The 100221-nt window shown below is 54.7% G+C and carries 98 protein-coding genes and 3 pseudogenes (1 of these 101 running past the window's edge); 1 reads left to right on the top strand and 100 read right to left on the bottom strand.

From position 1 onward, the window contains the following. Window positions 1-265: 265 nt before the first annotated feature. From ETC02_RS01380 to dpaA, 29 genes and pseudogenes are all read right to left on the bottom strand, one after another. Window positions 266-1189 (bottom strand): dipeptidase, encoded by a 924-nt coding sequence (locus ETC02_RS01380; RefSeq protein WP_033017458.1) that lies wholly within the window; start codon window positions 1187-1189, stop codon window positions 266-268. Window positions 1190-1282: 93 nt separating this feature from the next. Continuing rightward, a complete protein-coding gene (spoVS, locus tag ETC02_RS01375) occupies window positions 1283-1543 on the bottom strand; it encodes a stage V sporulation protein SpoVS (protein ID WP_003251598.1) in 261 nt (86 codons plus the stop codon). 129 nt (window positions 1544-1672) lie between these two features. Further along, window positions 1673-2467 (bottom strand): TIGR00282 family metallophosphoesterase, encoded by a 795-nt coding sequence (locus ETC02_RS01370; protein WP_050368531.1) that lies wholly within the window; start codon window positions 2465-2467, stop codon window positions 1673-1675. Window positions 2468-2655: 188 nt separating this feature from the next. Continuing rightward, complete coding sequence (gene rny, locus ETC02_RS01365; RefSeq protein ID WP_033012175.1) at window positions 2656-4212, bottom strand: ribonuclease Y; 1557 nt, start codon at window positions 4210-4212, stop codon at window positions 2656-2658. 368 nt (window positions 4213-4580) lie between these two features. Continuing rightward, window positions 4581-5255, bottom strand: a pseudogene (gene recA, locus ETC02_RS01360) (recombinase RecA); the annotation flags it as partial. A gap of 186 nt (window positions 5256-5441) precedes the next feature. Beyond that, window positions 5442-7349: a group II intron reverse transcriptase gene (locus ETC02_RS01355; protein WP_063211235.1), complete on the bottom strand. Its 1908-nt coding sequence runs from the start codon at window positions 7347-7349 to the stop codon at window positions 5442-5444. Window positions 7350-8062: 713 nt separating this feature from the next. Further along, window positions 8063-8431: pseudogene (locus ETC02_RS01350) on the bottom strand (ATPase domain-containing protein); the annotation flags it as partial. Between the two features lie 177 nt (window positions 8432-8608). Then, window positions 8609-9853 (bottom strand): competence/damage-inducible protein A, encoded by a 1245-nt coding sequence (locus tag ETC02_RS01345; RefSeq protein ID WP_050368530.1) that lies wholly within the window; start codon window positions 9851-9853, stop codon window positions 8609-8611. Window positions 9854-9880: 27 nt separating this feature from the next. Then, window positions 9881-10459 carry a CDP-diacylglycerol--glycerol-3-phosphate 3-phosphatidyltransferase gene (gene pgsA, locus ETC02_RS01340; RefSeq protein ID WP_033016861.1) on the bottom strand — a complete coding sequence of 193 codons (579 nt, stop codon included), beginning with the start codon at window positions 10457-10459 and terminating at the stop codon, window positions 9881-9883. Between the two features lie 80 nt (window positions 10460-10539). Continuing rightward, a complete protein-coding gene (locus ETC02_RS01335; RefSeq protein ID WP_050368529.1) occupies window positions 10540-11433 on the bottom strand; it encodes a helix-turn-helix domain-containing protein in 894 nt (297 codons plus the stop codon). Window positions 11434-11459: 26 nt separating this feature from the next. After that, entirely contained in the window at window positions 11460-12251 is a 792-nt protein-coding gene (locus ETC02_RS01330; RefSeq protein ID WP_033012189.1) for a DUF3388 domain-containing protein, read from the bottom strand. Window positions 12252-12369: 118 nt separating this feature from the next. Beyond that, the gene (locus ETC02_RS01325; protein WP_050368780.1) at window positions 12370-12627 is read right to left on the bottom strand and encodes a DUF3243 domain-containing protein; all 258 of its coding nucleotides are present in this window, start codon (window positions 12625-12627) and stop codon (window positions 12370-12372) included. A gap of 67 nt (window positions 12628-12694) precedes the next feature. Next, window positions 12695-13411 (bottom strand): elongation factor P 5-aminopentanone reductase, encoded by a 717-nt coding sequence (gene ymfI, locus ETC02_RS01320; RefSeq protein WP_063211233.1) that lies wholly within the window; start codon window positions 13409-13411, stop codon window positions 12695-12697. A 191-nt stretch (window positions 13412-13602) separates the two neighbouring features. Further along, the gene (gene yfmH / locus ETC02_RS01315) at window positions 13603-14892 is read right to left on the bottom strand and encodes an EF-P 5-aminopentanol modification-associated protein YfmH (RefSeq protein ID WP_050368528.1); all 1290 of its coding nucleotides are present in this window, start codon (window positions 14890-14892) and stop codon (window positions 13603-13605) included. Further along, window positions 14873-16168 carry an EF-P 5-aminopentanol modification-associated protein YfmF gene (yfmF, locus tag ETC02_RS01310; protein WP_050368527.1) on the bottom strand — a complete coding sequence of 432 codons (1296 nt, stop codon included), beginning with the start codon at window positions 16166-16168 and terminating at the stop codon, window positions 14873-14875. Before yfmF ends, yfmH begins: the two co-directional genes overlap by 20 nt. Before the next feature lie 184 nt (window positions 16169-16352). Continuing rightward, on the bottom strand, window positions 16353-17312 hold the full coding sequence (locus ETC02_RS01305) for an ABC transporter permease (protein WP_050368526.1): 960 nt from the start codon (window positions 17310-17312) through the stop codon (window positions 16353-16355). Continuing rightward, window positions 17313-18359: an ABC transporter permease gene (locus tag ETC02_RS01300; RefSeq protein ID WP_050368525.1), complete on the bottom strand. Its 1047-nt coding sequence runs from the start codon at window positions 18357-18359 to the stop codon at window positions 17313-17315. Beyond that, window positions 18359-19885: an ABC transporter ATP-binding protein gene (locus tag ETC02_RS01295; protein WP_050368524.1), complete on the bottom strand. Its 1527-nt coding sequence runs from the start codon at window positions 19883-19885 to the stop codon at window positions 18359-18361. The genes ETC02_RS01300 and ETC02_RS01295 overlap by 1 nt, the downstream gene beginning before the upstream one ends. Window positions 19886-20410: 525 nt before the next feature. Then, entirely contained in the window at window positions 20411-21502 is a 1092-nt protein-coding gene (locus ETC02_RS01290; RefSeq protein ID WP_050368523.1) for a BMP family lipoprotein, read from the bottom strand. Window positions 21503-21586: 84 nt separating this feature from the next. After that, on the bottom strand, window positions 21587-22318 hold the full coding sequence (locus tag ETC02_RS01285; protein WP_063211250.1) for a GntR family transcriptional regulator: 732 nt from the start codon (window positions 22316-22318) through the stop codon (window positions 21587-21589). 318 nt (window positions 22319-22636) lie between these two features. Next, entirely contained in the window at window positions 22637-24961 is a 2325-nt protein-coding gene (locus ETC02_RS01280) for a DNA translocase FtsK (RefSeq protein ID WP_063211231.1), read from the bottom strand. A gap of 108 nt (window positions 24962-25069) precedes the next feature. After that, complete coding sequence (locus ETC02_RS01275; protein ID WP_033008053.1) at window positions 25070-25294, bottom strand: YlzJ-like family protein; 225 nt, start codon at window positions 25292-25294, stop codon at window positions 25070-25072. Next, the gene (locus ETC02_RS01270; RefSeq protein ID WP_033008054.1) at window positions 25291-26028 is read right to left on the bottom strand and encodes a ClpP family protease; all 738 of its coding nucleotides are present in this window, start codon (window positions 26026-26028) and stop codon (window positions 25291-25293) included. The genes ETC02_RS01275 and ETC02_RS01270 overlap by 4 nt, the downstream gene beginning before the upstream one ends. A gap of 115 nt (window positions 26029-26143) precedes the next feature. After that, on the bottom strand, window positions 26144-27814 hold the full coding sequence (locus ETC02_RS01265; RefSeq protein WP_050368521.1) for a ribonuclease J: 1671 nt from the start codon (window positions 27812-27814) through the stop codon (window positions 26144-26146). Between the two features lie 178 nt (window positions 27815-27992). Further along, window positions 27993-28862, bottom strand: a complete 870-nt coding sequence (gene dapA / locus ETC02_RS01260; RefSeq protein WP_050368520.1) for a 4-hydroxy-tetrahydrodipicolinate synthase — start codon at window positions 28860-28862, stop codon at window positions 27993-27995. A 31-nt stretch (window positions 28863-28893) separates the two neighbouring features. Beyond that, on the bottom strand, window positions 28894-30123 hold the full coding sequence (gene dapG / locus ETC02_RS01255; protein ID WP_050368519.1) for an aspartate kinase: 1230 nt from the start codon (window positions 30121-30123) through the stop codon (window positions 28894-28896). Between the two features lie 19 nt (window positions 30124-30142). Continuing rightward, entirely contained in the window at window positions 30143-31186 is a 1044-nt protein-coding gene (gene asd / locus ETC02_RS01250) for an aspartate-semialdehyde dehydrogenase (RefSeq protein WP_033008061.1), read from the bottom strand. A gap of 120 nt (window positions 31187-31306) precedes the next feature. Further along, complete coding sequence (locus tag ETC02_RS01245) at window positions 31307-31915, bottom strand: dipicolinate synthase subunit B (protein ID WP_050368518.1); 609 nt, start codon at window positions 31913-31915, stop codon at window positions 31307-31309. Beyond that, complete coding sequence (gene dpaA / locus ETC02_RS01240) at window positions 31912-32817, bottom strand: dipicolinic acid synthetase subunit A (RefSeq protein WP_049624699.1); 906 nt, start codon at window positions 32815-32817, stop codon at window positions 31912-31914. The genes ETC02_RS01245 and dpaA overlap by 4 nt, the downstream gene beginning before the upstream one ends. A gap of 179 nt (window positions 32818-32996) precedes the next feature. On the opposite strand from dpaA, the gene ETC02_RS01235 reads away from it, so the two are divergent. Next, entirely contained in the window at window positions 32997-33239 is a 243-nt protein-coding gene (locus ETC02_RS01235) for a YlmC/YmxH family sporulation protein (protein WP_033008066.1), read from the top strand. A gap of 71 nt (window positions 33240-33310) precedes the next feature. Here the strand turns inward: ETC02_RS01235 and ETC02_RS01230 are convergent, their stop codons facing one another. The 71 genes and pseudogenes from ETC02_RS01230 to trmD all read right to left on the bottom strand — a co-directional run. Then, window positions 33311-34558: a M16 family metallopeptidase gene (locus tag ETC02_RS01230; RefSeq protein WP_063211229.1), complete on the bottom strand. Its 1248-nt coding sequence runs from the start codon at window positions 34556-34558 to the stop codon at window positions 33311-33313. Continuing rightward, window positions 34545-35528 carry a polysaccharide deacetylase family protein gene (locus ETC02_RS01225; RefSeq protein WP_033008071.1) on the bottom strand — a complete coding sequence of 328 codons (984 nt, stop codon included), beginning with the start codon at window positions 35526-35528 and terminating at the stop codon, window positions 34545-34547. The genes ETC02_RS01230 and ETC02_RS01225 overlap by 14 nt, the downstream gene beginning before the upstream one ends. 88 nt (window positions 35529-35616) lie before the next feature. Next, a complete protein-coding gene (pnp, locus tag ETC02_RS01220) occupies window positions 35617-37776 on the bottom strand; it encodes a polyribonucleotide nucleotidyltransferase (protein ID WP_050368516.1) in 2160 nt (719 codons plus the stop codon). A 136-nt stretch (window positions 37777-37912) separates the two neighbouring features. Beyond that, complete coding sequence (gene rpsO / locus ETC02_RS01215; RefSeq protein WP_033016867.1) at window positions 37913-38182, bottom strand: 30S ribosomal protein S15; 270 nt, start codon at window positions 38180-38182, stop codon at window positions 37913-37915. Between the two features lie 87 nt (window positions 38183-38269). Further along, complete coding sequence (ribF, locus tag ETC02_RS01210) at window positions 38270-39256, bottom strand: bifunctional riboflavin kinase/FAD synthetase (RefSeq protein WP_033016836.1); 987 nt, start codon at window positions 39254-39256, stop codon at window positions 38270-38272. A 36-nt stretch (window positions 39257-39292) separates the two neighbouring features. Beyond that, window positions 39293-40201, bottom strand: coding sequence for a tRNA pseudouridine(55) synthase TruB (truB, locus tag ETC02_RS01205; protein WP_050368515.1), 909 nt, complete (start codon window positions 40199-40201; stop codon window positions 39293-39295). A gap of 55 nt (window positions 40202-40256) precedes the next feature. Then, on the bottom strand, window positions 40257-40643 hold the full coding sequence (rbfA, locus tag ETC02_RS01200) for a 30S ribosome-binding factor RbfA (protein WP_033008079.1): 387 nt from the start codon (window positions 40641-40643) through the stop codon (window positions 40257-40259). Between the two features lie 16 nt (window positions 40644-40659). After that, window positions 40660-40938, bottom strand: coding sequence for a DUF503 domain-containing protein (locus ETC02_RS01195; protein WP_033008081.1), 279 nt, complete (start codon window positions 40936-40938; stop codon window positions 40660-40662). Next, window positions 40935-43160 carry a translation initiation factor IF-2 gene (infB, locus tag ETC02_RS01190; RefSeq protein ID WP_050368514.1) on the bottom strand — a complete coding sequence of 742 codons (2226 nt, stop codon included), beginning with the start codon at window positions 43158-43160 and terminating at the stop codon, window positions 40935-40937. The genes ETC02_RS01195 and infB overlap by 4 nt, the downstream gene beginning before the upstream one ends. A gap of 4 nt (window positions 43161-43164) precedes the next feature. Beyond that, window positions 43165-43482, bottom strand: coding sequence for a YlxQ family RNA-binding protein (locus ETC02_RS01185; protein ID WP_033008083.1), 318 nt, complete (start codon window positions 43480-43482; stop codon window positions 43165-43167). Further along, complete coding sequence (gene rnpM / locus ETC02_RS01180; RefSeq protein ID WP_033016843.1) at window positions 43479-43763, bottom strand: RNase P modulator RnpM; 285 nt, start codon at window positions 43761-43763, stop codon at window positions 43479-43481. The genes ETC02_RS01185 and rnpM overlap by 4 nt, the downstream gene beginning before the upstream one ends. 12 nt (window positions 43764-43775) lie before the next feature. Next, entirely contained in the window at window positions 43776-44927 is a 1152-nt protein-coding gene (gene nusA, locus ETC02_RS01175; RefSeq protein ID WP_033016849.1) for a transcription termination factor NusA, read from the bottom strand. Between the two features lie 24 nt (window positions 44928-44951). Continuing rightward, the gene (gene rimP, locus ETC02_RS01170) at window positions 44952-45425 is read right to left on the bottom strand and encodes a ribosome maturation factor RimP (RefSeq protein WP_050368513.1); all 474 of its coding nucleotides are present in this window, start codon (window positions 45423-45425) and stop codon (window positions 44952-44954) included. A gap of 204 nt (window positions 45426-45629) precedes the next feature. Continuing rightward, window positions 45630-49934, bottom strand: coding sequence for a PolC-type DNA polymerase III (locus tag ETC02_RS01165; protein WP_033008089.1), 4305 nt, complete (start codon window positions 49932-49934; stop codon window positions 45630-45632). A gap of 105 nt (window positions 49935-50039) precedes the next feature. After that, complete coding sequence (locus ETC02_RS01160) at window positions 50040-51743, bottom strand: proline--tRNA ligase (protein WP_047818151.1); 1704 nt, start codon at window positions 51741-51743, stop codon at window positions 50040-50042. Between the two features lie 24 nt (window positions 51744-51767). Then, window positions 51768-53033, bottom strand: coding sequence for an RIP metalloprotease RseP (gene rseP, locus ETC02_RS01155; protein ID WP_171697966.1), 1266 nt, complete (start codon window positions 53031-53033; stop codon window positions 51768-51770). 2 nt (window positions 53034-53035) lie between these two features. After that, window positions 53036-54184, bottom strand: coding sequence for a 1-deoxy-D-xylulose-5-phosphate reductoisomerase (dxr, locus tag ETC02_RS01150; RefSeq protein WP_047819265.1), 1149 nt, complete (start codon window positions 54182-54184; stop codon window positions 53036-53038). A 20-nt stretch (window positions 54185-54204) separates the two neighbouring features. Further along, complete coding sequence (locus ETC02_RS01145) at window positions 54205-54999, bottom strand: phosphatidate cytidylyltransferase (protein WP_063211227.1); 795 nt, start codon at window positions 54997-54999, stop codon at window positions 54205-54207. Further along, a complete protein-coding gene (locus ETC02_RS01140; protein WP_063211225.1) occupies window positions 54996-55769 on the bottom strand; it encodes an undecaprenyl pyrophosphate synthase in 774 nt (257 codons plus the stop codon). Before ETC02_RS01140 ends, ETC02_RS01145 begins: the two co-directional genes overlap by 4 nt. Window positions 55770-55851: 82 nt before the next feature. After that, a complete protein-coding gene (frr, locus tag ETC02_RS01135) occupies window positions 55852-56409 on the bottom strand; it encodes a ribosome recycling factor (protein WP_033008096.1) in 558 nt (185 codons plus the stop codon). A 2-nt stretch (window positions 56410-56411) separates the two neighbouring features. Beyond that, on the bottom strand, window positions 56412-57134 hold the full coding sequence (gene pyrH / locus ETC02_RS01130) for a UMP kinase (RefSeq protein WP_033008098.1): 723 nt from the start codon (window positions 57132-57134) through the stop codon (window positions 56412-56414). A 68-nt stretch (window positions 57135-57202) separates the two neighbouring features. After that, window positions 57203-58087, bottom strand: a complete 885-nt coding sequence (tsf, locus tag ETC02_RS01125; protein ID WP_033008101.1) for a translation elongation factor Ts — start codon at window positions 58085-58087, stop codon at window positions 57203-57205. 158 nt (window positions 58088-58245) lie between these two features. Next, entirely contained in the window at window positions 58246-58953 is a 708-nt protein-coding gene (gene rpsB / locus ETC02_RS01120; RefSeq protein ID WP_021322279.1) for a 30S ribosomal protein S2, read from the bottom strand. A 150-nt stretch (window positions 58954-59103) separates the two neighbouring features. Beyond that, window positions 59104-59730 carry a hypothetical protein gene (locus tag ETC02_RS01115; protein ID WP_063211223.1) on the bottom strand — a complete coding sequence of 209 codons (627 nt, stop codon included), beginning with the start codon at window positions 59728-59730 and terminating at the stop codon, window positions 59104-59106. Between the two features lie 9 nt (window positions 59731-59739). Further along, window positions 59740-59970, bottom strand: a complete 231-nt coding sequence (locus ETC02_RS01110) for a hypothetical protein (protein ID WP_033016878.1) — start codon at window positions 59968-59970, stop codon at window positions 59740-59742. 19 nt (window positions 59971-59989) lie between these two features. After that, window positions 59990-60745, bottom strand: a complete 756-nt coding sequence (locus tag ETC02_RS01105; RefSeq protein WP_063211221.1) for a FliA/WhiG family RNA polymerase sigma factor — start codon at window positions 60743-60745, stop codon at window positions 59990-59992. Between the two features lie 40 nt (window positions 60746-60785). Next, window positions 60786-61283 carry a chemotaxis protein CheD gene (locus ETC02_RS01100; protein ID WP_033016882.1) on the bottom strand — a complete coding sequence of 166 codons (498 nt, stop codon included), beginning with the start codon at window positions 61281-61283 and terminating at the stop codon, window positions 60786-60788. Beyond that, window positions 61280-61912, bottom strand: a complete 633-nt coding sequence (locus ETC02_RS01095; RefSeq protein ID WP_055358418.1) for a chemotaxis protein CheC — start codon at window positions 61910-61912, stop codon at window positions 61280-61282. The genes ETC02_RS01100 and ETC02_RS01095 overlap by 4 nt, the downstream gene beginning before the upstream one ends. A 23-nt stretch (window positions 61913-61935) precedes the next feature. Next, window positions 61936-62370, bottom strand: a complete 435-nt coding sequence (locus ETC02_RS01090; RefSeq protein ID WP_063211248.1) for a chemotaxis protein CheW — start codon at window positions 62368-62370, stop codon at window positions 61936-61938. A gap of 108 nt (window positions 62371-62478) precedes the next feature. Next, entirely contained in the window at window positions 62479-64509 is a 2031-nt protein-coding gene (locus ETC02_RS01085) for a chemotaxis protein CheA (RefSeq protein ID WP_063211219.1), read from the bottom strand. Window positions 64510-64520: 11 nt separating this feature from the next. Then, window positions 64521-65567 (bottom strand): protein-glutamate methylesterase/protein-glutamine glutaminase, encoded by a 1047-nt coding sequence (locus tag ETC02_RS01080; RefSeq protein WP_063211217.1) that lies wholly within the window; start codon window positions 65565-65567, stop codon window positions 64521-64523. Window positions 65568-65576: 9 nt separating this feature from the next. Beyond that, the gene (locus tag ETC02_RS01075; protein ID WP_049624605.1) at window positions 65577-66449 is read right to left on the bottom strand and encodes a MinD/ParA family protein; all 873 of its coding nucleotides are present in this window, start codon (window positions 66447-66449) and stop codon (window positions 65577-65579) included. Next, window positions 66443-67555, bottom strand: coding sequence for a flagellar biosynthesis GTPase FlhF (gene flhF, locus ETC02_RS01070; RefSeq protein ID WP_033015974.1), 1113 nt, complete (start codon window positions 67553-67555; stop codon window positions 66443-66445). Before flhF ends, ETC02_RS01075 begins: the two co-directional genes overlap by 7 nt. Further along, entirely contained in the window at window positions 67552-69597 is a 2046-nt protein-coding gene (gene flhA, locus ETC02_RS01065; RefSeq protein ID WP_044741293.1) for a flagellar biosynthesis protein FlhA, read from the bottom strand. Before flhA ends, flhF begins: the two co-directional genes overlap by 4 nt. A gap of 18 nt (window positions 69598-69615) precedes the next feature. Next, on the bottom strand, window positions 69616-70698 hold the full coding sequence (flhB, locus tag ETC02_RS01060; RefSeq protein ID WP_063211215.1) for a flagellar biosynthesis protein FlhB: 1083 nt from the start codon (window positions 70696-70698) through the stop codon (window positions 69616-69618). Between the two features lies 1 nt (window position 70699). Then, window positions 70700-71474, bottom strand: a pseudogene (gene fliR, locus ETC02_RS01055) (flagellar biosynthetic protein FliR). 6 nt (window positions 71475-71480) lie between these two features. Further along, window positions 71481-71750, bottom strand: a complete 270-nt coding sequence (fliQ, locus tag ETC02_RS01050; protein WP_033008116.1) for a flagellar biosynthesis protein FliQ — start codon at window positions 71748-71750, stop codon at window positions 71481-71483. Between the two features lie 15 nt (window positions 71751-71765). Next, the gene (fliP, locus tag ETC02_RS01045) at window positions 71766-72434 is read right to left on the bottom strand and encodes a flagellar type III secretion system pore protein FliP (protein WP_033008117.1); all 669 of its coding nucleotides are present in this window, start codon (window positions 72432-72434) and stop codon (window positions 71766-71768) included. Next, entirely contained in the window at window positions 72427-73083 is a 657-nt protein-coding gene (gene fliZ / locus ETC02_RS01040) for a flagella biosynthesis regulatory protein FliZ (protein ID WP_047818139.1), read from the bottom strand. The genes fliP and fliZ overlap by 8 nt, the downstream gene beginning before the upstream one ends. A gap of 24 nt (window positions 73084-73107) precedes the next feature. Beyond that, window positions 73108-73467 carry a response regulator gene (locus ETC02_RS01035; protein WP_033008120.1) on the bottom strand — a complete coding sequence of 120 codons (360 nt, stop codon included), beginning with the start codon at window positions 73465-73467 and terminating at the stop codon, window positions 73108-73110. A gap of 25 nt (window positions 73468-73492) precedes the next feature. Next, entirely contained in the window at window positions 73493-74659 is a 1167-nt protein-coding gene (fliY, locus tag ETC02_RS01030; protein ID WP_063211211.1) for a flagellar motor switch phosphatase FliY, read from the bottom strand. Continuing rightward, window positions 74649-75653: a flagellar motor switch protein FliM gene (gene fliM / locus ETC02_RS01025; protein ID WP_063211209.1), complete on the bottom strand. Its 1005-nt coding sequence runs from the start codon at window positions 75651-75653 to the stop codon at window positions 74649-74651. Before fliM ends, fliY begins: the two co-directional genes overlap by 11 nt. Before the next feature lie 28 nt (window positions 75654-75681). Next, on the bottom strand, window positions 75682-76110 hold the full coding sequence (fliL, locus tag ETC02_RS01020; RefSeq protein WP_011230729.1) for a flagellar basal body-associated protein FliL: 429 nt from the start codon (window positions 76108-76110) through the stop codon (window positions 75682-75684). Beyond that, window positions 76097-76321, bottom strand: coding sequence for a flagellar FlbD family protein (locus ETC02_RS01015; protein WP_047819264.1), 225 nt, complete (start codon window positions 76319-76321; stop codon window positions 76097-76099). The genes fliL and ETC02_RS01015 overlap by 14 nt, the downstream gene beginning before the upstream one ends. Window positions 76322-76371: 50 nt before the next feature. Next, entirely contained in the window at window positions 76372-77232 is an 861-nt protein-coding gene (gene flgG, locus ETC02_RS01010; RefSeq protein WP_063211207.1) for a flagellar basal body rod protein FlgG, read from the bottom strand. Between the two features lie 17 nt (window positions 77233-77249). Continuing rightward, window positions 77250-77678 carry a flagellar hook assembly protein FlgD gene (gene flgD / locus ETC02_RS01005; protein ID WP_011230726.1) on the bottom strand — a complete coding sequence of 143 codons (429 nt, stop codon included), beginning with the start codon at window positions 77676-77678 and terminating at the stop codon, window positions 77250-77252. A 17-nt stretch (window positions 77679-77695) separates the two neighbouring features. Further along, a complete protein-coding gene (locus ETC02_RS01000) occupies window positions 77696-78886 on the bottom strand; it encodes a flagellar hook-length control protein FliK (protein WP_063211205.1) in 1191 nt (396 codons plus the stop codon). Then, the gene (locus ETC02_RS00995) at window positions 78883-79494 is read right to left on the bottom strand and encodes a MotE family protein (protein WP_033008137.1); all 612 of its coding nucleotides are present in this window, start codon (window positions 79492-79494) and stop codon (window positions 78883-78885) included. Before ETC02_RS00995 ends, ETC02_RS01000 begins: the two co-directional genes overlap by 4 nt. Next, window positions 79495-79941 (bottom strand): flagellar export protein FliJ, encoded by a 447-nt coding sequence (gene fliJ / locus ETC02_RS00990; RefSeq protein ID WP_011230723.1) that lies wholly within the window; start codon window positions 79939-79941, stop codon window positions 79495-79497. Between the two features lie 42 nt (window positions 79942-79983). Continuing rightward, a complete protein-coding gene (gene fliI / locus ETC02_RS00985; RefSeq protein ID WP_171697970.1) occupies window positions 79984-81294 on the bottom strand; it encodes a flagellar protein export ATPase FliI in 1311 nt (436 codons plus the stop codon). Next, on the bottom strand, window positions 81272-82051 hold the full coding sequence (fliH, locus tag ETC02_RS00980) for a flagellar assembly protein FliH (protein WP_044741304.1): 780 nt from the start codon (window positions 82049-82051) through the stop codon (window positions 81272-81274). The genes fliI and fliH overlap by 23 nt, the downstream gene beginning before the upstream one ends. After that, window positions 82035-83054: a flagellar motor switch protein FliG gene (fliG, locus tag ETC02_RS00975; protein ID WP_033008145.1), complete on the bottom strand. Its 1020-nt coding sequence runs from the start codon at window positions 83052-83054 to the stop codon at window positions 82035-82037. Before fliG ends, fliH begins: the two co-directional genes overlap by 17 nt. A gap of 12 nt (window positions 83055-83066) precedes the next feature. Further along, window positions 83067-84656 (bottom strand): flagellar basal-body MS-ring/collar protein FliF, encoded by a 1590-nt coding sequence (gene fliF, locus ETC02_RS00970; protein ID WP_033008182.1) that lies wholly within the window; start codon window positions 84654-84656, stop codon window positions 83067-83069. Window positions 84657-84740: 84 nt separating this feature from the next. Then, the gene (gene fliE, locus ETC02_RS00965; RefSeq protein WP_033008148.1) at window positions 84741-85037 is read right to left on the bottom strand and encodes a flagellar hook-basal body complex protein FliE; all 297 of its coding nucleotides are present in this window, start codon (window positions 85035-85037) and stop codon (window positions 84741-84743) included. A 21-nt stretch (window positions 85038-85058) separates the two neighbouring features. After that, window positions 85059-85511: a flagellar basal body rod protein FlgC gene (flgC, locus tag ETC02_RS00960; RefSeq protein WP_033008152.1), complete on the bottom strand. Its 453-nt coding sequence runs from the start codon at window positions 85509-85511 to the stop codon at window positions 85059-85061. Between the two features lie 3 nt (window positions 85512-85514). After that, window positions 85515-85904 carry a flagellar basal body rod protein FlgB gene (flgB, locus tag ETC02_RS00955; protein WP_063211201.1) on the bottom strand — a complete coding sequence of 130 codons (390 nt, stop codon included), beginning with the start codon at window positions 85902-85904 and terminating at the stop codon, window positions 85515-85517. Window positions 85905-86101: 197 nt separating this feature from the next. After that, window positions 86102-86881, bottom strand: a complete 780-nt coding sequence (gene codY, locus ETC02_RS00950) for a GTP-sensing pleiotropic transcriptional regulator CodY (RefSeq protein WP_033016011.1) — start codon at window positions 86879-86881, stop codon at window positions 86102-86104. Between the two features lie 16 nt (window positions 86882-86897). Further along, the gene (gene hslU, locus ETC02_RS00945) at window positions 86898-88292 is read right to left on the bottom strand and encodes an ATP-dependent protease ATPase subunit HslU (RefSeq protein WP_063211246.1); all 1395 of its coding nucleotides are present in this window, start codon (window positions 88290-88292) and stop codon (window positions 86898-86900) included. Window positions 88293-88309: 17 nt separating this feature from the next. Further along, complete coding sequence (gene hslV / locus ETC02_RS00940) at window positions 88310-88852, bottom strand: ATP-dependent protease subunit HslV (RefSeq protein WP_063211199.1); 543 nt, start codon at window positions 88850-88852, stop codon at window positions 88310-88312. Between the two features lie 24 nt (window positions 88853-88876). Next, entirely contained in the window at window positions 88877-89779 is a 903-nt protein-coding gene (xerC, locus tag ETC02_RS00935) for a tyrosine recombinase XerC (protein WP_044741308.1), read from the bottom strand. Window positions 89780-89871: 92 nt separating this feature from the next. Further along, a complete protein-coding gene (topA, locus tag ETC02_RS00930) occupies window positions 89872-91947 on the bottom strand; it encodes a type I DNA topoisomerase (RefSeq protein ID WP_033008161.1) in 2076 nt (691 codons plus the stop codon). A 78-nt stretch (window positions 91948-92025) separates the two neighbouring features. Further along, window positions 92026-92907: a DNA-processing protein DprA gene (gene dprA / locus ETC02_RS00925; RefSeq protein WP_044741309.1), complete on the bottom strand. Its 882-nt coding sequence runs from the start codon at window positions 92905-92907 to the stop codon at window positions 92026-92028. 63 nt (window positions 92908-92970) lie between these two features. Further along, complete coding sequence (gene sucD, locus ETC02_RS00920; protein ID WP_063211197.1) at window positions 92971-93873, bottom strand: succinate--CoA ligase subunit alpha; 903 nt, start codon at window positions 93871-93873, stop codon at window positions 92971-92973. Between the two features lie 17 nt (window positions 93874-93890). After that, window positions 93891-95051: an ADP-forming succinate--CoA ligase subunit beta gene (gene sucC, locus ETC02_RS00915; protein WP_020278184.1), complete on the bottom strand. Its 1161-nt coding sequence runs from the start codon at window positions 95049-95051 to the stop codon at window positions 93891-93893. A 99-nt stretch (window positions 95052-95150) separates the two neighbouring features. Beyond that, window positions 95151-95456 (bottom strand): EscU/YscU/HrcU family type III secretion system export apparatus switch protein, encoded by a 306-nt coding sequence (locus ETC02_RS00910; protein WP_033008167.1) that lies wholly within the window; start codon window positions 95454-95456, stop codon window positions 95151-95153. Next, window positions 95453-97006 carry a hypothetical protein gene (locus ETC02_RS00905; RefSeq protein ID WP_063211195.1) on the bottom strand — a complete coding sequence of 518 codons (1554 nt, stop codon included), beginning with the start codon at window positions 97004-97006 and terminating at the stop codon, window positions 95453-95455. The genes ETC02_RS00910 and ETC02_RS00905 overlap by 4 nt, the downstream gene beginning before the upstream one ends. 48 nt (window positions 97007-97054) lie before the next feature. Continuing rightward, on the bottom strand, window positions 97055-97834 hold the full coding sequence (locus ETC02_RS00900; RefSeq protein WP_063211193.1) for a ribonuclease HII: 780 nt from the start codon (window positions 97832-97834) through the stop codon (window positions 97055-97057). Window positions 97835-97910: 76 nt separating this feature from the next. After that, window positions 97911-98777, bottom strand: coding sequence for a ribosome biogenesis GTPase YlqF (gene ylqF / locus ETC02_RS00895; RefSeq protein WP_033011146.1), 867 nt, complete (start codon window positions 98775-98777; stop codon window positions 97911-97913). 12 nt (window positions 98778-98789) lie between these two features. Further along, window positions 98790-99341: a signal peptidase I gene (gene lepB / locus ETC02_RS00890; protein ID WP_033011149.1), complete on the bottom strand. Its 552-nt coding sequence runs from the start codon at window positions 99339-99341 to the stop codon at window positions 98790-98792. Window positions 99342-99442: 101 nt separating this feature from the next. Beyond that, window positions 99443-99793 carry a 50S ribosomal protein L19 gene (gene rplS / locus ETC02_RS00885; protein ID WP_014195437.1) on the bottom strand — a complete coding sequence of 117 codons (351 nt, stop codon included), beginning with the start codon at window positions 99791-99793 and terminating at the stop codon, window positions 99443-99445. Between the two features lie 135 nt (window positions 99794-99928). Continuing rightward, on the bottom strand, window positions 99929-100221 hold the 3' end of the coding sequence (trmD, locus tag ETC02_RS00880; RefSeq protein WP_162839645.1) for a tRNA (guanosine(37)-N1)-methyltransferase TrmD. 469 nt of this gene lie beyond the right edge of the window; the window shows 293 of its 762 coding nt (coding positions 470-762); its start codon lies off the right edge, out of view; its stop codon occupies window positions 99929-99931.

The following is a 100221-nucleotide window of genomic DNA, read 5'->3' as shown; positions in this document are numbered from 1 at the left end:
ACTGGAGGAGCATCCGTAAGTGTCATGACCCTTCCAACGTAGCCATTGAATGGCTGAGGGTAGTCAACTAGGGCTTGCCAAGCCCCCACTTCAAAAGCCGTTAGGCTTTAAGTGGTGGGTAGTTGACATTCACTCCAGCCTTTCGCTACTATTGTACCACTTTTCTGACAAGGAAACTATCATTTTGAACGCCTTTTTCAGCCGGCACCGCGGATGCCCTGTCTTCTATTTTAGGATACGCAGAGCCGATACTCCGTGATATTCGTCACTCCGGTAAATGGGCGTAGAAGTTGCCGAATAAAAAGCGGGATGCTTGTTCGGCGGAGTAATGCTTGTACAACTCATTGACGAGCTGGTCGTATTGCTTCACCGTTTCAAGGCCGGAAACCGTTTCCGTAATGCCGTCAAAGTCGGAGCCGAACCCGACGTTGTTTTCCCCTCCGAGCGCACATACATGGTCAAGATGGCGAAGCACATCGGCGATCGTTGCTCTCCGTTTGTCCTTCGTTAAAAAGTACGGGACAAAATTGATGCCAATCATCCCGTCTTTTTCAATTAGCGCTTTCAGCTGCTCGTCCGTCAGATTGCGCGGATGCGGGCAGAGGCGATGGGCGTTCGAATGAGAAGCGATCGGAAAACAGGCTGTTTCGATCACATCCCAAAACGCTCTTTCCGACAAATGGGACACATCGACCCACCGCTTTGTTTCATTGAGCAGCTCGACGACTTGCCGGCCAAACGCGGTCAAGCCGGCGCCGCGCTTCTCCCACGCCCCGTCGGCGACGGCGTTTGGAAAGTTCCACGTCAGGCCGACAGAAGCGACGCCGAGGCGAAGAAGCGTCTTTAACTTGACAAGGTTGGCACCGATGGCGTCGCATCCTTCGAGCGTCAACATCGCGCCAATTTCCCCTTCTTTCAGTGCGGCGATATCCTGCTTCGTCCGCACAAACTTGACGGACGGGAACGCCTCGACGATGCGGGCAAAGAAAATGTCCACCATCTCCAATGCCGCTGTGAACCGGGCTTCTTCCGGCACGGTTTCCGGCACGTAAATGGCAAAACATTGCACTTTTATTCCCGCTTCCGCCATGCCAGAAAAGGTGACATGAAGCGGCGCCCCATCGTGAAACGACAACGACCGGTCTTGCCATAGCTTCATGAGCGCATCACAGTGGACATCGAAAATCATTCGTTTTCCCCCTTAAAAAAGCAAAAATAACCTGCCTGCCTTCTACAGCGAAGGCGCCAACAGGTTATATTTTACCATTGACTCATCATCGAGTTAACGAGGTTCGACGATTAATTTAATGGCGGTCCGCTCTTCTCCGTCAATAATAATATCGGTAAACGCCGGAATGCAAATCAAGTCCATGCCGCTTGGTGCCACAAACCCTCGTGCGATCGCTACTGCCTTAACGGCTTGGTTCAATGCACCTGCACCGATCGCCTGAATTTCCGCCGCGCCGCGCTCGCGCAGCACCCCGGCAAGTGCACCGGCTACAGAGTTCGGATTCGACTTTGCTGAAACTTTTAATATTTCCATTTCTAGCTCCTCCCTCGTCCCCTTGAAAAATAGATTACGGTAAAATGTCTTCACTGTAACTATATTCACTGTTTCGACAACTATTCCTGCTGAGGAGAAGCTTGTTTTTAAAATTTTTTTAAAAAACGATTATTCAAAATATGGGTGGTCGTCATTAATGATCAACCGTTCAATGCCAAGCGCACGCCCGCTTTTTCCATCAACATCGACAAGCACCGCGTTCAGCTGGCTTCGTCCTTCCTTGACGCCGAACCGGACCGGCAGTCCGGTTAAAAATTTGCGCAGCACCGCGTCGCGGTCAACCCCTAAAATGCCGTCATACGAGCCGGTCATGCCGACATCGGTAATGTACGCCGTACCCTTCGGCAAAATGCGATTGTCCGCCGTCTGAACGTGCGTATGCGTGCCGATGACGGCCGACACGCGCCCATCCAAGTGCCAGCCCATCGCCTGTTTTTCGCTTGTCGCCTCAGCGTGAAAATCAACAATGATGACCGACGTGCGCGTCGAGGCAGCGGCAATCAATTCATCCGCTTTTTGAAACGGACAGTCAATCGCTGGCAAAAACGTCCGCCCTTGCAAGTTGATGACCGCCGCCTCCCCTTGCTCGGTCGGCACGTAGACGATGCCTTTTCCCGGTGTGCCGGGCGGATAGTTCGCCGGGCGGATGAGCGCCTTCGCCTGATCGATGAATTCAAAAATATCACGCTTGTCCCACGCATGGTTGCCTAATGTCACAACATGGGCTCCTTGGGCCAAAAACGCCCGGTAAATCGGCTCGGTGATCCCTTTCCCGCCGGCGGCGTTTTCACCGTTGATGATGACGATATCGGGACGGTGTTTTTCTTTTAATTTCGGCAAATAATGCTCGACCATTTTTTGCCCCGGCGAACCGACGACATCGCCGATAAATAAGATTCTCATGATCGATCCCTTTCTAATCAAAAAAATATGGCGCTTCGCTTCAAAGGTGGCGCGGATCCATTGTACTTTCTCATTTTACGCACAAAAAACATCCATGAGTAAGCTTTTACTCGCCACCCAAGCATGAAAATAACCGCTCATGGATTCATTATTTTCAAAGAAAAATAAAGTGGCAATAGGATGCCACTTTATTTCGCATATTCGACCGCGCGCGTTTCACGGATGACGGTCACTTTAATATGGCCCGGGTAGTCGAGCTCTTCTTCAATCCGTTTGCGGATGTCACGCGCCAACCGGTGCGCTTCCAAATCGTCGATCATATCCGGCTTGACCATGATGCGCACTTCGCGGCCGGCCTGGATGGCGTACGATTTTTCCACGCCTTCGTACGATTCCGCGATTTCCTCCAGTTTCTCTAAGCGGCGAATATAGTTTTCCAGCGTCTCGCTGCGCGCTCCCGGCCGCGCTGCGGAGAGCGCATCCGCCGCCGCCACAAGCACCGCGATGACCGATGTCGGCTCGGTGTCGCCATGGTGGGAGGCGATGCTGTTGATGACGACGGGATGTTCTTTGTACTTCGTCGCCAGCTCGACGCCGATCTCCACGTGGCTGCCTTCAACCTCATGGTCGATCGCCTTGCCGATATCATGAAGCAAGCCGGCCCGGCGCGCCAACATTTCGTCTTCTCCGAGTTCGGCCGCCATCAGTCCGGCTAAAAACGCCACTTCCACCGAATGTTTCAAGACGTTTTGTCCGTAGCTCGTCCGGAACTTCAGCCGCCCTAAAATTTTGATCAAATCCGGATGCAAGCCATGGACGCCGACTTCAAACGTCGTCTGCTCACCGACTTCGCGAATGTGCTCATCGACTTCGCGGCGCGCCTTTTCCACCATTTCTTCAATGCGCGCCGGGTGGATGCGTCCGTCTTGCACAAGCTTGTCTAACGCGATGCGCGCCGTTTCGCGGCGAATCGGATCAAATCCGGACAAAATCACCGCTTCCGGCGTATCATCGATAATTAAATCGATGCCAGTCAGCGTCTCAAGCGTGCGAATGTTCCGCCCTTCGCGCCCGATGATCCGCCCTTTCATTTCATCGTTTGGCAAGTTGACGACGGACACCGTCGTTTCGGCGACATGGTCGGCGGCACAGCGCTGGATGGCCAGCGACAAAATCGCTTTCGCCCGCTTGTCCGCTTCCTCTTTCGCCCGCGTTTCCGCCTCTTTGATCATCATGGCAATCTCATGGGACAGTTCTTTTTCAACGCGTTCCAAAATGAGCTGGCGCGCATCGTCGCGCGTCAGGCCGGAAATGCGTTCGAGTTCGGTTTGTTGCTGCTTCACGAGCGCTTCCACTTTGCTTTCCATTTGTTCAATATGCTGTTGTCTTTCGTTTAACGCTTCTTCCTTCGCTTCAAGCAGCGCCTCGCGTTTGTTGAGCGCTTCATCTTTGCGATCGAGGTTTTCCTCCTTTTGCATCAAGCGGTTTTCTTGTTTTTGGAGCTCGCTTCTCCGGTCGCGGATGTCGCGCTCCGCTTCCGTCCGCAATTTATGAATCTCGTCTTTCGCTTCGAGAAGCGCCTCTTTTTTCAAGGCGTCCGCCTCGCGTCTCGCCTCTTCAATCAGCTGCTCGGCAGCTGCTTTCGCGCCGCCGATTTTCGCTTCGGCAATCGATTTGCGAACAAAAAAGCCAACAACGGCACCAATGACTAAGGCAAGCAAAGCGGAGATGATGATCGAACCCATCGTTTCACCTCCTCTTGCTGTTTCGTTTTCCCTTGCGCCTTCTTCGCGCCATCGTCCGACGCAGATGGACATTCCCGTTTTCAACCCATTGGCTTGGTCGTTTGCCTGGCCATTTCCACGCGCCCCCGCATCCAAGCAGTACGCCGCTGCGGGCGGGCACGCGACCCTGCCGTGTACATGGATAAATATACATGTTCATTGTAAAGGCGGCAATAGGAATTGTCAAGATATTACACCGACGCGCCTAGAGGATGACAACGGAACAAGACCGTTCCGCACGCCGTCCTTTTTTAGGCTTATCGCTCTCCTTGGCAGGCCGAACGGATGGAAAAAGGCGCCCCGGCAGCTTGCCAGGACGCCTTGTCCCGTTATTCTTCAAGCAATCCGAACCCGTCTTGCTGCGGTTCGCTCGTTCCCTCTTCAACGTCGATGCCGTAATGCTGGCGGATGGCGCGGGCGATCTCATCGGCGATATGCGGGTTTTCTTTCAAAAATTGTTTTGCATTCTCCCGCCCTTGGCCGAGCCGTTCGTCTTTGTACGAATACCATGAGCCGCTTTTTTGCACAATGTCAAGTTCAGACGCCATATCGATGATTTCCCCTTCGCGGGAAATGCCCTCACCGTACATAATGTCGACGTCAGCCGTTTTAAACGGCGGCGCGACTTTGTTTTTGACGACTTTGATTTTCGTCTTGTTGCCGACCATATCATTGCCTTGCTTAATTTGCTCGGCGCGGCGCACCTCTAGGCGGACGGAAGCGTAAAACTTGAGCGCCCGCCCGCCCGGCGTCGTTTCCGGATTGCCAAACATGACGCCGACTTTTTCGCGAATTTGGTTGATGAAGATGGCGATCGTTTTCGATTTGTTAATGGCGCCAGACAGCTTGCGAAGCGCCTGGGACATAAGCCGCGCTTGCAAGCCGACATGGGCGTCGCCCATCTCCCCTTCAATTTCCGCTTTCGGCACAAGCGCCGCCACCGAGTCGATGACGATAATATCGACCGCGCCGCTTCGCACGAGCGCTTCCGCGATTTCGAGCGATAGTGATAGGTAAGCCTTTGATGCAATCTCCGGCTTTTCCCCCACCCCACACCGTGCGTGCGAGTTTCCCCGCACACGGCGTTCCACCGGGACAGCTTCGATAGCCCCGTTTGGGCTATCTCTCCACCATATCACCTCGCGATGACATGGCAGCAGCACCTACAATTTTTCCAGCGAACAGAACTTTTATATTTTCAGCTTGTTCCTATACTCCGTTAGTTTGTCAATCATTTTTCGTTCTGTAAACGGCGGTTCTTGGTTGCTATGGACAAGCCTATGGCATTGGTTGCATAAGCTAACTAGATTAACGGTCTTATTGATCTCACTTAAAGGTTTACTCGGGTCAATATGATGGCAGTGGAAGTTACCGGGACTTAAGTATACAGCACATATTTTGCATTTTCCTTTATCTCTGTGAAATACATTCACCCTATTTAAGAAATATTCAAGATTATATTTCCCATCATTATGCTCAGATAAAATGTAGATGAATATCGAATCGTGATCAAACAGACTCATTTTATCTGGCAATCGTATTTTTCTATGCTTTTCTTCATACATTTTTCTGCCGTCTGCAGTGTATGGGGTCATTTCTTGTTTGAATACTGTTGCATACTGTATAGGCGTTATTTTTGCATGAGTAATCCCTACTCTTATGCCATCCTCTGTGACGACAGAAAAATGTTTCATTTGATAGCCTTTATGTCTGTCAATCCGATTGTGAAACTCTGACACAGGCCTTTTATATTGCGCCGCTTTTTCTTTCCCATACATTTTAACCCAGGTGCGGTAGGCTGTCTCTTCAATGACGCGATCTACTTTGCCCATAATGTACTTGGAAATGCCTATTTTTAGATGATTGGCTAATCCTATAATTTTGGCGTTAATGTTTTCAATATCAAGGGCTTTCTCTAATTCCGATTTTCTCGTTCTTAACAATCGAATATCGCGCTTAATTTCTTTGACCTTGGCATTGACTTTTTCCATATCGGGAATCATTCTAGCGGCGAATCCTTTTTTATGAAAGCGCCGCTTTCCTGCCTCAATACAAAAGCCAAGAAACTTAACCCGTTGTTCGCGGATATCTGCAATGAACGTTTTCTCATCCGATAGAGTTAAGTGCAACTCACAGGCTAAATACTGCTTACATTGCTCCCTTATTTTTTCCGCATATTCTTTCGTATCCGTAAGAATAACCCAATCATCAGCATAACGAATGTAAAAGACGGGATGATGTCCCTTGTTCCTTAACGCCGCTAATGCGTTTTTCTTTTCCCGATAGTTTGCGTTATTAGGGTGATACTCATATTCTTGGCCAACCATCCAGTCAAAGCTGTTGAGATATACATTAGCCAACAACGGGCTAATAATTCCTCCCTGAGGAATCCCCCTAGCGGTTGGATAGAATTTACCTTGTATCACTTGCCCCGCCTTCAGCATTTTCTTAACGATGCATAGTACCCGTTTATCCCTAACGCCCATATTCCACATGATGTTCAGAAGCTTCTTATGATTGATGTGATCAAAATAACTTTCAATGTCACCTTTTACAACCCAATACAGCTTGCTTCCGTTGATGATTTTCAGCATCCAGGCTAAGGCATGTTCGGTGGAGCGATACGGTCTGAACCCATAACTGTGCGGATAGAATTGGGCTTCGAAAATCGGCTCGAGCACTATCCGGAGCATCTCTTGGATGATTCTATCCGTCACCGCGGATATTCCTAAGGACCTCGTTTCCCCTTCCTCATTCGGACTATTGCCTTTTCTTTTTGAGCTTTTGGCATTTCCTTTGGGCTTGTTGCACCTTCTCACTGGTATAGGCTTATAGTCATTGAGTTTGGCTTTTATCATCCCGAAAACCTTTTCCGTTGGCATAAGCAAATAATCATCTACTATTTTCTGATCAATCCCCGCCGTTTTGCTACCTTTATTGCTTTTAATATTGCGAATAGCTTCTAAAATGACAACATCATTTTGAAGCAACTCAAGCATCCCGTAAAAATGTTTTCCCTTTTTAGCTTCTTGATAAAGAAGATCCAAGCAGTTTCTCAAGTCCTGTTCGCTTTTTACGACAAGTTTGTTTACCTTCATGCTCCTTTCTCCCTTTTTATAATACTGGGTGGAAGTGCCATGAATTAGCCTGCTTGCCGTAACATGTAGATACTTTGCCGCCCCGGCTGGTTCCCTTCACTCCAGAGCGTTTTTTCCTCCCCCATCGTTGCCTTTGGGGTTCAAACGGCGCTCCTTCATCATTACTATGGAACCGCTGACTCCCCCTAAGATATCATCGACCAGCCCTGTCTCCTCCTTAGGGGGCCTCTCACGTTCCCTACAGCCTATCCCTTCTTTTGAACGCCCTTAGGTGCCTACTCTACTCGGCAGGACCTCTGATTGGAACGTCCGCTACCCATCAGAGCAGTAACCGAACTAAGCCAGCCGGTTAAAGGAAACACCGCAAACAAGACACGGTGGTTCGTCCTGTATGGTCCCTTTTCAGGGAGCACCGGTAACCGAGCTTCACGCATAGGTTCCTTTCGTCACCATAGGCGTCTTTTAAGGAGCCCCGCACCACTTTCGCCATAGCCACATTTTGCGGCCTTAGGCTACTTGGGTTACGACTTCACCTGGCTTCATACATCCCGGTGAGGGTGCACCGGAATGCATGCAGGAGTCTCAGGCTCGTGGATATAGGACTATCACCACGGGAAGGAATTTCACCTTCCAACTCGGCTGTAGAGTTGTCCCGATGTTCCCATCGGACTCCGCTTTCGTGCCTACGCACTTATACGGAAACGTGACGCACCTTGCTCGCCCGTGTCAGGCTGGGAAAGCAGCAATTCATCGATATTGACCCCTAATTTTTGTGCATAGATGGGGTCGAGCGCGTGCTCCGCGTCGATGAAAGCTGCTTGCCCGCCCCGCTTTTGCACTTCCGCGATCGCGTGAAGGGCAACGGTCGTTTTCCCGGACGATTCCGGGCCGTAAATTTCCACAATCCGCCCGCGCGGATAGCCGCCGACGCCTAACGCGATGTCGAGCGCTAGCGAACCGCTCGGCACGACCGACACTTTGCGGTCGACTTGCTCGCCGAGCTTCATGATGGCCCCCTTGCCAAACTGTCGTTCAATTTGTTTTAATGCCTGCTCCAATGCAGCTTGACGATCTTGGTTCACTAACCTACTCCTCCTTATTCTAGGACTACTTATACTATACCGCGTTTTGCGGCCATTGCCAAGCAAAAAACGAACGTCCATTCGTTTTTTCGGTGGAGAAACTAGCAACAATCGCCATACTCATGCGGTGGAAAAAACGATGTGCGGTGGAGAATGGAGAAGGAAGGGGGCGGCCGATCAGCAGTCGGCCGCGAGCATCTCAAGCAGAAAAAAACAGCCGTATTTGGCGGTGCGGATGCGAATGGCATCACGCGTGCCGGACAGCATCAGACGGTGGACAGTCGCATCGCGCCCGCGGACGGCGATGCCGACATACACGGTGCCGGGCGGGTGGCCCTCAAGCGGATCGGGTCCGGCGACGCCGGTGAAGCTGATGCCGATATCCGCATCGCACATCGCGCGGACGTTTTCAGCAAGCAAATGGGCGCACGGCTCGCTCACCGCCCCTTCTGCCTCAAGCAGCGGGCGCGGTATGCCAAGCACCTGTTCTTTGACGCCGTTTGTGTAGCAGACGACACCGCCCTGCACGACTTGCGACGCGCCGGGGAGGGCGGTGAGCTGTTCGAGGAAAAGGCCGCCGGTCAAACTTTCGGCCGACGCGATCGTCCATCCTCTTTCTTTTAACCGCTCGAGCGTCTTTGTAAACAACGTTTCATCGTTATATCCGTAGCAGTGGCGGCCGACACGCGCCAAAATGGCCGATTCCACTTCGTCAAGAAGCCGCTTCGCCTCCGCCTCATCCTGATGCTTCGCTGTCAGACGAAGCGTCACTTCACCGTCGCCGGCCAGCGGCGCGATCGTCGGATTCGACTGGGCGTCGATCAAATCCGCAATCGCCGTCTCGAGCGCTGATTCACCGATGCCAAAAAAGCGGAGCACGCGCGACTCGATGCGCTCGGAAAGCGAAAACGTACGGCGCAAAAAGGCGTTTCCGTATTTTTTGAACATCGGCCGCATTTCTTTCGGCGGCCCGGGCAGCAGCATGTACGTAATGCCGTCTGCCACAAGCGCCATCCCTGGCGCCATGCCGTGCTCGTTTTTCAGCACCGTCGATCCTTCCAAGACGAGCGCCTGCTTTTTATTGTTTTCTGTCATCGGCCGGTTTGTGCGGGCAAAATACACCTCAATCGCTCGGAGCGCTTCCTCGTCGATCACGAGCCGGCGGCCAAGCAAACGGGCGATCGTCTCCTTCGTCAAATCGTCTTTCGTCGGGCCGAGGCCGCCGGTGAAAATGATGAGGTTCGCTCTCGTTTGCGCCGTTTTCACCGCCTGCTCAAGGCGGCCGGCGTTGTCGCCGACGACGGTATGGAAATAGACGTTAATGCCAAGCATCGCCAGCTGCTGCGACAAAAACTGGGCGTTCGTATTGGCGATTTGCCCAAGCAACAGCTCAGAGCCAACGGCAATGATCTCCGCGTTCAACAGACTTTTCTCCCCCTTTGTGGCCGGCTATTTCGAATGGGAAAACGCATGTCTGTTTTTCGCAAAATAATCCCAGCCAGACCAAATCGTAAAAATGACCGCCACCCACAGCGCCAATTCAGCGAACGGAAACGAAATGAGCGAGAATGGGAAGTTATGTAACAATAAAGCGGAAATGGCGACAATTTGCGTCCATGTCTTGATTTTGCCAAGCATGTTGGCAGCGACGACTTCCCCTTCCCCGGCGAGCACGAGCCGCAGGCCGGTAACGGCAAATTCGCGGCTGATGATGACGATCACCATCCAAGCCGGAGCGGCGCCGAGTTCAACGAGCACGATGAGCGCTGCTGACACAAGCAGTTTATCGGCAAGCGGATCTAAAAATTTTCCTAAATTCGTCACCAACCCGTATTTGCGGGCATAGTAGCCATCGATCCAGTCCGTCGCTGAGGCGATGATGAAAATGAGCGCGCCGGCAAGATGGGCAACCGGAAGCTCTGTCCCGCCGATTTGGATGCTTCCCCACCCGAACGGAACGAGCATCACGATCAAGAAAAACGGGATGAGCATAATGCGCGCTACCGTAATTTTATTCGGCAAGTTCACCACAAATACCTCCGCTCATTCAACATAGTTCAGTCCGTGCGAAAAGCAGGCGCCTTCCTGCGGAAAAGCGCCCTGTTCCATCATTTCTTCAACACGAAATGCAGCTTTTGGTATACTTCCTCTTTCGGGGCAAACGGGTAGGCAAACGGTTGGCCGTTCACCTTCATCTCAACATCGAGCGTGCGCCCGATTTTCACCCATACTTCGCTTTCGGCCGACAGATCGAACGTTTTCGTCTGCCCGCTTGTCAAGTTGCCGCGGTAAAACGTATGGCCTTTCGTATTGTATACTTCGACCCATGACGTTCCTTTGGATGAAAGCTCGATGGAAAACGCGCCGGAGCTGGCGACTTCAATCGTCGCCGTGTTGCCGCGCTTTTCCGTCACATTCATCGCCGCAGCCGGCTGTTGTTCTTCGCCAGTCGGCGCTGGCTGTTCATTTTGCTGTCCGTTTTCATTCGTTGCCTTCTCGTCCGTTTCCTTCGCCGACTGCTTTTGTTTCGCCTGTTCAAGCGGCGACTGTTTCGGCTTTTCCACTTCCGCCGTCTCCGGGCTCGTTTTCGCCGGGGGCTCGTTTGCCGTGCCGCGCTGGAGCAGCACCCAAACAAGAACGGCCGCCCCGACGACGGCCGCCGCGATCAAGGCTTTCGGCAGCCAGTCGAGCCATTTCGTCCCTTCGGCGGAAAGCTGTTGGCGCGTTTTCACGCGCGACAGCGGCTGCGGAAGATCATCTTGGTACGATTGCGGAATGTCCTGCTTATATTGTTCAAACAGCTCATCCGGATCGAGGCCGACCGCCTCGGCGTATTGTCTAATGAAGGCGCGCACATAAAAATTGCCCGGCATAATGGCGTAATTCCCTTCTTCAATGCCGATCAAATACCGCTTCTGAATCTTCGTCATCTCTTGCAGCTCGTCCAAGCTGATGTTTTTTTCCTCCCGCGCTTCCCGCAAACGTTTTCCCAGTTCCGTCAACGGCCAACACCTTCCACTTGTTAAAATTAAAATCCAAATTCGGAAAATCCGTCTCCGCCCAGCAAGGACGGGCGTTCAATCGCATCGTAGGAAATGTCTTCATCCGGTTCATGGCGCAGCTCAATAATATAGTCAAAATCATCAAGCGTATATTCCGTATGGCGGACAAACATGTCCGGATGTTCCACGACCTTCGTCGCCTCGAGGCGCATCAGCTCACGGATGAGCTGCCAGTGCTGCTCATTGCCGCGGCGCGTCGAAACGATGCCGTCGACAATGAAAATGTTGTCCTCGCTATATTCGTCTTCCATCAGCTGCGTGCGGACGGTCTGCTTGATCAGCGTCGATGATACAAACAGCCACCGCTTATTGGCGCATACGCTCGCAGCAACGATCGACTCCGTCTTGCCGACGCGCGGCATCCCGCGAATGCCGATGAGCTTATGCCCTTTTTCTTTAAAAATTTCTGCCATAAAATCGACCAACAGCCCAAGCTCGTCGCGAACGAAGCGAAACGTCTTTTTGTCGTCGGCATCGCGCTGAATGTAGCGGCCATGGCGGACGGCCAAACGATCAAGCAGCTTCGGCTGGCGGAGTTTCGTCACCGTAATGTTGTCCATCGTCCGCAAAATTGTCGCCAGCCGCTCGATTTGTTCGCTGCTGTCGCAAAGAAGCAACATGCCGCGGCGCGAATCCCGGACGCCATTGATCGTCACGATGTTGATCGACAACATGCCGAGCAACGAGGCGACATCGCCGAGCAACCCTGGACGGTTGACATGAATCTCATACTCCAAATACCACTCCTGCTTGCCCATCCCGTCTCCTCCCTTGCCGCTGTCCGCACGAACGCCTTATGCTAAGTTCATACTACTATAACCGCGAACGGAAAAGCAACCGAAAAGAGGAAAGAAAAAAGAGAGGGAGCCCCTCTCTTTACCGGATGTTATTTTGTTGGACAAGTTTCACCATCATGTTGGCAAGGGCATGCTGTTCTTTTTCATCCGCAACGCTCCAAAGGTCGGCGAGCACCCGTTCTTCCGGGTTTCTCGGGTCGACGTGTTTCGCCAAATAGTCCCCGATTTGATAGGCGACATCCGAGATCACTTGCTGGGTCAAACCTTGTTGCTGCGCTTGCTGCAGACGTTCCGATAAAAAGTCTTTCCATTGTTCAAAGTTATCCAGTACCGACATGTTCATTCCCTCCCTCCTTGATGAACGTTTCAAGGATAGTTTGCCTGCGGGCGAAAAAAATATACGCTCAACAATACCAGCCGCCGTTGACAGAGATGATTTGGCCGGTGATGTAAGAAGCGGAGTCCGACAACAAAAACGCCACTGTTTTCGCCACTTCCTCAGGGGTCCCGAGCCGGCCGGCCGGAATTTCATCGGCGAGCGCCGCCAATTCTTCTTCGCTGAACGGCCGGAGCATATCTGTGGCGATCGCTCCCGGCGCGACGGCGTTGACGCGGATGCCGCTCGGGGCGAGCTCTTTCGCCAGCGCCTTGGCGAACGCGTTTTGCCCGCCCTTGGTCATCGAATACACCGCTTCGCATGAGGCGCCGCACAACCCCCAAATCGAAGAAATGAACACAATTTGGCCGCGCTTTTTCGAAATCATCGGCGGCAGCAGTTTTTTCACAAGCTGCGCCGGGCTTGTCACATGGAGGCGCACCATCCGTTCGATCAGCTCGTCATTCATGTCGGTAAGCAACCCGTAATACGTGGCCCCGCTGTTATAAATGATGGCATCGATCGGGCGGTCGAGGCGGGAAAGCAGTTGGTCGACCCCGCCCGGCATCGACAAATCCGCTTCCACCGGCACGGTGTGCACGCCGGTTAGTTCGGCTTGCAGCGCCTCAATGGGCGCGCGGCGCCGGTAGTAATGAAGAAAAAGTCCATAGCCGCCTTGCGCGAGCTCGCGGGCGATGCTTTGCCCGATCGCGCTTGACGCTCCGGTAATTAACGCATAGCGCATCGAACGTTCTCCTCCTTCTGTTGGACGCAAAAAAGGGGCTGACGCAAAAGCCCCTTTTTGATGAAATGAAACTGAAAAACATGGGAAAGAGACCACCTCTGAAATCGTTGGTTTTACCAGGGGTTTCAGGGTGGTCTAGTTTTCCATGCTGCCCCAGATAGGGGCATTACCGCTCTTTCGGTCAGCCCCTGTCATTGCCCTTTTGGCACAACCTCGCAAACGGCGATTTGCGAATCGCGGAAACACGCATCGGCAATGGCTGCAACGTCGTCAAGCGTCAACGATGACAACGCCGGCAAAATGTCAAACAAGCTCGCGCCGTAAAACGCGTAGCGCGTAAACTGGTTGGCGATATACTCCGGCGAGTTGAGCGCGTGCAAAAAAGCGCCGATTTTTTTCTTTTTCACCCGCTCAAATTCTTCCTTTTTTATAGTCTCCGCGGCAAACGACGGCAGCACCGTTTGAATTTCCGAAGCGAGCCGTTCAGCGTCCCTTGTATCGCCGCCGATCAACGCGAAGCCGAACCCGCGCTCTTCTGTATAATCGTACATAAATGTATCATCGATCAATCCTTCGCGGTACAGCCGTTCATAATGCGGCGAGCTTTTTCCAAACAAATAGTCCAATGCGACGTGGAAGGCAAGCTCATGCCGAAGTTTTTGTTCGCCGGCTTCAGGAACGGACGGCGCTTTGATGCCGACAAAGCACTTGTTCGTCTGCACATGCATCGGAATCACTTTTTTCTTTTCCGCTACTGCGCTCGGTTCTTCATACGCAAACCGCTTCACTTCCGGGGCTTGCGGGAACGACTTTTTCGCCTGGTTGTCGCGGATTTGCTGCATGATTTTTTGTTCATCGACCGGGCCGACGACAAACAAAAGCATGTTGCTCGGGTGGTAAAACGTTTCGTAGCACTCATACAGCAACTCTTTCGTAATTTGGGCGATCGATTCAACTGTGCCGGCGATGTCGATTTTGACCGGATGGTTGTGATACATGCTTTCGATGGCGCCGAAATAGACGCGCCAGTCTGGGTTGTCGTCGTACATCCGGATTTCCTGGCCGATGATCCCTTTTTCTTTTTCCACTGTCTTGTCGGAAAAGTACGGGCTTTGCACAAAATCGATCAACGTTTCCAAGTTTTTCTCGACATTGTCGGTGCTTGAGAACAAATAGGCGGTGCGGGTGAACGTCGTAAAGGCGTTCGCCGAGGCGCCTTGTTTGCTGAATTGCTGAAACACGTCGCCGTCTTCTTTTTCAAACAGCTTATGCTCCAAAAAATGGGCGATGCCGTCCGGAACGCGCTTCATCTCCGTTTTACCGAGCGGGACAAACTGGTTGTCCACCGAACCGTAATTCGTCGTAAACACGGCGTACGTTTTGTTGAATCCCTTTTTCGGCAAAATGTACACGTCAAGACCGTTGTCCATTTTTTCATAAAACAGCTCTTCGCGCAGCGTCTCATACACCCGTTTTTCCATCTTCCGTCGCCTCCATTCCGGTCAAAAAGTACACCGTATCCAACTCCACCTTGTCAGCGACGCGCACCACATCCTCGCGTGTCACTTGATCGGTGCCGGCCATCCATTCATCGATCGGGCGCTTTCGCGTTGAGACGACGTTATGGTACAACACCTCGACAAGCCCGCGCGGCGTATCGAGCGTCTCAAGCAGCTGGTTGCGGATGACCGCTTTCGTCTGCGCCATTTCTTCATCTGTGAAATCGCCGTTTTTCATCGCCTGCATTTGCTCATCGATGATGCGGCGCGCCTTCTCATAGTTGGCCGGTTCAATGCCGGACATGACCATCAAAAGCCCTTTATGGCTCTCAAGCCTTGAGGCGGCATAATAGGCAAGGCTTGCCTTCTCGCGGACGTTGATGAACAGCTTCGAATGGGAAAAACCGCCAAAAATGCCGTTAAACATTTGCAAGGCGTAGTAATCGTCATCCTCGTATGTGACATTCGTTCGGTAGCCGATGTTCAATTTCCCTTGCTTGACGTCTTGCCGTTCGATCACTTCCTTCACTTCCCCACGCGCTTTTGCCTGAGCTTGGGGCGTACGCGCCGGCTCTGCGCGGTCGGGCAGCAAAAAGCGCTGACGGACGGTGTTGAGCACCTCTTCTTCGTCGACATCGCCGATGACATACAAGTCAAGCTCATCTTCAGCCAACGCCCGCTCATAATAGCGGTGCAGTCTTTCCGCTGTAATGGCGTCGACATCCTCGAGCTCGCCATTAGGCGAGAGCGCGTACGGTTCGCCTTTGCACATTTCTTCTACAAGGCGCATGTTCGCATAGCGCATTTTGTCATCATACACCGCCTGAATGCGTTGACGGAGTGCCCGCTTTTCCTGCTCGACAATGTCGGTGACAAACCGCCCGCCATCAAGAGCCGGGCGGAACAGAAGATCGGCCAAGAGCTGAAGCGCTTTCGAAAGCAACGGCGTTTGCTCCGGCAAAAATCGTTCATTGGCGACATCGATGCGAATCGTCATGATATGATGTTCGCCTTTTTTCGTTAAATCGACGTTCAGCGTCGCCCCGTACAGTTCATCCAAATAGGTGCGCAGCGCCTTAACGCTCGGATAGTCGGCCGTGCCGCTTTGCAAGACGTATGGCAAAAGCGCGCGCAGCGTGACCGTTTCTTTAGCAAGAGGGGCCTTCATTTTCCAAACGATCGTGTTCGTTTTGTACTTATCGGTCGAAATCGTATGGACGCGAACCGGTCCGACCGCTGTGACTTTTTCGTCGACCAATCCAACTCCTCCTTTTCTGTCGCAAAATGGGCGGCATGCTTATTGTGAGATGTCTTATCAACAATATACCTGTTGCCAAGCGACAAATGCAAACAAATCCGCCTAGTTCGTCCGATACGCTTGGAAACATTGCCATCATGGGAATGAAAAACAGCTGTCCGGTTGCGCCGGACAGCTGCAAGTTCTACCGTTTCCCTTTGATATATGGCGTGCCGGCCGCTTTCGGCGCCTCCGCCCGCCCGATGAAGCCGGCGAGCGCCAAAATGGTGAGCAAGTACGGGGCGATGAGCAAGTAAACCGTCGGAACGTTTTTCAAAAACGGAATGGTTTGCCCGACAATGCTTAAGCTTTGCGCCAGTCCGAAAAAGAGCGCCGCTCCCATCGCGCCGATCGGATGCCATTTGCCAAAAATCATGGCGGCGAGCGCCATAAATCCGTGCCCAGAAATCGTCGCATGGCTAAAATCGCGAGAAATGATCGTCGCGTATACCGCACCGCCCAAACCGCCGAGCGCCCCGCTGATCATGACGGCGATGTAGCGCATTTTGGCGACATGAATCCCCATCGTATCCGCCGCCATCGGATGTTCGCCGACCGCACGCAGCCGCAGGCCAAACGGCGTTTTATAAATCACATACCAAGAGACAAACGCCAACAAAATGGCGATGTACGACGTCACATACGCATTGGAGAACAACAGCGGGCCGATGACCGGGATGTCGCTCAACACCGGCACATCGATTTTGTCAAACCCGACTTGAATTTGGTCGGTCTGGCCTTTGCCGTACATTTTTTTGACTAAAAACAGCGACAGGCCAAGCGCCAAAAAGTTGATCGCCACCCCGCTGACGACTTGGTCGGCGCGAAAGGTAACCGACGCGACAGCGTGCAGCAGGGAAAATACAGCGCCGACCACCATGGCAGCCAATAAGGCAAGCCACGGCGTCCATTCGCCAAACCGATCGGCAAACGTCAAATTAAAGACGATGCCGACAAACGCGCCGATGGTCATCAATCCTTCAAGCCCGATGTTGACGACGCCGGACCGTTCGCTGAACACACCGCCAAGCGCCGTGAAAATGAGGGGAGCCGCAAAGAAAATCGCTGTCGGGATAATCGTCTGCAACACGTCATACACGCTCACTTACTCCGCCCCCTTTTGCCAGCGAGATAACAGCCAGCGAATCATATAGCTCGATGCCACAAAGAAAATGATGAGCGCGATAATAATATCGACGAGTTCGGTCGGCACGCCGGCGCTTGACGGCATTTCCAACGCCCCGACTTTTAAGGCGCCAAACAACAAGGCGGAGAGCAAAATGCCAAACGCGTTGTTGCCGCCGATCAGGGCGACGGCGATGCCGTCAAACCCGAGGCCGGTAAAGCCGGCTTTCGTCGAGATGTTTCCAAATGTGCCAAGCCCCTCCATCGCCCCGGCGACGCCGGCAAAAGCGCCGGAGATGACCATCGCTAAAATGATGTTGGCGCGCACGTTCATGCCGGCATACTGGGAGGCATGCTGGTTGAACCCGACCGCCCGCAGCTCAAACCCTTTCGTCGTCCGCTCAAGCAAAAACCACATGACAAATGCGGCGGCGACAGCGATGAAAATGCCGTAATGCATGGTGGAATGATGCGTAATGGCATCAAAAAAGTCGGAGTGAAGCGATGCGCTTTCTTTCACCGGCTTTGATTTAAATCCCTCATCGGACAAAACGGAACGGATGATGGCGTTCGTTACATGCAAAGCAATATAGTTCATCATAATCGTAATAATGACTTCATGCACTTTTAAATACGCCTTTAGCACGCCCGGGATCAGCCCCCAAAGCGCTCCGGCGAGGGCGGCCGCCAAAATGGCGAGCGGCAAATGGATGATTTTCGGCAAGTCGAACGACACGCCGACCCAGACGGCCGCCAGCCAGCCGACGATCAGCTGCCCTTCGACCCCGATGTTAAACAAGCCGGTGCGAAAAGCAAACGCCACCGCCAACCCGGTTAAAATGTACGGCGTCGTCTGGCGGATCGTTTCGCCGATATAGTACGTATCGCCAAATGCCCCGTACACGAGAGCGTAAAACCCAGCGATCGGGTTGTAGCCGCTCACGAGCATGACGATGGATCCGGCAGCCATGCCGAGCAAGATGGCCAATACAGGAATCAACAATTGCTGGAGACGGTTTGACTTCATCACGACACACCTGCTTCCTTCCATTTGCTTCCGGCCATCAGCAGCCCGAGCTCTTGTTCCGTCGTCTCTTTCGGATCGACGATGGCGACAATTTTCCCCTCATAAATAACGGCGATCCGGTCGCTGACGTTCATGACTTCATCGAGCTCAAATGAGACGAGCAGCACCGCTTTGCCGCGGTCGCGCTGTTCGATGAGCCGCTTATGGATAAACTCGATCGCGCCGACGTCAAGCCCCCTTGTCGGCTGGGCGGCGATCAACAAATCCGGGTCGCGGTCAACTTCGCGGCCGATGATCGCTTTTTGCTGGTTTCCGCCCGACAGCGCCCGCGCCTTCGTATATTCATCCGGCGTGCGCACGTCAAATTCGCGAATGAGCTGGCGCGCTTTTTCGTAAATGGCTTGAAAATTCAACAGACCCCGTTTCGAGTACGGCGGCTGATAGTACGTTTGCAGTACCATGTTTTCGCCGATCGGAAAATCGAGGACAAGCCCGTGCTTATGCCGATCTTGCGGAATATGGCCGACGCCGGCTTCGATGATTTTGCGCGGCGGCAAATTCGTAATGTCTCGGCCGTTGAGGCGGATTGTCCCTGATTCAGCTTTGATCAACCCGGTTATGGCTTCAATGAGCTCGGTCTGGCCGTTGCCGTCAACTCCAGCAATGCCGACGATCTCGCCGGCGTGCACCGTCAAGTTCAAACCGTTGACCGCTTTGATCCCGCGCGCGTCCTTGACGACTAAGTCTTTAATTTCCAACACCGGTTTTCCCGGTTCAGCCGGTTTCTTAGCGGTCGTAAACTGCACCTCGCGGCCGACCATGAGCGCCGCCAGTTCGTTCGGATTCGTCTCCGCCACATTGAGCGTCGCGATCCCTTTGCCGCGGCGGATGACGGTGACGCGGTCGCACACTTCCATAATTTCTTTAAGTTTGTGTGTAATTAAAATGATGGATTTTCCTTCGCGGACGAGCGTGCGCATAATTTGGATGAGCTCGCGGATTTCCTGCGGCGTCAACACCGCTGTCGGTTCGTCAAAAATCAAAATATCCGCGCCGCGGTAGAGCGTTTTTAAAATTTCCACGCGCTGCTGCATGCCGACGGAAATGTCGGCAATTTTCGCTGTCGGATCGACCGCCAGCCCATACCGTTCCGACAGCTCGCGCACCTCCTGTTCGGCCCGCTTCATATCGATCGTTCCGACCCGCGTCGGTTCGCTGCCTAAAATGATGTTTTCCGTCACCGTGAACGTATCGACGAGCATAAAGTGCTGATGCACCATGCCGATGCCAAGATCGTTGGCGACGTTCGGGTCGGTAATGCGCACCGGCTTTCCTTTGACGCGGATTTCGCCGCCGTCCGGCTGGTATAAACCGAACAGCACGTTCATGAGCGTCGATTTGCCGGCCCCGTTTTCGCCAAGCAGAGCGTGTATCTCCCCCTTTTTCACTTGCAGCGTAATGTTGTCATTGGCGACAAACGAGCCAAACACCTTGCGGATATTGAGCATTTCAATCACGTATTCCAAGCGATTCACTCCTTACTCAAGCAAGGTCAAAATCACAAAATGAAAGGCGACAGCGAAACGGCCGCCCTTCATCCTATTTCGCGCAGGAGACTCCCACTTCAACGACCAAAGGGAGTAAGTGGGAGAGGAATGCGCGTTCCCCCTTTCTTTTGTGTATGATCGAATAAAGGCGTGGAGAAAACCGTTCAATAAAGGCACTCCAATAGCTGCTGCTCGATGTATGGAGTTGGTTGCAGGAAACGTTGTAACCGTCAAACATCGAGCGTAGGTCCGTCTGTTGTGTGTGGAAGCCAAGTACTGCCAACAGACACACCGAGAGAATCGGCAACGATGCAGGCATGACCTGCGTCGTTGGGCAGCGGTCAACCTGCCCCCTGATGCAACCCCAAGTCAAGGAAGGAGGACGAAGTCCGTTTGCACTTCTGGGGAGTGGCAAGCCCCCACTTCAAGCGTGAGCGAAGTGGGGGTAGTTGACGATTTTGAAGAAGGCTAGCGGCTCGCGCTAGCCTTCTTCGCCGTTGTTCGTCACTTGATCGTCGCAGCGAATTGCTCGTACTCTTTCCGATTCGTCGGCACTTTCACTTCGCCCTTGATAATTTTTTCTTTCCATTCGTCAACAGCTTTCAGCACATTTTCTGGAATGTTGTCTTGTGTCGGAGCGATGCCAACCCCATTTTCCGGCAACCCGTACTCAATCGTTTTGCCGCCCGGGAAGTCGCCGTCTTTCGCCCGTTTCGCCGTGTCATAGACAGCGACGTCGACGCGTTTCACCATCGAAGTGAGCGTTACGTTGTACGTTTTGCCGCCGACTTTCACTTCCCCTTCCGGTGCTTGGTCTTTATCAACGCCGATCACCCAAATTTCACGGTTCGGATCTTTTTTCTTCAAGTCTTTTGCCTCTGAGAAAACACCGTTTCCAGTCGCCCCGGCCGCATGGTAGATGATGTCGACGCCGGAAGCGTACATGCTCGAAGCGATCGCTTTCCCTTTATCCGCTTGGTCGAACGCCCCGGCGTATTGCACTTTCACAGTCGCCTTCGGGTTGACCGCTTTCACGCCGGCGCGGAATCCGCTTTCGAATTTTTCGATCAACGGAATTTCCATCCCACCGACAAAGCCGATTTTATTCGTTTTCGTCATCAAACCGGCAACAACGCCGACAAGGAACGAGCCTTCATGCTCCTTGAACGTGATGCTGGCGACGTTTGGCTCATCAACAACCGTGTCGACGATGGCGAAATGTTTTTTCGGGTTTTGCTTCGCGACTTCTTTCACCGCGTCGCCCATCAAATACCCGATGCCGAAAATCAAGTCAAAGTCGCTGCGCACGAGCTTGTTTAAGTTGGTTGGATAATCGGTGTCGCTCGTCGACTGCAAATAGTCGTACCCACCGCGTCCTTTTTCTAGCCCGTTGTCTTTGCCGAACTTTTGCAGCCCTTCCCACGCGGACTGGTTGAACGATTTGTCGTCAATGCCGCCGACGTCGGTGACCATGGCGACACTGAACGTATCTTTCTGATTGCCGCCTCCCGCATTGTTGCCGGCTTGTCCGCAGGCGCTAAGCAACGTGCCGGCGGCAAACAGGACGGACAACACCAATCCGATTCGCTTTTTCACATTCACTACCCCCTGGCTTGAAAATTTGTTCTTTAAATTAGTATAAAGCTTCCGCTCTCTTTCTATGTACCCATTTTCACCCCCTTAAAAGCTGAACCGCTTCCGCATGACATGGAAGCTGAACTTGTCGGAGCGGAAGTAGTTGACGGAATAAAAAATCGGCTCGTCGTTTTTGTCGAAATGCATTTGCTTGAGCACAAGCAGCGCCGTTTCCGGGTCGCATTGCAAAATCGGCGACACTTTTTCATGATAGCCGAGCGGCTCGATGTGCGCGACCGCATAGGCGATGTCGCGATGCGTTTGGTTGTGCAAGTTTTCAAACAACGATTCGTGTTCGTACGAAATACCTTTTGGCAAATACTTGCACAAAATTTTATCGAGGCAATAGACGACCGGCTCCCCGTCGGCGGTGCGCACCCGCTCGATCAACAAAATCTCGTCGTCCGGGCGGCATTGAAAACGGCGCATATCGTCTTCTGTCGGCAGCTGGATGGAAGAAGACAAAAAAATCGTTCCCGGTTTTCGTCCGGCTTGGCGGATCATGTCCGTGACGATTGAGAGCTGCTCGATGCCGGACGTAAACAGCGGCCGGGCGTTGACAAACGTTCCGACGCCGTGGCGGCGGATGATAATGTTTTCTTCTTCCAGCACCCTGAGCGCTTCCCTCAATGTCGCCCGGCTGACGCCAAGCTGTTTGGCAAGCTCAAACTCAGACGGCAGCTTTTGCTTTTCTTTGTACACGCCAGTTTCAATATCGTGTTTCAAACGGTCGATGACTTGCAAGTACAGATGGCGGTTGTCTGATTTGATTGACATGACAACGTCCTCCACATGATCTCCTGTAAGAGTCAGACCTCTGACATTAGACATATAACCTTTTTGAGACTACTATATCATTTTTTACTGGCCAAATAAATAGGGTTATCAAATTTTGTCGAAAAAAGATATATTTATGAAAGCGCTTCCAATGCGGCATACGATTGGCAGGCAGGTGGAATCGACCTGCCTGCTTAGCGATCAGGGCTTGCGATGCAGCGCAAAAGACTGTTGATTTCAGCCCATGTTCAATGGAAAAACCTCGTGACGCCAGCGCTTTTCTGACAAAATGCTCTGAGGCCCATTTTCCGCCGAGTGCTACGACGTCTTTTTCAAATCTTCTTTCGACCAAAGAACCGCGCGCGGTTTGCTCCCTTCGTACGGACCGACGACGCCTCGCTCCTCCATGGCGTCGATCAGCCGGGCGGCGCGGTTGTAGCCAATGCGGAAGCGGCGCTGCAGCATCGACACAGAAGCGCTTTGCATTTCCACAACAAGGCGGACGGCCTCTTCATACAAGTCGTCTTCGAAGGCCGATGCGTTCGCCTCCTCTTCCGGTACGATCATCTCCTCGTAATATTGGGCCTGCTGCTGGCCGATGACAAATTGGACGACGTCTTCCACTTCTTGATCGGACACAAATGCGCCTTGCACGCGCACCGGTTTGGACGCGCCCATAGGCAAAAACAGCATGTCGCCGCGGCCGAGAAGTTTTTCCGCCCCGCCCACATCGAGAATGGTGCGTGAGTCAATTTGCGATGAGACGCTGAACGCGATGCGTGACGGAATGTTGGCCTTAATGACGCCCGTGATAACGTCAACCGACGGGCGTTGAGTGGCGATGATCAAGTGAATGCCGGCCGCGCGCGCCATTTGCGCCAACCGAGTGATCGCCTCTTCCACATCTGACGAAGCGACCATCATCAAGTCAGCCAGTTCGTCAATGATGACGACGATATATGGCAAAAGCGGCTGCTGCTCCAGCGCGGCTTCGTTCTGCTGACGGATATGCTCGTTATACCCTTCAATGTTGCGCGTGCCGGTATGGGAAAACAGCTCGTAGCGCCGTTCCATTTCTTGGACGACTTTTTTCAGCGCTTGAGCCGCTTTTTTCGCATCGGTGACGACCGGCGTCAACAGATGCGGAATGCCATTGTAGACGCTTAGCTCGACCATTTTCGGGTCAATCATCATCAACTTCACTTCGTGGGGCTTGGTGCGCATGAGCAGGCTGACGATAATGCCGTTGATACAGACGCTTTTCCCGCTCCCGGTAGCGCCGGCGATCAACAAATGCGGCATTTTGTTCAACTCGGCGGCAACGACTTCCCCGGAAATGTCGCGCCCGAGCGGGATCAACAGCTTGGATTCGGACCTTGTGTGCTCGACCGCCTCCAGCACTTCGCGCAGCGAGACGGTGGCGATCTCCTCGTTCGGCACTTCGATGCCGATTGCGGACTTGCCGGGGATGGGCGCTTCAATGCGGATGTCTTTCGCCGCCAAGGCGAGCGCCAAGTCGTCGCTTAAGCTGACGATTTTGCTTACTTTCACCCCGACGTCCGGGTACACTTCATATTTTGTCACCGCCGGGCCAAGGTGCACCTGCGTCACTTTCGCCTTGACGCCAAAGCTTTGGAACGTTTTTTCCAGCTTGCGCGCATTGGCATAAATATTCGCATGGTCGGTCGACTGCCCAGCCGGCTTTGGCGGACGGAGAAGTTCAAGCGGCGGCAAATCGTAATTGGCATTTTCATGCTCGGAAAACGCCAACGGCGGGGATGCCCCCCCTTCGCTGTCGTCATCTTCCGCAGCCAGCTGTTTCTCTTCTTCCGGCTCGGCGGCCGCCCGGACAGCGGCAAAATCGGATATGATCGGCGGCGGCGAAAGCAATTCGTCGTCCGCCTCAGCAGCCCCGGCTTCTGCCGATTCCTCGGCCGGATAGGCGGCCGTCCGCCGTGAACGCCGGCCTCGTTCTACACTCGCTCGCCGTTTTCTCCCCGCGAGCCATTGTTTCACATCGGCGACGAACGCCAGCCATTCCTTCCGCACAAGCGCGGCCGCCCCAACAACTATCTGTCCGATCGTTTCGCGCAGCGATTTCCCGGTCAATACGACAAAGCCGACTACAAACAGCAGAAAACAAATCCATTTTGTCCCGAGCGAATCAAACAGCTGATAGCTGGCGGCAAACAACAGAGCGCCAGCCATTCCACCGCCTAGGTCGGCATGGGACTCCTTTCCGCCCGCCTCGTTCCAAAACAGCGCCCACGTCGTCCGGATGACGCTCGGATCAAGCTCACCGCGCCGCGACATGAGCTCAAATAACTTCTCGTGACTTAGCAGCAAAAGCGCCGCTGTGATGACTGACACGCCGACAAACGGACGGCTCGCCCATGACGGCCACGATCGTTTCCAAATGAGGATGAGCGATAAAATGAACACTCCCCCTATTAACAGCATGTACCATTCGCCGAAAAAAAAGCGGCCGACAAGCACGAATGTTTCCCCGACAAGCCCGAGGCGAGCCATCGCCACAACGGCAACAGCCAGCAGCCCGAGACCGATCAATTCAAAGCGAATTGTCTCCGTCCATGACTGTTTCTTTGGCGGTTTTCCTTTTTTTTGTCGCTTTCGTTTCGCCATGATCGCTCACTCCAACATGAATGAATTGGCAAGCCGGAAAAAAGCAGCCAACAATGGCTGCTTTTTTCCGTTTGTCTATTATTATATCATGAACAACTTGACAATTCATTACGATGTTGCGACAGAAACCGGAAACCGCACCCCTGGCGCATACTTGGCGTTTAAAAAATGATAGGGGTTGGTGCTTAAGTTTTGCACGATTTCATATTCGCCCGTATCGGTCATTTGGACGAGCAACGGGATGCCTTCGTAATGCACTAGCTTTTGCTTTTCATACGCGGCCGCATCGACCGGGAACACCAAATGTTCCGGCATGATCGTGTACAAAATCATTGGATCATCTTCCCTTCGCCGCCTTTTTTCGCTTCGATCAGCTGGCGCAGCTTCGCCATGGCCTGTGAGACGCCGCCCACTTCATCGATCAAGCCGTACCGGACCGCATCGGGACCGACGACGTTCGTGCCGATGTCGCGCGTCAAATTGCCTTTGGAAAACATGAGCTCTTTAAACTTCTCCTCGCTAATGTTGGAATGCTTCGTTACGAAGCGGACGACGCGTTCCTGCATTTTATCCAAATACTCAAACGTCTGCGGAACGCCAATGACAAGCCCCGTCAAACGGATCGGATGAATCGTCATCGTCGCCGTCTCAGTGATGAACGAATAGTTGCACGAAACGGCGATCGGCACGCCGATCGAATGGCCGCCGCCAAGCACGATGGAAACGGTCGGTTTTGACAGCGAAGCGAGCATTTCCGCAATCGCAAGCCCGGCCTCCACATCACCGCCGACCGTATTTAAAATGACGAGCAGCCCTTCGATTTTCGGATTTTGCTCAATGGCGACGATTTGTGGGATCACATGTTCGTATTTTGTCGCCTTGTTTTGCGGCGGCAGCTGAATATGACCTTCAATTTGGCCGACAATCGTCAGACAATGAATGTTCGTATCCGGTTCCATTTGCGGGACATTCGTCTGCCCAAGCTGGGTGATGGCAGCAGTGGCCTCTTCCGTTTTCGTTTCCGGTTTTTCTTCCGTCTCTTCCTGAAGGTAACGCTCCTTGTCCATCGATTCCTTCTCCTTTCTATCGGTCATACGTTTAGTATGGCCGAAAAGAAAAAGAAAAATGCCGGCAACGGTTCACCGTTTCCAGCATTTCCCTTGGACTTTGAGCATGATTGCGTTATACCTCCATAATAATCGGCAAAATCATCGGCTTTCGCTTCGTTTTCTCAAACAAAAACTGGCTTAGCGCCTCGCGAATGTTCGCCTTTAACGATGACCATTCCAGCATGTATGATTCCAGACAGCGCTTAATGATCTCCGCCACCATTTGCTCAGCCTCTTCCAACAGCGTCTCCGCCTCGCGCATATAAACGAATCCGCGCGAGATGATTTCCGGTCCAGCAGCAATCGTTTTCGCTTCTTTGTTTAGTGTCACCACGGCGATCAAAATGCCGTCCTGCGACAACAAACGCCTGTCGCGCAACACAATGTTGCCGACGTCGCCGATGCCGAGGCCATCGATTAAAATGTTGCCGTACGGCACTTTACCGCCAGGGCGGGCGGCTCCGCCGCGAAATTCGACCACTTCACCTTTGTCAAGCAAAAACGTCCGCTCTTCCGAGATGCCGACCGCCTTCGCCAACCGGGCGTGCGCCTTTTGCATTCGGTACTCCCCATGCACCGGGATGAAATATTTCGGCTTCATCAAATTAAGCATGAGCTTAAGCTCTTCTTGGCAGCCGTGCCCGGACACGTGCACTTGCCGATTGTGGTAAATGACGTTCGCCCCAGCCCGGTATAGGGCGTCGATCGTTTTCGAAAACCCAAGCTCATACCCCGGCATGACAGAAGCAGCGACGATGACGGTGTCTCCTTCTTTAATGTTCACCTGCTTGTTCGCCTGCCGCGCCATGCGCCAAAGCGCGCTCATCGGCTCGCCATGACCCCCGGTCGTCAAAATGACGAGTTCATCATCCCCATAGCGGTCCAAGTCGTAGGCAGAAATCGTCACCTTATCCGGCAGATGCAAATAACCGAGGCGGACGGCGATGTCCATAATTTTATGCAGCGTTTTGCCGATCACCGCCACCTTGCGCCCGTACTGCTTGGCGGCGTAAAGCACTTGTTGGATGCGCGTAATGTTCGAGGCATAGCAGGCGACAAACACGCGCCCTTTCGCGTGGCCGATCACATCTGCAATCTCATGGGCGACGGCTGTATCAGAGCCGCTGTAGCCCGGACGCTCGGCATTCGTGCTGTCCGACAAAAGACAAAGCACCCCTTGTTCGCCGATTTGCGCCATTTTCCCCAAGTCGGCGCGATTATTGCCATACGGCGTCTGGTCAAATTTAAAATCGCTCGTGTACACGATCGCCCCTTGCGATGTATGCAGGCTGATGCCGATGGAATCGGGGATGCTGTGGATCGTGCGGAAAAACGTCACTTTTGCTTTGTCAAACAGCAGTTCAGCGTCAGGATGAATTTCATTCAGTTTGGCGTTTGCAATGCCTTGCTCTTTTAAAATCGCTTCCGCCAACCCGAGCGTCAGCTTCGTCCCGTAGACTGGCACAGACAGCTGCTTGAGCACGTAGGCGATCGCTCCCATATGCTCCTCATGCCCGTGAGTGAGAAAAATCGCCTGAATGCGGTGCTGCCGTTCAATTAAGTAGGCAATGTCCGGGATGACTTTGTCAATGCCAAACATCTCATCTTCCGGGAACATCACCCCGGCATCGAGGACGAAAATGTCCTCGTCCAATTCGACGACATACATGTTTTTGCCGATTTCCCCGACTCCCCCAAGGGCAAAAATGCGTATTTTCTCTACTGGCTTTATTTTGGATTTCAAGGCTGCGTCCTCCCAATTGTGATGCTAACCCGCTCAAAGTCACTTGCCTTTATTATAACGAATTGATGCCAAAAAACACAAGATGGTTCATGAACGAGCCGGCGCATTTCACCGTCTCGACAAAAAAGCCCCAACGTCCGAACCGACGCTGGGGTCATTTGCTGCACGGATATGGCCATCAAGCATCAAGCAGACGGCTGAGCTCGTTTCGCTCCTGCTCGGTGAGCGGAACGAGCGGAAGGCGCACCGAGCCGACATCCAAGCCGCGCAACTGCAGGGCGGTTTTCACCGGCACCGGGCTCGGCGCAGCGAACAGCCCTTTCATGAGCGGCAGCCATTTCCGGTGCAACGCGGCGGCGGCTTGATGGTCGCCGGCCTGGAACGCACGAATCATTTGTTGCATTTCGTTGCCGATGATGTGCGATGCAACAGAAACCACGCCGGCGCCGCCGATCGCCAACACCGGCAGCGTCAAGCTGTCATCGCCGCTATACAGTTGAAAATCGTCCGGCGTGCGTTCAATGATTTCCGCCATCGCTTCTAAATTGCCGCCGGCTTCTTTGACCGCGACAATATTCGGAATCGCTGCCAGCCGAATGACGGTCTCAGGAGCGAGGTTGACCGACGTGCGCCCCGGCACGTTGTACAACATGACCGGCAGCGGCGTGCTCTCAGCGATCGCTTTAAAATGCTGATACAGCCCTTCTTGATTCGGTTTGTTGTAATATGGCGCCACAAGCATGACAGCGTCGACGCCTGCTTCTTCCGCCCGTTTCGTCAGCTGGATCGAGGCGCGCGTATTGTTCGTTCCCGTCCCAGCAATAACCGGCACGCGGCCATTGACGACGGAAACGACATGGCGGAACAGTGCGACTTTCTCTTCCGTCGTCAACGTCGGCGATTCGCCGGTCGTGCCTGCGACAACAAGCGCATCCGTGCCGTTGTCAAGCAAATAGTTGACGAGTTCTGTCGTTTTCGCTAAATCTAAGTTTCCTTTTCGGTCAAAGGGAGTGACCATCGCAGTGACGACATTCCCGAACTGAACCACGGTTTTCACTCCTCATTTTCAAATCGGTTGATCATTCGTCCTGTTCGGCCTCGGACAAGCAAAAGGCGTCGTGCAAGGCATTGACGGCCTTTTCCATATCGTCTTGTTTGACTAATACCCAAATGGTCGTATGGCTGTCTGCCGATTGCAAAATTTGAATGCCTTGCTCCGATAGAGCGGTGACGATTTTGGCCGTTACTCCTGGCACACCGGCAATGCCGGCGCCAACGACCGACACTTTGGCGCAGCGGGGCGTCACAACCGGATCATAGCCAATGCGGCGCAAAGCGGCTATCGCTTTTTCCGTCATATCTCCGCTCACCGTATAGACGACGCCGTACGGTGAAATGTTGATAAAGTCGACGCTGATTCCTTCGTGAGCCATCGCCTGAAATACATCCGACTGCAGTTCATAATGCCCTTCTTTTGCCAACACTTTCATTTGCGTCACATTGGCGACGTACGTAATGCCCGTGACGAGACGCTCTTTCACATCGCTTCCTCTTTGACCGCGCACCGATGACGCAACGAGCGTCCCTGGCCCATCGGAATACGTTGAACGGATGCGCAGCGGTACTTTCGCCTGCATGGCGATTTCCACCGCGCGCGGATGGATCACTTTCGCCCCTTGGTACGCCATATTGCAAATTTCCGTATAGGTGACAACTTCCAACGGCCGAGCATTTTCGACAATACGCGGGTCGGCCGTCATCACGCCATCGACATCGGTAAAAATGTCAACCCACTCGGCGTTTAGCGCCGCGCCGAGCGCCGCGGCCGATGTATCGCTCCCGCCGCGCCCGAGCGTTGTGATGTCTCCGTTTTCCGCCATGCCTTGAAAGCCGGCGACGACGACGACGTCGTATTCCCGAAGCGCTTCAAGCAACCGTTCGCAGCGCATTTCAACAATTTTGGCGTTCGTATGATCACTGGTCGTGCGAAATCCGGCTTGCGCGCCGGTAAACGCCGTCGCCTTGATGCCGTGTTCGTTCAGCAAGTTGCTGAACACGACGCTCGAAATGATTTCCCCGCACGCCATAAGCATATCTTGCTCGCGCTTCGTCACATGGTGACGGGCTCCGCCGATCAAGCCAAGAAGCGTGTCGGTCGCATACGGATCGCCTTGGCGGCCCATCGCTGATACAACGGCGACGACTTTGTACCCATCTTCAAGCGCGTTTTCAATATGGCGGCGCGCCAAGTTTCGCCCGCGTTCGTCGCGGACGGACGTGCCGCCGAACTTTTGAACAATGATTTTCATGATAACACCTCGATACTCGTTAAATGAGCCCGAGCTTCAGCAAACTTTCGGCAATTTGCACGGAATTTGAAGCAGCCCCTTTTAGCAAGTTGTCGGCAACAATCCATAAATGAAAGGCGCGGCTGTTGTCCAAATCGCGGCGGATGCGGCCGACAAAGACGTCGTATTGGCCGACGCAGTTGGCCGGCATCGGATACAGCTGTTCGCTCGGATCGTCTTGGAGAACGACGCCCGGCGCCTCGCGCAGCACCGCTTGCAAATCGGCAGCCGTGACGCCGTCTTGCTCGATCTCGATATACACCGACTCCGAATGCCCGCTCGCCACCGGAATGCGTACGCACGTCGCCGCGACGCTCAGCTCGGGCATATGCATGATTTTTTTCGTTTCGTTGATCATTTTCATCTCTTCGAACGTAAACCCGTTATCTTGAAACTTATCGATTTGCGGAATGGCGTTAAACGCGATTGGGTAATGCTTCCGGTCCGATTTGACCGGCAAAATGGTTGCCTCGAACGGCTTATTGTCAAGCACCGCTTTCGTCTGCTCGTACAGCTCTTCAATCGCCTGCGCCCCTGCTCCCGAGACGGCCTGGTACGTGGAAACGATGACGCGGGATAAGCCGAACGCCTTCCGAATCGGCTCAAGCGCCACGACCATTTGAATCGTCGAGCAGTTCGGATTGGCGATGATGCCGTTATGCCATGTCAAATCGCTTTCGTTCACTTCCGGGACGACAAGCGGCACGTTTTCCTCCATCCGGAATGCGCTCGTGTTGTCGATGACAATCGCCCCGCGCCGAACCGCCTCCGGCGCCAATGCTTTCGACACTGCGCCGCCAGCGCTGAATAAGGCGATATCAACCCCATCAAAGCGCTCGGGCGCGGCGGCCTGCACTTCAATCTCTCTGCCGCGGAAGCGCATTTTTTTGCCAGCCGAGCGTTCTGACGATAACAACGTTAATGTTCCGACCGGGAAGTTCCGGTCTTCAAGCGTCCGCACCATTTGTTGTCCGACTGCCCCCGTGGCTCCGACGACAGCGACATGGTATTGTTTTTCAGCCATCAGCCATTCTCCTTCCACATCGTCACTCTAAAGAGATGAATTCATAGTCTTTATTTTATCACATTCCGCTGTGGACGAGAGAAAATTTTTCTGTCCGACGTCGATTTTCCACACCCTCCGTTAGTCGTTGTAACGGAACCGTTCGATCACAACTGGCTGCAGCTGCTTTCCTTCCAAGGCGGCAAGCACAGTGTCATGCAGGAGCGTCATGCGCGCCACCATCGAGTTCGGTTTGGCGTGCGGAGCATCTTGGCCAAACGGGATGAAGTAAATGTTTTTCGCCGCCATCAGCATCATCAAATTGACGCCGTTTAGGCCGAGGGCGTCATTCGTGGAAATGCCGAGCACGACCGGGCGGTGGTTGCGCATCGTCGCCTTGGCAGCCATCAACACCGGTGAATCGGTCATGGCGTTTGCCAGCTTGCTCATCGAGTTGCCGGTCAGCGGCGCGATGACCATGCAGTCGAGCGGGATTTTCGGCCCGAGCGGTTCAGCCTTGACGATCGTGTCAATCACCTCGTTCCCGGTCAATTGCTCGAGTTTTTTCACCCACTCTTCCCCTTCGCCAAACCGGGTGTTCGTCGTCTTCACCGTATACGTGACGATTGGCAGCACCTCCGCCCCTTCATTCACGAGTTTTTCAATTTCCGGGAACACAGCGTCATACGTGCAGTGCGATCCAGTCAGGCCGAAGCCGATCCGCTTCCCCTTCAGGCTTTTTTCGCTCATTGTTTATTCTCCTTCCGTTTCTGTAAATCTTGATACAAAAGCTGCGCCAAGACGTTGGCGATAATTTGTCCGGCCGTTTTCGGCGCGACGACCCCCGGCAGCCCAGGCGCCAAGATGGCTTTCACTCCGCGCTTTTCAGCATAGCGGAAATCGGTGCCGCCCGGCTTTGACGCCAAATCGATGATCAGCGTATGGGCCGGCATTTTCGCGATGACGCTCGCCGTTACAATCAAATGGGGGACGGTGTTAACACAAACGTCGATATCGCGCACTTCTTTTTCCAAATCATTTAAATGAAACGGTTCAAGCCCCATTTCCGTAATGCGGGCCAAATGTTCCGACCGGCGCGCCCCGACTTTCACTTTTGCCCCCAAAGCGGCAAATGTCCGGGCGACGGTCATGCCGACGCGCCCCAATCCTAAAACGGCGATGCGGGAACCGTGAATCGTAAAATCGGTGTGCTGGATCACCATCATCACCGTTCCTTCAGCGGTTGGGATCGAGTTGTAAATGGCGACATCATCGCGCTCAAACAGCTGGATGTATTTGCGCCCGGTCTTTTTCATCAGTTCGTCTAAATACGAGTTGCTGATGCCGGAATAAACGGTGCACCGCTTGGCTGTTTTTTGCACCATCTCTTCCGTGAACGGAATCGGCTCGTGGGAAAACACGCTGTTGACCTTGCCATCCAATGTCGTGCCGTGAACCGGCAAAATGATCGCATCCAGGTCGGCAAAATCGACCTCCTCGATCGACATCTTCGTCGCCCCGGTAAAATGGTGGGCGAGCTGGTCAAAGCCGACAAGCGACAATTTGGCGTCCAGTTCAACAAGCTTGCGAATCACTTCAAGTTGCCGCGCATCGCCGCCGATGATGGCAACATGCATTCCTGTCAGCATCATATGTCCTCGTCACCTTCTTTACTGGCAAACTGCTCCGTTTCTTTTCCCATCTTATGTTGGAAGAAAAATATAGGTGAATGCTCTTGGCGGAAAAATAGGCCATTGGCGGGCAGCATTTTTTGCCCGCCCGTTTCTTACAATAGAAGTAGGGAAGAGGGAAGGGGGAAGGGGGAATCAGCGTGAGGCTGAGTGAATTAAGCGGCAAAGAAATCGTCGATGTGCGGCGGGCGGAGCGGCTTGGGGTGCTTGGGCAAACGGATTTGGAAATCAACGAGCAAACAGGGCAAATCGAAGCGTTGCTCATCCCGACTGGAAAATGGTTCGGGTTTCGCAAAGACGGGCAGGAAATTCGCGTGCCGTGGAAGTATATTCGCAAAATCGGCGCCGATATGGTGATGATCGACGCTCCGGAACAAGAATGACGGGCGCGCCAAACGAAAAAAGCTAACAACCTCACAACGGGTCGTTAGCTTTTTTTATGCCCGACAGGCGGCTACGATCGAAGCGGGCGCGGCAGCACGCCATCCGGGCTGATTAAGGCGAGCGCGTAATCATCGGTAAAAACGGTGCGCGCCAGCTCATTCACTTTTTCCACCGTGACGCTTTCAATTTCCTCGATAATCTCGTCAAGCGACCGATGGCGGCCGAGAAGAAGTTCGTTTTTGCCGTTGCGGCTCATGCGGCTGTTCGTGCTTTCAAGCCCAAGCATCAAGCTTCCTTTCATCTGTTCTTTGCTGTTATACAGCTCTTTTTCCGTAATACCGTCTTCTTTCAACTGGCGCAGCGTCCGTTGGATCGTTTCAAACAAAACGTCAAGCTGGCTGCTCCCCGTGCCGGCGTAAATGGCGAGCAAGCCGCTGTCTTGGTAGGCGGAATGGTACGAGAACACCGAATACGCCAATCCGCGCTGTTCGCGCACTTCTTGAAACAGCCGGCTGCTCATGCTGCCGCCTAAAATATTGTTGAGGATCAGAAGCGGATACGCATCCGGGTGGCCGACCGGCAGGCCGTTGAACCCGATGCATACGTGCGCCTGCTCCGTGTCTTTTTTGCGCGCGAGCTTTTGCGGCGCAAACGTCGGCGTCCCTGACGGAGCGGGCTTGCGGGACGCAGTGAACGAGCCGAAATAACGTTCGACTTCAGTGATAAACCGCTCATCGACATTGCCGGCAACGGAAACGACAACGCGATCCGGAGTATAGTAGTCGGCCATATATTGGCGCAACGTGTCCCCCGTAAACGTGCGCAACGTCTCTTCCGTGCCTAAAATCGGGTAGCCGAGCGGATGACCCGCATAGCATGCCTTGCCGAGCAAATCGTGGACGATGTCATCCGGCGTGTCTTCGTACATTTTGATTTCCTCAAGCACCACGTTCCGCTCTTTTTGCAGCTCATCCTCAACGAACGTCGAGTGAAAAAACATATCGGCAAGCATTTCCAACGCGAGCGGTGCATGTTCGTCCAACACTTTGGCGTAATAGCACGTATACTCTTTCGACGTAAAGGCGTTCACTTGCCCGCCGATGCTGTCAAACGCTTCGGCGATGTCCCGGGCCGTGCGCGTTGCCGTCCCTTTAAAAAACATGTGCTCTAAAAAGTGGGAAATGCCGTTGTTTTGTTCCGTCTCATTGCGCGAACCTGTGCCGATCCATACGCCGATGGCCACCGACCTTACAGTCGGAATTTGCTCCAGCACGATTCGCACGCCGTTTTTGCACGTGTACTTGTTAATCAACTCCATGTTCCTCCTGTTTTTTGGCCAGTCTTTTCTCGTCGAATAAGGCTGTCAGGCTGCCGATGGCATAGCCTTTCCGCTTGATCGAGGCGATCAGCTCATCGAGTGCGGCCGCCGTCGGCATCGTCGGATGCATCAAAATCATGGCGCCGGGATGGATTTTTGATGTTACCCGTTTCACTATAGCAGATGGCGACGGTTTTTGCCAATCAATTGTATCAACGCTCCACATGATCGTCTTCATGCCGAGCTCGGCGGCGATGTTGACGACGTCATCACGGTAGCTGCCGCTCGGCGGGGCAAACCATTTGCATTTGACCGACGTCGCCGCTTCAATGACTTCATTCGTCTTTTCCAGTTCGCGGCGGACCGCTTCGCTGCTGAGCGTTTTCATATCCGGATGGCTGTAGGAATGGTTGCCGATTTCATGGCCGGCATCTGCTATCATTTTTGCCATCTCCGGATGGTTTTTTACCCATCGCCCTTCCAAAAAGAACGTCGCCTTCACCCCGTGTTTTTTCAACGTCTCAAGCATATCGGGGATGTATTCTTCCCCCCAGGCCACGTTGATGAGCAGCGAGACCATCGGTTTGTCGGGGTGGCCGCGATAGATCGGCGCCGGCGGCAAGTCATCCAAATGAACGCGCGGCGGCACTTGGCGGAACACGAGTTTTCGTTCATCGAACGTTCCCGTTTTCTTCATGTTTTCATAAGAGGCGTCAATATCGACAGCGAGCCCGTTGTACCCCGGCGTCGCCTTCCACACTTTATCAATGACCGCATCCTGGGCGGGAATTTCGTATTGCTTCGCCTGCTTGACAATCGTCTCGTACAGTTTGTCGCGTTCTTTCATGGCGGTCATTTCCGCCGGGCGCCAGCTCTCGATGTAGCCGCCGACCGGAGGCCACTGAACCGCCATCCAAGCGATGAGAAACATGACCGCTAGCGCCATGTATCGGGCATAGCCGTTGTTCACCCTTGTCCCCCTCCTTTTTCACTACTACAACCATATGTCTACGGGAGACAAGTTAGAACATAGCAAAAGAGCCTTAAGAAACAAATTCCTAAGGCTTCATGCGTTGGCGCTCCGGCCGTCTTCCGCGTTTTTCCCGCGGCGGCTCGGCAATGCCGCGCTGCTCGCGCAACACCGCTTTGTGCGACAAGTTGACGCGCCCTTGTTTATCGATTTCGGTCACCTTCACCAAAATTTCATCGCCGATCGACACGACGTCTTCCACTTTGCCGACCCGCTCCTCGGCCAGCTCGGAAATGTGGACGAGCCCGTCCTTGCCGTTGAACAGCTCGACGAACGCGCCGAATTTTTCGATCCGTTTCACCTTGCCCAAATACACTTTCCCCACTTCGACTTCGCGGACGATGTCTTCGATGATTTGCTTTGCTTTTTGGTTGGCCGCTTCATCGACAGAGGAGATGAAAATCGTGCCGTCTTGCTCGATATCGATTTTCACGCCGGTTTCATCGATGATTTTATTGATTTGTTTGCCGCTCGGCCCAATGACCTCGCGGATTTTATCCGGATTGATGTGCATGATCAAAATTTTCGGCGCATATTTGGACAGCTCTTTGCGCGGCTCGCTGAGCGTTTGCATCATATGGTCCAAAATTTCCAAGCGCCCTTTGCGCGCCTGCATGAGCGCCTCTTCCAAAATGTCGCGCGTCAGCCCTTTAATTTTAATGTCCATTTGCAGGGCGGTGACGCCTTTTCTCGTGCCGGCGACTTTGAAGTCCATATCGCCGAGATGGTCTTCAATGCCTTGAATGTCGGTCAAAATTGTGTAATGATCGTCTTGTTTCACCAGCCCCATGGCAATGCCGGCGACCGGCGCTTTAATCGGCACCCCGGCATCCATCATCGCCAGTGTGCTCGCGCAAATGCTCGCCTGCGATGTCGATCCGTTTGACTCGAGCACTTCCGAAACGAGGCGGATCGTGTACGGAAACTCGCGCTCCGACGGCACGACCGGCTCCAACGCCCGCTCCCCAAGCGCGCCGTGTCCGATTTCGCGCCGCCCCGGCCCGCGCATCGGCCCGGTTTCGCCGACGGAAAACGGCGGGAAGTTGTAATGATGCATGAACCGTTTCGATTCTTCCAAATCAAGCCCGTCCAAAATTTGTACATCGCCGAGCGCCCCGAGCGTACAAACGCTCAACACTTGCGTTTGGCCGCGCGTAAACAAGCCCGACCCGTGCGTGCGCGGCAAGACGCCGACCGCCGACGACAGCGGGCGGATTTCATCGACTTTGCGCCCGTCCGGACGGATTTTCTCAACTGTAATCAAACGGCGCACTTCTTCTTTCACAAGCTTGTGCAAAATTTCCTGCACTTGCTTCAGCTTCTCTTCATCCGCCTCTTCCGCTTCGTACTTGGCGATGACGCCCGCTTTTACATCCTCGATGGCAGCATCGCGCGCCAGTTTTTCCGGCACTTGCACCGCCCGCTTAATATCTGCTTCCGCAAGTTGGCGGATTTCCGCCTCCAACTCAGGATCGGGTTCATACAAGACGACTTCCATTTTTTCTTTGCCGACCTGGGCGGCAATTTCCTCTTGGAAAGCAATGAGCCGCTTGACTTCTTCGTGGCCGAACATGATCGCTTCGAGCATCACTTCTTCCGGCACTTCATCCGCGCCGGCTTCGACCATGTTGATGGCATCTTTCGTCCCAGCGACGACAAGATGCAGATCGCTTTTTTCCATCTGCTCGACCGTCGGATTGATGACAAACTGGCCATCGACGCGGCCGACGATGACACCGGCGATCGGTCCTTCAAACGGAATGTCGGAAATCGTCAACGCCGTAGACGCACCGATCAACGCCGCCACTTCCGGGGAGCAGTCTTGGTCGACGCTCATGACCATCGATACGACTTGCACTTCGTTGCGGAATCCTTCGGCAAACAACGGGCGGATCGGCCGGTCGATGAGCCGGCTCGCCAAAATCGCTTTCTCGCTTGGGCGGCCTTCCCGTTTAATAAACCCGCCCGGAATTTTCCCGACCGCGTACAGCCGCTCCTCGTAGTTGACCGTCAGCGGGAAAAAGTCCACATTTTTCGCTTCCCGCGATGCGGTGGCCGTGCTCAGCACCACCGTATCGCCGTAGCGGACGAGCGCCGCCCCGTTCGCCTGTTTTGCCAGTTCGCCGGTTTCAATGACGAGCGGGCGTCCAGCCACATCGATGGAAAACACGCGTTTCTCTTGTTCCATACAGACGAGTACTCCTCTCTATGTACAAAAATAAGGGATCTGCTGATGATTAGTATAGACGAATTGGCGCTATTGTATCATCGCCGCGCAAACGGCGCCTATAAACTAGCAAAAAAGCGGGAATGCTCCCGCTTTTTTATCGACGTAATCCAAGTTTCTCAACTATTTCACGGTAGCGCGCCACATCTTTATTGCGCAAGTAGGCCAACAGCCGGCGGCGTTTCCCGACCATTTTCAGCAGGCCGCGCCGAGAATGATGGTCTTTTTTATGGACGCGCAAATGCTCATTCAAATTGTTGATTTGCTCTGTCAAAATCGCAATTTGCACTTCCGGAGAACCGGTGTCGTTCTCATGGACTTTGAATTGTTCGATGATTTCGCGTTTGCGCTCTTGCGTCAATGCCATCATGGTTCACCTCCCTAGTCTTCGATCCCCGGTTGCCGAGCGGGCGTCGGTGAGTCGCCTGGCCAAGCAACGGTTCGCATACATTGATTAGAATACCTCTTTTTCCGGCAAAATGCAAGTCTTTTCGTCCAAACGCCGGAAATACTGTTTTGCTTCTTCCTTGTCGCGGGCAATTTGCGCCGCCAGCTCGGCGACGCCGGCAAACTTGCGCTCGCTCCGCAGGCGGCGGTGCCACTCAACCGTCACCGTTTCCCCGTAAATGTCGCGCGCGAACGCAAACAAATGCACTTCCACGCTCGGCAACCCTTCGCGCGCCGCATGGAACGTCGGTTTGTAGCCGATGTTCGCCACCCCTTCGTACGTCCGGCCGCCAACGGTCGCTTTGACGGCGTAAACGCCGACCGCCGGCAATAGGTAGTCGCCATTTAACGCAATGTTGGCCGTCGGGAACCCGATCGTCCGCCCGCGCTGCTCCCCGGCGACAACCGTCCCTTCGATGTCATAAAAACGGCCGAGGAGGCGGGGGAGCTGATCGACCGCCCCTTCTTCAATGAGCTTCCGCACCCTTGTCGAACTCACCTTTTCCCCGTCGACGGCCAGCTTTGGAACAACGGTTTGCCCAAAGCGGCCGCGCGCATGAAGCGGCATCGTCTCCATCGTCCCTTTTCCGAACCGGCCATAAGTGAAATCAAAACCGGCGACGACGTGCTTGACATGAAGCCCATCCAAATATTGATCGGCAAACTGCTCCGGCGGCAGGTTGGCGAACGCCGGTGTAAATTCGACGATATACAGTCGATTCACGCCAAGCGCCGCAACCAACTGCTCTTTTTTGTTAAGCGGGGTAATGAGACGAAGCTCAGGTTGTTTGCCAAGCACGACGGACGGATGAGGATGAAACGTCATCACCGCGCTTTCGTATCCGCGTTCATTCGCAATCTCGACCGCCGTCCGGATCACTTTTTGGTGGCCAAGGTGAATGCCGTCAAAATAGCCGAGCGCCATCACCGTCGGGGGAAGCGCCTGGCGCTCAAAGCGATGCGGATGCGAAAGAAATATCGTTTCCATGTCCATAACCCACCTTACTTTTTTTCCGCGCTTCGCCCGGCGTCAACGAAACACTTTGAGCGGTTTCATCAAGCCCGGGCGCGCCGGATGCTTTACATACAGGGCCAGCGCCTCCCGCTCGGGCGTCACGAGCACGACCGGCCCGTCAAGCGCATGCAAAAAGGCGGGAAGCCGGAGCAGCGCCCCGTTTTTTACTTTCTCTGCTACTTTATCATTGATTTCATATTTCGGCAAATGAAAAAGCGCTTGCTCGATCGGAATGAGCAAGGCGGCGGCCGTTCCGTCGGCCGCCCGGCGCTCGACTTCTTCAAGCGTCACACAATCTTCAAGCCGAAACGGGCCGGACGCTGTGCGGATGAGATCGGACATATGAGCCGGATAGCCGAGCTGCTCGCCGACCGTCACTGCGAGCGTGCGGACATACGTGCCTTTGCTGCATGTGACGCGGAAGCGAAATGACACCGTCTCCCCGACAAACTGCTCGCGATCATCGAGCAGCTCGAGCTCGTAAATCGTCACGCGCCGCGTCGGGCGCTCCACCTCAATGCCGGCGCGCGCATATTCATACAGCTTTTTGCCGCCGACTTTCACCGCCGAATACATGGGCGGCGTTTGCTCGATTTCCCCGATAAGGCGGCGGAAAACGGCTTCGATTTCCACCCGCGCAATCGGCCGCTCGACCGGCCGGACGGCAACGACGTCACCGTCGGCGTCTTCGGTCGTCGTCGCTGCGCCGAGCGTCACTTCCCCCTCGTACGTTTTCGTCGCTCCGGTAAGAAATTCCGCAATGCGCGTCGCTTTGCCAAGGCAAAGCGGCAGGACGCCGGACACGTTTGGATCGAGCGTGCCGGTATGGCCGACTTTTTTTACCCCAAGCAGGCGGCGCACCTTTGCCACACAGTCGTGCGACGTTATTCCTTTTGGTTTGTTGAGCAGCAATACCCCGTCCATCGGCGCACCCTTTCCCTGTCTATACTCGCGCAACGGAAATGGATAGACGGTTCGTCTATCCATTGTTTGGACCATCCTCCGCCTCTTCCGGCCGGCGGCGGTCGCCGTCGGAAATTTCGCGGATCAGCCGCTCAATGCGGCTGCCGTATTCCATCGTTTCATCGATCTCAAACAAAATTTCCGGCGTTTTGCGCAGGCGAATGCGCTGCCCGATTTCCGAACGGATGAATCCTTTCGCCTTTTCCAGTGCTTTCAGCGTGTTCTCCCGCTGCTCGTCATCGCCTAAGACGCTAATGTACACTTTCGCTTGCTGCAAATCGCCGGTGACGCGCACATCGGTGACGGTGACGAAACCGATGCGCGGATCTTTCAGCTTGCGGCCGATAATGTCGCTCAACTCTTTTTTCATTTGCTCGCCAACGCGAGTTGCCCGTATGTTCATCATCCATCACCTCGGTTTACAACCACTCAAATGATGTGGACGCCCGCTCCAACTCGGGGAACGAATCGATCAAGGCCAAGGCCCGCTCGAGTTCCCGCTCAGCCGCCATTCGGCTCGACGCGATGGCGACAAGGCCGATTTTCGCCCGCTGCCATGCGTCTTGATAATCGAGTTCAGCCACAGAGACGTTGTACTTTTGCCGAATCCTTGTCAGCACCCGCTGCAGGACGGCCCGTTTGTCCTTCAGCGAGCGGGCGTTATAAATGAGACATTCGCATGCGGCAAAGCCGATCATGCCCGAGCCACTTCCTGCATGACGTACGCTTCAATAACGTCCCCTTCTTTAATGTCATTGAAGTTTTTGATCGTCAAGCCGCACTCATATCCTTGCGCCACTTCGCGCACATCGTCTTTATACCGTTTGAGCGAATCGATTTCGCCTTCGTACACGACGATGCCTTGGCGGATGAGGCGCACTTTGCTGTCGCGGGTGATTTTGCCGTCGGTGACATAGCAGCCGGCGATCGTGCCAACTTTGGACACTTTGAACGTTTGCCGCACTTCCGCTTGGCCGATGACTTTCTCTTCGTATTCCGGGTCGAGCATCCCTTTCATCGCCGCTTCAATTTCCTCAATGACGTTGTAAATGATGCGATGGAGGCGGATGTCGACTTTTTCCGATTCAGCGGCGCGCTTCGCATTCGCATCCGGGCGGACGTTAAAGCCAATGACGATAGCGTTCGATGCCGTCGCCAGTGAAATATCCGATTCGGTGATGGCGCCGACCGCCGCATGGATGATTTTCACCCGCACGCCTTCGACATCGATTTTTTGCAAGGCGGCAACCAGCGCCTCAACCGATCCTTGAACATCGGCTTTGACGATCAAGTTCAGCTCTTTCATTTCGCCTTGCTTGATTTGTTCGAACAAATCGTCGAGGCTGACGCGCGTTTTCACGCTCCGCTGCTCCTGCAGCTGCCGCTGCGCCCGCGCTTCCCCGATTTGCCGCGCCTTTTTCTCATCCTCAAACACCATGAAACGGTCGCCGGCTTGCGGCACGTCGTGCAGCCCGGTAATTTCCACCGGCATCGACGGCCCCGCTTCCTTGACGCGCCGCCCGCTGTCATTGACCATCGCCCGCACACGCCCGTACGTCGTGCCGACGACGATCGGATCGCCGACTTTGAGCGTGCCGGTTTGAACGAGCAGCGTCGCCACCGGGCCGCGCCCTTTGTCGAGCTTCGCTTCAATGACCGTTCCGACCGCGCGCCGGTTCGGATTGGCTTTTAATTCTTCCATCTCGCTGACAAGCAAAATCATTTCCAACAGATGATCGAGGCCCTCTTTCGTTTTCGCCGACAGCTTGCAGAAAATCGTATCGCCGCCCCATTCTTCCGGAACGAGGTTGTACTCCATCAACTCTTGCATGACGCGGTCCGGGTTCGCTTCCGGTTTATCCATTTTGTTAATGGCGACGATGATCGGCACGTTTGCCGCCTTGGCATGGTTGATCGCCTCGACCGTCTGCGGCATGACCCCGTCATCGGCCGCGACGACAAGGATGACGATATCGGTCACTTGCGCGCCGCGCGCCCGCATCGTCGTAAACGCTTCATGGCCTGGTGTATCGAGGAACGTAATTTTTTTGTCATTGACGGTGACTTGGTAAGCGCCGATGTGCTGCGTAATGCCGCCCGCTTCTTGCTCGGTCACTTTCGAATGGCGGATCGCATCAAGAAGCGTCGTTTTCCCATGGTCGACGTGCCCCATGATCGTGACAACCGGCGGCCGTTCAACCAGGTCTTCCGGAGCATCGGCAATTTCAATCGCTTCAAAGTTCGTTTCGTCAATGGTCACCTTTTCTTCCACTTCAACGCCGTAGTCGGAGCAGATGAGCTCGATCGCATCTTTGTCCAAGTCTTGGTTGATCGTCGCCATCACGCCAAGCATAAACAGCTTTTTAATAATTTCCGACGGCTCGCGGCCCAATTTTTTCGCCAGCTCGGCCACGGTGAGCGAACCCTCGAACGTAATTTTCTTCGGCAGCTCTTTTTCTTTTTTCGCCGGCTGCGGCACCTGCTTCGCGGCCGGGGCCGCTTGTTTTTTCCCTTTCGCCGGCCCTTTTCCTTTCTTCTTCGCCGCTTGGAACGCTTTCTTTTCTTGCTGCTGCGCCTCCGTTCGTTTTGTTTCTTTCCCTTTCACCGCCCCTTTTTTCTTGGCCGGCTTGGCCGCTTCTTTTGTATCGTCAAAAATTTCCTCATCCGAGAAATCGGCCGTCTTCGCCGGCGTCGGCCGCTTCGGCTTGTCGGTTTTCTTTTCCGCTTTCTTTTCATTTTTGGTTTCGGTTTTCTTTTCGGCCTTTGGGCGGTATTGATGGTCAAGCTTTTCGACGACATCGGCCTCGAGCATGGCCATATGATTGTTGACTTCAATGTTCATTTCTTTCAATTTATGAATAACGTCCTTGCTTGGCACGTTCTGTTTTTTCGCATATTCGTACACACGCATTTTTGACATACAGTCACCCCCATAAAGATCGGTCGAGCATCGTTTGCAATTGGCGCGCGAACCCTTCGTCGGTGACGGCAACGACGACGCGGGCGTCTTTGCCAATCGCGCCGCCCAGCACATACCGGTCCGGCACTTTGCAAAGCGGGACGCCATAAAACGCACATTTATCCGTCACTTTTTTTTCCGTGTTGGCCGACGCATCTTCCGAAAGCAACACGAGCCGCGCCCTGCCCCGTTGCACTTCTTTGACGACAAGTCCCTCTCCGGAAACGACTTTTCCGGCCCGCTGCGCCAACCCTAACAGCGATGCCCAGCGGTTCTGTTTCATTGTCCTGCCTGTTTCTCCTTTTTCGCCAAAGCAAGCAGCTCGTCATAGAGCGAGTCGGCGATGTCGGCTTTTAAATGGCGGGCCAAAATATTTTTCTTTTTCGCCTGTAAAATGCAATCCGGGTCAAGGGTAATATACGCGCCCCGCCCCGCTTTTTTGCCGGTCGGGTCGATCGACACCTCTCCTTCTTTGGAGCGGACGATGCGCACCATTTCCCGCTTTGGCTTCATCTCTCCAGTGACGACGCATTTGCGCAACGGAATTTTCTTTTGCGCTGCCATTTCTATTCCCCCTCACTCGATTTCCGCCGATGCATCGAATGATTGGACGTTCTCATCACTATTTTCATTATCGGCCGCCGCGCCGTTGAAATCAAGCGAAGTGGATGGCGCATACGGATCAATGCCCATGTCCCGCGCCTCGGACTCGCTTTTAATATCGATTTTCCAGCCGGTCAATTTTGCCGCCAGACGGGCGTTTTGCCCGCGTTTGCCGATGGCGAGCGACAGCTGGTAGTCCGGAACGATGACGGTCGTCGCCCTTTGCTCTTCATTGACGATGACGCGCAGCACTTTCGCTGGGCTTAACGCATTGGCGACAAACTCCACCGGGTCGGCCGACCAGCGGACGATATCAATTTTTTCCCCGTTCAGCTCGTCGACGATCGCCTGGACGCGCTGCCCTTTTGGCCCGACGCAGGCGCCAACCGGATCGACTTCCGGATTGTCGGAATGGACGGAAATTTTGGAACGATCGCCGGCTTCGCGGGCGATCGACTTGATTTCAACCGTCCCGTCGTAAATTTCCGGCACCTCAAGCTCAAACAGCCGCTTCAGCAAGCCCGGATGAGTGCGGGAGACGAAAATTTGCGGCCCTTTTGTCGTCTTTTCCACTTTCGTAATGTACACTTTCAGCCGATCGTGCGGTTTGTACGTTTCATTCGGCATTTGTTCGTTCGCCGGCAAAAGCGCCTCCGCCTTGCCGAGGCTGACATAGACAAAACGCGGGTCAATGCGCTGGACGATGCCGGTCATAATGTCCTCTTCGCGGTCGACAAATTCGGCGTAGATGATGCTCCGCTCCGCTTCGCGCACGCGCTGGGTCACGACTTGTTTCGCTGTTTGCGCAGCGATGCGCCCGAAATCGCGCGGCGTCACTTCCAATTCGACGACATCGCCGATTTGATAGTTCGGATTGATCCGCTGCGCCTCCTCAAGCGAAATTTCAAGACGCGGATCGGTCACCTCTTCGACGACGTCTTTGCGGGCGAGCACGCGGATCGTCCCTGTTTCCATATTTAAATCGACGCGCACGTTTTGCGCTTGGCCGAAATTGCGCTTGTACGCGGAAACGAGCGCCGCTTCAATGGCTTCCATAATCACTTCTTTGCTGATGCCTTTTTCCCGCATCAGATCGGCTAACGCCTCAAGCAACTGCGTGTTCATGAAACGAAAATCCCCCTTTTATCATTAAGAGAAAATGACGGCTAATCTAGCGCTCGCCACTTTTTCATACGGAATGGCGACCGTTTTTTGCCGCCCGCGGTCTTTGACCGACAGCATCACGGTCGTCCCGTCAAAAGCGGTCAATTCCCCTTCAAACTGCTTTTCTCCTGCAATCGGCTCGTATGTTTTGATATATACATTTTTCCCAATTGCTCTTACAAAATCTTTTTCATTTTTTAACGGCCGCTCCGCTCCCGGCGATGACACTTCTAAAAAATAGTTGTGCGGAATCGGGTCGACCTCGTCGAGCTTTTCGCTTAGTCTTTCACTGACGACGCCGCACTGTTCAATGTCCACGCCGGTGTCTGAATCAATAAAGACGCGCAAAAACCAGTTTTTTCCTTCTTTCACATACTCGATGTCCACCAGCTCGAGCCCCATTTCGTCCAAAATCGGCGCGACAAGCTGTTCAACCGTTTCTGTCACTTTTTTGCTCATCGTGTTCCTCCTTACTGGGCAAGGCTGCATGCTGCATAATGAGAAAATCCCCTGCACAAGGCGGGGAATGAACGAAAGACGGAAAGACCGATGCTCATTCAAGACGAAAGAGTGGGTTTCCCCACTCTTTGCTTGCCATTATCTTTGCCAATTCCACTAAAACTATAACACATTGGGAAATATATTGCAACGAAAAACCGTCCGTCAGAACAAGGACAGCTGGTTATGATCCGGAAGCGAGTCGAGGCAGCCGCGGCTTTCGAGATACTCAAGCAGCGTTTTCGACACTTTGCCGCGCTGCTGCAAATCTTCTTTTGACAAAAACTCCCCTTCTTCGCGGGCGCGCACAATGTTTTGCGCCACGTTCGTCCCGAGCCCCGGGATGGCGTTAAACGGCGGAATAAGCGAGTTGCCGTCAATGACAAATTCGGTCGCCTGCGAGCGGTACAAGTCGATATTTTTAAAGGAAAAGCCGCGCTCGCACATTTCCAGCGCCACTTCCAGCACCGTGAGCAAGCTTTTCTCTTTCGCCGTCGCCTGAATGCCTTTGGCGTTGATTTCCTCAATCCGCTTGCGAATGGCGGCTGATCCTTTGATCATAGCGTCAAGGTCAAAGTCCTCCGCCCGCACCGTAAAGTACGACGCGTAATACAAAAGCGGATGGTGCACCTTAAAGTAGGCGATGCGCACCGCCATCAACACGTAGGCCGCCGCGTGCGCTTTCGGGAACATGTATTTGATTTTTTTGCACGAGTCGATGTACCATTCCGGCACGTTATGCTTGCGCATCTCCGCCTCAAATTCCGGCGTCAATCCTTTCCCTTTGCGCACCGATTCCATAATTTTAAACGCCAGCGACGGCTCAAGCCCGCGGTAAATGAGATAGACCATAATGTCGTCGCGGCAGCCGATCACCTCAGAAAGCGTGCACGTGCCATTTTGAATGAGTTCTTGCGCGTTGCCAAGCCATACATCGGTGCCGTGCGACAAACCGGAAATTTGCACGAGCTCGGAAAATGTTTTCGGCTTCGTTTCTTCGAGCATTTGCCGGACAAAGCGCGTGCCGAATTCCGGGATGCCGATCGTGCCGACGTTGCACATAATTTGCTCCGGCGTAACGCCAAGCGGCTCGGTGCTGCTGAAAATGCCCATCACGTCCGGGTCGTCGGTCGGGATCGTTTTCGGATCGATGCCGCTTAAATCTTGCAGCATGCGAATGACCGTCGGATCGTCGTGCCCGAGAATATCGAGCTTCAATAAATTGTCATGAATCGAGTGGAAGTCAAAATGGGTCGTCCGCCATTCCGATGACGTATCATCGGCTGGATATTGGATCGGCGTAAAGTCGTAAATTTCCATATAATCGGGAACGACGATAATGCCTCCAGGGTGCTGCCCAGTCGTCCGCTTCACTCCGGTGCAGCCGGCCGCGAGCCGGTCGATTTCCGCGCCGCGCAGCTCTAAGTTATGGTCGCTCGCATACGCTTTGACAAATCCGTACGCCGTTTTGTCGGCGACCGTGCCGATCGTCCCGGCGCGGTAGACGTTGTCTTCGCCAAACAGCACTTTCGTATAGTTGTGGGCGCGCGGCTGGTACTCGCCGGAGAAGTTCAAATCGATATCCGGCACTTTGTCGCCTTTAAAGCCGAGAAACGTCTCAAACGGGATGTCGTGCCCGTCTTTCTTGTATTTCGTTCCACATCGCGGGCAGTTTTGATCCGGCAAATCAAACCCTGAGCCGACTGAACCGTCATTAAAAAACTCGGAATGTTTGCAGTTCGGGCAGACGTAATGCGGCGGCAGCGGGTTCACCTCGGTAATTTCCGTCATCGTCGCGACAAACGATGAGCCGACCGAGCCGCGCGACCCGACAAGGTAGCCGTCATCGAGCGACTTTTTGACGAGCTTATGCGAAATTAAGTAAATGACGGCAAATCCGTGGCCGATAATGCTCTTCAGCTCTTTTTCAAGCCGCTCCTCAACGAGTTTCGGCAGTGGGTCTCCGTAAATTTCTTTCGCCCGCCGGTAGCTCATTTCCTTGATTTCCTCGTCCGCCCCTTCGATGCGCGGCGTGTACAGCTCATCCTTGATCGGCTTCACTTCACCGATTAACGAAGCGATTTTTTGTGTGTTGTCGACGACGATTTCTTTCGCTTTTTCCGGCCCTAAAAACGAGAAGCAATCCAGCATTTCGTTCGTCGTGCGGAAATACACATCCGGCAGCTCATGCCGGTTGAGCGGGTTCGCCCCGCCTTGCGAATGGATTAAAATTTTCCGGTAAATTTTGTCCTCCGGATTTAAATAATGGACGTTGCCGGTGGCGACGACCGGAATGTTGAGCTTTTCGCCAAGGGCGACGATGCTGCGGATGATGTTTTGGATCATCTCTTCATCTTTGACGTAATCCATTTCAATGAGCGGCTTGTACACCTCGGGCGGATGCACCTCAAGAAAATCGTAAAAGCGGGCGATGTCTTCGACTTCCTCCGGCGCCTTTTGGATCAAGTTGTCAAACAGCTCGCCTTTGTCGCAGCCCGAGCCAACGAGCAGCCCTTCACGATGCTTGACCAGCACGGAGCGCGGGATGCGCGGCACGCGGTGAAAATAATCGATGTGCGACAGCGAGACGAGCTTGAACAAGTTTTTCAGCCCGATGTCGTTTTGCGCCAACAGCGTCGCATGGAACGGGCGCGCCAGGCGGTACGACGCATCGCTGTGCGTGCGGCTGTTTAATTCGTCATGAAACAGTATGCTGCGCTCTTCCGCTTCCTTCAATAGCCGCATAAGCAAATGCCCGGTTGCCTCCGCGTCGTAGATGGCGCGGTGGTGCTGGGTCAGTTCAATGTCGAACTTTTTGCAAAGCGTGTTCAGCCGGTGGTTTTTCAAATCCGGATACAAAAAGCGGGCGAGTTCAAGCGTGTCAATGACCGGATTGGCGAGCTTGCCGCGTCCCATGCGGGCGAGGCCTGCGTTTAAAAACCCGATGTCAAAGCTGGCGTTATGGGCCACAAGCGTCGCATCGCCAATCCAGTCAACAAAACGGGCCAGCACCTCATCCGGCTGCGGAGCGTCTTTCACCATTTCGTCCGTGATTCCGGTCAATTCCATCGTCGTCACGGACAGCGGATGTCCCGGATTGGCAAAGGACATAAACCGGTCGATGATCTCGCCGTCTTTGATTTTGACGGCCGCCAGCTCAATGATCGTATTGTACACAGCCGACAGCCCGGTCGTTTCAACGTCAAAGACGACGTACGTCTCCTCCGAAAGACGGCGGTGCGTTTCATTGTAGGCGATCGGCACGCCATCGTCGACGATGTACGCCTCAAGGCCGTAAATGACCTTCATGCCGTGTTTTTTCGCCGCGCTGTAGGCCTCCGGAAACGACTGAACAACGGCATGGTCGGTGACGGCGATCGCCGGATGACCCCATTTTTTCGCTTGTTCGATGAGTTTTGTCACCGAGGTAACCGCGTCCATTTGGCTCATCGGGGTATGCAAATGGAGCTCGACCCTCTTTTCCCCTTCGGGCGCTGTATCTTGCCGTTCGTTTGCAGCGATTTCGTTCAAATCGTTGGCGATGATGACCAAATCGCGGACGAATGTGTCGTTTTGCACGCTGCCGCGCACTTTCACCCACATGCCTTTTTTGACGCCGCTCATGAGCTCGGCGTCCTCTTTGTCGCGCGAGAACATTTTGACTAAAATCGAGTTCGTGTAATCGGTGATTTTCATGGTCAACAGCGTGCGGCCGCTTTTGAGCTCGCTCACCTCAGCGTCAAACACATACCCTTGCACCACAACGCGCCGCTCTTCCTCAACGATCGTCTCAAGCGGACGCACTGGCTCCTCGTCGCGGATCGGGTAGCCGATGACGAGCGGTCCGGATGGAGAAGCGGCTGCTGCCTTTTCCTCTTCTTTTGCCATATCGGTCAGCACCGCCAACGCCCGCTCTTCATCTTCTTGCTGCTTTTGCGCCAAAAACTGCTCCATTTCCTGCTCAGCCGGTTGCACGTCGACTTCCAGCTGAAGCGGCGGAAAACCGAACGACGCGTAAATCGCAGCGATTTTTTGCGCAAACCGCCGTTTGACGGCCAGCGCCTCCGCCTCGTGGCGGGCGGTGACAATGAGCTTGTTCCCTTTCACCGCCGGCGTCTGCCGGCTCAGCAAATCGACAAGCGGCGAGACGCCTTCTTGCAGCTCGGCGAGGCAAAGCGGCCAGTACGCCCGCACATCGTCTTCCGTTACGCGCGGCGATTCGACATCAATCGTATACCGGATGGCAGCGATATGGCGGAAAGCAGCCGCCAAGCGGTCCGTAAACGATTTGTACACCTCGGCCGGCAGCACGTTGGCGAACTGAAAATAGAAATGCCAGCTTTTTTCTTCTTTATCAATCACGACTTTGTGAATGAACGCATCACGGAAATACGGCATCCATTCATCCGACGTCATCTTCAGTTGCTCAAGCAAAACGAAAAACCGCTCTTTTTGTTCTTTCGTGGCCATGATTTCCCCTCTCAACGAAATCGTTTCTCTTTCTAATCATACCATACAAACGCCAAAAAGCGCCGACGGAAAAGAAACTCGTTCTTTTTCGCCGGCGCCGTTCGTTCACCCTTGCAAGAGGCGGCGCACCGTATCGGTCAGTTCGCCCACCGGCACGTCAAACGTCTCGCCTGTTTTTCGCACTTTCACTTCGACGATGCCTTCGCCCGCCCGCTTGCCGACGGTGACGCGAACCGGAATGCCGATCAAATCGCTGTCGGCAAACTTGACTCCGGCCCGCTCCGGGCGGTCATCGTATAACACTTCAAATCCTGCCTGTCCCAATTTTTCGTACCATTCCTCCGCCAACGCCCGCTGCTCGTCGCTTTTCGCGTTCGCCGTCAGCAAATGGATATGAAACGGCGCCACCGAAGCCGGCCAGACGAGCCCGTTTTCATCGGCAAACTGCTCGGCAATCGCCGCGACCAGCCTGGAGACGCCGATGCCGTAGCAGCCCATGATCATCGTCTTCGTTTGGCCGTTTTCATCCAAGTACACGGCGTTCATTGCCTCGCTGTATTTCGTGCCAAGCTTGAACACGTGCCCGACTTCAATGCCGCGGGCGAAGCGGATCGTCCCTTTGCCGTCCGGAGACGGGTCGCCCTCTTGGACAAAGCGCAAGTCGGCGTATTGACTGACGGCAAAATCGCGGTCCGGGTTGACGCCGATGTAATGGTAGCCTTCCTCATTCGCGCCGCAAACACCGTTGACGATGGCAGCAACAGCATGGTCCGCGATCACCATGACCGCTTCGCTGACACCGATCGGACCGAGCGAGCCGACCGGCGCCCCCATCACCCGTTCTGTTTCTTCCGGCGTCGCCAGCTCCACGACGGTGGCGTCGAGCACATTTTTCACTTTCACCTCGTTCGCCTCGTGGTCGCCGCGGACAAGGACAAGCACGTACCGGCCATCGACATTGAACAAAAGCGACTTGATGCAGCGCTCCGGCGAAACTTGTAAGTAGGAAGCGACTTCATCAATCGTTTTTTGCCCCGGCGTCGCCACTTTTTTCAATTCGGCCGGCGGCTCGCTGCTTTTCTCGTACGTGGTCACAACCGGCGCCATTTCAATGTTGGCGGCATAGTCGGACGCGTCGGAATAGGCGATCGTATCTTCGCCAATGTCCGAGAGCACCATGAACTCGTGCGTATCTTTGCCGCCGATCGCCCCCGAATCCGCGATGACAGCACGGAAGTTTAAGCCGCAGCGGCGGAAAATGTTCGAATAGGCGTTATACATGTCGTTGTACGTTTCATCCAAACTTTCTTTTGACGTATGGAACGAATAGGCGTCTTTCATCATGAATTCACGGCCGCGCAGCAGTCCGAAGCGCGGGCGCTTTTCATCGCGGAATTTCGTTTGGATTTGGTACAACACAAGCGGCAGCCGCTTGTACGTTTTCACTTCATCGCGGACGATCGCCGTGATCATTTCCTCATGCGTCGGCCCAAGGGCGAAATCGCGCTCGTGCCGGTCTTTTAAGCGCATCAACTCCGGTCCGTACGAATACCAACGGCCGGACTGCTGCCAAAGCTCGGCCGGCTGCAGCGCCGGCATCAGCAGTTCCATGCCGCCGATGCGGTTCATCTCCTCACGGATGATCGCTTCAATCTTTTGCAGCACGCGTTGCCCGAGCGGCAAAAACGTGTAGACTCCGCTCGCGCTCTGGCGGATGAAGCCGGCCCGCAGCAGCAGCTGATGGCTTTTCACTTCCGCGTCCGCCGGCACTTCGCGCAATGTCGGAATAAACGCTTGACTTTGTCTCATTCACAGCCACCTCATTCTCTCTCTTTATAGGAAAAATTTTTGAATGTCGTTCCATGTGACGACAAGCATCAGCAACATAAGCAAGGCGAAACCGATAAAATGGACCATTCCTTCTTTTTGCCGGTCGACCGGCTTGCCGCGCACGGCTTCAATGGCGAAAAAGAGGAGCCGCCCGCCGTCTAGCGCCGGCAATGGCAACAAGTTGACAATCCCGAGGTTGATGCTTAAAATCGCGCCCCATTTCATCAAGTAGTAGATCCCGGACTCCGCCACCTTGCCAGTCGATACAGCGATGCCGACCGGGCCTGACAGCATGTCAAGCTGAAACTGGCCGGTGATCAATTGAACGAGCCCTGTTGCAATTTCCCTCGTCCAGTAATACGTCTCGACCAGCCCTTGCTTTACGGAGCCGAACACCGATTTTTCCATCGGCTGATAGACGCCGATTAAGCCGATCGTCTCCCCTTGAATCGTTTTCGCTTCCGGGGTGACGGTCACGCTCATGTCTTTCCCGTTCCGCTCAATTTGAAACTCCAGCGGCTCCTCTGGATGAGCGCGAATCGTGTTGACGATTTCCGTCCACGTTTCCATCCGTTCGCCGTTGATGGCGATGACCTCATCCCCTTGCTTCAACCCCGCCGCGCGCGCCGCTCCATCCGGCGTCAGCTCGCCGATGACCGGCTTATCGACCGGGTAGCCTTGCAAAAGGCCGATGATGATAAAGACGAGGACGGCCAATAGAAAGTTGGCGAGCGGGCCGGCCAAAATCGTCATCGTCCGCTGCCCGAGCGTTTTTGCCGCAAATTGGCGGTGGTACGGGGCGATTTGAATTTCTTGGCGGTCGACGACAAAAAACGCCGGTTCTTTCACCGCAAACCGCTCCAGCCGCTCGCCGTCGGCATAGCCGGTGACATACATGCCATGCTCCAAATCAGCGTCTTCCACCTCAACGACCCGAATGTTCGGATAATCGTCCTTATGGTTGAGGACGATTTTTTCCACCCGTCCTTCACTGTCAAGCAAAAGACCGACGACTTGCCCGCGCTTCAGCTCGATCGTTTCCGGGTCTTCGCCGGCCATGCGGACGAAACCGCCAAGCGGCAAAAGCCGGATCGTATACACCGTTTCGCTTTTCTTAAACGAAAACACTTTCGGTCCGAACCCGATGGCAAACTCGCGGCACAAAATGCCGGCCCGTTTGGCCAGCAGCAAATGCCCGAGCTCGTGAAAAAAGACGAGAGCGCCGAAGACAACAATAAACGAAATAATCGATTCCAACGTTTCAACCACCTTTATGCTAATAGTGAGCGGACATAAGCGCGCACATCCGCGTCAATTTCGCGAATCTCTTCAAGCTGCGGATCGTCCACCGGCTGATGGCGCTCAAGAGCGCGCTCGATCCACTCCTCGATGGCCAAAAACGGAATGCGTCCGGCTAAAAACGCCGCCACCGCTTCCTCATTGGCGGCATTCAACACCGTCGGCAGCGAGCCGCCGCGTTTTCCAGCTTCATAGGCAAAGCGGAGGCAGCGGTAACGGTCAAAATCGACCGGGGCGAAATGGAGCGCCCCAAGCGCAGCCAAATCGAGCGGCTTGGCTGCCGCAAGCGGCAGCCGCTCCGGATAGGCGAGCGCGTATTGAATCGGGATGCGCATATCCGGCGTGCCCAACTGGGCTAAGATGCTCGTGTCGCGAAACTCGACGAGCGAATGGATGACGCTTTCTCGGTGCAGCACGACCTCGATCCGCTCATACGGCAGCCCAAACAGCCAATGCGCTTCAATGACTTCAAACCCTTTGTTCATCATTGTGGCGGAATCAATCGTAATTTTCGCCCCCATCGACCAATTCGGATGGCGAAGCGCTTCTTCGACCGTCACATGAGCGAGCTCTTCGCGCGTCCGATCGCGAAAGCTCCCGCCCGACGCGGTCAGAATCAGCTTCTCCACGTGTTCACGCTTTTCCCCTTGCAAGCATTGAAAAATGGCGGAATGCTCGCTGTCAACCGGCAACAGCGGCACACCACGCCGCTTGGCTGCCGCCGTGACAAGATGCCCGGCAACGACAAGCGTCTCTTTATTGGCGAGAGCGATCGTCTTCCCGGCTTCAATCGCTTTTAATGTCGGCACGAGGCCGACGCTGCCGACGACGGCGGTGACAACGACGTCCGCCTGCGGGCAAATAGCCGCCTCCACCAACCCTTCCTCTCCGTACACGACTGCAGTCCGCCCGCTGTACTCGCAGCGAAGCACTTCGTAAGCGTCTCGGTCGGTGACAGCGACAAGAACAGGGGAAAACTCAGCAATCAGCTTTCTTGCCGCTTCCACATTTTTCCCAACCGATGCCGCCGCCAGACGAAACTTGTCCGGATGAGCGCGCATGACATCGAGCGTTTGCTGGCCGATCGATCCGCTCGCCCCTAATATACTAATATATTTCAACATTTTCACTCCTCATCCGCTTATCGTACTGCTTCGATGAATATGTATAAGAGCGGCAGCACAAACAGCAGACTGTCAAACCGGTCCAAAATGCCGCCATGCCCCGGCAAAATCGCCCCCGAATCCTTCACGCCGTAATGGCGTTTGAAAGCGGACTCGACCAAGTCGCCAAGCTGGCCGAACATCGAAAGCAAAAGCGCAATCCCCACAGCTGCGCCAAGGCTGCCGAACGGGCCGACTGCCCATTCGTAAACGACCGCGATGACAACAGCGCAGACGACGCCGCCAATGGCGCCTTCGACTGTCTTATTCGGGCTGATTTCCGGCCATAGCTTGCGCCGGCCGAACGCGCGGCCGAGAAAATACGCTCCGATGTCGGTCGCCCAAATGACAAACAGCGCGTAGACGAAGTACGCCAAGCCGGCCAAGCGGATCGCGGCGAAGCAGAAAAACCCGACGCCAACATACAAAACCGCCAGCACGACAAATGCTGCCTCATCAAACGTCAGCGCATTTTTTGTCACGACGGTGCCGACAAGCAGCAAAAAAGCGAGCGCGGCCAGCACACCGAACTTTGTCGTCCCGGACGCCAGCCATTCTTGGCCGTAAAGAGCGGGAACAAGCAGGAGCCAAAGGGCGGCAAACCCGGCGGCCCCAGCGAAAGACAACGGGGACATCCCTTTCATCCGCAGCAGCTCAAACAGTCCGACCGTGGCCAATATATATGTTACTATTATAAACGGAAATCCGCCAAAAATAACAATCGGCAAAAAGAGCGCCGCCGCTATGACTCCGGTGATGATTCGCTGCTTCATCGCGCTGACACCCCTCCAAACCGGCGGTCGCGGCGCTGGTAGGCAGCGATCGCCTCTAGAAAATGTTGCTCCGTAAAATCCGGCCATAAGACATCCGTAAACCAAAGTTCCGTATACGCCAATTGCCAAAGCATGAAATTGCTCAGGCGGATCTCTCCGCTTGTGCGAATGAGCAAGTCCGGATCTTTCAGGCCGTTCGTCATCAAGTATGAGGAAATGAGCGGCTCCGTAATATCGTCCGGCGCGAGCACCCCGCGCTCGACATCCTCAGCGATCCGCTTTACAGCGGCGGCAATCTCCGCCCGGCTTCCGTAATTGAGCGCAAAGTTTAAAATTAAGCCGGTGTTGCCGCTCGTTTCGTGAATCGCTTGCTCAACTGCCCGGCGCGTATGATCGGGCAACGCCTCCGTATGACCGATCACTTGGACTTTGACATTTTCGGCGACGAGCTCGGGAAGAAACGTCGTCAAAAACTGTTCCGGCAGCTTCATTAAATAGTCGACTTCCGTTTTCGGCCGTTTCCAGTTTTCCGTCGAAAACGCGTAAAGCGATAAAATTTCGATCCCAAGCTCATTGGCAAAACGGGTGATTTTGCGCACGACTTGCATGCCTTCGTAATGGCCGGCCACCCTCGGCAGCGCCCGTTTTTTTGCCCATCTCCCGTTCCCATCCATAATGATGGCAACATGGTTCGGAATCGGATGGTCAAGCACATCCTCTTTTGTCAGCGGGGCATCTTCCCGCTTCGCTTTTCGGATTTTATTAAACATACGAGTCCTCCGGGATCGTGTTTTGCCTTTCCATTATAGCAAAAAAACCCTCCATCAACATAGAGGGTTTGCATCGTTTTGCCTATACTTCCATAACTTCTTTCTCTTTCTCTTTTGTGATGGCGTCGATTTTGGCGATATGGTCATCGGTCAGTTTTTGCACATCATCAGTGTAGCTGCGAAGTTCGTCTTCCGTAATTTCGCCGTTTTTCTCGAGCTTTTTCAGCTCGTCGTTCGCGTCGCGGCGGATGTTGCGAACCGCGACTTTCGCATCTTCTGAATATTTTTTGACAAGCTTGGCCAGCTCGCGGCGCCGCTCTTCCGTCAACGGCGGAATGACAAGGCGGATGACCGATCCGTCGTTTGATGGCGTCAACCCTAAATCCGATGCTAAAATCGCTTTTTCCATCTCTTTGATGACCGATTTGTCGTACGGCTGGATGACGAGCAGGCGCGCTTCCGGCACGCTGATCGAAGCAAGCTGGTTGATCGGCGTTTGGACGCCGTAATAATCAACCGTCACTTTTTCGAGCAGCCCGGCGTTCGCCCGTCCGGCGCGAATGCTTGCCAGCTCGCGGGTGAATGCTTGCACGGCCTTATCCATTTTTTCTTTCGCCTGTTGAATCACTTGCTTTGCCATCGTTATTTCCCCCTTACGATCGTTCCGATGTTTTCGCCTAAGACAGCGCGTTTAATGTTGCCTTCTTCCATGATTGAAAAGACGATAAGCGGAATGTTGTTGTCCATGCAAAGCGATGAAGCAGTCGAATCCATGACGCCAAGCCCTTGCTTGATGACGTCCAAGTACGACAGCTCGTCGTACTTAACAGCGTTGGCGTCAACGTTCGGATCGGCGCTGTAGACGCCGTCGACGTTGTTTTTCGCCATTAAAATGACGTCCGCTTCAATTTCCGCCGCCCGCAAGGCCGCCGTCGTATCGGTCGAAAAATACGGGTTGCCCGTGCCGGCAGCAAAAATGACGACCCGCTTTTTCTCAAGATGGCGGATCGCCCGCCGGCGGATGTACGGCTCGGCGACTTGCCGCATTTCAATCGACGTCTGCACCCGCGTCTCGACGCCGAGCTGCTCGAGGCTGTCCTGCAGGGCAAGCGAGTTCATCACCGTCGCCAACATCCCCATATAATCGGCTGTCGCCCGGTCCATCCCCATTTCGCTTCCCGTTTTTCCGCGCCAAATGTTGCCGCCGCCGACCACGATGGCGATTTCCACGCCAAGCTCAGCCACTTCTTTCACTTGTCTGGCGATCGACTGGATCACCGCCGGCTGAATGCCAAACCCTTGCTTTCCGGCGAGCGCTTCCCCGCTTAATTTTAATACGACACGTCGATATTTTGGCTGTTCCATGTCCGACCTCCATGATGCAAATCGCTTTGAAAAACAGGGAACACGCGCGTGTTCCCTGTTGCGGTCCGTCACTGCTTTCTGACTTGGCTCATGACTTCTTCAGCGAAATTGTCTTGGCGCTTTTCAAGCCCTTCACCGACTTCATAGCGGATGAACTGTTTAACGGTCGCCCCGTTCGATTCCACATATTGGCGCACTGTGACATCTGGATTTTTGACGAACGCTTGCTCAAGCAGGCAGACGTCTTCGTAAAACTTTTTCAAACGGCCCTCAACCATTTTCTCGACAATATTTTCCGGCTTGCCTTCGTTTAACGCCTGCTGTTTCAATACTTCGCGTTCGCGGTTAAGTTCTTCCTCCGGCACATCCTCGCGCGAAACATATTTCGGATGGAGCGCGGCGATATGCATGGCCACGTCTTTGGCGACCTCTTCGCTGGCGTTGCCGGCTAATAACGTTAATACGCTGATGCGCCCGCCCATGTGCAAGTACGCGCCAAACGTTTCACCGTCCGCTTTGTTGACGACGGCAAAGCGGCGGAGCGTAATTTTTTCGCCGATTTTGGCGATCGCTTCGTTGATGTAGTCTTGGACGGTCGCGCCGTTGTCCATCGTTTGCCCGAGCGCCTCGTCAAGCGAAGCCGGCTTTTGTTTCAGCAAGTGGGCGGCCAGCTCTTTGACGAGCGTTTGGAACGACTCGTTTTTGGCGACGAAGTCCGTTTCCGAGTTCACTTCCAAAATGACGGCTGTGTTGCCTTCAGCAGCGACGTACGTCATTCCTTCCGCCGCGATGCGGTCCGCTTTTTTCGCCGCTTTGGCGATCCCTTTTTCACGCAGCCAGTCGATCGCCTTTTCCATGTCGCCGTTTGTTTCGGTGAGCGCTTTTTTGCAGTCCATCATGCCTGCGCCCGTTTTTTCGCGCAGTTCTTTGACCATTTGTGCTGTAATTGCCATGAATAAATCCTCCTTCTTTTGATCGCATATATGTATCGATGCCGGCAACGGATGCCCATTTTGCCCTTATTCGTTAGTATAGACAAAAGTTGCTGACTTTTGTCTAAAAAAAGGTGATAAAAGGCTTTCCCCTCTTATCACCTTTCCTCCACCTTGCCTTACTCTGCTGCCACAGCGGCTTCTTCGCCTTGTTTCGCCTCAAGCACCGCATCGGCGATTTTCGACGTCAACAGTTTGACGGCGCGGATGGCGTCGTCGTTCGCCGGAATGACGTAGTCGATCTCATCCGGATCGCAGTTCGTGTCGACAATGCCGATGATCGGGATGTTCAACTTGCGCGCTTCCGCCACTGCAATCCGTTCTTTGCGCGGGTCGATGACAAACAGCGCATCCGGCAGTTCTTTCATGTCTTTAATGCCGCCTAAAAATTTCTCAAGCCGCTCTTTTTCTTTTTTCAAACCGATGACTTCTTTTTTCGGAAGAACGTCAAATACGCCATCTTCTTCCATTTTTTCGATTTCGCGCAACCGCTTGATCCGCTTTTGGATCGTTGCAAAGTTTGTCAGCGTGCCGCCAAGCCAGCGTTGGTTGACATAAAACATGCCGCAGCGTTCGGCTTCTTCTTTCACGGATTCTTGCGCTTGTTTTTTCGTGCCGACGAACAAAATTTTGCCGCCGTTCGCCGCCAGTTCGCGGACGAAGTTGTATGCTTCCTCGACTTTTTTCACCGTTTTTTGCAAGTCGATAATATAAATGCCGTTGCGCTCCGTGAAAATGTATTTTTTCATTTTCGGGTTCCAACGGCGCGTCTGATGTCCGAAATGGACGCCAGCTTCAAGCAATTGCTTCATTGAAATGACTGACATGCATGCTCCTCCTGTTTCCTTGTGGTTTTTGTGCCTCCGCCTGCCTCATCTTTCAGCAAGACTGGCGTTGCCAGCACCGTTGCTGAAATCATCAGGCGTGTGTATTCACACCATGTAAAAATATATCATAACCGCCGGCGGGAAATCAAGCTATTGTTCGCCCATTCGGCCGTTTTTTCGGCCAAATTTGAGCAGCAGTTCGACTTCTGTTTTTCCTTTTCCGAGCTTCTTCGCGATTTCTTCGACCGTCATCCCTTCGGCTTCGAGACGGCGGGCGATGGCGGCGGCATGGGCGGATGGCGGCGAAAAGTCGACTACATCTTCGATGGCGTCAACATCGGGAAAATAGTCCGACAGCGCGTCCATGGCGTCCGTTTGTTCAACCCGGCCGCTTCGCCCCAGCTCCGGCCGCTCCGATGCAGTTTGTTTCCGACCCGGCCTGTTTTCGCTGCCCGCTCCGTTTACCAGCCTGCTCTCTTTCTCATTGCCGGGCTCTGACTGCTGAGGCAGGCGGCTCTTGACGGGAGCCGGCGTCCGCTTGTCCGCCGCGGCGGCCGGTTTCGCGCTAAGCAGCGTATCCAACTCGGCCAAAAAGCGCTCATTTTCCTCTTTCCACGCCACGAGATGGGCCGCCATCGCCTCCTCAAGCTCCTCAGCCCGCCTCTTGGCTCTTGCTTCCTCTTCGCTTAGCCGCGACAAGCGCGTGTAAAGCAGGATGATCAACCAAAACGAAAACGCGTGCAGCAACAAGCTGACAGTCAGCCAAAATGCCTCCATCGTTGTTCACTATCCTTTGATGTCGATTGTTTTTCCTTTATAAGGATGACTCCCAAAACGGAGCGCGTCTCCCGCCCGTTTTCCCGTCACTTGGCGGCGCGCCTGCTCCGCTCGTTTTTCCTCCGCGGCTGCCCGCTGCGCCTGCACAACATGAGGGTGCTGCTGCGCCAAGGCGTGCTTGGACGCGGCTTCAGGCGCCTTCGGCATGACGCTTTGCAGCATCGGCAATTGGATGTCCATCTTCCCGCTTCCTTTCGCCTCATGAATCCCCGCTTAAAAAGCGGCGCAATTTCCACAGCGCTTTGGCATGAATTTGCGAAATTCTTGATGTCGACAGCTGCAAAAGACTTCCGATTTCCGTAAACGTCAGCTCTTCTTTGTAAAACAAACTGATGACGAGCTGCTCTTTTTCATTCAACCGTCGAATGCCTTCCGCCAACTGGTCGATCATTTCCCGCTTAATGGCTTCCTCTTCCGGGAGCAGGGCGCGGTCGTCCCGAATCGCCAGCGGCTCATCTTCGTCTTCAGCCGCTCCTTGTCCAAGCGGCAACCAAAGCGACCAAAACGTGTCGCTGGCCGCCGCCTGCACTTCCGCTTCCGTCATGCCAAGTTCAGCCGCAATTTCCTTCGCTGTCACCGATCGCATATACTGCTGCTCCAGCCGTTCGGCCGCTTCCTCGATTTTTTTCGCCTTGTCGCGCACGCTGCGCGGCAGCCAGTCTTCTTTGCGCAAACCGTCCAATATCGCGCCGCGGATGCGGAACGATGCATACGTATCGAATTTCAAATCGCGCGATGGGTCAAACTTTTCAATCGCATCGTACAACCCGAGGAGCCCAAGACTGATCAACTCATCCTTTGGCACAGAACTCGGCAGCGTCGCCGAAAGCCGCTGCACATGGTAGAAAACAAGCGGCATATAGCGCTGCACGAGCTCTTCAGCCGCGCGGCGGTCGCGGCCGTTGACCCAGTCGTCCCAATATTTCCGTTCTTCACCTTTTAGCGCGCTCCCCATCATTCTCCCCCTCGCCTCGCGGAAACCACATATCGTTCCATCATATTTCTTTTATGTCCTGGCACGCCGTGCGGATGGCCAGCACGCCCGTCTGCGGGTTAAACTCGATTGTGCGGCCGCTATGGCCCCCGACATCTTCGGCCACAATCGGGATATGAAGCCGTTCAAGCTGCCTTTTCACTTCCTCAACGTTGCGGGCGCCGATGCGCATCATGTCCCCGCCAGCTGCGGAAAACGAGAACATTTGCGCCCCTCCGGCCAACTTCGCTTTGAGCATGCCCTTCCGTCCTCCGGCGGCCAGGACGAGCTTACAAAGCGCTTCCACCGCTGTATCAGCGTATTTGGCGGCATTGACAACTCCCCCGCGCGCCATCGATGAATGCGGCAGCATCACGTGCGCCATACCGGCAACCGCTTTTCCGCTGTCATAAATGACGACGCCCACGCACGACCCGAGCCCGCATGTGCGGATGACGTTCGGCGCCACGACAACTTCCATTTCGGCAATGCCAACCTTCACTGCTTCTGCCGTCTTCATCCCCCCTCCACACCTAACGCTCGAAAAATAATGGAAAATGATTCTGGGTCAGGAAGAAGGAAGAAATGGCCGTTAATGCTCTCGTTTGGCCGCCGGTCATCGTAAATGGCTGTATCGATCAAAATGGCGCAATCGCCGACGCGCGACAGCTCAAGCAAGCCAAACGACAGCACCGCTCCGATCATATCGATCGCCAGCGCCGGCACGGACGGATGCAAGTTTAACCGGGTGAAATCGGCGAGCGCCGACAAGTATGAGCCGGCCAAAATGTTGCCAAGTTCCTGCAGCGCCGACCGCCCGAGCTCATGGGCTTCGCCTTGGAACGAAAACGAGCCATCGCCCGTCATTCGGCGGACAAACTTCTCGGCCTGGTCCGGCGGCAGCACGAAAAACATGTTTCCCGGCGCTTCGCCTTCGACACGCAAATAGACGCATGCCACCACTTGCTCCGGACCGCCGATCAGCTCCATCATCTCGGCAAATGTCGCAATTTGGACGCGCGGCACAGCCATTTCGATTTTTTTGTTGAGCAGCATGGACAAAGCGGTCGCCGCGTTGCCGGCCCCGATGTTGCCCATTTCGCGCAAAATATCAATGTGTGTCCCTGTTAAGTTGCGAATGTCGTCCAACCGCAAACGCCCCTCTCTCCGTTTTATTCACTTAAGACACTTGCCAAATCAAGCAAAATGAGGAGACGCTTCTCGACTTTCGCCACTCCGCAAATGTAAGCGGCCCCGATGGCGCCGATCGCCTCGGGCGGCTCAATGCTCGCTGCCGGAATATCGAGAACATCGTTGGCCGCATCGACGATCAACCCGACTTCGATATCCCCAAAGGCGGCGATAATCATCCGCGTCTGCTCCCCGTATGGTTCGGGCGCAAACCCGAACCGCTCGCGCAAATCGATAATCGGCGTGACGACCCCGCGCAAGTTGATGACTCCTTTGACATAAGGAGCCGTTCCCGGCACGCGCGTAATCGGCTGCATTTTTTCAATGGAACGAACGTATTGCACCGGCAAGGCATATTCTTCCTCTTGCAGGCGAAATGCAATCACTTTCCAATCCGTCTGCACGCTCATGCTCATCGGTCGCTTCCCCCTTTTTCTGTTCAGCTTCCTCGCCCGGCGCCGCCAACGAAAAGGCCGCGTCCGCCCGCGGCCTTTTTCCAGCTCCGCCGGCATACAGTCGGCTTTCTATTTGACAAGCGCGTTGCAGTCAATAATGAGCGCCACCCGGCCGTCTCCCAAAATCGTCGCCCCTGAAATGGCGAAAACAGAAGATAAATAGTTGCCGAGCGACTTCAACACGACTTCTTGCTGGCCGATAAACGAGTCGACCGCCAACGCCGCCAGCTTTTCCCCTTTTCGCACGATGACAGCCGGCACCGTCTCGCTGTCATCCGACGCGCCCGGCACAGCGAACACGTCCTTCAGCCGGACGAGCGGCACAACTTTGCCGCGGAAATCGATGACCGGCTGGTTATGGACATAGAACACGTCTTCTTTCCTAATGAGCGCCGTCTCCATAATCGATGACAGCGGGATGGCATACGTTTCCGCCGCAATTTGCACAAGCAGCACCGAAATGATCGACAACGTGAGCGGCAGCTGAATGGAAAACAGCGACCCTTGGCCGGGCCGGGAATCGACGGCCACCGTGCCGCCGAGCGACTCGATGGTGCTTTTGACGACATCCAAGCCGACGCCGCGCCCGGAAATGTCGGAAATATGATCGGCAGTGGAAAACCCGGGAGCAAAAATAAGCTCATACACTTGCTCATCGGTTAAATGCTCAGCCGCCTCGGGCGAAACGATGCCGCGGCTGATCGCCTTTTTCAGCACTTTTTCCCTAGAAATACCGGCGCCATCATCCTCGATTTCAATAAAGACATGGTTGCCGCTATGGTAGGCGCGCAATTGGATCGTCCCTTCCTCCGGCTTTCCGCGCGCCGCCCGGACGTCCGGCGCTTCAATGCCATGATCAAGCGCATTGCGGAGCAAATGGACAAGCGGATCGCCGATTTCATCAATGACCGTCCGGTCAAGCTCCGTTTCCGCCCCGATCACATCAAGACGCACTTTTTTGCCGAGCTCGCGGGCGAGCTGGCGCACCATGCGCGGAAAGCGGTTAAACACCGTTTCCACCGGCACCATGCGCATGTTTAAAATAATCGTTTGCAAGTCGCTTGAAATGCGCGACATCCGCTCGACCGTCTCCGTCAGTTCGGCATGGCCGACATCGCGGGCAATTTGCTCAAGCCGCCCGCGGTCGACGACAAGCTCTTCAAATAAGTTCATCAGCATATCGAGCCGTTCAATATTGACGCGGATCGTTTTGCCCACATGCTTGGCCGGCTGCTTTTCCGGCGCTTCGGCTTCGGTTTGCGCCCCCCCGGCTTCCGTTTGCGCCGCTGCGGCTTGCTCGACGGCGTCCGACATCGGCGATTCGGGCGCGGCGGCACGATCTTCGCCTTCGACGGACAGGTCATCGGCATCGAGCACTCGAACGGCCACCTCATCGATTTCGGAAATGCCCATCAGCTGCTTTTGCAGCTCATCCGCCGGCGTTTTCGACACGACCGTGACAAGAAACTCTTGGTCAAACTGCTCCTCCTCAAGCATGTCCACAGGCGGCGTTGATTTCACGACCTCCCCCTCTTGATTGAGCAGTTCAAACACCATATAGACGCGCGCTGCTTTCAACAAGCAATCATCGCGAAGCCGAACGCGGATTTCGTAGACGGAAAATCCCTGCTCCTTCGCCTGCTCGAGCACATGGTATTCAAATTCCCCATACGCATGTTCAAGGGGCGGTTCTTCTCTTGCTGCCTGCTTATTCGGCATCTCCCCTTGCTCGATTCGTTTCAGCTGTTCGACTGTTCTCCTTACATCGCGCGTTCCGTCGCCGCCTGCAGCGATGGAACTGATCATCGCCTCCAAATGGTCGACGGCCTCAAAAATGACGTCAAGCAATTCCGGGGTAACGGAAAGCCGCCGATTGCGGATGCCATCGAGCACGTTTTCCATTTGGTGCGTCAAATTGGCTAAATCTTCAAACCCCATCGTGGCGGACATGCCTTTCAACGTATGGGCCGAACGGAAAATATCATTCACCACAGACATGTCCTCCGGAGTTTTTTCAAGTTCCAACAGCCGCTCGTTGATCGCCTGCAAATGCTCTTTGCTTTCATCAATAAATAAATCCAAATATTGGCTCATGTCCATGCCGTTTCCCCTCACTCCCCGATCAATTGGACGATGGCAGCGGCCATGCTGTCAAGCGGAACGATGACATCAACGACGCCAGCCTCGATCGCCGCTCTTGGCATCCCAAAGATAACGGCTGTCTCGCGCGCTTCCGCGATCGCTTTTGTGTTCCCGCTTTCCTTCAGCTTTTTCACCCCCGCTGTTCCGTCGCTTCCCATCCCGGTCATGATCACCGCCACTTTCCGGCAGCAGCGAATGGCCGCAAGCGACTCGAACAATACGTCAACAGCCGGGCGATGGCCCGCTCGCGGCGGCGATTCGTCGAAACGTGCTTTTAACATGCCGTTTTCCTCATCGACGGCAAGATGGACGCCGCCCGGGGCGATATAGGCGGTGCCATTTCGCAACAGTTCCCCGTCTTCCGCCTCTTTGATCGTGATCGCCGCCAGTGCGTTGAGCCGGTCGGCAAGCGATTTCGTAAACCCTTTCGGCATATGCTGAACGATGACGACCGGAGCGGCAAAATCAGGAGGCAGCTGCGTCAACACCGTTTCCAAGGCGCGCGGACCGCCTGTCGACGTGCCGATGGCGACGACCGTTTTTTGGCTGCGCGCCGTTTGGGCCGGCGGGCGCCGGGCGGCAAGCGCCGGGCGGTGGGCGGCGAGCGCCCTTACATTCGCCTCGCTTGCGTGCAGCACTTTGCGGATCAGCTCATCTTTTACTTTGTATAAATCAAGCGAAATCGGGCCAGACGGCTTGGCGACAAAATCCACCGCCCCGTATTGCATGGCGGTGATCGTGTTTTCCGCCCCTTCCCTCGTCGTGCTCGACACCATGACGACCGGCAACGGCTGCTTGTGCATGATGCGCCGCAACGTTTCGAGCCCATTCATAACCGGCATTTCGACATCAAGCGTGACGACATCCGGGCGCAAGAGGGCGATTTTGTCGAGCGCCTCTTGGCCATTGCGAGCCGTCCCGACGACTTCGAGGCGTGGGTGCTCGGACAAAAAGTCGCTGATCCATTTGCGCATAAACGCCGAGTCATCGACGACAAGCACCTTGATCGTCTTCATGTTCCGTCTCTACCTTTCTAGCAAAAATTGGCGCAGCATCGCAAAAAAGCGGGGGATTTGACCCGGCGGCGCCGGCTCGCCCTCTCTGCCCATCGCATAGCGCCAAGCCATTTGGCGGACGGCCTGGCTCGCCTTCGCCTTCGGGTCAAGCAGGACAAACGGCATCTGGCTGACGACCGCGCGGGCGACAACCCGGTCTTCCGGCACAATGCCGAGCAGGGCAATCGGTTTGTTTAAAAAGCGCGCCGCCGCATCTTTCAGCCGCTGAAAGACGCCATACCCTTCTTGCCCGCAGCTCGTGCGGTTGACAATGATCGAAAACGGCGCTTCGCTGCCGGCGGCATGCATGTATTTCATCATGGCATAGGCGTCCGTCACCGCAGTCGGTTCCGGCGTCGTGACGATGAACACATCGTCGACCGACTTTAAAAAATAAAGACGCTCTTCCGATGCCCCCGCCCCCATATCAAAAATGAGATAATCATAGCGCGAGGCAATGGCCTGCAGTTCAGCCAAAAAATAGTCGATGCCCGCCATATCCAACGTCCGCCATTGCGCAACGCCCGTCCCCCCGGCGATATATGATAGTTGCCCCGGCCCGCTTTTGACGATGTCCGAAAGGGGCAGCCGAGTGGAAAACCAATCCGCCAATGTAAGCGGCGACGATTGACCGAGCAAAATGTCGATATTGCCCATGCCGACGTCCATATCGAGCAACAGGACGCGAAACCCGAGTTCAGAGAGCGATACGGAAAGATTGAGCGAAAGGTTCGATTTGCCGACTCCGCCTTTTCCGCTCGCCACCGCGATCGTCCGCGGCGAAGCCGGACGCCGTGGACGGCTTAACGCGCGGCGAAGCCGTTCCGCCTGGTCTCTCACCATCGATCCGCTCCAAACAACAGATGGACAAACCGGTCGGCTGACGCTTCCACCATATCGTCCGGCACGTTTTGCCCATTCGTTAAATAGGCAACGCCAACCCGGCTCTCGAGCAGAAAATTGACGACCGCGCCGTACGTATCGGTCTCATCAAGCTTCGTCACGATCAGCCGGTCAATCGGGAGGACGGAAAAGCGATCATAAATGGCTTTCATATCATTGTATTTTCCGGTGGCGGCGAACACGAGAAACGTTTCCGTCTCGCTGTCAAATTCGATCGTTTGCTGGAGCTCGGCAACATAGTGCGGGTTGCGGAAATTGCGGCCGGCCGTATCAATGAACACAACGTCGCAATCGGCCAGGCGCTGCTTAGCCGCCCGAAAGTCATCGGCGTTGTAGCACACCTCGAGCGGAGCCTGCAAAATGTGCGCATATGTCTTCAACTGGTCGATCGCGGCGATCCGGTACGTATCGGTCGTGATAAATCCGACTTTTTTTTCATGTTCAAGCACCGCGCGCCCCGCCATTTTGGCAAGCGTCGTCGTTTTTCCAACTCCGGTCGGGCCAAGCAGCAGGCGATATTTTTTCGTTCCTGCCGTTTCAGCGAACGGGAGCGGCGAAAGAAGATCGCGCACCGCTTCTTTCGCCCAGCCGGCAACTGCAGCAGCGGATCTCTCTTTTTTGTCCGCATACCATCGCTCAAGCAGGCGGTCCATCACTTGGCGGATGTAGCCATCGGCGAGGCCTTGCTGAAGCAGCCGCCGCTCCGCATCCATAAGCGGCGGCGGGTACAACAACGACGACGTCCGGCCGGCCATTTGACGGACGAGCGCTTTCACTTCCCGAAGCTCGGCGGCCAACAAACCGTCCGCTTCCTCCCGCCCCGCCGGCCGTGAAGAAGCGGGGGCCTTCGCCTCTGACGCGCGGCGCGGCAGTGGATCGGGATCGATGCCGGCCAGCACCTCAATCTTCTTTTTGGCAAACAAGCCGAACAGTCCGCCCGTTTGAATCTCCTTCGAGTGCAAAATGACGGCATCGCGGCCGAGCTCGGCTCGGACCATTTTCATCGCTTCGTTCATCGACGGGGCGACAAATTTTTTCACTTTCATTCGATTTCCACCATCCCCACGCTTTGAACTTCGACGTCAGCTTCGAGCTCGTTGTACGACAGCACCGGGATTGACGGAAAATGGCGCTCCGTCAGCTGCCGGACATACATGCGCACCGCCGGAGAACAGAGCAAGATCGGCGTTTGGCCGGCGAACGGGTGGCGGTCGAGCGCCGCCGCCACCGCCTCGACAAGCGCCTGCGCCCGCGCCGGATCAAGCGCCAAATAGCGTCCGTGCTCCGTTTGCTGCACCGCATCGGCAATCGTTTTTTCCGCCTTGCCCGAAAGCGTAATGACACGCAGCGGTTCGCCCGGCACGGCGTACTGCTTCGTGATTTGCCGCGCCAGCGCCTGGCGGACGTATTCCGTCAACAAGTCGGTGTCGGCGGTCAGGCGGGCAAAGTCGGCAAGCGCCTCAAAGATAAGCGGCAAATTGCGGATCGACACGTTCTCTTTCAGCAGCTTGGCAAGCACTTTTTGGACATCCCCGACCGGCAGCGGATTCGGTGTGACATCCTCAACCAGCACGGGGTGCGACTCTTTCAAATGATCGATCAACTGTTTCGTTTCTTGGCGCCCAAGCAGTTCATGGGCGTGGGCCTTGAGCACTTCCGTCAAATGCGTCGAAACGACCGACGGCGGATCGACCACCGTATAGCCGAGCATTTCCGCGCGGTCTTTGGCCGCCTCGGAGATCCACTTCGCCGGCAGGCCAAACGCCGGTTCAACCGTGTCAATCCCTTCGACCGATCCGTCATCAATCCCGGGGCTCATCGCCAAATAATGGTCAAGCAGCAGCTCGCCGCGCGCCACCTCTTCGCCTTTAATTTTCACTCGGTATTCGTTCGGCTGAAGCTGGATGTTGTCGCGGATGCGCACAACCGGAACGACGATGCCGAGCTCAAGCGCGAGCTGACGGCGGATCATAACGATCCGGTCAAGCAGGTCGCCGCCTTGGGCGGCATCCGCAAGCGGAATAAGCGCGTAACCGAACTCGAACTCGATCGGGTCAACATGCAATAGTTGAATCACGCTCTCCGGACTTTTTAATTCGTCAGCCGCCGCTATTTCTTCATCCGGCTGGACGGCAGCCGCTTCCCCCTGTTTTTGCTGCTCGACAAATCGGTAGCCGCCAAATGCCAGCAGCCCGGCGATCGACATTGTCAACGCATCGTTGATCGGGGTAAACAAGCCGAGCAGGAAAATCGTTCCCGCCGTGACGTACAACATTTTCGGAAACGCAAATAACTGACGCATAATGTCGCCGCTTAAATTGCTGTCAGACGCCGCACGCGTGACGATGATGCCGGTCGCGGTCGAAATCAACAGCGCCGGAATCTGGCTGACGATTCCGTCACCGACCGTCAACAACGTATAGCGCTTCGCCGCCTCCGCCATGTCCATTCCTTGCTCAACAACGCCGATCACCATGCCAAACAGCATATTGATGATCACGATAATAATGCCGGCGATGGCGTCGCCTTTTACAAATTTGCTCGCTCCGTCCATCGCACCGTAAAAATCGGCCTCTTGGGCGATTTTTTCCCGCCGCTCGCGCGCTTCCTGCTCCGAGATCATGCCGGCGTTCAAATCAGCGTCAATGCTCATCTGTTTGCCCGGCATCGCATCGAGCGTAAAGCGGGCCGCCACTTCCGAGACACGCTCCGCCCCTTTTGTGATCACAATGAACTGAATAATGACCAAAATCAAAAACACGACAAACCCGACGACGACATCGCCACCGACGACGAACGTCCCAAACGTCTCAACGACGCCGCCCGCTTCCCCCTTGCTTAAGATCGAACGGGTTGTCGAGACATTCAACCCGAGCCGGAACAACGTCAGCACTAACAGCAATGACGGAAAAACGGAAAACTGAAGCGGCTCTTTCGTGTTCATCGCCGTCAGCAAAACGAGCAAGGCGAGGGAAATGTTGATGATGATCAAAACGCTCAGCAGCCATGTCGGCAATGGAATGACGAGCATGGCGACGATGAGCACAACCATAATTAACACGGATAAATCTTTGAGCTGCGCTTGCATGGTTTTCTCCCCTTGCTGTTACCCTTTTCGTTTGAGCCGGTAGACGTACGCCAAAATTTCCGCCACTGCCTTAAAAAACGTCTCTGGAATCATGTCGCCGACGTCCGTCTGCCGGTAAAGCGCCTGCGCCAACGGACGATTTTCAACCGTCACGACGCCGTTCGCCTTGGCAATTTCCTTTATTTTCAACGCCACATAGTCAGCCCCTTTCGCCACGACAACCGGCGCCTCCATTTTTCCATCTTCATACTTCAGCGCTACCGCATAATGGGTGGGATTGGTGATGACAACATCGGCATTCGGCACCTCCTGCATCATCCGCCTCATCGCCATCTCCCGCTGTCTTTGCTTAATGCGCGATTTAATGAGCGGGTCGCCTTCCGTCTTTTTGAATTCATCTTTAATGTCTTGCTTCGACATGCGGATGTTTCGTTCAAACTCAAACCGCTGGTACAAATAGTCAAACAACGCCAAAAACAAGAGCGCGGCCGCAGCATACAGCCCCATTTTCACCGTCAGCGCGCCGACAATGGCAAGCATGGCGGCCGGCGGCCTGGCCGCAAGCGCGGTGAGCTCGTCCCATCCCCCGAGCAAGAGCATAAACACGACCGCACCGATGATTCCAGCTTTTAACACAGATTTTAACAGCTCGACAATGGCGCGCAGCGAAAAAAGCCGTTTTATTCCTTGCACCGGGTTGAGGCGGTTTCCGTCGATTTTGAGCGGCTCTGCGGTAAACAAGACACCGACTTGCAAAAAGTTGGCCAGCCCAGCCGCTAATACGGCGGCGGCAAAAAATGGAGCTAACAGAAGCGCCGCATGGCGAAGCCAGTCGAGAAAGATGGCATGAAGCGAATCAATCGTCAGCGGAGCGGCGGCATAATCGGAAAGCGCACGCGCGAGCATGCGCAGCAGTCCGTCCCGCTCATACGCTCCCGCCAGCGACAAAACGAGAAACAGCGCGAGCAATACGATGGCGGCCACCGCATCGCTGCTTTTGGCGACCTGGCCTTTTTCCCGCACTTCTTGCCGTTTGCGCGGCGTCGCCTTTTCCGTCTTTTCCCCGGCGAAAAACTGCAAATCAAGCCGCCGTTCGCCCACGTTACGCGCCTCCCAACAGCTGCATAAACTCGCGCAGCGACACAAACATAAGTTGAAACAGTTCGCGCGCCGCGGTCAACATTCCCCCGATCGCCGCAAACAACATGAAAAACGCAGCCGCTGTCTTGAGCGAAAACCCGACAGCAAAAATATTCATTTGCGGCACGGCGCGGGCGATGAGGCCGAGCGCCACATCGACCAAAAAGAGCGATCCGACAAGCGGGGCAGCCATTTGCACAGCGGCGGCAAACATCGCCGCGAACGTGCGCACCGCATACTCAGCCGCCCGCCCGTCGGCAATGTGCGGCCACCGGTCAAGCGGCAGCCAGTGATAGCTGTAAAACAAGCCGTCAAGCAGCAAATGATGCCCGTCAAGCATAAGCAGCAGCAAAAGCGCCAGCGAGTGAAGATACTGCCCGAGCAACGGGCTTTGCACCCCGGTTTGCGGATCGATGACGTTGGCGATGGCAAACCCGATTTGAAAATCGATCAAGCCGCCGGCGACTTGCACAGCCGCCATGACGATGGCCGCGATCAAGCCGAGCGCCAGCCCGACGAGCGCCTCTTTGACGACGAGCAATACATACACATCATCCAATGGAAGCGACGGCTTCGGCCCTGCCAAAAACATAAGCCAGCTGAAAAAAAAACGCCATTCCAATCTTGTACGAAGCCGGCACCGTCCGGTACGAAAAGAGCGGCATGGCCGCAAAAAACGAAGCGGTGCGGGCGAAGATGAGCAAAAACGCGGGAAAATACGTCCATAGTTGTTCCATCATAGATCAGCCTATAAATGAAGCCAAATTCGCGAAAATGTCATGGGCGTACGACACCATTTTCGAGAGCATCCACGGCCCGAACAAGACGAGCCCGAGCAGGACAGCAACGATTTTCGGGACAAACGCGAGCGTCTGCTCTTGAATTTGGGTCGCAGCCTGAAAAATGCTGACAACGAGCCCGACAACAAGCGACAGCAGCAGCAACGGGCCGCAAACGATCAACACGATGTAGACGCCTTGTTCGGCAAGGCGGATGATAAAATCGGCACTCATAAACGCCACCCATCTTTATTGAAAGCTTTGCAGCAACGATTTGACGACCAAATGCCAGCCGTCGACAAGAACAAATAGCAAAATTTTAAACGGCAGCGAAATCATCACCGGCGGCAGCATCATCATTCCCATCGACATCAAGACGCTGGCAACGATCATATCGATGACCAAAAACGGGATGAAAATCATAAAGCCCATTTGAAACGCGGTTTTCAGCTCGCTGATCGCAAACGCCGGGACGAGCGCGGTAAGCGGAATGTCGTTGACCGTTTTCGGCTGCCCGGCGCCGCTGTATGATAAAAACAAGGCCAAATCTTGCTGTCTCGTATGTTGGCTCATAAACTGCTTGAGCGGAACAGCGGCGCGTTCGTACGCCTCATCCAAATCAATTTTTTCGGCAAACAGCGGCTCAAGCGCCTGATCATGAATCTCTTTCCATGTTGGCGCCATGATGAAAAACGTCAAAAACAGCGCCAGCCCGATCAACACTTGGTTGGGCGGCATTTGCTGCGTGCCAAGCGACGTGCGCACGAACGACAAAACGATGACGATGCGCGTAAAACACGTCATCATGATCAAAATGCCGGGAGCAACCGACAAAATGGTAAGAAGCAAAAGCAGTTTCACCGATGTCGAGACATGCTCGGGCGCCATCGAGTTAAACATATGGACAAAGTCATTCATCGCCAGCCGTTCCTTTCTCTTTCAACCGCTTCAGCCACTCATTCCGCCTGTCGGCCATTCGGCTCATTTCCTCGGCAAACAGTGAGGAAAAGGACGGAGCCGGACCGCTTCCCCGTTTCGCTTTCGCTGTCCAATATTCACGAAGGCGGGACCCAAACGGGTGGAAGCTGGCCATCCGTTCGAGCCGCTCATTATGCTGCGCCAGCAGTTCGTTTATTTCGTCTTCATTGCTGATTTCCCGCAGCAGCTGGATCGAATCGCCAACGCCGATGACGAGCAGCCGGTTGCCGACTTTGATGAGCTGAACAGAGCGGTTTGCCCCGACGCTCGTTCCACCGAGATTCTCAATGAGACCCTTTGACCCGAAAACAGGCGAATGGCGGCGGGAAAGCCATTTTAACAGAGCGTAAAGAAGAACGAGGACAAAGGCGGTCGCCCCGATGAGCCGGAGCACATCGGAAGCAGACACCGCATCAGCCGGTTGATTCGCTGTCGGTTTTGTCTGTTGCCCGGCCGGCGCTGACGGCCCGCACGCATCCGGATGCTGCAGGCAATCGGCGACCGTCGGGCTTTGGGCAGCCGACGCCGGCGGCGCCCCAAACAAGATGGCTGCCGCCAGCAATCCCGCTGCCCATCGCCGTATGGCCATCAACATCCCCTCACCTCTAATCGCCTAGCCGATCGTTTTGTTAATCGCTTCAATGACGCGGTCCGCCTGGAACGGCTTGACAACGAAATCTTTCGCCCCGGCTTGAATGGCGTCAATGACCATCGCCTGCTGCCCCATCGCCGAACACATGATCACTTTGGCGTTGCTATCGATTTTTTTTATTTCTTTAAGCGCCGTAATCCCATCCATCTCCGGCATCGTAATATCCATCGTCACAATGTCGGGGCGCGTCTCCTTGTATTTTTCGACCGCCTGTCTCCCGTCCGCCGCTTCAGCGACGACCTCATGCCCATTCTTCGTCAAAATGTCTTTAATCATCATCCGCATAAACGCAGCATCGTCGACAACAAGCACTCTTGCCATATCCCCCTACCTCCTGCCATGCACATTATTTTAGCCGTTTTAACCGATCGCTTTGGCTGACAATGTCGGTGATGCGCACGCCGAAGTTTTCATCGATCACGACCACCTCGCCTTTGGCGATCAGCTTATTGTTGACAAAAACGTCGACCGGCTCGCCGGCCAGCTTATCAAGTTCGATGATCGACCCGGTGGACAATTGCAAAATCTCTTGCACCGAGCGTTTCGTCCGTCCCAGTTCAACCGTCACTTGCAGCGGCACATCAAACAGCAGCTCCAAATTGCGCGCCTCCGCCGCGGCAAGCGGTGGGGCGTCAAACTCAGCAAAATCAGCTGCTTGAATATGCCGTCCAGCTGCGCTTTTGCCTTCATCCAGGCGCTCAGCCGGCGCCTCCGGGAAACGGTTCGCCGCCGGGGAAGAAGGAGCGCCGGCCTCCGCATAGGCGTAGGCGGGCTGCGGCTCCGGCTCCACGGACAGCGGCGCCCCGGCCGGCAGCTCAGGCCGGTTTTCCTCCTCCCCTGCCGCCGCACCAAGCAAATAGGTGACCAGTTCTTTGGCAAAATCAACGGGCAGCAGCTGCATGATGTTCGAATCAATTAACGTGCCGATTTTCAGCCGGAACGACACTTTAATCAAAAAGTCTTCATCCGGCAAATATTCCAGACCTTTTCCTTCGCTCAAATCAAGAAGATGGATCGTCGGCGGGGAAATGTCGACCCGCTTGCCAAAAACAGTCGACATCGACGTCGCCGCTGACCCCATCATTTGGTTCATGGCTTCCTGCACGGCGCTCAGCTGAATTTCCCCAAGCGCGCTGTCGGGCGCCGTTCCGTCGCCGCCAAGCATCAAATCGGCGATAATGGCGGCGTCCCGCTGCTCAATGACCAGCAAGTTGGTCCCGAGAAGCCCTTCCGTGTAATTGACTTGAATGGCGACATACGGCTGCGGGAACTCATCCGCGACGCGCGTCCGCTCGATCACCGAGACGTTCGGTGTCGTAATCTCGACTTTTTGGTTCAATAACATGGACAGCGCCGTCGCTGAGCTGCCAAAGGAAATATTGCCAATCTCCCCTAGAGCGTCCTGCTCGAGCGGGGTGAAAATATCGTGAAGCGCCGGTGCGCGGTCACGGCTGTCCATTCCGCGCAACAGAGCATCGATTTCATCTTGCGACAACATTCCGTCATTCATCATGTCCTGCTTCGTCCCCCTCGATCATCGCTAAAATTTGCACCGCCAGCTTTTTGTTCCGTTTCCCCGGTTGACCGATAAATTTCGGAATATGGCCGATTTTGATGACAAGCGGATCATGGATCGACTGCCCGAGCTGGATGACATCTCCGACCTCGAGCTGCAAAAATTCGCCGACGGTAACAGCCGCTGTGCCAAGTTCGGCGACAATCGGCAGTTGAGCCGCGCGGATGCCTTGCTCAATTCGTCCCGCTTCCTCGGGGGAACGCTCTTTTTTTTGCGCCTGCATCCAGTAATGCACCGACAGCCGCGGCATAATCGGCTCCAAAACGACGTGCGGAATGCAAACGTTCATCATGCCGCGCGCCTCGCCGATTTGCGTGTTGAGCGAAATGACAACGACCGTATCGTTCGGCGCGATCATGCGCAAAAACTGCGGGTTGACCTCAAAGTCGACAAACAGCGGATCCATTTCCGCCACCGACTCCCACGCATCGCGCCAATAGGCAAACGCCTTGTCGAACAAGTTGGACATGATGCGTGTCTCAATTTCCGTGAGGTGCTCCACTTTGTCCATGCCGGCGCCGCGGCCGCCCATCACCCGATCGAGCATGGCATAGGCGATATTCGGATTGATTTCCAGCAGCACATGCCCGTCGAGCGGCGGCACTTCAAAGACGTTAATGATCGTCATTTTTGGAATCGAGCGGACGAACTCTTCGTACGGAATCTGGTCGGCCGACGCGACCGAGATTTGCACATACGTGCGCAGCTGGGCGGAAAAAAACGTGGTCAACAGGCGGGCGAAGTTTTCATGAATGCGCGTCAAACTGCGGATCTGGTCTTTGGAAAACCGAAGCGCCCGCCGAAAATCATACGTTTTGACGCGTCGGCCTTCCTCCTCTTTTTTCAGCTCCTCCGCGCTCATCTCCCCTGCAGAAAGCGCCGCGAGCAACGCGTCAATTTCGCTTTGCGACAATACTTCCCCGGCCGTCATTTCATCTTCCCCCCTTCCAATGACAGGGCTACTGGAGGATAAAAGAGGTAATGTAGACGTTCTCCACTCTCCCTTCTTGCATCAATCCGTTGATCTCGCGCTTCAGCCTCTCTTTCAGCGCCGTCAGCCCTTCTTTTCCTTTAAAGTCGGCCGCTTTCATCTGCGAAAGTTGCTCGATGATCACGTCTTTCATCTGAAAATCGCGTTTCTCCGCCTCTTCTTTTCCTTGATCGCTGTCTGTTTCAATTTTAAATGAGATTTTAATATAACGTCCGTCTGCTAAATTGGTGGTCATTTCCGGAATGTCGATCGATCGTTCCGCCAGTTCGTCAGCGCTTGGCGCCCCTTGTTTTTCCGCATGCCCCATCTTCATCACCGCGACAAGCGCCGCCGTTCCAGCCAAAGCGATGACCGCCAGCACAATGATCATCGTTTTGATTGCTTTATTCCCTTTCACGGTCCAATCCTCCTGCTTCCGGCAAGCGAAACGCGCCAATTTGCCGGTAAAATTCGCTCGCCAACGCCGCGACTTGTTCGACCGTCTCGCGCACGACGAATTTTTTTCCGTTCGTCAGCGTCACGGTCGTGTCGGGAAATGCCTCGATTTGTTCGATGTAAAACGCATTGAGCACAAACCGTTTGCCGTTGAGCTTCGTCAGCGGAATCATCGGCAAGCGGGCATCAGCGTCCAACAACAGCTGACGCCCTACCTCCTATTCTACTTTTTCAAGTTGACAAGCTCTTGCAAAATTTCATCCGATGTCGTAATGATGCGCGTATTCGCCTGGAAGCCGCGCTGGGCGACGATCATCTCCGTGAATTCCTCAGCAAGGTCGACGTTGGACATCTCAAGCGCGCCGGAGACGATTGAGCCCGCTCCGCTTTCTTGAGGCGAGTAGGCAATCCATTCGTTTTGATTATTTGGATTGATGATTGTGCCTGAGTTGGCTGTTTCTCTAAATAAATTTCCTCCTACTTTTTCTAAACCATCATTGTTGGGGAACTTGGCCAGTCGAATTCTCCCTGCCACTTGCAAGTTTCCAACCGCATCTACATAGTTCACAACCCCATCAGCGCCGATGCTGACGCTTTTCGCATTAGTTGGAATTTGAATTCGAGCCCGTTTTCCCGTAAATGCCCCGTTCTCATATCCTTCACCAACTAAATATAAGCCATCGGTATTGACAATATATCCCTCTTTATCTAAATAAAAATTTCCTGCTCTCGTAAACAACGGATTTATAAGATTTCCATTATTCAACTCGCCGAGAATAAAGAATCCATCCCCCGAAATCGCCAAGTCGAGCACGCGCCCGGTCGTTTGCAAGCTTCCTTGCGTATGGACGGTGTCGATCGCCGCCAGCTGCGAACCGAGTCCGACCTGCTTTGGATTCGTCCCGCCGCGGCCGGCATTGGGCCCGCTTGCTCCAGAAATCGTCTGGCTCATCAAATCTTTGAAAATCGTTCGTCCTTTTTTAAACCCGTACGTATTGACATTGGCAATGTTGTTGCCGATGACATCCAACTTCGTTTGAAAGTTGCGCATGGCGCCGATTCCGGAATACATGGAACGAAGCATCGGTTCTCTCTCCCCTTTTATCCTTTTTGTTCGACTTTCACGACCGCATCCGCGGCAATCGTTGTCCCGTTATCAAGCCCAAGAGTCACTTGGCCGTCTTTTTGCATGACCGATTGAACGACGGCGCTCATCATCGTCTCGCCGTCTTGCCAGTGCACCGTTTTGCCGATCCATTCGCTGTAGCGCAAAAGTGCATCACGGCTTGACGCTTGCATCCATTGCTGCATCAAATTGGCGATGTTCATCATTTGCTCAAGCGAAGAGAAGCTCGCCATTTGCGCGATAAAGTCTTTATCTTCCATCGGATTGAGCGGGTCTTGGTTTTCTAGCTGAGCGAGCAAAATTTTGAGAAAGTCGTCTTTTCCTAAAATTTGATTACCCGTTTTCCGTTCCGGCTGAACCGCGTTTGCCAGCCATAAGCTTCCATCAATCGCATTCGTTGTCATCCTCGTTCTTTTCCCCCTTATGCGTCAGCTTCGATCCCGTCTAGCGCAAACGGGAAGGAAGATGATGGCTCCCGCTTTTGTTTTTGCCGCGATTCGCCCTGCTGCTGTCCTCCTTGGCGGTTCCCGGAATACGGCGGCATCGCGGAGCGGTCATAATCCGACCAAACGGTCCATTTTTCGACCGTGATGGAACTCGCATCAAGCTGCTGAGCAAGCTGCGGCAAATGAGCGTAGAGCAACTCTTTCACCGCGTCGTTCGCCACGAGCAGCTTGGCGGCGAGCTTTCCACCTTCCTCTGTCATTTTCACCGTCACCGTCCCGAGATGTTCCGGATGCAGACGGATGACAAGCTGCATGACACCGTTTGGCAACTTCATCCACCGCGCCGACCTTAGCGCGTGGGCGACTTGATCAGCGACGCTTCCGCCAGCTGACGCCGGCATCTCGCCGATCAGCCCGACAGATGAAGAGGAGGGTGATAAAAGCGCAGGGGGAGTGGTGAATGAAGGAGCGGCCTCGCCGCCATGCCCCTTGTCCCCCCTTTTTGGCAGCGAAATGTCTTTTTCGCCAGCCGGACGGACGGAAGAAGCTCCGTTAGGCAGCGCGACAACCGGCCTGTTGCCCCCCTGCTCATGGAATGGACGCTGGTCGCCGTCGCTCAGGAGCGGTGGAAACATCCCTGTTTTTCCGCTGGAAGGCGAAAAAGATTCAGCATCGATATGACCACTTTTCCGTCCGTCGGTTATGAACGCACGTTCAAATCCCGCTTCATCAGCCGCCGGCTGAGCGGCAATCGTTTCTTCACCATTCATCGCACCGACAAACGGAAATGCCCAATGATCACTCGTTTTCCCTTCCGCCTGCTGATCCGCCGCCAAAAGCGGCGCGCCTGCAGCTGCCGAAATTGGAGCAACAGCCCAAGCAGCCACGATGGAAGGGGCAAGCCACAATGATTCGATTTGCGCCGGCTTCTTTTCCGCTGAAGATGGTTGTCCGGCTGCGCCCGTTTCCATTCCGCCATTTTGCCAATCTGGCTCTTTGTTTTTGTTCGACTCCTCTTGAAACAAGCTAGTCTCTGCCCCAGCGGGCAATAACTCTTGTTGCTTATCAGCAAGCAACGCCGCAAACACGTTTGCGTTTTCCGCCTCTTTTTTCACCGCCATAGCGCCTGCCGATAGCGGCGCGTTTGCTGTGATCGTTACTTTCATTCGGCCGCCTCCTTCCCCATCGCCCTTTTGCTTAACGATGCCAACAGTTTCGCCGCCTGCCCAGCCGGCATTTGTTCCAAAATGGCTGCCGCTTTGTCGCCGTCAATCTGGCTCAGTACACGGAGCGCTTCGCTCTCAGGCAGTTCCGCTAAAATAGCCGCCGCCTGTTTTTCCGACATGGCGTCATACATGCCGACGACATCTTCTTCCGTCAAGGCCGGCTCGTCAACAGGCTCAGCCTGAACGTCCGTTTTCCCGCTTGGCGCAGACAGCTGGGCGATTTCCTTTTCCTTTGCCGCCAATTCGTTTTTCAACTGCTTGATTTGCTTTTGTTGGTCGGCGATCGTTCGTTTTTGCTGGTTGATTGTCTGCTGCTGAGCTTCAATCGTTTTTTGCAAAGCTTTCTCCCTTTTGCTCCAGTTGATCCACTCGGAGACAAACGGCGCCTTTATTGTCCACTGCTTTGCCGCCTTGGCCACATCAACGCCGGCAATGTTTAAAATCAACAACAGAAAGGAGGCAGCAAACGCACTCGGAATGACAATGACAAACAACAGCCATTGCCACCAACTCGCCTGCACTTCCTGTTCAACTTTGCTCTCCGCCATCTATACCTCTCCTTGCCTTGCAAAACGTTGAACCGCCATTTCATCGAGCAGGCGGCGTTCCGCTTCCCTCTCAAGCTGCTCGGCCCACCGCTTAATGCGCTCACGCATTTTTTCGTATTTTTTCACTTCGATATTCAATTCCATCAAACGCTGCTGCCGGCGCTGCATCTGCTCGCGCGCCTGCATGACGACGAGCTGATAATGGTCGATCATCCGCTCTAAATTCGCCATATATTGCAGCCTAAGGCGAATGTCTCCAACGGACAGGCCGGCTTGAAGCTGTTCATCCCGAGCCGCCGCGCATTCTTCTTTTTCCTTGAGCAGGCGGTAAAGCGTTTCGGCTGCCTGCTCAAACCGGCGGACCGCCTCCTCGTATTCGCCAAGCGCCTTTTCTTTTTCTTTTTCTTTCATCGCCAGCACTTTTTGCAGCCGAAACGTCGGCGTCACATTTGTTCACCCTTTCATCGTCTGAAAATGGCGCGCGATTTCTCACCGAACCGACAACAAGCGCAACAGGGCATCAATGCTTTCGGCGCGCGTCGTTTTTTCATCGATGTTTTGGCGGCAAAACGCCATCATTTGCGGATAAAATTCGATCGCCTCATCAATTTCTTGGGACGACCCCCGTTTGTACGCCCCGATTTGAATCAAATCCTCCGAATCGATATAAGTGGACAGAAGGCGGCGGAACCGGTTTGCCGCTCCGCGGTGCTCTGCGCTGATCATGTGGGGCATGACGCGGCTGACGCTTTTGAGCACGTTAATCGCCGGGTAATGCCCTTTGTTCGCCAGCTGGCGTTCCAACACAAAATGGCCATCCAAAATGCCGCGCACCGCATCAGCGATCGGCTCATTCATGTCATCGCCGTCAACAAGCACCGTATAAAACGCGGTGATCGTGCCGGAAGCGTTCGTTCCAGCCCGTTCAAGCAGCTTTGGCAGGAGGGCGAAGACCGATGGCGTATAGCCTTTCGTCGTCGGCGGCTCACCGACGGCAAGGCCAATCTCCCGTTGCGCCATCGCGACGCGGGTGACCGAGTCCATCATGAGCATGACATCCGCCCCTTGGTCGCGGAAATATTCGGCGATCGCTGTCGCGGTGTACGCCCCTTTGACGCGCATCAGCGCCGGCTGGTCCGAGGTGGCGACAACGACGACGGAACGGGCCAACCCTTCCGGCCCAAGATCGCGCTCTAAAAATTCGCGCACTTCGCGCCCCCGCTCGCCGATTAAGGCGATAACGTTCACGTCAGCCGATGTGCGGCGGGCGATCATTCCCATGAGCGTGCTCTTGCCGACGCCGGAACCGGCAAAAATGCCGACCCGTTGCCCTTTCCCGACCGCCAGCAGACTGTCGATGACGCGCACGCCGACTTCAAGCGGCTCGGCGATCGGCGGCCGGGTGAGCGGATTGGGCGGATCGCGGTCGACCGACACAGGCTTCAGCCCGGGCGGCAACGGGCTCCCGTCAAGCGGTTGGCCGAGCGGATCAAGAACCATGCCAATGAGCGCATCGCCGACGTGCACTTCAAGCGGCCGGCCGGTCGCTTCGACAAGGCAGCCGGGAGCGATATGGGTCGTCGCGGAAAACGGCATAAGCAAGACGTGCTGTTCATGAAAGCCGACGACTTCGGCGGGAATTTTCCGGCATCCGCTCTGTTCATGGATGTAACAAAGATCGCCAATCGAGCTTTTCGGTCCTTTCGATTCCATCATCAAGCCGATGACGCGCGACACTTTGCCAAACCGTTTATACAAGTCGATAGCGTCTATTTCATCAAGAAGCGCCTGCCAGTTCAGAAAACGCTCCCTCCTTCAATCGCCGGTAGAGCGCCTCGCGCAGCCGCTCAAGCTGTACATCGACGCTCGCCTCGATGCGCCCAAACGGCGTCTCCACGACACATCCATATTCAGGAAGCGCATCGTCCGGGTAGATGAATAGATCAACGCGATGCGGAAACAGAGATTTCAACAGCTCCTTTTGCTCTGCCACTATTTCGTAGCCGTGCGGATGCACATAAACGGCCACTTCCGTTTGCCGCCGCACTTCCTGCAGCACTTGGCGCACAAGCGGCAAAAACGCGCTCCGGTCTCGCTCGAGCGTGGCGCCGATGATGCGTTCCGCCGCTTTCAGCGCCACTTCGAGCATCATCTCATCCGCCGCCTCGGCCTTCGCATAAAATTCGTGATTCATCCGCTCCGCCAAGCGGCGGGCTTGGTCGATCCATTCGCGGTGTTCGCGAAGCGCCGCCTCGCGCCCGGCGGCGTAGCCGTCTTCGTACCCTTGGGCGCGCGCTTCCTGCCTAAGCCGGTCTTTCTCGCGCTCCCATTGCTCCCGTTCACGGGCCAGCTGTTCGCGCACCGTCTCGCAATATTGCTCGGCTTGGCGGCGAAGCGCGGCCGCCTCTTCTTTGGCGGCGGAAATCGCCTCGATTTCCTTTTGCCGATCCTCGTTCGAAGGCGGAACATCGAACATGCAGCGCTGCACGGCGATCGTCTTTTTGCCGGCGCGCCCGGCCAATGCCGGCGCTTTAATGACGCTAGACAATAATATCATCTCCTCCCCCGCGGGCGATGACGATTTCCCCGGCTTCCTCGAGACGGCGGATAATGGCGACAATGCGCGATTGCGCTTCTTCCACATCACGCAGCCGGACCGGGCCCATATATTCCATTTCTTCTTTGAACGTCTCGGCCATTCTTGTTGACATGTTGCGGAAGACAATTTCTTTCACTTCATCGCTCGCCACCTTAAGCGCCAGCATAAGGTCATTGTTATCCACTTCGCGGATGACGCGTTGAATGGCGCGATTGTCGAGCGTAACGATGTCTTCAAACACAAACATCCGCTTTTTAATTTCTTCCGCAAGCTCGGGGTCTTGAATTTCCAAAGCCTCTAAAATCGTCCGCTCCGTGCTTCGGTCGACTTGGTTCAGCACTTCGACGACCGCCTCAATGCCGCCGGCTTGCGTGTAATCTTGCATCACTGTCGCCGACAGCCGCCGCTCCAAAATTTGCTCGACTTCGCTAATGATCTCCGGCGACGTGCTGTCCATAAGCGCGATGCGCCTGGCCACATCGGCCTGCATCTCTTGCGGCAGCGCTGATAAAATCTGCCCCGCCTGCGCCGGGTCTAAATACGAAAGAATGAGAGCGATCGTTTGCGGATGCTCATGCTGAATAAAGTTTAACAGCTGCATCGGGTCGGCTTTGCGGGCGAAATCAAACGGCCGCACCATAAGCGCTGATGTCAGACGGTTGATAATGTTCATCGCCTTGTCCGGGCCGAGCGCTTTTTCCAACACTTCTTTCGCGTAGGCGATGCCGCCTTGGGCGATGTAATCCTGCGCCAAAGCGAGCTGCCGGAATTCCTCAAGCACTTCCTCTTTTTGCTCGGCCGCCACTTGGCGGACGTTGGAAATTTCGAGCGTCAGCTTTTCAATGTCTTCTTCGGATAAATGTTTATAGATGGAGGCCGATACGTCCGGGCCGAGGGAAATGAGCAAAATGGCTGCCTTTTGCCTGCCCGTCAGCCCGCCTTTCCGATCGCGTTTTGCCATACGCCGCTCCTCCTACTCTTCCGATAGCCATGTTTTCAATAGTTTGGCAAACTCATCCGGTTTTTCTTTCGCCAACCGCTCCAGCTGCCGACGGCGCAGGGCCGCCTCCGTCTCCGGCGGCTCCGGCAAATCCGGCTCGACCGGAAGCGGCGGGGCGAATGCGAGCTCCTCCTCTTCTTCTTCTTCATCTTCACGGCGGCGTCGCAGCCAGAAGAAGAGCAGTAGGGCAATGAGCAATAGCGCGCCTCCGCCGGCCGCGTACCACCACCACGCCGGCTGAACCGGCGCCGGTTCGGTGAATGCCGGTTTGCCGTTGAACTTTTGCACCGAGACGACGACGCGGCTATTGACATCCTGGTCGGTCAGCGCCTGCGCTTCTTCTTTGTCAATCGACGTCCGGACAATCGTCCCTAATAGTTTTTGAATGTCATTGACCGTTTCCGGCGGCAATGAATTCGGATCATCCGGATTTGGCGGCTCGACCATCACTTGAATGCCTAGATCGCGAATTTTATACGGGCTTTCCACGATTTGTTTTTTAATTTTGTTGACCTCATTGTTGATCGTTTCTTCGGTCCGCTCATAGTTTCCGTTCGTTCCGCCGTTTGCTCCTTGGTAGCCCGGCACTTCATTCGTCCCCGTTCCGGCCGTGCCGCCCGGCGGCGCACCGCTTCCCGAGTACGTCTCTTTAATGCGCTGGACGCTGACGGCAATGCCTTCGTTGTTCTTTTCGTCCACCGGAGCGACCAACTGCTCCTCCCGCTTTTCCTGTGTAAAGTCGATGTCGGCCGTCACCGAGACAACGACTTTGTCCTGCCCCATCATCGTGCCGAGCATTCGCTGGACTTGCCGTTGAATGTCGCGTTCGATTTGTCGTTTGATCTGTTGCTGCTCAGTGAATGCCGCCGCTGTCGAATTTTTGTTTTCATTTTTCAAATCGAAATACTCAAAAAACTGGTTCATAATGACGATATTATCTGTAGAGAGGTGGGGAACACTTTTGGCGACGAGATGATACAAAGCCCGAATTTGCTCGTCGCTGAATTCATAGCCCGGCTTCGTCTTCAGCACGATCGAAGCCGAGGCTTCCCCTTTTTCATCGGAAACGAATACGCTCGGCTGCGGAAGATTAATCATCACTTTCGCGTCCTCGACGCCGTCGATCGTTTTGATTAAGTTGGCGAGCTCCGTTTGCATCGCCTTCAGTTTCACCATATTAAACTCGTTGTCGGTCATGCCGAAGCTCGCGTTTTGGCCGAAAAACGAATAATCGATGACCCCGCTGTTCGGAATGCCCTCGGCGGCCAGCTCGACTTTCAGCGCATCCACTTGCTCTTTCGGCACTTTAATTGTCGTGCCGCCATCCGTCACTTCGGCGGGAACACCGCGCTGATCCAGCGTCGCCTTGATTTGTCCGGCTTCTTGCGGCGTCAAATCGCTGTATAGCGGCACCATTTCCGTCCTGAAGGCGAAAAAAATGCCAAGGCCAAGGATCAAAAGGACCGCAGCCGCGCCTCCGGCGGCAAGCCATTTCTGTTTTTTCGTCCGCTCTTGCCAAAACAAACGGGCCCGGCCCCACCACTCTTTCCACTTGTTGCTCATACGATTCCCCCGATCATCCAGCCATACAGCCGCCGCGGCCACCGTTCGGCCATGGCGGGCTCTGTATGTATCGTCCCTTGCCGTCTACAACGGCATGCGCATCATTTCCTGGTACGCCTCAACCGCTTTGTTGCGGATTTCGATCGTCAGTTGCAGCGCGATGCTTGCCTTTTGCGCCGCGATCATCACATCATGCAATTGGACGTTTTCCCCACGGACAAGCTTTTCTGTCAGCGCATCCGCCTCGATTTGTGCGTTATTGACATTGTTGAGCGCTTCTTTGAAAAAGGCGGCGAACTGCTTTTGCACCGCTGCCGGCTTCACCGGGCTTGAAGCGGCGGCCGCCGGCGCCAGCCCGATGCGGCTCACTCCATCAACCATTTGTCATTCCTCCTCTTCGGCTTATTTCCCGATTTCAAGCGCCTTCATGAGCATCCCTTTTGAAGCGTTCAGCGCGGTGACATTCGCCTCATACGAGCGCGTCGCACCGATCAAATCGACCATTTCTTTGAGCGGTTCGACGTTTGGCAGGCGAACGTAGCCATCTGCGCCCGCATCCGGATGGTCCGGGTCGTAGACGAGTTTAAACGGAGCCGGATCGTCAGCAATTTCGCGCACCCGAACGCCGTTGCCGACAGCTTCAGCACGTCCGAGGGCGGCCTGCAAATAGCCCGAAAACGCCCCGCTCTGCGGTTCGATGATGACCATTTTGCGTCGGTACGGCTCCCATTCGCCATTGACGAAGCGGGCCCGCGTCGTATCCGCGTTGGCGATGTTGGAAGAAATCACGTCCATGCGCAGCCGCTGAGCGGTGAGCGCCGACGCCGAAATGTTTAAACTTTGAAACACGGACACAGCCTATTTTCCTCCTTTGATCACCGTCTTTAGCGTATTGAATTTGCCGTTTAACCGCTCAATCAGAGCGTTATAATAAATTTGGTTTTCCGCCAATTTCGACATTTCTTGGTCGATATCGACACTGTTTCCATTATGATTGTAACTGATGCTGGCATTGGTCGTCACGACAATTTTTCCATTCTGTTCGTTTCGAAACGGAAAATGGCGCGGATCCGTCCGTTTGGTCTCAAGGGCAAGCGCCCGGTCAAGCTCCGCCTGAAAGCGCACATCTTTCGCCTTATAGCCCGGCGTATCGGCGTTGGCGATGTTGTCGGCGATCGCCTGTTGGCGAAGCGCAGCGTAGCGAAGCCCTTGTTCAAGCCAACCGATCGTCGCTGAAAAGAGCGCCAATGGAATCCCCTCTTTTCTCCTATTTTTCGACAATTTCTGCTAATTTTCATTTTACGGGAAAGAAAACCTAATGTATAGACGGAACTTGGTACTATTTTTCGAAGATGCCATGACAGAAAAACGATGCCAAAGATGTTTGTCAACAACAAAAAACCCGCCGGGACAAAATACCCAGCGGGCTTAGGCAGCTATGCCGTTCAGCTTGATTTCAATTTTTCCAGTTCGCTTAAAAACTTGTCATTCAATACTTTAATGTACGTTCCTTTCATGCCGAGCGAGCGCGATTCGATGACGCCGGCGCTTTCAAGCTTGCGCAGGGCGTTGACGATCACCGAACGGGTGATGCCGACGCGGTCGGCGATTTTGCTGGCGACAAGCAGCCCTTCCGTTCCGTCAAGCTCTTCAAAAATATGTTCAATCGCCTCAAGTTCGCTGTAAGAAAGCGAGCTGATCGCCATTTGCACGACCGCCTTGCTGCGCGCTTCCTCTTCGATTTCTTCCGCTTTTTCACGCAAAATTTCCATGCCGACGACCGTTGCGCCATACTCGGCCAAAATCAGGTCATCGTTATCAAACTCGCGATCAAGGCGCGACAAAATAAGCGTGCCGAGCCGTTCGCCTCCGCCGTTGATCGGAACGATCGTCGTCAAACCGGTTTTGAACAAGTCACGATTTTCCACTGGAAACGCCGTATATTCGCTATTAATATCGATATTAGGGGACGTTTCCGTAATGTTGAACAATTTTTTCGTGTATTCTTCCGGAAACTGGCGCTCCTCAAGCATCCGTTTCATCCGTTCGTTTTCAATCGACTGTTTAATGGCGAAGCCAAGCAGTTTGCCGCGGCGGCTGACGACGAACACGTTCGCTTCAATGACATCGCAAAGCGTTTCCGCCATCTCTTTGAAATTGACCGGCCGCCCGGCTGCCTTCTGCAGCATGGCGTTGATTTTTCGTGTTTTCTCTAGCAAGTTCATCGAGTCCATCTCCTCCTCATAAAATAAATTCGCTCAAATCTTTGTTTTTGACGATGCTGCCGAGTTTTTGCTCAACGTATTGCGGCGTGATGACGACTTTGTCGAGCCCGATATCGGGCGCTTCAAACAGCAAATCCTCAAGCAGTTTTTCCAAAATCGTATGCAGCCGGCGCGCGCCGATGTTGTCGGTCGTCTGGTTGACTTCGAAGGCCACTTCGGCAATCTTACGAATAGCATCGTCAGAAAATTCAAGACTTATACCTTCTGTTGCCAAAAGTGCCTGATATTGTTTAATGAGCGCATTATTCGGCTCGACCAATATACTTACGAAATCGTCAACCGAAAGTTTCGCCAACTCGACGCGGATCGGAAACCGGCCTTGCAGCTCAGGGATCAAGTCGGACGGCTTCGCCATATGAAATGCGCCGGCGGCGATGAACAAAATATGGTCCGTTTTGACCGGTCCGTATTTCGTCATGACCGTCGATCCTTCGACGATCGGCAAGATGTCGCGCTGCACCCCTTCGCGCGAGACGTCGGCCGAGCCGGACACCGCCCCGCTGCGGGCAATTTTATCAATTTCATCGATAAAGATGATGCCCGACTGTTCGGCGAGGCGGACCGCCTCTTGCGTCACTTCATCCATGTCGATCAGTTTTTGCGCTTCTTCATTGATGAGCACCTTGCGCGCTTCACTCACTTTCAGGCGCCGCTTTTTGCGTCGCCGCGGCATCAGGCTGCTGAGCGCGTCTTGCATATTCACGCCCATCTGCTCAATGCCCGTCCCTTGCAAAAAGTCAAAGAGCATTGGCGTCTGCTCCTCAATTTCAATCGTGACCATCTCGTTTTCGAGCTGGCCGTTTGCCAGCTGCCAGGCGACTTGACGCCGTTTTTGCTCGATTTGTTCGTCCTCATGGCCGTAGCTGTTGTCCGACGGATTCCCTTGGCCGCCAAACAACAGCTCGAGCGGGTTTTTGATCGTTTGCTTTTGTTTGCCCGGAACGAGCAGTTCAACGAGCCGCTTGTTCGCCTGCTGCTCGGCCCGGTCTTTCACATCATTCATTTTCCGCTCTTTCACAAGCCTGACGGATGTTTCGACCAAATCGCGCACCATCGATTCAACATCGCGCCCGACATAACCGACTTCCGTAAATTTCGTCGCCTCAACCTTGATAAACGGCGCGCCGACGAGCTTCGCGAGACGGCGGGCGATCTCCGTCTTCCCGACCCCGGTCGGGCCGATCATTAAAATGTTTTTCGGCATTACTTCATCGCGCAGTTTTTCATCGAGCAAACTGCGGCGGTACCGGTTGCGAAGCGCGATCGCCACCGCCTTTTTCGCCTCTTTTTGTCCGACGATAAACTGGTCGAGCTTCTCAACAATTTGCCGTGGAGTCAACGATTCCGCCATCATCGGCCTCCTCCTTTTTACAGCTCTTCGACAATAATATGGCTGTTCGTATAAACGCAAATGTCAGCGGCGATCTCCAGCGCCGCCTTCGCAATCTCCTCGGCGGTCATCGAGCCGCCGGCGTACTTCTTCAACGCACGCCCAGCAGCCAACGCATACTGACCGCCCGAGCCGATGGCGAGCATGCCGTCATCCGGTTCAATCACTTCCCCTGTGCCGGAAATCAGCAGCAAATGTTCCTTATCCATGACAATCAACATCGCCTCAAGGCGGCGCAGCACTTTATCGCTCCGCCACTCTTTCGCCAGCTCGACGGCCGCGCGCGGCAAGTTGCCGTTGACCTGTTCCAGCTTGCCTTCAAACATTTCAAACAGCGTAAACGCGTCCGCCACTGAGCCGGCAAAGCCGGCTAGCACTTTGCCTTGAAACAGGCGCCGCACTTTTTTCGCCGTATGCTTCATCACGACGGCGTTGCCGAACGTCACTTGGCCGTCGCCAGCCATCGCCGCTGCGCCGTTATGGCGGATGGCAAAAATCGTCGTTGCATGAAAGCGTTCCATCGCTTTCCCCTCCTTACATGCGGGCTATGCCCGCGGATGCGCCTGCAAATAAATACGCCGCAACCGGTCTTTCGTTACATGTGTATACACTTGCGTCGATGACAAATGCGCATGGCCGAGCAGTTCCTGCACCGAACGGAGATCGGCCCCTTCGTTGAGCAAATGAGTCGCAAACGTATGCCGAAGCACATGCGGGCTGATGTTTTGCGTCAGCGCAGCAGCTTCGACAATCCGATCCAAAATATGGCGCACTCCCCGAGGCGTGAGCGGATTGCCTCGGGCGTTGACAAATAAATAGCGGTGGTCCGCCCGCAGCTTTCTGGTCAGCTCGCGTCGGCCCCCATGAATATACCGTTCAAGCGCTTCGCGGGCCGGACGGCCAAACGGAACGTAGCGCTGCTTGTTTCCTTTGCCGTGAATGAGCACAGTTTCCGCCACAAAATCGACATCAGACAGCTGTATGTGACAACATTCACTAACCCGAGCACCAGTCGCGTACAACAACTCAAGCAGCGCCGCATTGCGCTGGCCGAGGGCCGTATTTTCATCATTGACAAGAAACAACGCTTCTAATTCTTTCGGGTATAAAAAATTAGGAATTTTTTGCTCTTTCTTCGGCAGTGTCGCAAGCGCAAACGGATTTTCGGCCGCCCGCCCTTCGCGCATCAAAAATTTGTAAAAGCTGCGCAAACTGGAAATTTTACGGGCGACCGAACGGCTGGCCAAATGCTGGCCATACAGTTTCGTCAAATATAAGCGGACGTCGCTGTAGGCGACTTGGTCAAGCTCATTGATCCCTTCTTCGTTCATGAACTGGAAAAACTGCTCAATATCGCGCCGGTAGCACGCAATAGTATATTGTGAATAATTTTTCTCGATTTGTAAATATTCCATGAACAATTGTAACGCAAATGTCGCATTTTTCATCGCCTCACCCCGCAATGCCTCTACATCGTACCATATGATTGGTTGCAGCGCAACTATTTTTTCTAAAATTCTGAATTGTGTTCAACACTCCGTTATGTTTCCGGCTGTTCTTCATAATCGCAGGCCGTGCATTGCACTTGCACGCCTTTTTTTAACTTTTTCTCGACAAGCAGGCCGCCGCATTTCGGGCATGGGCGGGCAAGCGGCTTATCCCAGGAGACAAAATCGCACTCCGGAAAGCGGCTGCAACCGTAAAAGATCCGCTTTTTCTTCGTGTTGCGCTCGACAATCTCTCCTTCATGGCACTTCGGGCATTTGACGCCGATTTGTTTGACGATCGGCTTCGTATGGCGGCATTCGGGAAAATTGGAGCAGGCGATAAACTTGCCGAAGCGGCCCATTTTGTACACCATCGGGCTGCCGCATATGTCGCAGTCGATCCCGGCCGGCTCGTCTTTAATCTCCACTTCGCGCATTTCTTTTTCCGCCACTTTCAACCTTTTCTCGAACTCGCGGTAAAACTCATCGACGACTTTGATCCATTCCACTTTTCCCTCTTCAATTCCATCCAGCTCTTTTTCCATTTTCGCCGTAAACTCGACATCAATGATTTCCGGGAAAAACTCTAGCATCAGCTCGACAACGATTTCCCCGAGCTCCGTCGGGACGAACCGTTTGTTTTCCAACACGACGTAGTTGCGTTTTTGGATCGTATCGAGCGTCGGGGCGTAGGTCGATGGGCGGCCGATGCCGAGCTCCTCCAACGTTTTGACAAGGCGCGCTTCCGTATAGCGCGGCGGCGGCTGGGTAAAGTGCTGCTTCGGGTCGACCGCCTCGCTCTTGACCGTCTCCCCTTCCGTCAAGTCCGGAAGAAGCCGGTCTTGCTCTTCCGCTTGATCGTCCGTCCCTTCAATATACACTTTCATAAACCCCGGAAACTTCACCGTCGAGCCGCTCGCGCGGAACACGACGCCGTTGTTTTCCAGCTCGACGCTCATGGTGTCGAGCACCGCCGCCGCCATCTGGCTGGCGATAAACCGTTCCCAAATGAGTTTATACAACCGAAACTGGTCGCGCGTCAAATATGGCTTCACGTTCTCCGGATCGCGAAACGCCGAGGTCGGGCGAATCGCTTCGTGGGCGTCTTGGGCGTTCGCGCTGTTCTTTTCTTTCCGCTTCTCCTGACTGACGTACGCCGCGCCGAATTTGGCCTCAATGTACGCTGCCGCCTCTTGCTGCGCCGTTTCGGCGATGCGCGTCGAATCGGTGCGCATGTACGTAATGAGCCCGACCGTTCCTTCGCTGCCGAGGTCGATCCCTTCGTACAGCTGCTGGGCGATCATCATCGTCTTTTTCGTGCGGAAATTCAGCTTGCGCGCCGCCTCCTGCTGCAGTGACGATGTGGTAAATGGGGGCACCGGGCTGCGTTTTCGCTCCCGCTTTGTCACCGTTTTCACCGTAAACGCGGGCCCGCTCAAGCGGGCGAGCACCGCTTTGACGTCCGCTTCCGTTTTTAATTCCCGCTTTTCGCCGTCCATCCCGTAAAACGAAGCCGCAAACGCCTCATCCCCTTTTTGAAACGTCGCTTGAATCGTCCAATATTCTTCCGGCTGAAACTGGCGAATTTCTTTTTCCCGGTCGATGATCAGACGGAGCGCAACCGATTGGACGCGGCCGGCGCTCAACCCTTTTTTGACTTTTTTCCATAAGAGCGGGCTGATGTTGTAGCCGACGAGGCGGTCGAGCACGCGCCGCGCCTGTTGGGCGTCGACAAGATTCATGTTGATGGAGCGCGGCTGCTGGAACGACTGTTGAATGGCATCCTTTGTAATTTCATGAAAAACGACGCGGCAGTCTGAGTGAATGTCTAAATCGAGCATGTGGGCCAAATGCCAGGCGATCGCTTCCCCTTCCCGATCCGGGTCGGCGGCAAGAAACACTTTTTTCGCCTTTTTGGCCGCCGTTTTCAGCTCCTTAATCACCTGGCCTTTGCCGCGAATCGTAATATATTTCAATGCGTAGCCGCGGTCTATATCAACGCCCATCTGGCTTTTTGGCAAATCGCGAACGTGTCCCATCGAAGCTTTGACCGTATATTTTTTTCCTAAGTACCGCTCGATCGTCTTCGCTTTCGTTGGCGATTCGACGATAACCAAGTAGTCTGACATCCATCTTCCACCCCTAGGAAGTAAATTGAAATCTTCATTATTATTAATGATTATTGCCGCATTTGTCAAACATGATCATTATACGTACGGGAATTCGACGATGATGTCTTCCGCTTCCTGCACTAGTTTTGCCCCGTGCTGAATGAGCGTATTCGGCCCGGCTGCCTCGGCCGCCCCGATCGGACCGGGGACGGCAAACACTTCCCGCCCTTGCTCGAGCGCATACGCGGCGGTGATGAGCGAACCGCTTTTCCGTTTCGCTTGCACGACGAGCGTGCCGAGCGACAGTCCGCTGATGATGCGGTTGCGCGCCGGAAAGTGCCATGCCTGCGGCTTCGTTGCCGGCGGATGTTCGGCGATGACAAGCTGTTCATTCATCAAATAGCGGGCGAAGGGCCAGTGCGCTTTCGGGTAAACATGATCCAGCCCGCCGGCGATGACGGCGATCGTCGTTCCGCCGTACTTGACGGCAAGCCGATGGGCATGAATGTCGATGCCGGCAGCCAGCCCGCTGACGATCGTCCATCCGGCGGCCGAAAGGGGCGGAACAAGCTTGTCAAGCGCTTCGAGCCCGTCTTTGGTCGGGCGCCGCGTGCCGACGATGCTGATCAACTTTGTTTGTTGAAGCAAGCCGGCGTTCCCTTTTGCATACAGCACCCATGGCGGCGCGTAAATATGCTTTAACAGCGGCGGATAGTGATCATCGAACACGGTTATGACGTGAATGCGGCGAGCTTGATACGTTTTGATGAGCCGGTGAAGATCAATGGAATGCAGGTCGCGGAAAAAAGCGGCGAATTGTTGAGAAGTAAGCGGAACGAGCGGGCGAAGGGATTGAGGGGGCATGGAAAATGGAGCGGCAAGCGTCGGGTCCGCGTCAAGCAGAGAGCGGATCGTCTTCCAGCCGGCTCCGCGGCAATGGTGAAGATGAATGAGCCGGTCGCGAACTGTATCGTACATACCATTCTCCTTTCTGCGTCAATGGCAAACAGCGCCCCGCACGGCAACGTGCGGGGCCCCATGTTAATGCGTTTTGCATTTTTCGTATAAACCGCGCTCTTTCAAGACCGAAATGAGCGTTTCGCCGATGACGGCCGGCGTTTCCGCTACTTTGATGCCGCATTCGGTCATTTTCTTGATTTTTTCCGCCGCCGTGCCTTTGCCGCCGGAAATGATGGCGCCGGCATGGCCCATCCGTTTGCCCGGAGGCGCCGTTTGCCCGCCGATAAAGCCGACGACCGGCTTCGTCATGTTCGCTTTCACCCATTCGGCCGCTTCTTCTTCCGCCGTGCCGCCGATTTCGCCGATCATAATGACCGCGTACGTCTCCTCGTCTTCGTTAAACGCCTTCAGCACATCGATGAAGTTCGTGCCGTTGACCGGGTCGCCGCCAATGCCGACCGCCGTCGATTGGCCGATGCCGGCTTGCGTCAATTGGTGAACCGCTTCATACGTCAGCGTGCCGGAGCGCGAGACGATGCCGACGTGCCCTTTTTTATGGATATAGCCCGGCATAATGCCGATTTTGCACTCTTCCGGCGTAATGACGCCCGGGCAGTTCGGGCCGATGAGGCGAGTCTTTTTCCCTTCCATGTACCGCTTCACTTTCACCATATCGAGCACCGGAATGCCTTCGGTGATGCAGACGACAAGATCAAGCCCGGCGTCGACCGCTTCCATAATGGCGTCTGCAGCAAACGCCGGCGGAACGTAAATGACCGAGGCGTTCGCGCCTGTTTTTTCGACCGCTTCGGAAACGGTGTTAAACACCGGCACGCCTTCGACTTCCGTGCCGCCTTTGCCCGGCGTAACGCCGCCGACAATGTTCGTGCCGTATTCAATCATCTGTTTTGTATGAAACAGCCCTTGCGAACCGGTAATCCCTTGTACGATCACTTTCGTATCTTTATTGACAAAAACGCTCACGTGTCTCCCTCGCTTTCTTAACGTACTAGCTCGACGATTTTTTGCGCGCCGTCCGCCATCGATTCCGCCGCCGTAATGTTCAAGCCCGATTCTTCTAAAATCTTTTTCCCGAGCTCGACGTTCGTGCCCTCAAGACGGACGACAAGCGGAAGCGTGAGGCCGACTTGCTTCGTCGCTGCGACGATGCCGCTCGCGATGACATCGCATTTCATAATGCCGCCGAAAATGTTGACGAAAATGCCTTTCACGTTCGGGTCCGACAAAATGATTTTGAACGCTTCCGTCACTTTTTCCTCGCTGGCGCCGCCGCCGACATCGAGGAAGTTGGCCGGCTCGCCGCCGTAATATTTGATGATGTCCATCGTCGCCATCGCCAAGCCGGCGCCGTTGACCATGCAGCCGATGTTGCCGTCAAGGGCGATGTAGTTCAAGTCGTATTTCGATGCTTCAACCTCTTTCGGATCTTCTTCGTCCAAATCGCGGTATTCGAGCACGTCCGGGTGGCGGTACAACGCGTTCGAATCAAAGTTCAGCTTCGCGTCAAGCGCCATCACCTTGCCGTCGCCGGTGACGACAAGCGGGTTGATTTCGGCGATCGAGCAGTCTTTGTCGACAAACACTTGGTACAAGCCCATCATAAATTTGACCGCTTGGTTGACGAGATGCTTCGGAATGTTGATGTTGAACGCCAAGCGGCGCGCTTGGAACGCCTGCAGCCCGACGGCCGGGTCAATGTACTCTTTGAAAATTTTCTCCGGCGTTTTCGCCGCGACTTCTTCGATTTCCGTGCCGCCTTCTTCCGAGCCCATCAACACGACGCGCGAGGTGGCGCGGTCGACGACAAGGCCGATATAGTATTCTTTTTGGATGTCGCACCCTTCTTCAATCAACAGCCGTTTCACTTCTTTTCCTTCCGGGCCGGTTTGGTGGGTGACGAGCACTTTGCCGAGCAGTTCGCTGGCGTATGTACGGACTTCCTCTAAGCTTTTCGCCACTTTCACCCCGCCCGCTTTGCCGCGCCCGCCGGCATGAATTTGCGCCTTGACAACGCATACCGGCGTGCCGAGCGCTTTGGCGGCTTCCACTGCTTCATCAACCGTGAACGCGACGCGGCCGTTCGGCACGCTTACGCCATAGCTTCGCAAAATTTCTTTTGCTTGGTATTCATGAATGTTCATGCGCCAACCTCCTATGTATGAAACTGAAAAAGTCTTAGCGCTTTCATTTTATACCTAACATTTCCCGCTTGTCCACCGTTTCGCCGCAAAATTGAGAAATTAGGAGATTGGAAAATCATCCCTTTTCCCCTCCGTTTCCTGTTTCGCCGCCTGATCCAGCTGATAAAGGAACGCAAACAACTCCGCCACAACCGCATACAGCGCTTCCGGAATCGTGTTATCGATTTCCACTTTGCTGAGAAGTTCAACGAGCGACGGGTCCTTTCGAATCGGCACGCCATGCTGTCGGGCGGCAGCGATGATCGCTTCCGCCGCCGTTCCCGCTCCCTTCGCTTTCACGACAGGCGCTTCGTGAACCGCCGCGTCATAGGACAGGGCGACCGCTTTTTTCCGCTCCTCGCTCATACGCGCCAATCCACCTCGCTGCTGCAGCCGGCAAACGGCAGCACGGAAGGGGCCGGGGGACTGGCTTCGGCCGCTTTCACATCAATGCCCGACAGCAGATAACCGTGCGCCTGAAGACGCTCTTTCACCAGCGGGGCAAAGCGATGAGCGAGCTCCGGCAGCCTCGGATCATCGTGAAAAAGGGAAATGTGGACGATCCGCCGCTGCACACGCATATCGATCAAAATCCCGCCCAGTTGTTCGAGCGTGACGCTGCAAACGATGCGGCTATAATCGGGATCAAGCGCCCCTCCATCCTTCCGCCGCCCTTGCCAATAAACCGAAAAATCGTGGTTGCGCCCGCCCAGCGGCAAAGGAAAAGAAATCCAAATGTGCCCGACAGGCCCATCGCTTCCGGCGATGACGGCCATTCCGTCAAGGCGGTCAAGAAACGCTTCCGCCGCGGCTTCTGCCTCTTTGCTTCCCGCTCCGCCGAGCAGATGAAGAAGCAGCCGTCTCAACGAAGGAGCCATCGGCGGCGCGCCTCTTGTTTTCAACGCTTCGGCGAGCATCGCCTCATCCTCAAGCCCGAGGCGGCCAGCGATCCGCCTCAACCAATGAAACAGCGACAGCGCCGGGTCGCCGGCCGTGCGGACAGACGTCCACAGCTTCGCTTCCGCCTCTGACAGCGCACCGCTTTTGCAGGCGGCATCGACAGCGGCAAAGCGCGCGAAAAACGCTTCCTCGTCCGTCAGGCCGAGCAGCTTCCCGACTTCAGCAAACTGCCGCTGCTGCATGGCGTTCTGAATGGCGGCCATCCGCCCTGCCGGCAGCGGAACAAGCCCGAGGCGGAAAAGAAGCGCATGAGCCGGCCCCTCCGCTCCTTCTTCCGCTGTCAACAACAGGCGCACCGCTGCCTCATAGGCGAACAGCGGCGGCGAAAGAAGACGGTCGGCCGCCTGCTTGAACACCGGCGCCATCGGGCCTGAAGAACGTTCAGTGAACACCGCTTTTAGCCTTTCAAGCTGCACTGCGAGCGGCTCTCCGGTCCGCGCCGCCCACAGTGCGCGAAATACGGCGGGAGACGGCGGGAGGCGGCGGTGGAACAAATAAGCTAGCACCTCCTCTGCGTCGGCCGGCCGGCCGGTTTTCTGCACCGCTGCGGCCAGTTCCGCCGCTTCTTCTTTCGTTACGGCCGCGCCTGCCTTCAGCGCTTGGCGAAGCACCGGGAGCGCGGCCTCGGGCAGCTTCCACGCCTGCTGCCATCGGCGGACGACATCTTCACGGGGAACCGCCTGCTCCGGTTCGGAAAGCGCGACCGCTTTCCAGTAAACGTTGCTGCCGCTTTCCTTGATTTCAAACAAGTACGTGCGCCCGGCGGCAAGCGGCGCCTCGAGGCGGGCGCGCACGAGGCGGCCGCCGGTGCGGACAAGCGCTGTCCGCTCCCCCGTCTCCGCCTCTTCCACCCGCTCGATTCGGCCGACAACCGCCTGCCCCGGCCGAAACTGTCCGCTTGACGCCGCATCACGGACGGCGGCCACAGGAACGGTTCGTTCCATCCGCTCCACCATTTTGCTTCCCCCCTTTCGTCCCATCCCGCATCCCAGCCGTGGGACCGGCTAATTTTCAACGCCCGCCGCTTCCTTTACCGGCGCGAACGAGCGGCGGTGCTCCGGCGTTATGCCATAACGGCGGAGCGCCTCGAGATGCTCCGGCGTCCCGTAGCCCATATGGCGGGCAAACCCGTACTGCGGATAGCGGCGGTCGAGCTCTTTCATCAGCCGGTCGCGCGTCACTTTGGCCATAATGGAAGCCGCGGCGATCGAAGCGCTGTTGGCATCGCCTTTCACCAGGCGCCGCTGCGGCAGCGCGCACGGCACCGCCATCGCATCAACAAGCAAGTAGTCAGGCGGCGGCGACAGCGCGCTGACCGCCTTTGCCATCGCCTGTTTCGTCGCCTCGTAAATATTCCGCTCATCAATTTCCGCCGCACTGACAATGCCGATGCCGACCGCAACCGCACACGCCTCAATTTGCGCAAACAACGCCTCGCGCTTGGCTGCTGTCAGCCGTTTCGAATCGTCAAGCCCTGGCAAGTAGGCGTCAGGCGGCAAAATGACCGCCGCCGCGACGACCGGGCCAGCAAGCGGCCCGCGCCCGGCCTCGTCAATGCCGGCGATTCGTTCGATGCCGGCGGCGTACAGTTCACGCTCATAGCGCATCAACTCCTCCCAACGCCGCCGCATCGCTTTTTCCCGCTCTTTTTGTTTCACAAAACGGGCAAGCAGCGCCTGCACGCTTTTCCGTTCATCGCGCCGCAACATCTCCCAGCGCGGGTCATCCTCGCCGCCAAGCTCCGGAAGCAGCGCTTCGATTTCTTTTACCGTGTACTCCTTCATGTTTCTCTCCCTTTTCTACTTATACTATCGGCCATGTTCAGCCGGCTGTGAAGCAAAAAACGCCCGCCGGACGCCATTACGTCCAGGAAGCGGGCGTTTCAAAACTCAACCGTCCTAATTTTTCGGTGCGAATGTCGTATAAGACAATGTCAGCGACCTTGTCATAGTCAATGCCGCCGCCCGCTGTCAGGCAGCCGCGCCGCCGGCCGATGGCGTCAAATAAGGCGACGATGTCATCGGGGATGCTGTCAAGGCGGTAGCGCTCCGACAGCCGTTCCGGATAATGGACTGACAAAAAGCGGAGCGCATAGGCGGCGACGTCTTGCAAGTTCAAAATTTCATCTTTGATCGCTCCGGTGACCGCGAGCTTGAAGCCGACGTCTTCATCCTCGAACTTTGGCCATAAAATCCCTGGCGTATCAAGCAGCTCCATTTCTTTGCCGACTTTGATCCATTGCTGGGCTTTCGTCACCCCCGGCTTATCGCCGGTTTTGGCGATATGGCGGCCGGCGAGCCGGTTGATGAGCGTCGATTTGCCGACATTCGGGATGCCGACAATGAGCGCCCGCACGGGGCGTGGATTTTTAATGCCCTTCGCCCGCATTTTCTCAAATTTCTCTTTTACCATTTCTTTGGCAATGAAAGCGATTTGCCTGACCCCCGTCCCGCTTTGCGCATCGATGGCGATGGCTGTTCGGCCTTGGCCGCGGAAATAGCGGATCCATTGCTCAGTCACGGCCTCATCGGCCATATCCGCCTTATTGAGCAAAATGAGGCGCGGCTTTTGTCCGAGAATGTCATCGATCATCGGGTTGCGCGATGACATCGGCAAACGGGCGTCAAGCAGCTCAAACGCTACGTCGATCAACTTTAATTTTTCTTGCACTTCCCGCTTCGCTTTTGCCATATGGCCGGGAAACCATTGAATCACTGTCATTGGCATCACCTGCCTCGTTTATTTCACAATCCGGGCGTCAGAAAGCGGCCAATACACAAGATTCGCCTTGCCAACGACTTTTGACATCGGAATGAAGCCGATATGGCGGCTGTCTTTGCTGAAGCGGCGATTGTCGCCCATGACGAACAAATGCCCTTCCGGCACCGTGCTCCGCCCGGTCAATTCCTCAAGTGTAAACGGCTCGGTCAGCGGCCCGTCGGCAACCTGCTTTTTACGTTCGTCCAAATACGGCTCTTTATACGGTTTGCCGTTTACGTACAAGGTATCATTTTTGTACTCGATCCGGTCGCCCGGCAAGCCGATCACCCGTTTAATATAGTCTCTCCCTTCCTCGGCATGAAACACAATAATATCGAAACGATGCGGCATGCCGATTTTGTAGGCCAACTTATTGACAATCATCCGCTCGTGATTATGTAACGTCGGCATCATCGAAATGCCGTCGACGATAATCGGGGCAAAAATAAAGTAGCGGATGCCCCCGGCCAACAGCACCGCAACAACAATGGCTTTCAGCCATTCGCGCCATTCGCTTTTTTTCTCTTCCATCGTTCTCCCACCTACATAATCATTTGTCCATTCGGCTGATCGATAGTGAAAAAAGGAGCTTGAAAGCAAGCTCCTTTTCCGCTGTGATCCACCGTTGCCCGTTATTGGGCCGTTTTTTCTTTAATGCGCGCCGCTTTGCCGCGAAGTTCACGCAAGTAGTACAATTTCGCACGGCGAACTTTCCCGCGGCGGATGACTTCCAATTTTGCGATTTTCGGCGTATGCACCGGGAATGTGCGCTCAACGCCGACGCCATAGGACACTTTGCGGACGGTGAACGTTTCGCTGATGCCCGCTCCGCGCCGTTTGATGACGACACCTTCAAACACTTGGATGCGTTCGCGGTTGCCTTCCACAACTTTCACGTGGACGCGCACCGTGTCGCCCGGGCGGAAATCCGGCAAGTCGGTCCGCAATTGTTCTTTCGTGATCTCTTGGATTAAATGATGCATCATTTTCCACTCCTTCCACAGATGTTCATGCCAATGCGTTTGATCATTGCAGCGGAACATCGTTTTCCGTCCTTAAGCGGACTGCTTCAGTCACACAAAAGATATGATAGCATAAACGCCGGGCGCAAGCAATAGTTATTCGCATTGAGAGCCGCTGTTTTCCGTTTCGCGTTCATGTTCCCACTCTTTCAGCCATTGCTTTTGTTTCTCGGTGAGCGGATAGCCGGCGAGCAAATCCGGGCGGCGCAAAAACGTGCGCCGGAGCGACTCCTTCTCGCGCCATTCGGCAATGAGCTGGTGGTTCCCGGAAAGCAAAATGTCCGGCACTTTCATGCCGCGAAAGTCGGCTGGCCTTGTGTATTGCGGATACTCCAGCAGGCCGGAACTGAACGAGTCGTCAACCGGCGACGCTTCGTTGCCGAGCACGC

It is taken from the genome of Geobacillus sp. DSP4a (assembly GCF_013096875.1).
In the GTDB taxonomy this organism is placed as follows: domain Bacteria; phylum Bacillota; class Bacilli; order Bacillales; family Anoxybacillaceae; genus Geobacillus; species Geobacillus thermophilus.
The sequence above is the reverse complement of the archived record's forward strand: the minus strand, read 5'-3'. Positions and strand labels throughout refer to the sequence as shown.

Bases quoted from the DNA above. Each gene is read 5' to 3' on its own strand.
- ETC02_RS01380 (WP_033017458.1), bottom strand. From the start codon at position 1,189: ATGATTTTCGATGTCCACTGTGATGCGCTCATGAAGCTATGGCAAGAC.
- spoVS (WP_003251598.1), bottom strand. From the start codon at position 1,543: ATGGAAATATTAAAAGTTTCAGCAAAGTCGAATCCGAACTCTGTAGCC.
- ETC02_RS01370 (WP_050368531.1), bottom strand. From the start codon at position 2,467: ATGAGAATCTTATTTATCGGCGATGTCGTCGGTTCGCCGGGGCAAAAA.
- rny (WP_033012175.1), bottom strand. From the start codon at position 4,212: ATGGGTTCGATCATCATCTCCGCTTTGCTTGCCTTAGTCATTGGTGCC.
- ETC02_RS01355 (WP_063211235.1), bottom strand. From the start codon at position 7,349: ATGAAGGTAAACAAACTTGTCGTAAAAAGCGAACAGGACTTGAGAAAC.
- ETC02_RS01330 (WP_033012189.1), bottom strand. From the start codon at position 12,251: ATGGGCAAGCAGGAGTGGTATTTGGAGTATGAGATTCATGTCAACCGT.
- ETC02_RS01325 (WP_050368780.1), bottom strand. From the start codon at position 12,627: ATGTCGGTACTGGATAACTTTGAACAATGGAAAGACTTTTTATCGGAA.
- ymfI (WP_063211233.1), bottom strand. From the start codon at position 13,411: ATGCGCTATGCGTTAATTACCGGAGCGTCAAGCGCGATCGGGCAAAGC.
- yfmH (WP_050368528.1), bottom strand. From the start codon at position 14,892: ATGGAAAAACGGGTGTATGAGACGCTGCGCGAAGAGCTGTTTTATGAA.
- ETC02_RS01300 (WP_050368525.1), bottom strand. From the start codon at position 18,359: ATGAAGTCAAACCGTCTCCAGCAATTGTTGATTCCTGTATTGGCCATC.
- ETC02_RS01285 (WP_063211250.1), bottom strand. From the start codon at position 22,318: ATGTCAATCAAATCAGACAACCGCCATCTGTACTTGCAAGTCATCGAC.
- ETC02_RS01280 (WP_063211231.1), bottom strand. From the start codon at position 24,961: ATGGCGAAACGAAAGCGACAAAAAAAAGGAAAACCGCCAAAGAAACAG.
- ETC02_RS01275 (WP_033008053.1), bottom strand. From the start codon at position 25,294: ATGATTTTGTACACGATCATGCCGGAACATTTGGTGTTCCCGGTCGAT.
- ETC02_RS01270 (WP_033008054.1), bottom strand. From the start codon at position 26,028: ATGGACAAGGAGCGTTACCTTCAGGAAGAGACGGAAGAAAAACCGGAA.
- dapG (WP_050368519.1), bottom strand. From the start codon at position 30,123: ATGAAAATCATTGTTCAAAAGTTCGGCGGCACGTCCGTCCGCGACGAA.
- asd (WP_033008061.1), bottom strand. From the start codon at position 31,186: ATGGCTGAAAAACAATACCATGTCGCTGTCGTCGGAGCCACGGGGGCA.
- ETC02_RS01245 (WP_050368518.1), bottom strand. From the start codon at position 31,915: ATGAGCGAAAAAAGCCTGAAGGGGAAGCGGATCGGCTTCGGCCTGACT.
- dpaA (WP_049624699.1), bottom strand. From the start codon at position 32,817: ATGATGCTGACAGGAATGCATGTTGCCATCATCGGCGGCGATGCGCGG.
- ETC02_RS01230 (WP_063211229.1), bottom strand. From the start codon at position 34,558: ATGGAGTTGATTAACAAGTACACGTGCAAAAACGGCGTGCGAATCGTG.
- pnp (WP_050368516.1), bottom strand. From the start codon at position 37,776: ATGGAACAAGAGAAACGCGTGTTTTCCATCGATGTGGCTGGACGCCCG.
- rpsO (WP_033016867.1), bottom strand. From the start codon at position 38,182: ATGGCATTGACGCAAGAGCGCAAACGCGAAATCATCGAACAATTCAAA.
- ribF (WP_033016836.1), bottom strand. From the start codon at position 39,256: ATGGACATGGAAACGATATTTCTTTCGCATCCGCATCGCTTTGAGCGC.
- truB (WP_050368515.1), bottom strand. From the start codon at position 40,201: ATGGACGGGGTATTGCTGCTCAACAAACCAAAAGGAATAACGTCGCAC.
- rbfA (WP_033008079.1), bottom strand. From the start codon at position 40,643: ATGAACATACGGGCAACTCGCGTTGGCGAGCAAATGAAAAAAGAGTTG.
- ETC02_RS01195 (WP_033008081.1), bottom strand. From the start codon at position 40,938: ATGATCGGCTTTGCCGCATGCGAATGTCTCATTTATAACGCCCGCTCG.
- infB (WP_050368514.1), bottom strand. From the start codon at position 43,160: ATGTCAAAAATGCGTGTGTACGAATATGCGAAAAAACAGAACGTGCCA.
- ETC02_RS01185 (WP_033008083.1), bottom strand. From the start codon at position 43,482: ATGAAACAGAACCGCTGGGCATCGCTGTTAGGGTTGGCGCAGCGGGCC.
- rnpM (WP_033016843.1), bottom strand. From the start codon at position 43,763: ATGGCAGCGCAAAAGAAAATTCCGTTGCGCAAATGCGTCGTCACTGGA.
- nusA (WP_033016849.1), bottom strand. From the start codon at position 44,927: ATGAACACGCAGTTGCTTGAGGCGTTAGCCGATCTGATGCGGGAAAAA.
- rimP (WP_050368513.1), bottom strand. From the start codon at position 45,425: ATGAGCAAAAAAGTGACAGAAACGGTTGAACAGCTTGTCGCGCCGATT.
- ETC02_RS01165 (WP_033008089.1), bottom strand. From the start codon at position 49,934: ATGGCCACGAAAGAACAAAAAGAGCGGTTTTTCGTTTTGCTTGAGCAA.
- ETC02_RS01160 (WP_047818151.1), bottom strand. From the start codon at position 51,743: ATGAGACAAAGTCAAGCGTTTATTCCGACATTGCGCGAAGTGCCGGCG.
- ETC02_RS01145 (WP_063211227.1), bottom strand. From the start codon at position 54,999: ATGAAGCAGCGAATCATCACCGGAGTCATAGCGGCGGCGCTCTTTTTG.
- ETC02_RS01140 (WP_063211225.1), bottom strand. From the start codon at position 55,769: ATGTTTAATAAAATCCGAAAAGCGAAGCGGGAAGATGCCCCGCTGACA.
- frr (WP_033008096.1), bottom strand. From the start codon at position 56,409: ATGGCAAAGCAAGTGATTCAACAGGCGAAAGAAAAAATGGATAAGGCC.
- pyrH (WP_033008098.1), bottom strand. From the start codon at position 57,134: ATGGAACAGCCAAAATATCGACGTGTCGTATTAAAATTAAGCGGGGAA.
- tsf (WP_033008101.1), bottom strand. From the start codon at position 58,087: ATGGCAATTACAGCACAAATGGTCAAAGAACTGCGCGAAAAAACGGGC.
- rpsB (WP_021322279.1), bottom strand. From the start codon at position 58,953: ATGTCAGTCATTTCAATGAAGCAATTGCTTGAAGCTGGCGTCCATTTC.
- ETC02_RS01115 (WP_063211223.1), bottom strand. From the start codon at position 59,730: ATGGAGGCATTTTGGCTGACTGTCAGCTTGTTGCTGCACGCGTTTTCG.
- ETC02_RS01110 (WP_033016878.1), bottom strand. From the start codon at position 59,970: ATGGACATCCAATTGCCGATGCTGCAAAGCGTCATGCCGAAGGCGCCT.
- ETC02_RS01105 (WP_063211221.1), bottom strand. From the start codon at position 60,745: ATGGGGAGCGCGCTAAAAGGTGAAGAACGGAAATATTGGGACGACTGG.
- ETC02_RS01100 (WP_033016882.1), bottom strand. From the start codon at position 61,283: ATGAAGACGGCAGAAGCAGTGAAGGTTGGCATTGCCGAAATGGAAGTT.
- ETC02_RS01090 (WP_063211248.1), bottom strand. From the start codon at position 62,370: ATGAGCATGAGCGTGCAGACGGATTGGAAAGTGATTGCATTTCGCCTG.
- ETC02_RS01085 (WP_063211219.1), bottom strand. From the start codon at position 64,509: ATGGACATGAGCCAATATTTGGATTTATTTATTGATGAAAGCAAAGAG.
- ETC02_RS01080 (WP_063211217.1), bottom strand. From the start codon at position 65,567: ATGAAGACGATCAAGGTGCTTGTCGTCGATGACTCGGCGTTTATGCGC.
- ETC02_RS01075 (WP_049624605.1), bottom strand. From the start codon at position 66,449: ATGGTGAGAGACCAGGCGGAACGGCTTCGCCGCGCGTTAAGCCGTCCA.
- flhF (WP_033015974.1), bottom strand. From the start codon at position 67,555: ATGAAAGTGAAAAAATTTGTCGCCCCGTCGATGAACGAAGCGATGAAA.
- flhA (WP_044741293.1), bottom strand. From the start codon at position 69,597: ATGCAAGCGCAGCTCAAAGATTTATCCGTGTTAATTATGGTTGTGCTC.
- fliQ (WP_033008116.1), bottom strand. From the start codon at position 71,750: ATGAGTGCCGATTTTATCATCCGCCTTGCCGAACAAGGCGTCTACATC.
- fliP (WP_033008117.1), bottom strand. From the start codon at position 72,434: ATGAATGACTTTGTCCATATGTTTAACTCGATGGCGCCCGAGCATGTC.
- fliZ (WP_047818139.1), bottom strand. From the start codon at position 73,083: ATGGCCATACGGCGATGGGCAGCGGGATTGCTGGCGGCAGCCATCTTG.
- ETC02_RS01035 (WP_033008120.1), bottom strand. From the start codon at position 73,467: ATGGCAAGAGTGCTTGTTGTCGACGATGCTGCGTTTATGCGGATGATG.
- fliY (WP_063211211.1), bottom strand. From the start codon at position 74,659: ATGATGAATGACGGAATGTTGTCGCAAGATGAAATCGATGCTCTGTTG.
- fliM (WP_063211209.1), bottom strand. From the start codon at position 75,653: ATGACGGCCGGGGAAGTATTGTCGCAAAGCGAAATTGACGCGTTGCTC.
- ETC02_RS01015 (WP_047819264.1), bottom strand. From the start codon at position 76,321: ATGATTCCGCTGACGAAGCTCAACGGCAAACGGTTTGTGCTCAATGCG.
- flgG (WP_063211207.1), bottom strand. From the start codon at position 77,232: ATGCTTCGTTCCATGTATTCCGGAATCGGCGCCATGCGCAACTTTCAA.
- flgD (WP_011230726.1), bottom strand. From the start codon at position 77,678: ATGACAACGAATGCGATTGATGGAAGCTTATGGCTGGCAAACGCGGTT.
- ETC02_RS01000 (WP_063211205.1), bottom strand. From the start codon at position 78,886: ATGAAAGTAACGATCACAGCAAACGCGCCGCTATCGGCAGGCGCTATG.
- ETC02_RS00995 (WP_033008137.1), bottom strand. From the start codon at position 79,494: ATGGCGGAGAGCAAAGTTGAACAGGAAGTGCAGGCGAGTTGGTGGCAA.
- fliH (WP_044741304.1), bottom strand. From the start codon at position 82,051: ATGATATTATTGTCTAGCGTCATTAAAGCGCCGGCATTGGCCGGGCGC.
- fliG (WP_033008145.1), bottom strand. From the start codon at position 83,054: ATGGCAAAACGCGATCGGAAAGGCGGGCTGACGGGCAGGCAAAAGGCA.
- fliF (WP_033008182.1), bottom strand. From the start codon at position 84,656: ATGAGCAACAAGTGGAAAGAGTGGTGGGGCCGGGCCCGTTTGTTTTGG.
- fliE (WP_033008148.1), bottom strand. From the start codon at position 85,037: ATGGTTGATGGAGTGAGCCGCATCGGGCTGGCGCCGGCGGCCGCCGCT.
- codY (WP_033016011.1), bottom strand. From the start codon at position 86,881: ATGAACTTGCTAGAGAAAACACGAAAAATCAACGCCATGCTGCAGAAG.
- hslU (WP_063211246.1), bottom strand. From the start codon at position 88,292: ATGGCGGAATCGTTGACTCCACGGCAAATTGTTGAGAAGCTCGACCAG.
- hslV (WP_063211199.1), bottom strand. From the start codon at position 88,852: ATGGAACGCTTTCATGCAACGACGATTTTTGCCATCCGCCATAACGGC.
- xerC (WP_044741308.1), bottom strand. From the start codon at position 89,779: ATGAAAAATGCGACATTTGCGTTACAATTGTTCATGGAATATTTACAA.
- topA (WP_033008161.1), bottom strand. From the start codon at position 91,947: ATGTCAGACTACTTGGTTATCGTCGAATCGCCAACGAAAGCGAAGACG.
- dprA (WP_044741309.1), bottom strand. From the start codon at position 92,907: ATGTACGATACAGTTCGCGACCGGCTCATTCATCTTCACCATTGCCGC.
- sucC (WP_020278184.1), bottom strand. From the start codon at position 95,051: ATGAACATTCATGAATACCAAGCAAAAGAAATTTTGCGAAGCTATGGC.
- ETC02_RS00910 (WP_033008167.1), bottom strand. From the start codon at position 95,456: ATGAGCGAGGAGCGGAAAAAAGCGGTCGCCCTGTCCTATGACGCGGCG.
- ETC02_RS00905 (WP_063211195.1), bottom strand. From the start codon at position 97,006: ATGGTGGAGCGGATGGAACGAACCGTTCCTGTGGCCGCCGTCCGTGAT.
- ETC02_RS00900 (WP_063211193.1), bottom strand. From the start codon at position 97,834: ATGAAGGAGTACACGGTAAAAGAAATCGAAGCGCTGCTTCCGGAGCTT.
- ylqF (WP_033011146.1), bottom strand. From the start codon at position 98,777: ATGCCAATGACAGTGATTCAATGGTTTCCCGGCCATATGGCAAAAGCG.
- lepB (WP_033011149.1), bottom strand. From the start codon at position 99,341: ATGGAAGAGAAAAAAAGCGAATGGCGCGAATGGCTGAAAGCCATTGTT.
- rplS (WP_014195437.1), bottom strand. From the start codon at position 99,793: ATGCATCATTTAATCCAAGAGATCACGAAAGAACAATTGCGGACCGAC.